This is a genomic window from Flavobacterium shii (genome assembly GCF_025847235.1).
GTDB lineage: Bacteria > Bacteroidota > Bacteroidia > Flavobacteriales > Flavobacteriaceae > Flavobacterium > Flavobacterium shii.
The window spans coordinates 1-115,343 of sequence record NZ_JAOZEW010000004.1 but is presented as its reverse complement, the minus strand read 5'-3'; the positions used below and the strand labels follow the sequence as shown (position 1 = coordinate 115,343).

Sequence of the window (115,343 nt, the reverse complement as noted above, 5' to 3'; positions counted from 1 at the left end):
CAGATGGTCCAGCGGTATTTTCCGATTGGTTCGTTTTTGATGTTCATGGTAGTTAATAGTGGTTAATAGCATTTTTTATTGTAATGAGCTTGAGAGTGGTTATTTCTCAAACTGGAATATTGTTTTATTTAGTTGTTTTTTGCTTCGAATTGCACGAATTCGCTCAAATTTTTAGTTACTAATTGTAATCTGTGGCGAAAAAATTAACCGCAAAGTTCACAAAGGCTTACGCAAGGTTCGCAAAGCTTTACGCGAATAAATTTGTGAAAATTTGTGTAATTTGTGGTTAACTTTTTTAATCTTTTTAATCTGTGGCAAAAAATTAACCGCAAAGTCCACAAAGGCTTACGCAAGGCTAGCAAAGCTTTACGCGAATAAATTTGTGAAAATTTGTGTAATTTGTGGTTAACTTTTTATTCTTTTTTAGGGAAATCAAAATAGCTTATCGCGTTTTCACTACAAATTCTTTTAATCATTTCTCCAATGAGATTAATATCATTTGGGAGTTCTCCTTTTTCGACTTCTTCGCCTAGAACATTACATAATATGCGACGGAAATATTCGTGACGCGGAAAAGATAAAAAACTACGAGAATCGGTTACCATGCCTACAAATCGGCTTAATAAACCAAAATTTGACAAGACATTTAGTTGCTTTTCCATACCGTCTTTTTGATCCAGAAACCACCAAGCAGCTCCGTATTGCATTTTCCCCGGAATAAGGTCATCGTTAAAATTAGCTGCCATAGACGCAAACATTTCGTTATCACGCGGATTCAAATTGTAAACAATCGTTTTGGTGAGTCCGTTATGAGAATTTAGCTTGTCAAAAAAGCGACTCATATTTTCTGACATATTCAGATCTCCAATAGAATCAAATCCTTGGTCAGGACCAATTAATTGCATCATCTTGCTATTGTTGTTTCTAATAGCACCTACGTGAAATTGCTGCGTCCATGACTTTTTATTATTCATTAAAGCAATCTCAAATAATACAGCCGATTTAAATTGTTGGATTTCGATATCCGATAATTCGGCTAGATTCAATCCTTTTTCAAAAATCGATTCAATATCCGATTCGGTATATGTTGCTGCATAAAATGTTGTATGTCCGTGATCAGATATTCTGCAACCCATTTCATGAAAAAAGTCATGTCTTAGCTGTATCGCTTTTATAAACGAAGCATATTCTTTTATAGAGAAACCTATAACTTCTTCTAGTTTCTGAACCCAGTTTACAAAGAGTTTTCCCTTTTCTATTTCGGTTGCTTTATCAGGACGAAAAGATGGTAATACCGAGATTTCAAATTTATCTTCTTGCAATTGCTTGTGATATCTCAAGTCGTCCGTTGGGTCATCTGTAGTTCCTACTACTTGCACATTCATTCGCTTAAGCAAATTTTTAACGCTGAATTCGGGCTGTTTTAATAATTCGTTACAAGTATCATAAATTACTGCAGCGGTCTTTTTATTCAGTAATATATCAATTCCGAAATAACGTTTTAATTCCAGATGAGTCCAATGATATAAGGGATTTCTTAAAGTATGAGGTACCGTTTCAGCCCATTTAGAAAACTTCTCAAAATCAGAAGCATCTCCCGTAATATACTTCTCGGCTATTCCGTTGGCACGCATTGCTCTCCATTTATAATGATCGCCTTCTATCCAAATTTGAGTAATATTCTCAAACTGTCTATCTTCGGCAATATCCTTTGGAGACAAATGGCAATGATAATCTATAATTGGTTGCGCTTTTGCAAAATCATGATACAAGGAAACCGCTACTTTATTATGAAGTAAAAAATCTTGTGATATAAATTTATTTTCAGACATACAGCGTGGTTTTATAAGCTTCTTTTAATTCCCATTTCAAGCCCTCTTAATTCAGCTAATCCTCTCAATCGACCAATAGCAGAATATCCTGGATTTGTCTTTTTATTCAAATCATCTAGCATTTGGTGCCCATGATCTGGGCGCATTGGCAAGGAACTATTGTTTCTTTTCTCTACTTCGATAATAGCTTTTACCACTTCGTACATATTAGCATCACCTTCAAGATGATTGGCCTCGTAAAAACTTCCTTCTTCATCTCTTTGAGTGCTTCTTAAATGAATAAAATTCATTTTATCACCATGACGCAATACCATACCCGCTAAATCATTATCGGCTCTTACGCCATACGAACCCGTGCACATAGTAAAACCATTCGATTTTGACTCGACAGCGCTCATTAATTCTATTAAATCCTCTTCGGTGCTTACAACTCTTGGCAAACCTAAAATCGGGTAGGGAGGATCATCGGGATGAATTGCCATCAAAACCCCTTTTGTTTCTGCCACAGGAATAATTTCTTTTAAGAAAGAGAAAAGATTCTCTTTTAAAGTTCTTCTGTCAATATCATTATAGCCACTCAAAGTAACCAGAAAATCATCTACAGAATAAGCTTCTTCGGCTCCGGGAAGTCCTGCCAGAATGTTTTGTTGCAATTTTACTTTATCTGCTTCGGTCATAGACTCGAAGTATTTAAGAGCATTTTCTATTTGTATAGGTGTATATTCTTTTTCGGCACCGGGTCTTTTTAGAATAAACAATTCAAAAGCAGCAAAAGCATTGATATCAAAACGTAATGCTTTTGATCCATCTGGCAGTTCATAAGCCAGATCTGTTCTAGACCAGTCCAAAACAGGCATGAAATTATAGCAAATACATTTTATTCCACACAACGAAAGATTTCGGATGCTTTCTTTATAGTTTTCAATATATTGAAGATAATTACTTGTTCGTTTCTTAATGTCTTCATGAACAGGAATACTTTCTACAACCGACCACGTTAAACCTGAAACTCCTTTTTTTGGATCTCCATCTTTATGTTCAATTAGTACTTTTCTTTTTATTATTTCATCCACTTCCCATACTTCTCCGTTTGGGATATGATGTAAGGCAGTTACAATTCCTGTAGCTCCGGTTTGTAAAATATCTGATAAAGAAACGGGGTCATTTGGTCCGAACCATCTTAATGTCTGTTCCATTTTGATTTATTTTTTAATTAGATTTTATCCTCATAGGTTTCTAAAATCTTGTAAGTATTATTTTTATTACTATTTAGAAGCTATTCCCGCTATCCGTTTCAATCTTTTATCCTGAACCCCAGGATAAAAGGATTTCCACTACTATCGGGGCTAGGACATTCATTTTCATAAGAACTATTTTCTTTTATCGTTCTTTCAATGAGATCTTTAATTTTTCACAATCCCTTTGCGATCTCAAAGCAAAGCGAAATAAAGACAAAGCTTTGCGAACTTTGCGTAAACCTTTGTGCACTTTGCGGTAAATGTCATTACAAAAATTTAAATACTCGAAGCCGAAAACCCACCATCAACTTTTATAATAGTTCCCGTCACGAACTTTGACATATCGCTGCATAAAAATAAAAGTGCACCATCAATATCTTCAGGTGTTCCAAATCTTCCCATTGGCGTATGCTCTATAATTTTTTTGCCTCTTGGAGTTAATCCTCCATCAGGATTTAGTAATAAAGATCTGTTTTGTTCGCCAATAAAAAAGCCCGGTGAAATTGCGTTTACACGAATGCCTTCGCCATATTTAGACGCTAATTCTACCGCCATCCATTGTGTGAAATTATCTATCGCAGCTTTTGATGCCGAATAACCAACAACTCTAGTTAATGGTCTTTGTGCCGATGCCGACGAAATATTAATAATATTTCCTTGTTTTTGCTTGGCAAAAAGTTCCGAAAATACCTGTGATGGCAACATTGTACCAATTATATTTAGATCTACTACTTTTTGCAAATCATCAACATTCATATCATATATCGCCTGATCAGGACTTATAGTTGCCCCAGGCATATTCCCTCCAGCTGCATTTATCAAGATATCCAGACGGCCGTATTTTTCTACGATAAAATCTTTTGCATTCTCGAGTTCTTCTTTTTTTAATACGTTTGCTTGTATAGCAAATGCTTTACCGCCATTGTTTTGTATTTGTGCTACAATTTTATTGGCTTTTTCAATCGATTGAGAAACAATACCTGTAATAACGCCTTGTTTGGCCAAAACAGCAGCAAAGTTGCTTCCCAATACACCAGCACCGCCTGTTATTAGCGCAATTTTTCCTTTTAGATTAAATATTGAATCCATATTAATTTTTATGCTTGTTTTTATTTTATGTTGGATGTATCTACTTTTTATAATTTGTCTAAAATAGAACGCGGATTAAGCGGATTTACTAAAGTAAAGACGTGGATAAAAACGGATTTTCCCCTGTTGATCTATTTTTAAAAAATCCGTTTTTATCTGCGTTTTCGCCTTTGCGAATCCGTGTCATCCGCGTACAATCTTTTACGGTTAATTATTTTTGTTTTGTATAATTTTAATTATCTCCAGAACTTTCTTGATTTCATTTTCTATAACATCGTAATCTGCTTCATTCATGCGCTTTTTGGTAATGAGTTTACTTCCCATTCCTACAGCAGAAGCTCCAGCATTAAACCAACTTAGAATACTTGTGTGATTGGTTTCTACACCTCCTGTTGTCATAAAAAGCAATGATGGGAAAATATCTTTAATACTGCTCAAAAAATCGGGGCCTAATATGTTTCCAGGGAAAAGTTTAATGAATTTAATTCCTGCATTTTCAGCAGTTATAATTTCTGTTGGTGTCATGCAACCTGGGATATACAGTATTTTTTTGCTTAATAAAAAATCAGCAACTTCGGGAACAAAACCAGGGCTTATAAAAAAATCTGCTCCGCTGGCGTGAAATTCTCTGGCTTGTTCCATATTCTTTATCGTTCCGATTCCTAATAACATTCCAGGCATTTCTAAATCTCTAATAGCAACCATTTTCTTAAAATTAGACAATGCTTCTGTACCTCTATTAGTATATTCTACAGCTTTAATACCTGACCTGTAAAGTGCTCTTAGCGTTTCCAAGCTAATACTTTCATCTTTATTGAAATAAAGCGGAACAATCCCTTGCTCTACTATCGTATCTATTGCATTTTGAATTTTATCCATGACTTTATAATTTAACTTTGATTACGATTTTTTTTAATATTCCATCGCCTATCATTGCGGCGTGAACATCTTCGGGAAATAAAATAGCAAATTGTTTTTCTTGTAATTGGAAAAACATATCCGGAGTATCATGAAAAAAGCGTACATCTTTTTCATTGCTATAATCTCCGTTTGGACTAATGCATTTTTCTCTTGGTTTCCAAGCAAAAGTTTCTGGACCTTTTATTGAAATTTGTATGTCGATATTTTTATCGTGACATTCAAAACCTTTGATACTTTCTTTTTTTGTAGTTCCTGCACCTACAATAACTATTACTTTTAAACCTTCGGCAATTTCAAATGATCCTTCTGGGAGTTTGCTAATGTCATTTTCGTTTACATAATCAAATGCTTTTTTGAAATTAGGGTGTAAACTGTAATATTTTGCTGCGTTGTTTAATGAATCTATAATCATTTTTTAAGTTTTTATGTTAGGTCTTATTCTTATTTTTTAATTATCATACTAAGATAAGATTTTAACGAATAACTCTTCCGCCACCGGCACCATTTATAAGAGCAATAATTTCGTTTACAGTCGATAAATTTACATCTCCCGGGATAGAATGTTTTAAGCATGAAGCCGCAACAGCATATTCAAGTGCTACTTGATTTGAATCCGGATAAGCTATTAAGCCATAAATTAATCCTGCCATAAATGCATCACCGGCTCCAATGCGATCAATGATATGTGTAATGTTATATTCTTTTGATTTTAGCAAATTTGTACCATCCCATAAAACAGCGCCAATTATGTTCGAAGATGCGTTGGCATCGTATCGCATTGTTGAAACAATTGTTTTAAGTTTTGAGAATTGTTGTTTCCATTTAGTAAAAACATTCTCTATTGTTTCTGATGGATTTATTTTTATACCCAAACACTTTTCTGAGTCGTCTGTACCACCTAATAATACATCGCAATATTGTACCAATTCAGGCATAATTTCGGATGCGTTTTTGCCGTAATTCCACAAGGTAGGTCTGTAGTTTAAATCGGCAGAAATTGTCAAACCCATTTTCGATGCAACCTCTAAAGCTTCTTTACATAATTCGGCTAAATCCTGAGATAACGATGCGTTTATTCCTGACCAATGAAACCAATCTGAATCTTTAAATATAGTTTCCCAATCTATCATTCCTTTTTTAAGATTTGCAAAAGAAGAACTCGTTCTGTCATAAAGAACTTTTCCTGGTCTTTCCGATGCTCCTTGTTCAAAATAATACACTCCTAAACGATTTCCTTGTTTTACTGCAATAGGTTCAACCCCATATGATCTTAATTCGCTTAAAGCGGAATCTCCAAGTTCGTTATCGGGAACAGCGGTTACAAATTTCACATCACATCCAAAAAGCGCTAATGAAGCTGCAACATTTGCTTCGGCACCTCCATAATGAGCTTCAAAAGACTTTGCTTTATATAGTTTTGAGTGGTTTGGTGGAGAAAGTCTTAAAAGTATTTCACCAAAAGTTATGATTCTTTTTGACATATGTGTAATTTTACGTGTACGCACACGGGTTGTTACAAATGTATATAAAAAGTTAACTAAAACAAGTTATCTTCAATAAAAAAAAATTAAATTTACATTTTAACAAGATTATTTTAACTTAAAGACTACTAATATCATAACGATAAAAAAAATAGCAGAATTAGCTAATGTATCACCAGGAACGGTGGACAGAATCATTCATAATCGGGGACAGGTTACTCAGGATAATGTGGATAAAGTAAATGCTATAATTGAGAAGTATGGTTACAAAAGAAACATACTAGCGAGCAATCTTGCATTGAATAAAAAATTCCATTTTGCTGTGTTTCTTCCCAAATATGAAAATCTGGAATATTGGAAAAGTCAAATAGCAGGAATAGAAAAAGCTGCTTTAGAATTTGGCAAATTTGGAGTTGTCCTGGATTATTTTTTCTACAATTTTAATGTAATTTCTTTCAAAGAATCTTTTAATAAAGTAATGAATTTTGATTGTGACGGATTGTTATTTGCACCAATTTTTCACGATGAATCGGTTAATTTTCTTAACGAATACAAAAAGAAAAATATTCCGATTGTGATGATTGATTCTAATATTAGTAGCAATCAGGAACACGCTTATATAGGTCAGGATGCTTTTCAGAGTGGTTATTTGGCAGGAAGGCTTATTAGCTTTGCTGTAAAAAATGAAAGGCAAGTATTAATTTTTAAAATTACCAGAGAAATAGAAAGTACTTCGGTTTATTTGCAACGCATTAATGGTTTCTATTCTTTTTTTAAAGATCATGATGAACTCACCAATTTTAAATTCTCGGAAGTAACTATCAAAGATTCTGGAATAAATCAATTAAACACAGAAATGTTCTCAGGGATTAATAGTGTTTTTGTTCCTAATTCCAGAGCCTATATTGTAGCTAGATTTTTGCATGAAAACAATATAAAAGGTGTTCGAATTATTGGTTATGACTTACTTAAAGAAAATATTGAATACCTAAATAAGGGAGTAATCGATTTTTTAATCAACCAAAGACCTGAAGAACAAGGTTATATGGGAATCAATTATTTGTATAAGAAATTGGTACTCCAAGAGCCAGTAGAGAATATACATTATATTCCGCTAGAGATAATTTTGAAAGAGAATTATTCGGGGGTTTAGGAAAGGAGGTTCAGAGGAGCAAAGGTTCAGAGGAGCAAAGGTTCAAAGGTTCAAAGGAGCAAGGGGATTCAAAGATTATTAGGATGTGCTTACGCACAAACTAACCCCAATATTGTCAGGCTGACCGGAGTCGAAGCCCCATATCGCCCTTCGACTCCGCTCAGGATGACATACACATAAAAAAGTACTGTTTCTCCACAATCTAGGAATCGTAGAGGCGCACCGCAGTGCGTCTCAACACAGAGATTTACAATATTACAAGAAAATTTGCCACAGTTTAAATTGATTTAATCTTTTAAAATCATTTAATCTGTGGCAAGAAAATATTTTACTTCTTCACTTTCACTACAAGTGGGTTATTTATCTTTTTAGCAAACGTACTTAAATAGGTTTCCCATTCTTGTTTTGTTTGGAATGGGCTTCCTTTTTTCCATCCAAAACCTGCATAATAAACTGTTTTACTATCCTTTACAGCTAGATTTGCGTAAAGGTTGCTTAAATCTTTATTGTTGGTTATGTAGTTGTCAAATCCAGTTAAAGTATTTTTTGGAGCAACTATTCCCATACCAATTTCAGAATCTTCAAGAGGTTCCCAATAACTCAACCAACCCTCTTTTACGTTGGTTCCGATTGTTCCTTTTTTATCATGAAGCGTTATTCCGGCAGCAATTGTTTTGGTACCTGTAATGGCAATTTCAAAGCGAGATAAATAACTTCCGTAATCCAAGCTAATAGTTTTCGATTCTGTTATTTTATTTCCTTTAGCATCCCAATCGGCATAAGTAAGAATAAAACTAGTTCTAATTGGTCCTGTAGTTATGGTTTTCCAAGTGACGAAATTTTTAGAGAAATAGTATTTCCCATCTATATTTACTGCAATTCCACCAATTCCGCGGCTATCTCCCACATGAAAATTATCTAAACCTTCACCAGTATCTTTATGATACGTTCCAGTTCCTAAAGTTGCTTTCTCGTACCATTTATTAATAATAGGATATTCAACTCTTTTTAGCCAAGCATCAATTCCACTAGTTAGAGTTCCGCCTGCTACCTTATCTTCGACCATTTTTTGAGCAACGGGACCGTAAGTTCTAAAAGCTACTTTGTTGTTTTCCCAAGCATAATCGTCAGTTCTTTCGGGAACAAATCTCGAGTAACAGTTTATAGTTTTTGGTGTTGGTGGAGTAGTGGTAGGCAAAACGTTAAATTCTTTATGAGAAGAAGCTTTTATCTTAGGCTGAAACAATAATACATCTGCAATACCATCGCCATCATTATCTACAGATTGGCTGTCTAAAATTATGTCACTATTACTTTCTTTTACAATATAATTTTCAAGTTTCGCTGTAGCGGATAAACCAAGAGCCTTTTTGGTTAGTTCTATCGTTTCAAATTCCCGATCTATTGGGAGAGAATTGGTAACCGTAATTGTTTTGTTTTGAGAATGAACAGCAAAACTACTCGCTAGAATTGCGGTTAATAAAAGATGTTTTTTCAAAATATAAATGTTTTAATTTTCATTAGATGGTTTACCAATCGTAGCCAAAATTCCGCCATCGACATATAAAATATGACCATTGACAAAATCACTTGCTTTGGATGATAAAAAGATTGCAGCTCCAGCCAAATCGCTTGGTTCTCCCCATTTGGCAGCAGGAGTTCGGCTGATTATAAAATCGTTAAAAGGATGTCCGTCTACGCGAATGGGTTTTGTTTGTTCGGTAGCAAAATAACCAGGTCCAATTCCGTTTATTTGTACGTTGTATTTCGCCCATTCTGTAGCCATGTTTTTAGTCAGCATTTTCAAACCACCTTTTGCAGCAGCATAAGCTCCAACAGTATTGCGACCTAACTCACTCATCATTGAGCAAATATTAATGATTTTGCCTTGTCGTCTTTCAATCATTCCTTTGGCAACGTGTTTAGAAACTATAAAAGGAGAAACTAAATCGATGTCGATTACCTCTTTAAAATCATCTACTTCCATATCTATAAGAGGAATACGTTTTATGATTCCGGCGTTATTAATAAGTATATCGATTGGACCTACTTCGTCTTGAATTTTCTTTACAGCTGTTATGACTTCTTGTTCGCTCGTTACATTAAATTTATATCCTACGGCATGAATTCCTTCTTGTTGAAGTTCTTTTACAGCATCGTCAATTTTTTGTTGCGAAGAGTTTCCGTTTATGATAATCGTTGCTCCAGCCTGACCCAATCCTTTTGCCATTGCCATTCCTAAACCATGTGTACTACCAGTAATCAGAGCAATTTTTCCTTTTATATCAAATAATGAGTTTATCATATTGTTTATCTTAAATCGGTTATTTTACATACATCCATATCGCCATAATCTAGGTTTTCTCCTGCCATTCCCCAAATAAAAGTATAATTAGAAGTTCCAGAACCCGAATGTATCGACCAAGGCGGAGAAATCACAGCCTGATGATTATTCATCCAGATATGTCGTGTTTCCTGTGGTTCGCCCATAAAATGACAAACGGCTTGGTTTTCGGGAATATCGAGGTAAAAATAGACTTCCATTCGGCGGTCATGTACATGCGCTGGCATGGTGTTCCAAACGCTTCCAGTTTTTAATTCCGTCATTCCCATTTGCAATTGGCAAGTAGTTACGATTCCGCCAATAATCATTTGGTTTACAGTTCTATGATTAGCCGTTTCCATTGTTCCGAGTTGCAATTTATTGGCTTCAGCCAAACTTACTTTTTTGGTTGGATGTTGCGTATGTGCAGGAGCAGAGTTTAAATAAAACAAAGCAAGATTTTCGGGATTATCACTTTTGAAGATGACTTCTTTATTTCCGCTCCCAATATAAAGTGCATCTTTATGTCCAAGCTCATAGGTTGTTCCGTCAACTTCTACAGATCCTTTTGAGCCAACATTTATAATTCCTAATTCTCTTCTTTCCAGAAAATATTCAGCTTTTAATGGATCAATAGTTTCTAGTTTTAGCGGAGAAACTGGAACGACAGAACCAGCAATATAGCGGTCATAATGAGAGTAGGTGAGAGTGATTTCGCCTTTCTTCATTAGATTATCTATTAAAAATTCGCTTCTTAATTGTGCAGTATCATATTGCTTAACGGCTTGCGGACTCGAAGCATATCTTGATTCGTAGGATAGTGACATTTTATTTATTTTTTGATTATAATAATTATTTTACGATTTAATAAATTTACAACTGTAATAGAACATAATAATACGCAAAGAGTGTAATTATGTACAGTTTGTTGGTAATGAGTATGTTGTGGGGTTTTGTTTTTTGCCACAGATTAAAAAAATTAAATGGATTTATAAAAGTTCTAAAAATCAGTTTCAGTCTTGTCTCTCACATCTTTCATCTTTCATCTTCACACTTTACAAATACCCATTAGCCTTCAACCACTCCATACAATCTTTTGTCCAAAACCGACTTGTATCTTTTACGCCTAAACCAAATCCGTGTCCGCCTTTTTCGTATAAATGTAATTCGGCAGAAACTTTATTGTTTTTGAGTGCCAGATAATAATTGATGCTATTTTCAGATGGAACAACAGTATCATCGGTTGCGTGAACAAGAAAAGCGTGAGGTGTTTCGGGAGTTACTCTTTTTTCGTTGGAGAATTTATCTATTAATTCCTGAGAAGGATTTGCTCCCAATAAATTAGTCTGAGATCCTTTATGAGTAACTTCATTGGTCATGCATATTACAGGATAAATCAATAACGAAAAACTAGGTCTTGCACTAGTGGTATTATCTGTTTTGTACACGATATCATTATATTGTGTTGATAGCGTCGATGCCAAATGTCCTCCTGCAGAAAATCCTATAACGCCGATTTTATCAGAATCTAAACCCCATTGACTGGCATTTTTTCGAATAAAGCGCATTGCTTCTTGTGCATCTTGCAATGGCCCTATTGTTTTGTCTTTCATAATCAAATTGCTTGGTAATCTATATTTTAATACAAAAGCTGTAATTCCTAGCGAGTTGAACCATTTTGCCACTTTTGCACCTTCTTTATCTATTGATAAATGCGAATATCCACCACCGGGAAGAATCAATACCGATGTTCCATTTTGTTTTATTTCTTTAGGCAAGTATATGGCTAATGTTGGGATTGTAACAAAGCTAACACCTGTTATGATGCCATCTTTTAATGTTTCTTTTTCTTGATAATTTGGTGCATTTATAGCGTCTGGAATACTAGTTGCCCAAAGCGGAATAACTTTATCCTGAGCGTATAGCGGAGTTCCAATTTTAAAGAATAGCATTAGGATTATAAATGGAGTATAATTCCTGAAGTTGGTGTTGTTTTTCATTTTTGATAAGGTTTTAATTTATACTTCGCAAAGCCGTATAATCACGAAGAAAATAATCAACATAAATCCCCTTTACTTGTGGTTATATATTGTAATTTTTAGACTCAATTGAACTGTTTTTCTATATAACTTCATTTAACAAATATATTAGTTAATGCGCACTTAAGAGCTAGTTTTTTTATGCTATATGTTTATTTAAATAGATTATTCAAAAAAATATTTAAATTATTTGCTAAGTTAGTATTAAAAACTATATTTGTGCAATCGATTACATTAAAATTTATTTCTGCCTAAATTTTGAAATTTATCAGCATAAATAAAGAGAATAATTTTTTAACTATCCATAATAAACCAAAACCATGAACCAAACCACTAAATCCACTGGAAAGTATCGCTGGAGTATATGTGCATTGTTATTTTTTGCTACAACAATCAATTATTTAGACAGACAAGTTCTCTCTTTGACATGGAGTGATTATATCGCGCCTGAGTTTCATTGGACAAACAATGATTATGGAAACATCACTGCTTTATTTTCTATATTTTATGCTGTTTCTTTATTGTTTGCTGGAAGATTTGTGGATTGGTTAGATACTAAAAGAGGATTTCTTTGGGCAATCGGAATTTGGTCTTTTGGAGCTTGTTTGCATGCATTTTGCGGTATTGCAACTTCAGGAATAATAACTGGTAATTGGTTTGTAGGATTTGAAGGTTCTAAAGAAATTATTAGTTCTATAAATGATACAGGAATGGTAATAAACGTGAGTGTTACGCTGTTTATTTTTGCCCGTTTTATTTTGGCAATAGGAGAGGCGGGAAATTTTCCTGCAGCGATAAAAACTACAGCCGAATATTTTCCTAAAAAAGACAGAGCTTTCTCAACAAGTATATTTAATGCAGGTGCTACCGTTGGTGCATTGGCAGCACCAATATCAATTCCGTTTATAGCTAAATCTTTTGGTTGGGAAATGGCATTTATTATTATAGGAGCATTAGGTTTTGTTTGGATGGGATTTTGGGTTTTGATGTACGATAAACCAGAAAGACACCCGAAAGTTTGTGCTGCAGAGTTAGAATATATTCAGCAAGACGATATTGCCGACAGTAAACTTGAAGGTTATGTTCCTGCAACGACTACCAAAGTATCTTTTGTAGATTGTTTTAAGTACAGACAAACATGGGCTTTTGCTTTTGGGAAGTTTATGACCGATGGTGTTTGGTGGTTTTTCTTATTCTGGACACCAGCTTATTTAAGCTCCGTTTACGGAATGGATTCTACCCAAGCAGCTTTGCCATTATTTGTTTTATACATGATAACATTACTTTCGATTATTGGCGGTTGGTTACCCACTTATTTTGTCGAAAAGAAAGGAATGAACCCGTATGAAGGCAGGATGAGAGCCATGTTAATTTTTGCATTCTTTCCGTTATTAGCATTAATTGCTCAGCCATTAGGATATATAAGTTATTGGTTGCCAGTAATTATTATTGGTATTTCGGGAGCAGCACACCAATCTTGGTCGGCTAATATATTTACAACAGTAGGGGATATGTTTCCTAAAAAAGCAATCGCAACCATTACAGGTATTGGCGGATTAGCTGGAGGTGTTGGCTCTACAATAATCAATAAAGGATCAGGATTATTGTTTGATTACAGTAAAGAAACCAATATGTCCTTTATGGGCTTTCACGGAATCGAAGCTGGATATTTTATCATTTTCTCTATTTGTGCCATTTGTTACTTAACAGGTTGGACGGTAATGAAGCTTTTAGTACCAAAATATGCACCTATCACTGATTTATAATAATAAATTATGTCGTTGGAGTAATTTTTAAGCACATAGTAGCATAGAATTTTCTAGTCCTAAAAAGGCGTTTCACTTATTTATAAACACAAAGATTATTATGTGAAAGAAATGTGTTTCTTTTTTGAGTCCTTTTTACATATAAAATCTATGTTTTTATGTTGTAGAGAACAAACATTTTTGAAATTACGCCCAATGAATTATGACTAATTAGAATATATTACGTAGTTTTGTAATCGATTACATTTTTAAATAGAAATTATGACAAACTTTGAATTTAGATACGCGACAAACCCAACAGATTTTAAGAAGTATGGTACTGACGAATTAAGAGCTCAGTTTTTAATAGAGAAGCTATTCATCGAAAACCAAATTCAGCTTACGTATTCTATGTATGATAGATACATTGTTGGTGGAATCATGCCAGTAGGAAAAGTGTTGAAATTAGAAACGATTCCATATTTAAAATCAGAGAATTTTCTAGACAGAAGAGAGTTAGGAATTATAAACGTTGGAGGAAAAGGAACCGTAACTGTAGATGGAGAAGTATTCGAATTAGATAAAAAAGAAGCTTTATATGTAGGTCAGGGTTGCAAAGAAGTTTTGTTTGCAAGTGCCAATGGAGAACAAGCTTTGTTTTATATCAACTCAGCTCCGGCTCATGCAAAATTTCCAAATAAAAAAGTAGGTAAAGAAAACGCCGAAGTAATTCAGTTAGGAGAAGAAAAGACAGCCAATCGCAGGGTTTTAAATAAATTGATTGTGAACAGCATTGTTCAGACATGCCAGTTGCAAATGGGATTAACAGAGTTATTACCAGGAAATGTTTGGAACACAATGCCAGCTCACACACATGACAGAAGGATGGAAGCGTATTTTTATTTTGATCTGGAAGCACCACAAACCATTTGTCATTTCCTTGGAGAAATGCAAAACACACGCCATATTTTCATGCAAAATCATCAGGCAGTTTTATCCCCAGAATGGTCTATTCACTCTGGAGCGGGAACATCTAACTATTCTTTTATATGGGGAATGGCGGGAGAAAATTTGGATTACGGAGATATGGACATCGTTGCACCAAACGAATTAAAATAAAGCATCATGAAGTTATTTGATTTAAGCAATAAAAGAGCCTTAATAACTGGAGGAACACATGGTCTGGGTATGGCTATGGCCGAAGGTTTGGCACAAGCTGGAGCAGAACTTGTAATTAGCAGCACAACGCCAAGCAAATTAGAAGAAGCGCTTGCGTATTACAAAAGTAAAGGATACAAAGCATCAGGATATATTTTTGATGTAACGGATGAAAAAATTGTTGCAGAACAAATCGAAGCAATCGAGAAGAATCAAGGACCAATTCATATTTTGGTAAACAATGCAGGAATCATTAAGAGAGAGCCTGCGGTAAGTATGCCAATCGAAGATTTTCGTTGTGTTATAGATGTTGATTTAGTTGGAGCTTTTATCATGTCGCAATTAGTGGGACGAAAAATGATTGAGCGTAACGAAGGCAAAATCATTAATATTTGCTCGATGATGAGTGAGTTAGGACGAAATAGTGTTTCTGCTTACGCTGCCGCAAAAGGAGGATTAAAAATGCTTACCAAAAACTTAGCTACAGAATGGGCTAAACACAATATTCAGGTTAACGGAATAGGGCCGGGTTATTTTGCTACTTCGCAAACGGAACCTATTCGCGTAGACGGAAATCCATTTAATGAATTTATTATAAGCCGGACGCCTGCCGGACGTTGGGGAGACCCAGAAGATTTAGCTGGAACGGCAGTTTTCTTAGCTTCTGAAGCTAGCCGATTTGTAAACGGTCAAATCATATATGTTGATGGTGGAATATTAGCCACAATCGGAAAACCATCAAACGAATAATCACTTTTTAAATTACTAGTATGAGCGCTACTCAACCTTTTATAAACGATAATTTTTTACTTGAAAATAAATTCGCCGAAGAATTATATCATAATTACTCCAAGAATCAACCGATAATAGATTACCATAATCACCTGAATCCGCAATTTATTGCTGAGAATAAAATTTTTGAAAACATAACTCAGGTTTGGATAAATGGCGATCACTACAAATGGCGTGCTATGCGTACATTAGGCATTAATGAGCAATTTATAACAGGAAATGGTTCTGATAAAGATAAATTCATGAACTGGGCAAAAACAGTTCCGTACACGATGCGTAACCCTTTATATCATTGGACACACTTAGAACTAGCTCGTTATTTTGATATTTATGATTTATTGAATGAGAAATCGGCAGAGAGAATATATATCGAAACGTCGGAGAAAATAAATTCAGAATCATATAGCACACAAAACTTACTTAAAAAAGTAAATGCCGAAGTGGTTTGTACAACCGAAGATCCAATTGATAATTTAGAATACCATCAAAAACTAGCCAAGTACCCTATAGGAACTAAGATGAGTACCGCTTTTAGACCTGATAAAGCAATCTTAATTTCTAATGATGGTTACAATCAATACATTGATACGCTGGGAGAAGTTGCCGGAATTACAATTAGTTCTTATACTGATTTATGCAGCGCTTTAAAAAACAGAATTGAATATTTTGCCAAAAATGGTTGCAAACTTAGTGATCATGGACTAGATCAAATTTACTTTGAAAACTTCACTGAAAACGAGATTAATTCCATCTTCAAAAAGAAAAGAGAAAATCAAGCAATTACACCTGATGAAGCCTTGAAATTTCAAAGTGCAGTATTGTTATTCTTGTCCGAAACCTATCACGAGTTTGGTTGGGTACAACAATTTCACTTAGGAGCATTGCGAAATAATAATGCAAGAATGCACAGGATTTTAGGACCAGATACAGGCTGGGATTCTATAGGGGATTATCCGCAAGCGCAAAAGTTATCTTCATTTTTAAATGCATTAGATAGTAAAGATAAATTAACTAAAACAATCATTTACAACTTGAATCCTGCCGATAATGAAGTTATGGCAACGATGATAGGGAATTTTAACGATGGTAGTATAAAAGGGAAAGTGCAGTTTGGATCAGGATGGTGGTTTCTAGACCAAAAAGACGGAATGACCAAGCAATTAAACGCTCTTTCGAACATGGGATTAATTAGTTGTTTTATAGGAATGCTAACCGATTCCAGAAGCTTTTTATCGTTCCCAAGACACGAATATTTCCGACGTATTCTTTGTAATCTTTTAGGAGACGAAATAAAACGTGGAGAACTTCCTAATGATATGGAATGGATAGGAAAAATGGTTCAGGATATCTCTTATAATAACGCAAAAGAATATTTTAAGTTTTAAAGGTTAATTAACCAGAAAGTCTGCAAAAAATTAAACCATTAAGAGATTAAGAAAAATTAAGGGTTTGAGTTTAAAAGAATGAAAAGAATTGGATTGTGAAAAAATTAACCGCAAAGTTCACAAAGATTTACGCAAAGTCCGCAATTTCGAAGCTTGCGTGATAAAATCCTTTTAAGCTGTGGTAAAAAACATCAATAAGGCTAAATCTTAATTTTTCTTAATGTCTTAATGGTTCCAAACTTTGCGGACTTTGCGTAAATCTTTGCGCCCTTAGCGGTTAAATTATCTTAATGGTAAATAAAAACAATATGAATAAAGTAGTTGCATTCGGTGAAATTATGTTACGTCTTTCGACAGAAAGGCATCTTCGTTTTTCTCAAGCTAAAACATTTGGATCCAATTATGGCGGAGGCGAATTTAATGTTTGTGTGTCTTTGGCTAATTATGGTTTAAATGCTGAGTTTGTTACCAGATTACCCGAAAACGAAATTGGCGCTTCGGCAGTAAAAGAAATGCGAAAAATGAACGTGGCATCCCAAAATATAATTTATGGAGGAGAACGTTTAGGTATTTATTTTCTTGAAACAGGAGCTGGAACACGAGGAAGTAATGTCGTTTATGACCGTGCTCATAGCTCGATGGCAACTATTGAAAAAGGATTAATCGATTGGGAGAAAGTTTTAGAAGGTGCAAATTGGTTTCATTGGAGTGGAATTACTCCAGCGATTTCTCAAAGCGCTGCCGAAGCTTGTCTAGAAGCTATTAAAGTAGCTCATAAAATAGGAATTCCTATTTCATGCGATTTAAATTATAGATCAAAATTATGGCAATATGGCAAAGCTCCAAGTGATGTTATGCCAGAGATGTTACAATACAGCAATGTTATTTTAGGAGATATTGATACGGCTTATTTCATGCTCGGAATCCCTAAAGTAAATCCGAATTATCAGGATGAGAAATCACTTCCTGTTTTGTACAGCAAGTTATTCGAATTGATTCCGAATTTAAAAACTGTAGCTACAACATTACGTTATTCTGTAAGTGCATCTCACCAGAGAATTGGCGGTGTTTTGTTTAACGGAAAAGCGATTTATCATGCTGCAGTACAAGAGGTAACACCTGTTGTAGATCGTGTAGGTAGTGGTGATGCCTTTATGGGCGGATTAATTTACGGATTACTAGAATACCCAAATAATAACCAAAGAGCATTAGATTTTGCAGTTGCGGCTTGTTGCTTAAAACATACCATTGCAGGCGATTATAATTTGGTTACGTTAAAAGAAGTTGAAAATATGCTAGATGGTAATTCGGCAGGATTAGTATCAAGATAAATAATATAAAAATGGCAAAATATTCAAGAATAGAAGTAGCAACAACGATGAAAGAAAACGGTATGATTCCGCTGTTTTTTCATTCGGATATAGAGCTAAGTAAGAAAGTATTAAAAGCCTGTTACGATGGAGGTTCTCGATTAATGGAATTTACAAGCCGAGGCGATTTTGCTTTTGAAGTATTTGGTGCTTTAAATAAATACGCTTTGGCTGAATTGCCCGGAATGATTCTGGGTGTAGGATCAGTAACCGATGCTGCAGCAGCTTCGTTATACATGCAATTGGGAGCAAATTTTATTGTAACACCAGTACTTAGAGAAGATATTGCAATAGCTTGTAATCGTCGTAAAGTATTATGGTCACCAGGTTGCGGCACACTTACTGAGATTGCCAGAGCCGAAGAATTAGGCTGCGAAATCGTAAAATTATTTCCTGCAGATACCTATGGACCAGAATTTATAAAAGGAATAAAAGGACCATCGCCCTGGACGAGTATTATGCCTACGGGCGGAGTTTTTCCAACCGAAGAAAGTTTGTCATCCTGGTTAAATGCAGGGGCTACTTGCGTTGGACTTGGTTCGCAATTAATATCAAAAGAAATATTAGATAAGAATGATTTTGAAGGACTAAAAAACAAAGTCAGCGAAGTACTTGAGATTATAAAAAAAATTAGAAAATAAAATACGGAATAGCGATTCCTAAAGATTGTTTTTAAATGTTTTTTTGATTTTTAAGTTGTAATAGAACATTATTCTTGTAGAATAAAACCTGCCAGTCCTCACAACAAGTTTTGTTTGTAACAGGCATAATGTTTCTTTTACAACTGAAAGTAATCGTTCCTGTAAGGTTTTTATAACCTTATAGGTATGATAATTAATAGCATAATACCTAACAGGTTTTTAAAACCTGTTAGGATAATAATATAGAATTACAACACTTTAAGTTATAATAATGAAAAAACTAAATAGAGAAAATATAGGATTATCCGATAGACTTCCAATAAAAATTGTTCAATTTGGAGAAGGGAATTTTTTGAGAGCATTTGTAGAATTTGCTTTTCAGAAACTGAATCAAGATGCCAATTTTAATGCAGGAATTGCTGTTGTACAACCTATCGACAAAGGTTTGGTAAATATGATTAATGATCAAGACGGCTTGTACACATTATTCATGAAAGGGATAAAAAAAGGAGAAGAAATTCAGGAAAAAGAATTGATTACCAATATCGTAAAAGCAATAGATCCTTATGCTTCTTTTAATGAGTTTTTGGCTTTGGCCAAAGAAGAAGAATTAGCTTTTATCATTTCTAATACTACCGAAGCAGGTATAGAGTATATCGCTAGTGATAAACCAACAATGCAACCACCAGTATCATTTCCGGCTAAATTAACGGTGCTTTTACATGAAAGATTCAAGCATTTTAATGGCGATAAATCTAAAGGGTTAACGATTATTCCTTGTGAATTAATCAATTATAACTCGGATACTTTAAAAGAAATTATATTAAAATATTGTGCCGATTGGAGTCTGGAAGTAGATTTTACTTTATGGCTTTTAAATCATTGTACTTTTCATAATACACTGGTAGATCGTATTGTTCCGGGTTATCCAAAAGATCAAATCGAAGAATATAATAGTCAGTTGGATTACTCCGATAATTTGATTGTAAGTGCTGAAACATTCTTTTTATGGGTTATTGAAGGGGATGATAAATTGAAAGCAAAACTTCCGTTTGAGAAAACCAATCTCGATGTAAAGATTGTAGCTGATATGCAACCATACAGAACTCGAAAAGTTCGAATTTTAAATGGTGCACATACCGCAATGGTTCCGTTTTCTATCCTTTATGGAAATGAAACGGTAAAAGAAACAGTTGACAATCCGTTTACTGGAGCTTTTGTAAATAAAGCCGTTTTTGATGAAATAAACGAAACATTAAACATGGATAAGGACGAATTAATAAGCTTCTCTGATGAAGTATTGGATCGTTTTAGAAACCCATTTATCAAGCATTTATTATCTAGTATTGCATTGAACTCTATTTCGAAATTTAAAGTTCGTGTTTTGCCAAGTTTAGTCGAATATGTTGCAATTCACAACAAGCTTCCAATTCATTTAACGTTTGCTTTTGCTTGTTTGATTCGTTTTTATAAAGGCACTTGGCAAAACCAAACTTTACCAATTAATGATAGTGATGATATTGTAAGTACATTTAGTGAAATATGGAAATCTGATGATTATTATAAAATTGCAACCCTAGTATTACAAAATAAGAGTTTTTGGGATGAAGATTTAACATCGATTAAATCATTACAAGATGCGCTTGCAATTGCTTTATCTGAGATTGAATTAAACGGAATTGAGCAAGGTTTTATCAATTATGCAAAGAAATTAAAATAACAACCTCATACATTTTTACGATGCAAAAAAAATTAATAAAAGTTAATCCTACTGATAATGTAGCGGTAGCGTTAGTAAATCTAGTTGCTGGAGAAACTATTCAGTTTGAGGGAGAAACTATTGCTATAGTTTCCGATACCAAATCGAAGCATAAAATTGCTTTGTCTGATTTTGCGTCGGGCGAAAAAATTATTATGTACGGTGTTTTGGTTGGAAGAGCAAGTCAGACTATTGTAAAAGGCGATGTACTAACCATAAGTAATGTGAAACATGAAAGTGCTAAAGTATTCGAAAAAACAGAATCGATTGGATGGACTGTTCCTAATATCGATAAATGGAAAGACAGAACTTTTGATGGATATCATAGAGAAGATGGACAAGTAGGAACTGAAAATGTTTGGTTGTTTTTTCCATTGGTTTTTTGCGAAAACAGAAATATCGAAATATTAAAAGATATTTTCGAGAAGGAATTAATGAAGCCTAAAGAGAATGATTATCAGTTGTTATTGCGCTCTTTGGTAAAGTCTGAAAGTGGTGGCGCGAGTAATGAAGCCGCTTCTAATGATTCTAATTTATTCAATAATATCGAAGTAAAATTTATCACACATCAAGGCGGATGTGGTGGTATTCGTCAGGATTCGCATAGCTTGGCCAAATTGTTGGCTGGTTATGTAAATAATCCTAACGTGGCAGGAGCAACAGTATTGAGTCTGGGTTGTCAGAACTTGCAGATTCAGATTTTCAAAGATGCTTTAGACGAGATAAATCCTAATAGTACAAAGCCAGTTTTAATTTACGATCAGCAACAAATAGGAACTATCGAAGCAATGCTTAGTAGTGTTGTGAAAGACACATTTGAAGCGATTAAAAAAGCGAATGAATTACAACGTACTCCAGCTCCTTTGTCTAAATTAACAATTGGATTAGAATGTGGTGGATCTGATGGATTCTCAGGGATTTCGGCTAACCCAACACTTGGTATAACATCTGATTTATTGGCTGCTTTAGGAGGAACTACAATTCTTTCGGAATTTCCAGAATTATGTGGAGTAGAGCAGGAGTTAGTTAATCGTTGCGTAGAAGATGAGAGCGGAAAACGTTTCTTGGAATTGATGAAATGGTACGAGAAAACTGTTGTCGATGCAGGTTCAGGATTTGATATGAACCCATCACCAGGAAATATAAAAGACGGTTTAATTACCGATGCCATGAAATCGGCTGGTGCTGCCAAAAAAGGAGGGACTTCTCCAATTGTAGGTGTTTCGGATTACGGAGAATACATCACAAAACCAGGTTTAAACTTGCTCTGTACTCCAGGAAATGATGTAGAATGTACTACGGCAATGGTTGGTTCAGGCGCAAATATGGTTTTGTTTACAACAGGTCTAGGAACACCAACAGGAAACCCAATTGCACCAGTTGTAAAAATTTCATCAAACTCTGAGTTGGCTGCAAAAATGTCAGATATCATCGATATTGATACTGGCGGAATCATCACAGGAGAAAAAACTATTGAAGAAATGGGTGATGAAATGCTAGAGTTTATAATAAATGTAGCAAGCGGGAAGATAAAAACTAAAGCTGCGATTTTAAATCAAAACGATTTTATTCCTTGGAAACGTGGTGTTTCACTTTAGAATTGGTTCGTGGCTAAAAATTTAACCGCAAAGTTTGCAAAGATTTACGCAAAGAGCGCGAAGATTTGAACCATTAAGGGATTAAGAAAAGTTAAGTAAAAGACTATCAGAAATGATGGTCTTTTTTTGTTTAATTCTCATCCAATCTTGTCACTCTGAGGAACGAAGGGTTTCCGTGAGCATAGTTTTTGAACCATTAAGGTATTAAGAAAAATCAAGTCTCGTAAGAATAAGTCTTAACTTTTCTTAATCCCTTAATGGTAAAAGAAAAAAACATTAATGAGTAGTTCTTGCAGATGATTTACGAATGTGTAATTCAGGCTTCAGGACTACCTTTTTTTCTATCATGATTTTATCTGTTTTCTCCATTTGTTCTAAGAAAACACGAGCCGACATTTTTCCCATTTCTAGTGGAGATTGATCTACAGAAGTTATAGATAATTCCATGAATTTAGTAAAGGGTTCGTTACTAAAACCAGCAACACAAAAATCGGCTGGAATATTAATATCTCGGGCTCTTAATTCCTGAATAGCACCCAAAGCAGCAAAATCACTCGAAGAAAAGATTGCATCTGGCGGAATATCATACTGCATTAAAGTTTCTACAGCTTCTTTCCCTGCATCCACACTACTTTTGGATTGGATAACATATTTTTCATCAAATGTCATTCCGCTATCTAATAAGGCATGCTTGTAACCAAGAAGCCTGTTTTTGAAAATTTCCAGTGATAGATCTCCGGAAAAATGGGCAATACATTTACACCCTTGATCAATTAGATGTTTAGTTACCATATACCCACCTTTAAAGTCATCGATAGTTACAGAGCTAACTCCGTTGATGTCTTTTTTTCTATCAAAAAATATTAATGGAACGTTATTATTTACAATATTTCTAAAGGCGGCATCATTTTCATCGGTAACATCTGTAACCGACATTAAAATACCATCTACTTGTGCATCAAGTAAAGTATGTAAGTTTTCATTTTCTCTCTTTGGATTCTCATGGGTTTGGCAAATAATAACTTGGAAACCATGAGGATGTAATTCTTCTTCGATTCCTCGAATTACCGAAGCAAAAAAGTTACTATCTATACGAGGGACTATAACACCTATATTATTACTTCTTCCGCTTTGTAGCGCCAGAGCAAGTCTATTTTGCTTGTAGTTCATCGAAGCAGCAGTTTCCATAACTAACTTTCGCGTACTTTCTTTAATCTTAGGATTATTATTTAATGCTCTAGATACTGTAGCAGCAGTGATATTTAGTTTTTCAGCAATATCATAAATAGTTATTTTTTCGCTCATGCAGTAGTAGTTTTTATTGATGCGTTACAAAAATAAGAATTTTTTTATCATTATCAGTAGTAGTTGTTATCGATTACCTTATTTCTTTATTAAGGCTTTTAAATAAATATTATAATAATAAATTATGTATTTTTTTACACTAAGTATAATTTTATTTGTGATTAAAAATTAAATATACATTTTTTATCTAAATATATTTGGCGCATTCAAAGTAATTATATATTTTCGTGTAATCGATTACATTAATTATTTAATTGTTACCAAATAAATTTTAAAAATCTCATCTCAATGCTTATAAATAAATCAACACCAGTGAATACTAAATACATTTATCTAGTAATTATAGCTTTATTTTTATCGTGTATTTCGTCTTCAAAATTACATGCTCAAAAGAATCCTTGGAAGGAAATGGAAGAGATAATTCAAAAAATTCCTACGACAAAATTCCCTGATAAAAATTTTAACATAAATGAGTTTGGAGCAGTTGCAGATGGAGTAACAGATAATACTCTTGCGTTTAAAAAAGCAATTGAAGCTTGTGTTGTAAATGGTGGAGGAAAAGTAGTTGTGCCAAATGGAAAATACTTAACCGGAGCAATACATTTAGATAGTAATGTGAATTTGCATCTGGAAGATAATGCCGAGATTTTGTTTAGCACAAATTCTAAAGATTATCCGATAGTTCATACTTCATTTGAAGGTACAGAAGCGATGAATTATTCTCCTTTTATATATGCTTACAAAAAAACAAATGTTGCTGTAACTGGAAAAGGAACACTTAATGGTCAGTCGGGTATAAAAAACTGGTGGACTTGGGCAGGAAAAGGATATGGATGGGAAAAAGGAATGCCAAGTCAGAACGATCCACTTAATCGTCCGACATTGGTAGAAATGGGGGAAATAGGCACGCCTGTAGCCGAAAGAGTTTTTGGAGAAGGACATTATATACGCCCCAATTTCATGGAATTTTTCGAATGTAATACTGTTTTAGTAAAAGATGTAAAAATTATAGATGTGCCTTCATGGGTTATTCATCCAATGAAATCCAGAGATGTAATTGTTGATGGCGTAACTATAATAAGTCATGGCCCTAATAATGACGGTTGCGATCCGGAATATTCTCAAAATGTAATTATTAGAAACTGCACCTTTAATACTGGCGATGATTGTATTGCTATAAAATCGGGTAGAGACGGAGACGGAAGAAGAGTAGGGATTCCTAGTAAAAATATCATTGTTCAAAACTGTAAAATGATCGACGGTCATGGAGGTGTCGTAATGGGAAGTGAAATATCTGCGGGTGTAAGCAATGTTTTTGTTGAGAATTGTATCATGGATAGTCCTAATCTAGACAGAGCTATTAGAATAAAAACCAATTCGAAACGTGGTGGACTTACAGAGAATGTATATGTAAGAAATCTAGAAGTAGGAACTGTAAGCGAATGTGTTTTGAGAGTAACAATGTTTTATGATATCTATGGTAGCCAGATAGGAAACTTTATGCCTGCAATACGAAATATAAATCTTGAGAATATTAAAGTAAAAGATGGAGGAAAGTTTGGAATTCTAGCCGATGGATACGAGCAATCTCCTATAGAAAACATAACGTTTACTAATGTTACAATCGAGAAAGTAGGAGCGCCATATTCGCTTAAAAATGTAAAGAATGTAAAGTTTAATAATACCTATATCAATGGTACTAAGATGAAAAACATAAAATAACCAACCAATAAACAAATAAACCTTAACTATTAAAACCAAATTTATGAACAATAACCATTTATTAAAAAAAAGGGCAAAAAGTTATTTTGTCTGGACCTTTTTTCTGGTATTTCTTGTAAGCAATCAGATAATTGCTCAGAATGTATCAATAGAAGGTACCGTTAAAGATGCCGCAGGTTTAACCTTGCCGGGTGTAAATGTATTAGAAAAAGGTACAAAGAATGGGGTTTCTACCGATTTTGATGGACGTTATAAAATTAAGCTTTCAAATCCTAAAGCTGTGTTGACTTTTTCTTTTATAGGATTTAAAACGAAAGAAGTACCTCTTACAGGGAAAAATAAAATAGATATTATATTAAGTGAAGATTCTAATGCATTAAACGAAGTTGTCGTTGTAGGGTACGGAACTGTAAAGAAATCTGATTTAACAGGCGCTGTTTCTACTTTATCGGGTAATGATTTAAGAAAAACTCCTATTGCTAATGTTGCCGAAGCCTTAACAGGACGTTTGGCAGGGGTACAGGTAACATCATCGGAAGGGTCTCCAGATTCAGATATTAAAATTAGAATTCGTGGTGGAGGATCTTTAACACAAGATAGTTCTCCATTAATAATAGTCGATGGATTTCCAGTTAACAGTATTAGTGATATTTCTCCTTCGGATATTGAAACTCTTACAGTATTAAAAGATGCTTCATCTACTGCTATTTATGGTTCCAGAGGGGCTAATGGAGTTATTATTGTTACGACTAAAACAGGTAAAAACGGAAAAATAGCAGTAAGCTATAATATGTTCTATGGTATGAAAAAGATGGCAAAGGAAATTGATGTTCTTGAACCGGAAGATTTTGTAAAATGGCAATATGAATATGCTTTGCTTGCAAAAGATGTAAATTCATATGAGAAATATTTTGGTTCATGGAAAGATTATGACTTGTATAAAGGGGTAAAAGGAAATAATTGGCAGAAACAAATTTATGGTCGTACAGGAGAAGTACAAAGTCGTGATTTAGGAATACGTGGTGGTTCGGATAAAATTAATTATAATTTTAATTACGCCCATTATGATGAAAAAGCGATTATGTTAGGTTCTGATTACAAAAGAAATAACTTATCGTTTGCATTAAAAAACAAAGCCAGCGATAAAATTGACCTTGCCTTTACAATGCGTTATTCTAACACGGAAATTAATGGAGGTGGACTTAATGAGCAAAAAGAAGTATCCTCTGCAGATGCACGTTTGCGTCATAGTGTGGGTTACTCACCAATTCCATTACCAGGTTTAACAACAGATGATACAGATGAAGCGGTTTCGAGTTACTTGGTAAATCCTTTCGTATCTCTATCTGATAATAATCGTCAACAAATTAGAAAAAACTATAATATGTTAGGTAGTTTTTCATGGAAATTAATAGACAACCTTCAATTTAAGTCGGATATAGGATTGGATAATTATAATTATTTAGATTATCGTTTTTACGGACGCACTACTTATTATTCTAATAATAACCCTGCTGCCGAGAATCAAGGTATGCCAGCAATAACGATTGGTGATCGTAAAGATGTAAGATTTAGAAATGCTAATACTCTTAATTATGATTTTAAAAAGTTAATCGGTGTAAATCATAATTTAAAGCTTCTTGCAGGTGAAGAGATGATAAATTATCGTACAAATGAAGTGACTACTGCAATTCATGGTTTGCCAAAGTTTTTTGATTTTGAGCAATCTAAGATTCTTACTACTCAAGGAAAACCACAATCGGTAAATAATTATTACAGCCCGGATGATAAATTACTTTCCTTTTTTGGACGTGTGAATTATGATTTTAAAGATCGGTATCTTTTTACAGCTACTTTTCGTGCCGATGGCTCAAGTAAGTTCTTAGGTGATAATCGTTGGGGATATTTTCCAGCAGGTGCAATAGCATGGAAAATTTCTGAAGAGAGTTTCTTGAAAAATTCATCTTGGTTGAGTTTACTTAAACTTAGATTAAGTTATGGTCAGGCAGGAAATAATAATATTCCAACAGGGCAAACAGTTCAAAGTTTTGAGTCAACTAATTCTACTTGGATAAATGGTGTTAGTAATTATTGGGCACCATCTAAAATATTGGCTAACCCTAATTTAAAATGGGAAACTACAATAACACAAAATTTAGGATTAGACTTTGATTTTTTCAAAGGACGTATAAATGGTTCTGTAGAGGTGTATAAGAATATAACACAAGATCTTTTAATAAAATTCCCTGTACCAGGAACAGGATATGAGCACCAATATAGAAACATGGGTGAAACTCAAAACACTGGGATTGAAACTACAATAAATATAGTAGCAATAGAAAGACCAAAATACGGTTTAAGCTTTGCATTTAATATGGGGATAAACAAAAACCGTATTAATTCTCTAGGAGTTATGAATAATTTTGGGGATGCTACTAATTGGGCATCAACAGCAATTGGGAATGATTATGCAGTTAATGTAGGTCAGCCAATTGGTATAATGTATGGATACAAGAGTGCTGGTCGTTATGAAGTATCAGACTTTGATTATAACGGAACGACTTACACTTTGAAAGCAGGGGTACCTAGCAGCTCAACAATTGTAGGGCCAATAACTCCAGGTTCTATGAAATTAGAAGATGTTAATGGTGATGGCGTTGTAAATGCAAATGATCTTACGGTTATTGGAAATGCCAATCCAAAAAATACTGGAGGTATGGTAATTAATGCCAATGCTTATGGATTTGATCTTTCGGCGGCATTTAACTGGAGCATTGGAAATGATGTTTATAATGCCAATAAGATTGAATTTAACACATCAACACCAAACGGACAGTACAGAAATTTAGGTACAGAGATGGCCGATGGTACAAGATGGACAAATCTAGATCCTGCTTCGGGACAACTAGTAACAGATCCAGCTGCATTAACTGCACTTAATGCTAATACAACAATGTGGTCACCATACATGAGTCGCTATGTTTTTAGTGATTGGGCAGTTGAAGACGGTTCTTTTTTAAGGCTTAATACGCTTACATTAGGGTATACATCCCCAAATTCATTGACATCTGCAATGGGTATTTCTAAATTAAGATTTTATCTTACGGCGACAAATGTTTTTATTCTTACTAATTATTCAGGGCCAGATCCTGAGGTTTCAACAAGAAGAAATACGCCTCTAACTCCAGGTGTGGATTATTCAGCATATCCACGTAGCAGACAGTTTGTTTTTGGTTTAAACCTTAGTTTTTAATTAATAATTCTCATAAGATGAAATATAAAATAATATTAGCAGGAATAGTGATAGCAAGTCTTTTTGCTTCATGTCATGAGTTTTCAGATGATTATCTGGACGCTCCTGCAAAATCAACATTAGGCGAATCAGAAATTTTTTCAACAGCAGGATTAGCCAAAGGAGCTGTGGATGGAATAAAAATACCATTTGCAGAAACTAACTCCTATAGAGGGCGTTTTCTTCCTTTTTACGGATTGAATACAGATGTAGAGTGGTATAATTCTTCGCAGACTGTAGGGGATAATTCGGATTTATGTGTTTATGATACTAAGCCGAATAATAGCCAAATGAACAATACTACTAATGCATGGGCAATGATGTATGCAGGTATTGAGCGCGCAAATATCTGTATTAGAGGATTGCGTTTATATGGTAATCCAAAACCAGGAACAGAGCTTGGGTATTTATTAGGAGAGGCTTTAACATTAAGAACAATCTATTATGCGGATTTAATTAAGGCTTGGGGCGATGTTCCAGCTCGTTTTGAACCTGTTAATACAGAAACGATTTATTTAGCAAAAACGAGTCGTGATGTGATTTATAAGCAACTTATTGCAGATTTAGCAGAAGCTTCTACATTGGTTGCGTGGCCAAATGAAATCCCAGCTACCAGTAGTGTAGAGAGAATTAATAAAGCTTTTGTAAAAGGATTTCGTGCTCGTTTGGCTTTGGCTGCGAGCGGATTTCAACAATATCCAGATGGTGTCAGAAGAAGTAACGACACAGAACTTTCTGTTGAAAAAATGTACAGATTAGCATTAGACGAGGCTCGTTCTGTAATCCAGAGCGGAACAGCTCATTTAGAGCCTTCATTTGAAACATTTTGGAGAAAATATAATCAGGAAAATACAACTGCTGGAGGAGAATCTCTTTGGGAGCTTCCTTTTGCAGAGGGTAGAGGAAGAATGTTATTCACTTTTGCAGTTCGTCATACTACAAATGATCAATTCCATTCTAATGGAGCTAATCGTGGAGGAGCTGCAGGACCACTTCCTTTTGTTTTTTACGATTATGATCAAGCCGATAGCCGCAGAGATGTTACTTGTGTTCCTTATAAATATGGTACAGTAGTAAATGGAATTGCCAAACAAGAGTTAGGGGCATTAAATACATGGTATTTTGGAAAATACCGTTACGAATGGATGACTCGTCATGTTACTTCTACAAATGATGATGGTGTGAATAAAATTTACATGCGTTATGCCGAAGTGCTATTAATTGCTGCCGAAGCTGCCAATGAATTAGAAGGACCTGCAGCAGCTGCGCCTTACCTGAAAGAAATACGCAGAAGAGCTTTTGCATCTGCTGATCAAGCTCTAAAAGTGGATAATTATGTAAATGCTTTAAGTAGCAAAGCAGATATGTTTAATGCTATTGTAGACGAAAATAAATATGAATTCACAGGAGAAATGGAACGTAAGCAAGCACTTATTCGTTGGAATTTACTTAAAGTAAAGCTAGATGAAGCCAAACAAAAAATGTTTGATTTGCAACAACATACAGGGCAGTATGCGGATGTACCAAGTACTTTATATTTTAAATTTAAAGATGATAATGTGAGTCTTACTATCTATGGATTAAATCGTGGTGAAATTACAAATCCAGGTGTAGATTATACTTCTTTTGCCTGGAGCAATCTGGTTGATACCAAGATAAATTCTCTATACAAAATAGGTGTCAATCCTGATAATAGACAATTCTGGCCAATATGGCAAGTATTTATTGATGGTAGTAATGGAAAATTGGTCAACGATTATAACTATTAGAACCTCACAAGAAATTAATAATAAATTATACGTTTTTATGAAAACAAAATATATATTAAAAGGACTAATAGCTATGTTAATACTAACAATTGCTGTCTCAAGCTGTGAGAATTATAACGAAGGGCTGATTGACAATATAGGCGCAAGTAGAGAATTTTCTCCTATAGGACTTACCGCAGTAGTTCGAAATCAAACAGCGGTTGAATTAAACTGGACGCTACGAGATGATGCAGACCATTATGTTGTAGAATTCAGCGCAGATGATCCGGACTTCAAGACTATTTATAAAACTGTTCAGGTCTCCCCAGCGGAGTTGCCTATACGAGTACAATTAGAAGGAGAAACGGTTTATTCGATACGAATAAAAGCTGTAAGTGCTGCAGGGTTAGAAGATTCTAAATGGTCTATTACTAAAGTCACAACATTATCGGAGCAAATCTACCTGGCTAGTCAAGATGGAGATATAGAAGTAAAAGAAGCAACTTTAAGATGGTTGGCCAATAGTAATGTTACGCAAATTATTGTTAATCCAGGTGCTATAACTCACGTTATTACGTCAGCAGAAAAAGAAGCCGGAGTTGCAATTATAACAGGTCTTACAGCAGAAACATCGTATACAGCAGATTTATTTAATGGCGTTAAAAAGAGAGGTTATAAAACATTTACAACCGGAATTGATATAGGAGATGGTATTCTAGTTAAAACTACTGATGATTTGTTACAAAAAATAGCTGACGCACCATCTGGTTCAGTTTTAGTTTTAGAACCAGGAGATTATACTTCTCAAATTGTTACTATTACTTTAGGGAAATCAATAACTATTAGAGGATTAAGAGGTTATGATAGAAGACCTAAATTAAAAGCATCATTTTCTATCGTTGCCGGTGCAGCTAATGTTAGTTTGATTGATTTGGACTTAACAGGCGATTTAGCTTCAGCTAAATCAGATGTTGTAAAATATAGTGATAACGGTACTTATGGTAAACTTTTAATTAGTGGCTGTGCTATCCATGATTATGATCGTTCTTTTGTTGCTGCAACCACTGTTGCTTCCAAGATTGAATCTATAACTATAGATAATTCTGTTGTTACTAATATTGGAACAGGAGCTGGTGGTGAGTTTATTGACCTTAGAGGTACTTATGCTGCAAGTATAGTTCTTACAAATAGCACTTTTAACAATTGTGCTGCAGCTAGGGCTTTCATAAGAGAAGACGCTACTACAGCCTTTGGTACTGGTCTTACGACAAATATATTAATTGATAGTTGTACTTTATTTGGAGTAACTAATACGATTTCAAACAGTGGTTATCAAATAATTTACGTTCGCTTCGCTACTAATGCAACAATTATTCGTAATTCAATATTTGCAGCTACAATTGCAAGGTACGCCAACCAATCGACAACTTCGACTCCTACGTTTACGAATAATAATTATTTTAATGCAGCTACACTTAATTTAGCTAATCCAACTGCGCCTCTAAAAACAGATGCTTCAGGAAGTGCATTAGATCCGCAATTTACAAACACGGCAACAGGTGATTTTACAATCAAAAATCAAACTTTAATTGATAAAAAGGTGGGAGATCCACGTTGGTTAGATTAGAATTTTTATACAAGTTAGTTTAAAAGAAAGAGGTATGCATTTTTGCATGCCTCTTTTAATATGGGCTAATATGTAAATTATAAAGTTCTTAATATCTTAAAACTTACATAACTTAAGTCGGTCGCTTTTATGTTAATATTTGCAACGAAATGTTTCTAAATCATATAAGTTATTTAAGGGAATATAAGTTTTGTAAACACTGAATTTTCAAGCTAAAAATGTAAAATGAAATACCTATATATGTTGTTTGCTTTATATCTTTTTTCATACCCTTCAAAATATGAAATGGCATGTCCTGCAGAGCCGAGCTTTCAGTCTCAGTTACAGTACCAGTGGCAGTTGAGTAGTAATCTCAGTAATTACTATTGCAATTTTATTACTAATGAAAACTACTATTACAATTGTTGCTGGAAAAACTGCAACTGAGACTGCTATCGAATACTAAATGAACACTACCGAATACTGCAACTGAAGACTAAACACTAAACACTAAACATGTTATCGATTACTTTAAATCATTTATATGTCTCTTTTGATAGTTATAATGATAACAAATTATCAGTTTTTTTACACTTATTATAATTTTAATTATAGATATAAATTAAATATATAATTTATATCTAAATAAATTTGGCGTATTCAAACTAATTATATATTTTCGTGTAATCGATTACATGTTTATTGTTGTTTATATATAAAACCAAATAACATTTCGTAAATTATTGATTTTAAAGGTTTAATTTTTTAAAAGGTTCCTTTTTTTGATGTGTTTGCAATGTTGGTTTTAGTATGTAGGAGATCGGTTTCTAATATTTTCAGGCTAAGTCATAGAATTAATTATAAAATATTTTTAAAACTCACTTTATTAATAAGAATTATAAAACAAATGATTATCGCACTGTAGCTCAGGGAAAAGTACCTAACCAATACTTTTTATTTTGATAAGGCAGTATGAATAAATAATGCTAAACAATTAACCAAACCATTAAAACCAAACGATGAACATTAAACAATTATTGAAGAAAAAAATAAAATACAATCTTGTATTTTTATTTTTCCTGAATTTTCTGCTGAGCAATACAATGAGCGCTCAGTCGACTGTGATAGAAGGGAAAATTACAGATGGTGCCGGATTATCTTTGCCAGGAGTAAATATCTTAGAAAAAGGAACTAAAAACGGAACCTCTACAGATTTTGAAGGCAGTTTTAAAATAAATGTATCAAGCGACAAAGCAACTTTAGTACTTAGTTATTTGGGTTTTCAGACACAACAAATAAATCTTGCAGGAAGAAAAAAAATTAATGTAAGCCTTATCGAAGACACAAATTCCCTTAAAGAGGTTGTTGTAGTAGGATATGGAACAGTGAAAAAATCGGATGTTACAGGTGCAGTAAACACTTTAACTTCTGCCAAAATAACCGAAAGAAATGTTACCAATCCTATGGAAGCAATTCAGGGAAGTATTGCAGGGGTTCAGGTAACCTCCAATTCTGGACGAATAGGGGATGGTTTTAATGTTATTATTAGAGGAGCAAACTCCATTAATAAAGACGGATCGAAACCACTATTTGTTGTAGATGGAGTACCTACAGATAATATTGACTTTTTGAATCCACAAGATATTGCCAGAATGGACGTTCTTAAAGATGCTTCTTCTGCAGCAATTTATGGTTCAAGAGGAGGAAGTGGAGTTATTATTGTTACTACCAAAAGTGGTACAAATGCAAAACCTGGCGTAACCGTTACGTTTGATAGTTCTTACGGAAATAAACAAGCGGTAAGATTACCTAAATTAATGAGTCCAGAGAAATGGTGGTATTACCATCAATCTGCATTTTTGGCGACTACTATTTCTGCTACTAATCCAACCTATATGGATATAGATTCATCAGAGTTATCAGCGGCAGTTGGTCAGGCTGGGACTAATCCGGTTTTGTTTCAAAGAGTAGCCAATAATCAAAGTTACAATTGGCAAGATGCGGTGCTTAAAGGTGGAATGACACAAAATAATTATTTTACAGTTTCTGGTCGTGCCGATAATGGATTGTCTTATAATATAGGTTTGGGAGCGCAAAAAGAAACAGGAGTTATTGATAATGAGGGTATTGATAAATATACCTTTAAAGCAGGTTTGAATCATAAAATAAATGATAAAATCTCATTTGGTGTAAACCTTACCATGTCTAAGACAGATGAACAATTAGGAAGCGCTACTGCAATGCAAGAAGCATTTAGACAAAATCCATATACTTCGCCGTGGGCGATTGATGCAGCTGGTAACGAAATAATAGGTACATATGCGCAACAACCCGGTACTTTAAAATATCCAAATGGAACACTTGCAATAAATAAAACAGGTTCTTATAATCCACTTTTGGAAATTGCCAATTCTGATGATCAGGTAAAAAGATTCACTACAATTGGTAACGTATTTGCCGAATATAAAGCGACTAATTGGTTATCTTTTAAGTCAACTTTTTCAGCTGGAAAAATGGATGGAAGAGAAGGCAGGTCTTTAGGTGCACAAACAGACTTTGGACTTAAAAATAAAAGCTTAACATCTGGAGATGTTACAAACGTTCAGAATTTTAATTATACATGGGACAATCAGTTTAATATCAACTACACTATAAAAGATGCCCATGTATTTAGCTTTTTAGGGCTTCAAAGTTTTTATTCTAATACTACCGAAACTTATTTCTCCTCTTCAAGAGAGAATCCTTTCGAGACTGGTTTTTACAATCTTCCTTCAGGAGCACAGGCTACCTATTCTTTAACTCCTTCAGGTAATATTGCTTTAATTCCTTCTGGTGTATTTATTCCTTATTCAAAAAATACATTAGAGTCTTATGCAGCTCGTTTAAATTATGCCTACAAAGGACGTTATTTATTAACTGCTTCAGTAAGATATGATGGATCATCCGTTTTGTCTGAAGAAAATAAATGGACAGCCTTCCCATCTGTAGCTTTAGGGTGGAATGTTCATGAAGAGTCATTTATGAAAAGCCTGACTTTTGTAAATAATTTTAAATTAAGAGGAAGTATCGGTTATACAGGAAATGATAATGTTAATCCTTACTCCAGTTTAAGCGTTTTAAAAGTACCGACTTATTATGATTTTAATAATGTTCTTGCCAATGGTTATACATCTTCAAGCCTAGGAAATACACAACTAGGTTGGGAAAAAACAAGAGAGGTAAACTTAGGTTTAGATTTTGGATTTGCAAAAAACAGAATCTCAGGTAGTGTAGATGTATATGATCGTTTATCCAAGGATTTATTGTTCCAGCAAGCTTTGCCATTAGAGATTGGAGTACCTACGATTACATCAAATGTAGGTTCTGTAAGTAACAAAGGAATCGAAATTGCTTTAGTGACTAAAAATATTCAAACTAGAAATGTGTCTTGGGAAACCAGTTTTACTTTTACCAAAAACGTAAATAAATTGGTGTCTATTTATGGACAAGATCAAATAGATGATGTTGGAAATAATTTATTTATTGGCGAAAATATCCATTCTTATTATAACTATGTTTTTGATGGAGTATGGCAAGAAAGTGAAGCCGCAAAAGCGCTTTCTTATGGTCAAAAACCGGGAGAAGCAAAAGTAAAAGATTTAAATAATGACGGTAAAATTGATGCTAATAACGATAGAGCGATTTTAGGAAATTATGATCCAAAATGGTCAGGAAGTTTCTCTACAACATTAAAAGTAAAACAATTTGATTTATCGATGTCATTGATTACAAATCAAGGAATGACAGTATTTAGTGGCTTCCACGATAATTTTGCCGATGTAACCGATAGGGGACGTCAAAAATTAGATCTGGATGATTGGTATGTACCTGCAAATGGAACTGGTCTTCCGGCACAATATTCCAATACAAATCCATTACCGCGTGGAGCAGGAGTTTATTATGATACCAATAATGTTGCGTTCTATAAAAATGCTTCATTTGTAAAAGTTCAAAACATAGCTTTAGGGTATAGCCTAAACGATGAATTACTAAATAAATTGAAACTTAAAAGCATGCGTTTATACATTAATGTATTAAATCCGTTTGTAATTACTCCTTATGAAGGGTATGATCCAGAATGGGCAACGGCTGCTCTTGCAGTTAATCGTGTGTCTACAATGACTGTTCAAATGGGATTAAGTTTAAAATTTTAAATTAAGAAAAATGAAAAAAATAATAGTAATTATAGGACTACTAGTAACGACACTTAATTCTTGTTCCGACTTTATAGATGAAGATAATCGTTCCTATGGTTCGGCCGAGCAATATTTTATTACTGCCCCAGGTTTTGAATCATTAGTAAATACGAATTATGCAACATTAAAAGATGTTTACGGAGGTGATCCCTGGTTGTTTGAGGCAGGTACCGACATGTATTCTGAAGGTAGAAATCAGGAACCGGAAGGATTAGCCAAATATTTAACGTTATCCTCTGCATCTGCAGGGGTTGACCAATTGTACAGAACCTGTTATTCATCTATACAACAAGCCAATAAAGGGCTGTATTATTCGACTATTACCGAAAAAGCAAGCACATTAGATACAAGAATAGGAGAACTTAAATTTTTAAGAGCCAATGCTTATTTCTTATTGGTTCAAACTTATGGAGGTGTTCCAGTTGTATTAGAAAACATCAATACAGCAGTTACCTCATTTGATAGAAATAGTGCAGAAGAAGTATATACTCAAATTTTAAAAGATCTTAATGAAGCACTTCCTGCAGTCGCTACAGGTGCATATACAGGAAGAGTAAATAAGAGAGCAGTTCAGAATTTATTGGCAAAAGTATACCTTACTAGAGGATATGAAACTTTTGGGACTCCAGCAGATTTTACAACAGCAGCAGCCTTGGCAGATCAGGTAATTAATGGTCAGGCATTAGCCGTGTCTTTTGATAATGTAGTAAAACCAGGAAACGAAATGAATGCCGAAACTATCTTTTCGGTTCAATTTTCAATTGCTTCAAATGCTACAGGAACAACATCATTAGGTAGTTCACAAAACTATTGGTTTAGCTCTTATTTAGGCGCTGCTGCTGCGGGAACGCCTTACCCTAACAGAAGTTACACACTTTGCCCTACAGTTTACGCTTTATCATTATATGAAAAAGGAGACAAACGTTGGGAAGGGACTTTCATGAATGAAATCTATAGCAGATATTATGATTATTATGATGTAGCCGATAAATCGGGTTTAAAAATTACAGATTTCTATGAGCCGAGTTGGTTTACAGTAGACGATAGAACTACTTGGAATACCGCAAATGCTTCAAGAAAAGCCAATGCAGCTACTTTTAGATATCACAATTGGGGAACTTATTCTTCGGCAGCAGCATCAGGAGGTGATTACAATCTTATTCCGGTTCGAAAATTTGATGATCCCAAAGCACCTTATAGTGGCGCTACAAGTATGAACTTTAACACAACACCATTTACACCTGCTACAAATAGAAGTAGTACACGTGATTTTATCATATCCAGACTCGGGGAAACGTATTTAATTGCTGCCGAGGCTTATTTTAAAGCAGGTAATTCTGCAACAGCTTTAGATCGTTTAAACGAAGTAAGAAAAAGAGCAGGTGGTGGAGTAGCGGGAGTAATACCAGTATTAACGGCAATAGATATTAATACAATACTAGACGAAAGAGGAAGAGAATTATTGGGAGAATACCACCGTTGGTTCGACTTAAAACGTACAGGTACATTGGTGCAAAGAACCGTATTATACAATCCTAAAGTTACTAGTGCAAATGCTTTTAATGGACAAAATGGTCTCCTTAAAATTTTAAGACCAATACCTCAGGCTGCGTTAGATTTAAACAGAAGTAAAAATTACCCTCAAAATCCCGCATATTAGAAAAAGTTAGTAATTAGTATTTTGATAATTTTTTTAAAATTATTGTTTTTTTGAGTAGTTAAAAAGGAGTTTGATCATGCAACAAACTCCTTTCTTAACTAAAAAAATATTTTATAGATGAGAAAAATAAGGCTTTTTTTATTGTTTTTTTTCATAGCTATTGATGCACAAAGTCAGTATAGTATCGACACGTCGTACACTGTACAAAGCACTTATACCAAATTAATTAAAAAATATCCTTTTATAACAATTGCTAAGGCAAAAGAGAATAAAGATATTAATCCTGTTTATGATTTAGTTTACTATAAAGAGAATACAAGAGAATTGCATCTGGATGCTTTTATTTATAAAAAGCAAAAAATGAATCCAGCCGTAATCATGATTCATGGTGGAGGATGGAGATCGGGAAATAAAAACCAAATGCATGTTTTAGGACAAGAAATAGCTTCAAAAGGGTATTCTTGTTTTACAATAGAATACAGATTATCGCTTGAAGCAAAATATCCTCAGGCAATTTATGATGTAAAAAATGCAATTAAATTTATAAAAGATAATGCACAAAAATTCCATGTTGATCCAAACAAAATTGCTATTTTAGGATGTTCTTCGGGAGGTCAGATGGCTGCTTTGATTGGTACAACAAATGGAGATTTAGCATTTGATGATGTTCAAAACAAAAGTAAATCAACATCAAATGTTCACGCTATTATTGATATAGATGGAATCCTGGCTTTTAAACATCCAGAATCTGAAGAAGGAGAAATGGCTGCTTTTTGGTTAAATGGTTCTTATGAAGAGAATCCTAAGAACTGGCAAAATGCTTCGGCTTTAACACATACCAATAAAAACACGCCGCCAACACTATTTATCGACAGCAGTTTGGATAGGTTTCATGCTGGAAGAGACGATATGATAGCCATTTTAAATCAAAATAATATTTACAATGACGTAAAAACAATTGAAAAATCACCACATTCATTTTGGTTTTTTAATCCGTGGTTTGATGATACAGTAAAATATACAACACAATTTTTAGATAAAATTTTCAAATAAATTAAATATAATGAAAACAGTAATAACAATATCCGCAGCATTGATTTTAGGACTTACAAGTTGTAAAGCACAAAATAAATACGATAGTAAAACAGCCAAAACCTATGCCGAGTTGTCTGTAAAAACCGATGGAAAATGGGAAGGGCGCAAGTATATTGGAGGAACTATTTTTAAAAATGTAGATAAATTAAAATTAGCTCCCGAACATACCGATCATTCATTTGATATTCGTTACGAAGGACCAGGTTGGGAAAATAACAGAATAGGATATCGTTTGTATCTGGATTGGAGAAACGCGATTGATATTTATGGAAAAAAAACATCGGCAATTATTTTGCCACAAGTAGGGCAAGATGGTTTTGATTCGTATCATATAATGAGCGATTGGGGAGCAGATATCCTAAAAGCGGGTAAAGGAATCGGGATTGGATCTATAGATCGTTATTTAGATAATAAAAAACTTCATTTCTATGAAGTCGATTCTACTTTGGCGTATGTGCAGAATAAGGTAAATGAATCTACGGTAAAAGTGGATTACTTTGGATGGAAAACAGCTTCGGATAAAATTGATTTCACATCGGAATTAACAATTAAACCAGATGATTTATATACCAAACATACGATTAAAGCTTCCAAAGAAATTAGCGGAATTTGCACTGGAATTGTAAAACAGAAAAACGCTGAATTACTTAAAAAAGAAAGTAAAAATAAAAAGTGGGCATATCTGGCAACCTACGGCACACAATCATTGGTTCCTGATAAACTTGGAATGGCAATTTTTTATGAAACTAGCACAATCGAAAATATAGCTGATACAGATTTGGATTATTTATTGGTTTTTAAACCAACCACAAAACCAACTTCGTTTTACTTTTTGGGTGCTTGGGAACAAGAAAAAGACGGTATTAAAAACAAAGAAGAATTTATAAAATACCTTGATGAAAGATTAGAAGTATTGAATAAAAAAGGCAAAATGTAATTTTTGTTTAATGGCTAAAGATTAAAAGAATTTTGTTTCACGCAGATTCTGCAGATTGTAGCAGATTTAATTTTAAAAAATCAATTATGGATAATTATCTGCTTAGATCAGCTTAAATCTTTTTAAAATCTGCGTGCAAGAAAAAATACTATAGATTAAAGGATTAAAACGATTAAAATATAATCTGCCTAATCTGCGAGAAAAAATAGGTTTACATATAACATTGATATTTGATCGAAATTTAATAAAGAGCCATAATTAATCTGTGGCAAAAAATAAGGGAATTGCATGTTTAAAAATGTTTTTATGAAATTAAAATATTCCAATTGGGTAATTATTTTTCTTCTGTTTAGCAGTAGTTTAATAATGGGACAAAATAAATATGTTATTGCTAAGGATTTAAAATGGTCTGAAAAAACGGCCCTTTCGATTATGAACAAATACCCAAAAGCTTGGCAGATTGATGGTGCCGAAAAGCCAAAATGGGATTACAAAATGGGATTTGCATTGCTTTCTTTTGAAAAATTATATGATAAAACCAAAAATCCAAAGTATCTGGATTATGTAACAGAATATGCAAACGAATTGATAGATAGTTCTGGAAACATTAAAGGTTATGTTATAAAAGAATACAATATCGATTATGTCAATCAAGGGAAAATCCTTTTTGATTTGTATGATTTAACCAAAGAAGAACGCTATCGTAAAGCAATGGTACTTTTGAGAAATCAAATCGAAAACCAACCCAGAAATGCTAGCGGAGGATTTTGGCACAAGCAAATTTACCCCAATCAAATGTGGTTAGATGGATTATATATGGCAGAACCTTTTATGCACAATATACGGTTGAGTTAGAAAAAGGCAAAGGATTAGATGATATTGCCAAACAATTTGAGTTGGTACAGAATCATTTTATCGATAAAAAAACTGGATTATTATATCATGCCTGGGACGAAAGTAAGCAAATAGGTTGGGCAAATCCAGAGACAGGAACATCGCCAACAATCTGGTCGCGAGGAATGGGTTGGTATATGATGGCTCTCGTAGATGTATTGGATTATTATCCAAAAAATCATCCGAAACAAAAAGTTCTGGAGGGGTATTTAAATCAATTAGCAAAAGCGTTACTTGTTTATAAAGACAAGTCGGGATTATGGTTTCAGGTTACAGATAAACCAGCACTTAAAGACAATTATCTAGAACCATCGGGATCGGCAATGTTTATATATGCTTTTACAAAAGGAGCAAATAAAGGATATTTACCTTCCGAGTATAAAAAGATTGCCGAAAAATCATTTGATGAATTTATAAAAGAGTTTGTTAGGATTGATGAGAAAGGAGAATTAAATATAATAAATGTTTCGCCAAATGTAGGTTTAGGAGGAAATCCATTTCGAGACGGATCAAATGAATATTACATAAACGGAAAAAAGAAAGACAACAGCTCTATCGGTTTGACAGCATTTATGTTGAGCGCATTAGAGTTGGATAAATAAGAACATAAAGCCTATTTTAAAATGAAAAATGATATAAAACGAAATTATTTTGGATCAATAGCATTGGTTTGCATAATGACTTTAATGAGCTGTAAGACAATTTCTCAGGAACCTGCAAAAACTACAGTTTTGATATCCAAAGACCTAAAATGGTCCGAAAGAATGGCTTTATCTATCATGAAACGCCATCCCGAAGCTTATATGATCGATGATGTAAAAGAACCAAAATGGGATTATGTTCATGGTTTGGTATTAACCTCTTTTGAAGAATTATATAAAAAGACAGATGATGTTAAGTATTACAATTATATAAAAAAATATGTAGATGATTTGGTAGAAGAAGATGGTAGTATTAAAAGCTATAAATTCGATACCTACAATATTGATATGGTTACGGCAGGACGTTTATTGTTTAATTTGTACGATACAACAAAGGACCAGAAATACCTTAAAGCACTCGAGCTTTTAAGAAAACAAATAAAAGAACAACCAAGAACTGCAAGTGGTGGATTCTGGCATAAAAAGATTTACCCAGACCAAATGTGGCTGGACGGATTGTATATGGGCGAACCATTTTATGCCCAATATACCACTCAATTTGAAAAAGGAGCAGAACTTAATGATATCGCAAAACAATTTGAATTAATTCAGAAAAATGATTTGGATAAAAAAACAGGCTTGCTTTATCATGGTTGGGACGAAAGCAAAAAAATGCCTTGGGCAAATCCAGAAACAGGAACATCGCCTAACTTTTGGTCGCGTTCGTTGGGTTGGTACGCAATGGCATTGGTAGATGTATTGGATTATTTTCCCAAAGACCATCCAAAGCAAAAAGAATTGGTTATGTATTTAAATCAATTATCCGAAGCCTTAGTGAAATTTCAAGATAAGAAAACAGGGCTTTGGTACCAAGTAACGGATATGGGCGATAAAAAAGGAAATTATTTGGAATCATCAGGATCTTCGATGTTTGCTTATGCTTTTGCAAAAGGAGCAAACAAAGGATATTTGCCAAAAAAGTATAAAGATATCGCCAATAAAGCTTTTGATGGATTAACGAAACAATTGATGAAAGTAGATGGCAATGGAGAAATTACAATTACAAACGCTTGTGCCGTTGCCGGATTAGGAGGGAAACCATACAGAGATGGTTCTTATGAATACTACGTTAATGAAAGAAAAAAAGATAATGATCCTAAGGCAACAGGTCCGTTTATTTTGGCAGCATTAGAATTAAATAGATAATTAAAAGGTAATTATTCTTTAAAATGAAACATACCCAAGGCATATTTATTATTCTGTTTTTCTGTTTAATACAGAAGAATTTCTCGCAGGAAAAAACCTTTGTATCGCAAGCTTGGGTTTCGGATAACGGAAACGGAACTTATACAAATCCAATAATTAATGCCGATTATTCAGATCCTGATGTTGTGCGTGTAGGAGATGATTTTTATATGACCGCATCGTCGTTTAATTGCATCCCGGGATTACCAATTTTGCATTCCAAAGATTTGGTAAACTGGAAGATTATAGCGTATGCGCTTACGAAACAAATTCCTGTAGAAACCTATGATAAAGTGCAACACGGGAATGGCGTTTGGGCACCAAGTATAAATTTTCATAATAATGAATTTTATATTTATTATCCAGATCCCGATTTTGGGATTTACATGATAAAATCCAAAAAGCCCGAAGGACCTTGGTCTGAACCTATTTTGGTAAAAGCAGGATTAGGACTTATAGATCCAAGTCCTTTATGGGATGATGATGGGAAAGTTTATTTGGTTCATGCTTTTGCAGGAAGTCGCGCACAAATAAAAAGCTTATTGGTGATTTGTACGATGAATGCCGAGGGAACAATTGCTTATAATGATGGCGTAATGATTATTGATGGTCATGAAAGCGAAGGCACAATCGAGGGGCCAAAGTTTTATAAACGAAATAATTATTACTATGTTTTTGCTCCAGCAGGAGGAGTTGCCACAGGTTGGCAAACAGTTTTAAGAGCAAAGAATATTTATGGTCCTTATGAAAAAAAGAAAGTTCTGGAACAAGGAAAAACGACTATAAACGGACCACATCAAGGTGCTTGGATACAAACACAAACAGGAGAAGATTGGTTTATACATTTTCAGGATAAAGGAGTTTATGGCAGAGTAGTACATCTACAGCCTATGAAATGGGAAAATGATTGGCCCAAAATGGGAGTGGATTTTGATAAAAATGGAATCGGAGAACCCGTAACGACATTCAAAAAGCCAAATATAGGAAAGAGTTATCCAATAGAAACTCCAGCAGATTCGGATGAATTTAATTCGACTAAACTAGGATTACAATGGCAATGGCAGGCAAATGCTCAAATAAATTGGGGATTTTCAACAAGTTTAGGTTATTTTAATTTGTTTTGCCAAACGACAATCAAAGACACAAAAAATATATTTGAGGCCCCGAATTTATTATTGCAAAAATTCCCTGCAGAAACTTTCACCGCTACAACCAAAATGACTTTTAATGCAAGGCTAAACGGGGAATCGACAGGACTTATAATCATGGGATTGGATTATAGCTATTTGTGTTTTAAAAATGAAAACGGAAAACTGTATTTAAATCAAAAGACGGGAACTTTTAATAAAACGATTTCCGAAACAGAAACAAATCCAGTTTTAATAACAAACAATACAATTTACCTTAGGGTAAAAGTAACAAAAGGAGGTATTTGTAGTTTCTTTTATAGCATGGATGATGAAAAATATCAAGCTATTGGGAATGAATTTACTGCCAAAGAAGGAAAATGGATTGGGGCCAAACTGGGATTTTTTGCTTTAAGCGAGAAAGTAACAAATGATTCAGGGAACGTTGCAATAGACTGGTTTAGAATAACTAAATAAAATTAAAATGATTACATTCAAAAAAACAATAGTACTTTTTTTATGCTGCATTAATTTCGGATTGCAGGCACAATATAATTCTAAAAATTGGAGCGATATCATTCGCAAGAGCGATCCTTCATGGTTTGCAACTCCCGAGGCTCAGGCTATAGCCGAAAATGTGTTGTTATACCAGCGTAACATTGGCGGATGGCCAAAGAATATCGAAATGCAGAAACCACTTTCTGAAACCGAAAAGCAGAATCTAATTGCCCTAAAAAGTGATTTGCATGATATTACAACCGATAACGGAGCTACGTGTCAGGAAATGCTTTTCCTTGCAAAAATGTACAAACAAAAGCCAGATGAAAGGTATAAAAAAGCATTTCTTTTAGGAGTTGATTATTTGCTGCAAGCACAATATGATAATGGAGGATGGCCACAGTTTTTTCCTTTAAAAAAGGGATATTATACCCACATTACTTATAATGATGATTCGATGTTTCATATCTTAACAATATTAAAACAAATAGCAGAAACCTCGGATTACTATGGTATTATTGTTCCAAAAGATACTGTTGCCAAAGCTAAAATTGCTTTTGATAAAGGGATTGCATGTATCATAAAAACGCAATACAAACAAAATGGTGTTTTAACGGCTTGGTGTGCACAACATGACGAGAATACTTTGGCTCCAGCCAAAGCACGAGCTTATGAATTGCCTTCTTTAAGCGGGAAAGAATCGGCTAAAATTGTATTGTTATTAATGTCAATCGATAATCCATCTCCAGAAGTAATTACTGCTGTAAAAAGTGCTTATGCTTGGTTTGATAAAACTAAAATCACCAATCTTGAAGAAAAACGTGTTTTAAATGATGCCGGTAAAATCATAGATAAGAAAATGATTGTTACTCAAAATGCTTCGCCAATCTGGGCAAGATTTATGGAACTGGACAACAACGAACCTTTTTTTAGCGATCGTGATGGAGTTAAAAAGAAATCATTGGATGAGATCGGAGCCGAACGCAGAAATGGTTATGCTTGGTACACCGATGAACCTAAGGAAGTTTTAAAGAAATATCCGGATTGGGAGAAAAAATACGCTTTTGAAAAAGGCGAAAAAAAAAAGGTGAAACCGTAAGCATAATTACCGTTGCACAAGATGGATCGGGAGATTTTAAGCTAATTCAGGATGCTATAAATGCATCCAAAGCTTTTCCTAATGAAAGAGTAACGATTCATATTAAAAATGGAACGTATTATGAGAAAATAAGAATTCCAGAATTTAATGACCATCTTTCGTTAATTGGCGAAAGCAAAGAAAAGACAATCATTACTTATGATGATTATTTTGGCAAAATGAATTTAGGCAGGAACAGTACTTTCTATACCTACACGATGCTTGTAGAAGGGAATGATTTTTCGGCTACTAATTTAACGATTCAAAATGCCTCTGGTGATGTTGGGCAAGCAGTAGCTTTATCGATTATGGGAGATAGAGCGTACGTTTTTAATTGCAATATTTTAGGAAACCAGGATACTTTATATGCATCGGGAAATAACTCTAGACAGCATTTTAAAGATTGTTATATAGAAGGAACAACCGATTTTATTTTCGGAAAAGCAACCGTATTCTTCGAGAATTGCCAAATTCATTGCCTCAAGAATTCCTATATCACAGCAGCGTCCACACCTGAAGGTACCGAGTTTGGTTTTGTTTTTAAAAACTGTAATCTCACCGCAGACAAAAATGCAACAAAAGTATATCTGGGAAGACCGTGGCGTATTTATGCCAAGACAGTTTTTATAGATTGCAAAATGGGAAGCCATATTTTGCCACAAGGATGGGAAAATTGGTCCAAACCCGAAGCCGAAAAAACAGCTTTTTATGCAGAATATAATTGCAATGGCGAAGGATATAAGCCAAAGGGAAGAGTCGCATGGTCACATCAGTTAAGCAAAAAAGAAGCTAAGAAATATACCGTTGAGAAAGTTTTAGGGTTTTAAGGTTTAAAGATTCTGAGGGACAAAGGTTCTCCGTAGAGACGCACCGCAGTGCGTCTACACAATATAGGTTTTTTTAAGGAACAAAGATTGTGAGATTACGTGAGAAATTATAGAGTATTTACTATGTTTTATATATAAAGTAATCGTATGTCGGTGGAGTCGAAGCCCTGTATGCCCTTCGACTTTGCTCAGGGTGACAAAATTGAGTATAAAGGTATTATGTCTAAGAAGTCTAATATTCTAAGTAGTCTAAAATTCTAACAATCTAAGAAGTCTAAAAATGAAATATTGTTTTCTTTTCTTTCTATTAATTACATTAAATATTTCTGCACAGACAATTGATTTTCCGACGAGTAAAGTCGATTCAATTGTTGGCAGAATTAAATTACCGGTTATTCCCTTGTATCAAATAAATGTCGTGAGGCTTGGCGCCAAAGGAGATTCTTTAAGTGATAGCAAACCTGTTTTTGATAAAGCTATGGCATTATGCAAGAAAAACAAAGGCGGAACAATTATAGTTCCAAAGGGTGTTTATAAACTCAATGGGCCAATCCATTTTGTGAGTAATGTAAAACTAGTGATAGAAAAAGACGCAAAAATTAAATTTAGTGATAATCCGGATCATTATTTACCAATGGTACTTACAAGTTGGGAAGGAACAATGCTTTACAATTATAGTCCGTTTATTTATGCTTATGGTTGTACAGATATTGCGATAACAGGCGAAGGAACAATTGATGGAGAAGGAGGAAATATATGGCGTAGTTTTAAAGAAAAAGAAGGGGTTGGTAAAAATCTAAGTCGCGAAATGAATCATAATAATGTTCCATTAAAAGATAGAAAATTCGGAAAAGGCTATTTTTTAAGACCACAAATGATTCAGTTTTTTAATTGTGAAAATATCTTGGTAGAGAAAATCAGAATCGAAAATTCCCCTTTTTGGTGTTTACATTTATTAAAATCCGAAAGTATAACTATAAGAGATGTAAGTTATAAATCATTAAATCATAACAATGACGGAATCGACCCGGAATATGCCAAAGATGTTTTGATAGAACGAATTACATTTAATAATGGCGACGATAATATTGCAATTAAAGCAGGGAGAGACTATGAAGGCAGAGCCAATAGCGCAACACCTAGTGAGAATATTGTGATAAGAAACTGCAATTTTAAAGGACTTCACGGAGTTGTTTTGGGAAGCGAAATGTCGGCAGGAATTAAAAATGTTTATGTAGAGAATTGCAAAACTGTTGGCTATCTAAAAAGAGGAATCTATTTAAAAACAAATGCCGATCGGGGTGGTTATATAAAAAATGTTTTTGTTCGAAATATCCAGTTGGATGAAGTAGAGGATTGTCTCTATATAACGGCGAATTATCATGGTGAAGGAAGCGGATATCCATCGGAAATATCAGATGTTTCATTCTCGAATATTATTTGTAATAAAGTATCCGGAACAGGAATTGTAATTCAAGGATTTCCAGAGAAAAAAGTTCGAAATATTTCTTTAGACAATATAGAAATCAAGTCTGCTAAGAATGCAATATCTAATACGAATGCAGAGAACGTTACAATGAATGAGGTTTTTATAGGTGAAAAAGCAACAGTTCCTACGGCAGTATCTTTAGGAAGGTTCTGAGATACTGAGGTTCAAAGGAACAAAGGAACAAAGGAACAAAGGTTTCCCGTAAAGGCGTACCGCAGTGCGTCTTCGTTTCTAATATTCTAACAATCTAACAATCTAACTAATCTAACTAATCTAAGTAGTCTAAGTAGTCTAACTAATCTAACTAATCTAACTAGTCTAACTAATCTAACTAATCTAAGTAGTCTAAAAAAGTCTAATATGAAATACTATCTATTAATAATACTATTGATTGCATTTAATGTATCGGCACAAAAAACAACTTTATATTGTATAGGAGACTCTACAATGGCTAATAAAAAAGACGCTGATAAAAACCCGGAACACGGTTGGTGTCAGGTATTACAGCCTTTTTTTAATGAAAGCATTACGGTTGAGAATAAAGCAGTAAATGGACGAAGTACAAAAAGTTTTATTGATGAAAAGCTATGGGAATCAGTATATAAATCGCTTAAAAAGGGGGATTATGTTTTTATTCAGTTTGGGCATAATGATGAGAAAATAACCGATTCTACACGATATACGAATCCGCATACTGCTTACCGCCATAATTTGATACGTTTTGTAACCGAAAGTAGAGAAAAAGGGGCAATTCCGATATTGTTTTCATCGATTGCAAGAAGGAAATTTAATGAGCAAGGCGTTTTGATAAGTTCGCATGGTGATTATCCATTGGAAGCCAGACTGGTTGCTCAGGAATTAAATGTGCCATTTATAGACCTTGAACATTACACCGAATTACTGGAACAAGCCTATGGTCCTGAAAAATCCGAGAAGCTACATTTACATTTTAAAGCAGGGGAGAATGCCTATTATCCAGAAGGGAAAGATGACGATACTCATCTTTCTTTATTGGGAGCTACTGAAATTGCCAAAATTGCTGTTGAACAAATTAAAACCTCAGATAACGTGTTGCTTAAGGGACTTAGGAAAAGAGTGAGGAGTTAGAGGAGGAAGATTTTAGATGCTTGAGGAAAGATGATAGAGGAAAGATGATGGATTTAAGGATATGAGATTACGATTTATTAAACATTTGGAACATTGAAAGCGTAGCCTACTAGTGCTGACATTCCCATTGCGAAAGTTCCCCAGATACAAATTCTTAATACAGCTTTGGGGATATTAGATCCTCCGGCTTTGGCTGCTAATATTCCGGAAAGTGCTAGGAAGATTATAGCAAAAACATATTGGTAGATTACAATATCATTTAAAGGGGCAAAAAGGGATACAAACAAGGGTAAGATTCCCCCAGAAATAAACGAGGCTGCCGATGCAAATGCTGCCTGTAATGGCTTTGCCTGAGTGATTTCGTTAATACCTAATTCGTCTCTGGCATGTGTTTCCAGGGCATTATGTGCAGTTAATTGAATCGCTACTTCTCGGGCAAGTTCAGGAGTTAATCCTCTTTTTTCATAGATATCAGATAGTTCTATTAACTCTACTTCGGGCATAGTTTTTAATGCGGTATGCTCTCTTTCGAGATCGGCAGTTTCAATATCTTCTTGTGAACTTACCGAAACATATTCGCCCGCAGCCATAGATAATGCACCTGCTACTAAACCAGCAATTGTTGCCAGAATAATGGGCTCGCGTGTTGTACTGGCAGCAGCAATACCGATGGCTAAACTGGTAGTAGATAAAATACCATCATTGGCACCAAGAACAGCTGCACGTAACCAACCACTTCTGTTTATATAATGCTGCTCCATTTGCACGTTGTTAACTGTTTTTTTGACTAGTCTTGATATATTCTTCCTGAACTTTTTGAACGCCTCCAAAACTATTTTTTAAAGCGCTCTTTATTTGTAAATGTGTCTTATTACCAAAGGCCTTTTTCCAGTCATTTAAATCATAAATGTGTATTTCTTTTGCGTAAATATTTGTAGCAAAGGTGATTCTGGAAATAGAATATTTATAAGATTTCAATTCATGTGAAACTTGTCGGTTTGGAACAATGATAAGTATTGTCTCCCATTGCAGGTAATCCTTTGGAACATCTTCACGAGAAGTAAGCCCGATTGCATTAAAGAAAAGCTTTATTTTTTCGTCATTAAGCTTATTTATTTTCGTGTCTATTACAGCGAGTTCCTTCCTCAACAAGGTTTCATTTTCAATAGTACTCATGGTAATAATTTTATAATTCAATTATAAAATTAATATTAATTAATGGCAAATTCTTTTGCAAGGTGGTTAGATTGGTTCTAAATTTTATTAAAGCATTATTTGGTGATATTTTAAAGCTATTTAGATAAAATATATTTGACTTATATATCTTAAAACTGTCATTTTGTAATTGTTTAATTTTTGTTTAATGACTTTATATGACAATAATTCATTTATTTATGAAAAAATGACAGTTTTTGTGGTTTGGTATTTATTTTGTTTTATGCAAGATGTTGATCAACAATTTTAAAGATTATTCAAATTATTGTATAACTATTTAAAAAGTAAATCATCATGTTAAGTATCAGAAAAAACGGTGACAATTCTCAATCATTTCCAACATTGATAGATGAATTTTTTGGACGTGAGCTTTTTAATTGGGGTAATAGTAATTTCTCATCTACAAGTACTACAATACCTTCGATAAATATTAAGGAAAATAATGAAAATTATGAGGTTGAAGTAGCTGCTCCTGGAATGGATAAAAATGATTTTAAAATTACTCTTGATGGTAATTTACTAACAATATCTTCTGCTAAAGAGCATGAAAAAGAAATAGTTGAAGATAATTATACTCGTCGAGAATTTAGTTATCAATCTTTCCAAAGAAGATTTGAATTACCAAATAATGTTGTTGATGAGGATAATATAAAAGCACATTATGATAATGGACTTTTGAGCTTAGTTATTCCTAAAAAAGAGGAAGAAACTAAAGAGAATAAAGCTCCAAAAGTAATTAAAATTAGCTAATGCTAAAATATTTGTTGGTTTAATATTTGGTTTTTTATGATAAAGGCTGTTCATTTTGGGCAGCCTTTATTTGTAATGCATGTCTCTGTTTTATTTCCAGATTATCACAATCGTACCTCCAATAATTAATAGTGCACCAATTGCTGTTTTTAAGGTTAGGCTTTCTCCTAAAAAAATGACTGATAGTATTATTGTCAAGGCGAGACTTAGCTTGTCGATAGGAGCGACTTGTGTAACGTCGGCCATTTTTAAAGCTTTAAAATAAAACATCCATGACAAACCGGTTGCAACTCCGGATATTACAAGAAATAGGATATTTTGTTTAGATAATGTCAATAAACCTTTGGCTTCCGAACGAAACAATACAATACTCCATATCATGATAAGTACAACTACGGTTCGTATCGCAGTTGCAAGGTTTGAATTTACATTTGCAATTCCAACTTTGGCGAAGATAGCTGTCAAAGCTGCAAAAATAGCCGATAATATTGCATAGACCCACCACATAATAATAGTTTTAGTTATGTTAGATTATTCAAAAGTAGGAATAAAATTGATTGTTCGGGTTAGAAATAATCAGTCTAATGATTTAAAAATATTTAATTTCTATCAATAATCCATTTAAGGATACTGCTGTTTTTAAAATTTAATTTACTAAATTTAAGGTTCTTACTTTTTTTATAAAATCATTTAAAATAAAACTATTATTAATCTAATAAAAAATTCCACTATGAGATATGTCCCATTAATAGGCAGAATTTTATTCAGCTCAATTTTTATGTTTTCTTCTATCGTAAATTTTTCTGATTATTTTATTTATGAAGCATCAGCAAAAGGAATACCATATTCTTATATTTTGGTCCCTTTGGTTGGTGTTTTTGAACTAATAGCAGGATTAAGTATTTTGACTGGATTTATGGCCAAATGGGGTGCATGGTTAATAATTATAATTCTTCTTCCCGTAACATTTGTAATGCACAATTTCTGGGATATTGAAGATCCCGTTAAACATCAATTGGTTTTTATGACTTTTATGAGAAATCTATCTATTATAGGTGCTGCTTTAATGATCTCATTTTTTGGAGCTGGCCCTTATAGTTTTGATGAATATAAAGAGTGTTAAGTGGTTTAAAATTTAGATAATTATATTTTAAATAAACTTAGATAATTGTACTATATAAAGTATAATTGTAATCAAATGAATAACCATTTAAGTAATATAAGTTTAACGCTTATGGTTTCTTATATTACTTAGATGGTTTTAAAAAAAAACTAACTCCTTACAGTTTGTTCGTTTTTTTTGACGGAGGTAAATCTTCTTTTCGTTCTCCTATTTGCTGTCTCCACATTGCGTAATATAATCCTTTTTTATCTACAAGTTCATTATGAGTTCCTTGCTCAATAATTTTTCCTCGTTCGAGAACAAAAATAGTATCTGCATGCATTATTGTAGAAAGACGATGCGCAATGAGAATGGTTATTTGTTGTTTATCGGCAGATATATCCCTAACCGTTTGTGTTATTTGAGATTCTGTAAGTGAATCCAAAGCCGAAGTAGCTTCATCAAATATCAATATTTTTGGCTTCCGTAATAAAGCTCTGGCTATCGAGAGACGTTGTTTTTCTCCACCCGAAAGTTTTTTTCCTCCTTCGCCTAGAATCGTATCAAGACCTTTTCCCGAGTTTAGTATGACAGATGTTGCTGAAGCTTTTTCTATTGCCGAAAGCATTTCTTCATCTGTAGCATCGGGTTTAACAAACAAGAGATTCTCACGTATACTACCCGAGAAAAGTTGGGTATCCTGAGTTACAAATCCCATTTGTCTGCGAACACGATTGTAACGTAAATCCTTAATCGAAATGTCATCGTATAAAATATCTCCTTCTACAGGACGATATAAACCTACCAATAGTTTTACCAGAGTAGATTTTCCAGACCCAGATGGTCCAACAAAAGCGAGATTGTCACCAAGTTTTGCTTTAAAAGAGATATTCTGAATCGCATTGTAGCTTGCGTTTTTATGTTTAAAAACAACATTATTAAAGTGCAATTGCGTTATCGATCCTACCTCTACAGGGTCTTCGGGACTGTATTCCGGTTTCTTTTGCATGAGTTCATTGAAAAGATACAAAGCAGTTTCGGCTTCACGATAAGAAATAATTATGCTCCCCAGATCCTGTAACGGACTTATAATTCCAGATGATATAAACTGCATCGAGATTAATTCGCCGGGAGATAAAACGTTTCTGAATATAAGCCATAACAAAATAAATAATATGGATTGCTTAAGAAAGATTAAAATACTGCCCTGAAGAAAGGTGAGGGTTCTCATTTTCTTAACTTTCTCCATTTCCAGATCATAGATTTCCTGGGTATGGACTTTTAAACGTCGAATTTCGGAGTAGGTAAGACCTAGGCTTTTTACAAGTTCTATATTACGAAGACTTTCGGTTATAGTGCCACTCATCTGGCGGTTTTGCCTAATAAGCGAGCGTTGTAATGTTTTAATAGATCGGCTCAAAATACTCGTTAATCCGCCAAGGACAACTACACCTACGAAAAAAACAGGAATCAAAGCCCAGTGTTTTGTAATTGCATACCACATTAGGAAACCGATACCAACTACAGAAGTAAATAAAATATTTATAAAAGCGGATATAAACTTTTCGGTATCGGCACGAACCTTTTGTAATATAGAGAGGATTTCTCCGCTACTTTGATCTTCAAAATCCTGAAATGGTAGTCTTAGCGTTTGCCGTAATCCATCATTAAATATTTGCATTCCAAATTTTTGCACAATCTTTCGTAATACATAATCTTTAAGGGAAAGAAAAAGTCGCGCAGCAAGGGCAACAACAACAGCGATTATCAATAATTTAATGACACCTTCTACTTTTGCTTCGTTGTCTTGTTTATTATTTAGTGCATAATCATCAATAATTTTCCCGAAGATTATAGGGTCATAAAGGGAGAGTATTTGCGCAATGCCCGCAAAGGTCAAAACAAAAACAATTAACCATCCATAAGGCTTGAGATATTTCCAGAATAAAATCATATTGAATTGATAAGTACAAATAAATATACGATTATTAAATCAAAATTTATTAAATATACTTTCGAATAACCACAGAATCAATTTAGGATTTTAAGAGTCAATTTATTTAAAACAACCGATAGATTGTTAATCCTTTTATAGGTTCTGTAATGACTGATTGGGTTTTGTTAAATTACGATATTTTTGTTTTAAGTAATTGAAAATCATTAATTTAATTTTTTATTTATTGAATTTTTAAATTATAATTTAGTTGTTATATTAGAAATTGTCGTAGCTTTATTTATCCAAAGAATTTTACTTTCTTAAAAACGATTTTTCCTCTTATACAACAGAAACCTTTATGTAATTTGCAAAAGCTATGCTATAGATTTATTATCTGAGCACACTAATAGTTGTAAAAATTTAGGCTGTGGATTGCATTCTGAATTTAGAATACCTGAAATTATTTGTAAAGATTCAATGTTTAGTAACCCCCAAATATATCTTATTATGTCTTTAGAAAAACAACTTAATCTACTGAAACAAATTGATAATTGTTTCTTAGCACTCAATGGAAAAAAACTCCCAAGTCCATTGGGAGTTTTAGATCGGTACTTATGGTTACATGAGAAAGCTCCTTATAGCATATTAGCACAAGGAGGAGAAGAGGATCCTTATTTTATTTATGCAAACAATTATGCTTTGTCTTGTTTCAAGTACTCGTTGGACGAAATACTTTCTTTACCAGCCAAGTTAAGTGCAGCTGAAGAAAATAGACCCAAACGTAAATTATTGTTTGATAAAGTGGCACGTGAAGGTATTGTATATAATTACAATGGTGATCGTGTTGATAAATATCAAAATACTTTTAGAATTAACGATACTATAGTTTGGCAATTAGAAGAAAATGATGGTGAAGTATGGGGACAAGGAGCCCTTTTTTGGTCTAAGGAAAAAGAACGACCAAGATTGGTATACCGGATATAAATAATGCCTGTATTTTAATCTATACTACCAGTTAAGTAATACAAATATGTGATTTAAATGAAGCCCGATTCATATGAATTGGGTTTTGTTTTTTATATTCAAAAATGATTTAATTCTAGGCTATTTCAGTGGAATATTTAAGGAAAAGTGAGCATTTTTAAGGTTTGATTTTTAAGATTATCAATTACAAAAAAAGTTTTTTTTGAATGTGTTTATTTTATAATTTTTAAAAAACTGGTAGGTACTAGTAGGATTGTTTTGTTTAACTATTTAAATTTGATTTTTTAAATATTACAAATAATTTAATAAAAGAGGTTTTTATTTAAGAGATCAGTTTCTTTTAATTCAATTTTATAAATATTTAAAGCAGGAATATAAATTAACCAATAAACTAGATTAATTAGTAATAAGTAATGAATGATATTTTAATACAAAATACAACCAATTTTTTTTGTGAAAAATTCGGGAATGAACCACAAAAAATTGTGCTTTCGCCAGGAAGAATAAATATTATAGGAGAGCATGTTGATTATAACGACGGTTATGTTTTGCCGGCAGCTATAGACAAAGTTATTTGCTTTGCTTTTGAAAAAAATAATACGAAGAAATCTAAAATTTTCGCGATAGATTTAAATGAAGAATTCGAAGTCGATTTAACTCAACCGATTCTATTAAGCGATGTTGTTTGGACAAATTATATTTTGGGTGTTATTAAACAATTACAAGATAATGGTTTTGCTTTCGAAGGATTCAATTGTGTCTTTAGTAGTAACATTCCTGTTGGATCTGGTTTATCGTCTTCGGCAGCTTTAGAATGTGGGACACTTTTTGGAATCAAAGAACTTTTTGACCTTACAATTAGTAAAGTGGATATTGCATTATTAGGACAAAAAGCCGAACATTGGGTAGGAATCAATTGTGGTATTATGGATCAGTTTTCTAGTGTTCATGGTATTGAAGATAAAGTGATTAAGTTGGATTGTAAAACTTTGGAGTTTGAATATCACAATGCAAATTTTAGTGATTATGCGTTGGTTTTATTTGATAGTAATGTAAAGCATTCATTATTTACATCGGAGTATAATACACGTCGTGAAGAGTGTGAAAAAGGATTATCGATAATTAAAAATCACTTTCCTGAGATAAAAAGTTTCAGAGATTGTACAGAAAATCAGCTATTGAGTATTCAAGATAAAATGGATAAAACCGTTTTTAAAAGAGTGCACTATGTTGTAAAAGAAATAGCACGTGTTACTCAGGCTTGTGAAGCTTTGGATAATGGAAATATTACGGTTTTAGGACAATTACTTTTTGATACACACGATGGGTTATCTAATGAATACGAAGTGAGTTGTGCCGAACTGGATATGCTTGTAGATACTGCCAAAAAAGAAGATGTAATAATAGGTTCTCGATTAATGGGTGGAGGCTTTGGAGGTTGTACTATTAACCTAATTAAAAAAGGTTATGAAAATGAAGTAAAAAATAAGTTTTCGTCTCTTTATTTAGATATATTTGGGATTGAATTAAAATTTTACGATGTAAAAATCGGAAATGGTACATCACTCTATAAACCAAATACTAAATGAGAAATTTTGACATTAACGAAGACCCACACAGGCGTTACAATCCATTAATTAATGAATGGGTATTAGTTTCACCACATCGTGCAAAACGCCCCTGGCAGGGACAAAACGAACTGGTTGTAACAGAACCATTACCCAAATATGACCCAACTTGTTACTTGTGTCCAGAAAACGTGAGAGCAAATGGAATGAAAAATCCTAAATACGAAAGTAGTTTTGTTTTCGAAAATGATTTTGCTGCAATGAAGCAGGATGAAATCATATATGAAGAAGATATTAAATACACTTTTTTTCAGGCAAAACCAGAAAGAGGAATCTCGAGAGTGGTTTGTTTTTCGCCAAGACACGATCTTACATTACCAGAAATGGAAATTGCCGATATTGAGAATATTATCAAAACCTGGCAAAAAGAATATACAGATCTTGGTGCAATCAAATACATAAACCACGTTCAGATATTCGAGAATAAAGGAAGTGTAATGGGATGTAGCAACCCGCATCCGCATGGGCAAATTTGGGCACAATCATCGTTGCCAACTCAAGTTGAAAAAACGCAGAATAACCTAAAAGGATATTTTGATAAATATAAAAGCAATATGCTTCAGGATTATCTTGAAGCCGAATTAAAAAAAGGAGACCGAATAGTGATCGAAAATGATCATTTTGTAGCCTTGGTTCCGTTTTGGGCTATTTGGCCATACGAAACTATGATTATAAGCAAAAGACATTTTGGCAAGATTACCGACTTAACTCCTGAAGAAGCTACAGCTTTCGCTAAAATTTTAAAGCAGTTAACCATTAAGTACGATAATCTTTTCCAAACATCTTTTCCTTACTCGTCTGGAATCCATCAAGCCCCAACAGACGGATATGATCATCCGGAATGGCAATTTCATATGCATTTTTATCCGCCTTTATTACGATCTGCATCTGTTAAGAAATTTATGGTTGGATACGAAATGTTAGGAGAATCGCAACGTGATATTACCCCAGAAAAAAGTGCAGCAATTTTAAGAGAATTACCTGATTTGCATTATAAAATGGCATAATAAATTTTAAGACAAAATCATTCTATATCATGAAAATACTTGTTACCGGAGGTCTTGGTTTTATTGGTTCGCATACTGTTGTGGAGCTGCAATCCAAGGGCTATGAAGTCATAATAATCGATAATCTTTCTAATTCTTCTGAAGAAGTTTTAAACGGAATAGAAGCTATTACAGGGATAAAACCAATTTTCGAAAATTTAGATTTAAGAAATAAATTAGTTGTAAAAGAGTTTTTTAAGAAACATGCAGACATTAATGGTGTTATACATTTTGCTGCTTCCAAAGCTGTTGGAGAAAGTGTTGAAAAACCTTTACTGTACTATGAAAATAACATTAGCAGTTTAATTTATTTACTTGAAGAAATTCTACAATTGCGAGAACCTAATTTTATTTTTAGTTCATCATGTACTGTTTACGGTGAAGCAGATGTAATGCCAATTAATGAAAATACAGCAGTTAAACCTGCACTTTCTCCATACGGAAACACGAAACAAATAGGAGAAGAAATCATTACAGATGTAGCCAAAGTAAGTAATCTAAATGCTATTTTATTACGTTATTTTAATCCGATAGGAGCACATCCATCGGCAGAAATAGGGGAGTTACCTCTTGGAGTTCCTCAAAATTTAGTGCCTTACATTACGCAAACAGGAATTGGACTTAGAAAAGAATTATCGGTGTATGGTAACGATTATAATACTCCCGATGGAACTTGTCTTCGCGATTACATTCATGTAGTCGATTTGGCAAAAGCACATGTTATTGCACTCCAACGATTATTAGATAAAAAGAATGTTGATAAAGTAGAAGTCTTTAATTTAGGAACAGGCGTAGCAAGCTCTGTTTTGGAAGTTATTATAGCCTTCGAAAAATGCAGTGGCTTAAAGTTGCCTTATAAAATAGTTGCAAAAAGAGAAGGAGACGTACCAATGACTTATGCAAATACCGATAAAGCTAATGCTGTTTTAGGATGGAAAACAGAGTCTACTCTAGACGAAGCTATGGCAAGCGCATGGAAATGGGAAAAGAAGATTAGAGGGAAATAATCTCTTGCTATCACAATTAAAATGGAGCTATAATGCTCCATTTTTTTATTCCGAAAAAGAAAAAATCTGTGATTGTATAACGCATGGTATGGAAGAATGCGCAAAAGTAAATCGTAGTTTAGAGAAGCCTTTTGTTTTTAATTGGAATGGATTACATGGAAATAAATAATATAAAAAATTATAAAATGAGAAAACACATTAGAACTTTAAGGCAATCTTTTGCGATAGTATTTTTTATTCTGGCTAGTTATTGTAGCCCGGTTGCGGCACAAGAAATAATCTCTGTAAAGACAAAAAGCAATGCGCTTGTTTTGCAAGTTACCCCTGGAAAAGAGGTTAACACTATTTATCTGGGAGAAAAATTGGCAAATGATTTTGAATATGCCAAAATACAAAGTCAGTTTCGTCAGGGAACGGATTACACAGGGATTTATAATGCTGCATATACACCATCGGGATCCAAGAATTTATTAGAACCAGCCATTGCAGTTACACACAGCGATGGAAATACTTCACTGGACTTGTTATACGTAAATCATAAAACAACTGCAATTGGTACAGGAATATCTCAGACAGAAATAATACTTAAAGATCCCGTATATCCTGTAGAAGTTCATTTGTTTATTCAAGCTTACTATGACACCGATGTTATAGAGCAATGGACAACTATTCAGCACAATGAAAAGGGAAATATTGTTTTAAATAAATACGCTTCGGCAAACTTATACCTTAAAGGATACAGTGATTTTTGGCTTAACCAATATCACGGTGAATGGGCGAAAGAAATGCGTCCTGAGGAATCTAAAATTACTCACGGAATAAAAGTATTAGATTCTAAACTAGGTGCTCGTGCCAATTTATTTCAGCCTTCGGTATTTATGGTTTCTCTGGATAAACCGGCTACCGAAGATGAAGGAAAGGTTTTGTTTGCAGGGTTGGAATGGTCGGGTAATTTTCGCACCGATTTAGAATTAGATCCACTCAATAATCTTCGTATTATTTCGGGCATTAATAATGCAGCTGCAGCTTATACATTGGCTAAAAACGAAGTATTTACAACACCTAAATTTTGGTATACATTATCATCTAAAGGAAAAGGAAATGCAAGTCGTAATTTACACGATTGGTCAAGAAACTATAAAATACTGGATGGTAAAGGAAGCCGTTTGACACTGCTTAATAACTGGGAAGCTACTTACTTTGATTTTGATGAAAACAAACTTAAAGTACTTATTGCAGACAGTAAAAAACTAGGAGTAGATTTATTTTTATTGGATGATGGCTGGTTTGGAAATAACTATCCTCGTAGTAATGATGATGCCGGTTTGGGTGATTGGGATGTAAACAAAAAGAAATTGCCAAACGGAATAGGCACATTGGTTAAAACTGCCAAAGATAATCAGGTAAAATTTGGTATCTGGATTGAGCCTGAAATGGTGAATCCTGCAAGTGATTTGTATAAAAAACATCCGGAATGGGTAATAAAACAATCAGGAAGAGCTGAACATTATTTCCGTAACCAATTGGTTTTGGACTTATCAAATCCAAAAGTTCAGGATTTTGTTTATGGAATAGTTGACAATCTTTTTACCGAAAATCCAGAATTGGCATATATTAAGTGGGATTGTAATGCGGTGATTTATAATGCGTATTCAAGCCAATTAAAAGACAAACAATCTAATTTTTATACCGATTATGTAAATGGACTTTATAAAGTACTGGAACGTATTCGTGTTAAGTATCCTAAGGTGCCTATGATGCTTTGTTCCGGTGGTGGTGGCAGAGTAGATTATGCTGCATTGAAATATTTTACAGAATTCTGGCCAAGTGATAACACCGACCCATTAGAACGTGTTTATATACAATGGGAATACTCGTATTTTTATCCTGCAATTACACTTGCAGCTCACGTAACCGATTGGGGAAAACAACCAATTAAATACCGTACAGATGTTGCTATGATGGGCAGATTAGGTTTTGATATTGTTGTAAAAGACTTAAACGATAAAGACTTGGCTTTTTGTCAGCAAGCCATAAAAAACTATGGCGCATTGAGCCATACAATTTGGCAAGGAACGCAATATCGTTTGCAAAATCCATGGAATAATGATGCTGCATCGGTAATGTATATAAATGAAAATGGTAGTGAAGCGGTAGTGTTTAACTACCTTGTAAACAGTCGTTACGATGCAGGAAGTCATACACCTATAAAGTTAAAAGGATTGCAAACAGGGCAAAATTATAAAGTAGAAGAAATAAATATTTATCCGGAAAAAAAGGCAGCAGTAGAGACTGCAATCTATTCGGGTGATTTTTTAATGCAAATAGGTATTAATCCAAATGTTAATTCTACTAATTCAAGCGTTGTTTTAAAAATCACAAAGGCATAAATATCAATATTCTATATTAATATATGATCAATAATAGCAAAACCCAATTAGCAATAATTGGGTTTTGTTTTTCCTTTTATACTGATCTTTTTTATAGTTTTTGTTTAAATTAGAATTCATTCTTTCCAGGGATATTTTTATGAAAATAAACATATTTTAGCTTTGCGATTTGAAATTTATTATACACATAAAATAGTTTAAAATTGAATAATACTTATTGTTTTAATGTATTATTTTTGAAAAACATGTATTTTTAACATTATTAGTTTTTTAATCCAAATCGACTGGAATTAAAATATTAGTGTGTTTGAGATATCTTTTGTCATTAACTTAACTATAAAATATTTAAAACTACAAATGAAAAAAACGGTACTTATTGTTCTTGTCTTATTGATTCAAAATGTATTTGCTAAAGGAAATTTAACCGAAACGCAAAAATTAGCTGCGACGGCAAAAGTTTGGGGCTTTTTAAAATATTATCATCCCAATGTTGCCGTTGGGAAAATAAATTGGGACAATCAGCTTTTTGATATTTTACCTCAAGTAGAAAAAGCACAGTCTAAAGAAGAATTTTCTGCTGTAATAGAAAAGTGGATTACTTCATTGGGAGAAATACAAACTATAAATATTCCTCAGGATACAAAGAAGATTTATTTTTCTAAAAACCTAAACTTAGAATGGATTGGGAATAAAGATTTATTTGCCAAAAGTCTTTCGAGTAAACTTAAATTTATTGAAGAAAACAGATTCCAAGGAAAACAATTTTATGTTGGTTTACAGTTAACCGATCCAAACGTTGTCCCGCTTGAATTTATTAACGAAGTTAAATATCCTGATTTTAAATGGACCGATAAAAACTTACGTCTTTTGACTTTGTTTCGTTATTGGAATTATATTGAGTATTTCTTTCCGTATAAATACCAAATGGATGAAAAATGGGATGTGGTTTTAAGCGAAATCTTACCAAGATTTATCGCTCCAGAATCTGAGTTAGATTTTCATCTTACTATGCGCGAATTATCTGTGAAACTTGATGATACGCATGCTTCTATTGGAACTGTTAAAATGTTTGAACGTTTTGGGGATAAATTCATTCCTGTAGATGTTAAAATCATTGATGATAAAGCGATTGTTACAGCTTTAAAAAATGATTCTTTAGCAAAAATAAGTGATATAAAAATAGGTGATGTTATTACTAAAGTAAATGGAAAAACGGTATCGGATATTATAAAAGGCAATAAGAAATATGTGGAAGGATCAAATGAATCAGCTGTTTTAAGAAACTTTTATTGGTTGATTTTTAATGGTAATACAGAGACTGTAGAAATTGAATTTATTAGAGAAGGTAAAACATCTGTTAAAAATATATACCGCTATTTGTATAAAAATTTAAAAATATCTTATCCTGATAATGAGAAATCAAAGAATCTGGAAAATAATATTGGTTACATAAATATGGGGGAGATCGGTAAAGAAGATGTTCCGGTTGTTATGGAACAATTTAAGAATGCAAAAGCAATTATTTTTGATTTAAGAAATAACTCTCAAGGAACCAATTACGCAGTTTCTGAATATCTAAATCCTGAACCTAAGGAATTTGTTAAATTTATTGATAATGATTTAAGTTTTCCGGGTCGATTTGTTTGGAGAGAAGAAATTGAGAAATCTGGAAAAACAAACCCTGATTATTATAAAGGCAAAGTTATTTTATTGGTTAATGAAGTAACTCAAAGTCATGGAGAATATACGGCAATGTGTCTTCAAGCGGCTCCTCATGTAACTGTAATAGGAAGCCAAACCGCAGGTGCAGATGGTGGTGTATGTAGATTAGAAATTATAAAAGGGTTTAGAACTCAATTTACAAGTTATGGTATTTTTTATCCAAATAAAAAAGAAACTCAACGTATTGGGATTGTTCCTGATATAGTGATTAAGCCAACAATTAAAGGTATTCAAGATGGAAAAGATGAACCACTGGATAGAGCAATCCTTTTTGTAAATACAGGTAAATAAGTATAGCTTGATCGGAAGGTTAGTAATCCTTGATGAATTTTACCCTATTCTAGGGGTTTAATGACGTTTATAGGGAAAATTAACCTTAAAATTAGATGATATTTGCTCTTGATTTTTCATTTGTCTTATTCCAAGAGGCAAGTAATTTTTTAAATAAGTTCTTTTTCTGAAATAAGGAAGCTTCGGCTTCCTTATTTTGTTTATAGGTATTTTTAGGTTTTTGTATTCATTGGTCGTAAAGAGGCCAAAATTCCTTTTATTTTATTAATTGCAAAATCAATATCATCTTCAGTTGTATATTTTCCTATTGAAAACCTTATTGTAGACTGGGCCGTTTCGCTGGAAATACCCATTGCTTTTAATACATGACTTGTATCTAATGATGCCGAGGAACATGCAGATCCAGAACTTACTGCCAAAAATTTATTTAATGATTTCAATAAACGCTTCCCATCGATATTAAAAAAGGAAATATTTGTAACATGAGGAAGTCTTTTTACATTACCTCCATTTAGTTTAACTTCCCCTAATCCTATTAAAAAATCTTCCAGCTGGTTGCGGAGTGGTACTAATTTTGAATTTGCATTTGATTCTAATTCTTTCATTGCATTCTCGGCTGCTTTGCCAAAACCTACAATTGCAGGAACATTTAGTGTACCACTTCTCATTCCATTTTCATGTCCACCACCCGTTATTTGGGGCATTATATCTGTTTTATGGCCATCTTTTATAAAAACGGCACCAACACCTTTTGGGCCATACATTTTATGTGCAGAAAAAGTTAAAATATCTACTAAACTGTTCTTAACATCAATAGGTACTTTTCCAACAGCTTGTGTTGCATCACACATAAACATTATTTTGTTTTTCTTACATAATTCCCCAATTTCTGCAAAAGGGTGAATTACTCCAGTTTCATTGTTTGCATACATTAGGCAAACCAAAATAGTCTCTTTATTTATAGTTTTTCCCAACTCGTCCAGATTAATCATACCTCTATCATCTACATCCAAAAATGTCACATTTGCACCTATACGCTGCAAATGTTCTAATGTATCCAATGTTGCTTTATGTTCCGTTTTACAAGTAATGAGATGATTACCTTTGGATTTACAAGCTTCATAAACACCTCGAATAGCCAAATTATTTCCTTCTGTAGCACCCGAAGTAAAGATGATTTCGAGTTGATCTGCATTTATTAAATTTGCAACCTGTTTTCGGGCATTATCAACAGCTGTCTTACTATACCATCCCAAATCATAATGTATACTGGCTGCATTACCATACATTTGTGTAAAATAGGGTAACATTTCATTAACCACATCTCTATCACAAGGGGTTGTAGCATTATAGTCCATATAGACTAATTGCGTTTTATTTGCATCCATAATCTATACGTTTAGAGGATGTAATTTTGAGAATGTATTTGCAATAGTGTATTGATTATCTCCATAATCCGTCATAAAAACATTATGGATGTTCACTCTTTCTGTATTAATTACAGTAGGTATATACACATTAACTGCTACCTCAACACCTCTTGTAACCTTATTCATATCCTCACTTTCCGAAAAGTCAATTATTGTTATATCGGAAGCATCATTAAATCTTTTTAAAATTTTATCAGTGATATTACTGTAATGCTGAGCCATAATCGATGGGCATTTTGCAATCCATATAACATCATTTTTTATTTCGGCTAACTGAATAAACTGGTTATCTTGTGCATGATACAGTATTGATAGAACACCATTTTTGTCTTCAATAGTAATAGAATCATGATTCAATTTTATGCTTTTCTTTAAAAATGAAATAGTTTTATTTTTGCAATTTTTTTCATTAGATATGATGATCTTCTCTCTTTTGACAATTAAATATTTATTCAATATTTTTTCAATTTCTTCAGGCAGCGTATCATTGTTTTTAATGGTTTCGCTATGGTTAGTAATCTCACAAGTATTTTCATTACACGAAAGACCTAGATTATCTACTAAGATTCCGATAACAATTTTTATATCACCTTTGTGTTTCACAATTAGATTGTTAGAAATATTAAGAACATGAGTAAGGGAGTTTAATGAAAAATCACTAATCTCATAACGTGGGTCATAATGCCCACCTTCCAAGTAGATTATAGGAGGTGTCATAAATTGATTTTCGGAAATATATTTTTCAATTAACTGGAAAATATTATTCTCTAACAGGTTGAGTTTAAAAAGCTCTAGTTTCATTTTCTATAGGTTTAAGTTATATAAATTTGGGCTATAAATATAATAGTCAGCTGCTATAATTAGCAATGTGTTACCTATTGTAATTGGGATGCTTATTGATCTTATTTTGGCAGTAAAACTGTAGTTTTATTTTATGCCCTATACAGATGTAAAATAGGTTTGAGTAATAATTATAGTCGTGATGGGAGAGAGAGGCTTATAATTGTATTATAACAAAATATATTTAACCCGTTGGGTGTAATTAATCTTAACACATAGAAACATAGATTTTGGTACTCTCAAAAAGCGTTTCACTTATTTAAAACACACAAAGCTAGCTATGTGAGAGAAATATATTTCTTTTTGTGCTCATTTTTACACATAAAATCTATGTTTCTATGTGTTAAATGAAAAATTTGCGAATTATACCCAACGGGTTATATTTATATAATCTTGCTTTAAATTATTTTTCATATACTTATGTACATAAATTAGCAATGGGATTTTAAAAACTTTTATTTTTAATCGTAAATTGTTAAGTATTAATGACTTAGGTGTTATAAAAGTAAGGTATTTTTTGTAGTATTGTTCTCTTGAAATAAATATTTGTTATATTTTTAACAATTGCAAGTTTAAATTAAATTTATTTAACAAGTGTAGTTTTTAGAAAGGATTGAATTATGAAGGCTAGTTGTTGTTTATTATACGTTTATCTAGAGGTAATTATCCTTAATTTATTTAAGGGATTTTAAATTTTTTAATTTGCGGTGAATATTCTACAAAGACTTGTCCCATGTACCTGCATTTTTTGCAATATCAATTAAGTTTTGTCCGCATTCGGTCATCAAACCTTGAGCTATCATTCGTTCTGCTCGTTCTATGTTGGGTTTGCTCCATTTGTATTTTTTAGGGTTTCGAGGTGAAAATGTCAAGTAAAAACTTTCGAAATCACGATTTTTACACAAACTGTCTATCCAGCCAAAGCATAATGCTTCTTCGGTTGCGTCGTTGAGATTTACACTTTGAATTTTGCTTTTTTTGTGAAATAAAATCAACCAGACAGACCGCTCAGTTTGACTATTTTCTTTTAACCAATTTCGCCATTCGGTTCTTGTTATGGCATATATTGCTTGTTTCCCATCTTTAGTTTCCATAATTTTTATTATTTTTATAGTTATTGCTATTTACAAAAGTAAAACAGTGGTATGACAACCGTATGTCAGGAGTTTTATAAATTTAGGCATTGATATATTATAATATATAGTTGCTACAGTATAAGTTCTTTTATTTTATATATTCTATTTTTACTTAGAAACATTAAGGATTGTTTAATAAACAATAAATTTAAGACAATAAATTTTAATATAATAACGAGGTAAACACTCATTAAAATAGGAGAAGTTATGAAAATAGGACTAATAGGATTTGGAAAAACAGGTAAATCGGTAGCTTCGATACTACTGGAGAATAAAAATTTTTGTTTGGAATGGGTGTTAAGACAAAGCACAGTTTTGGAGCACCGATCAGTACCGGAATTTTTTGGCGTACATTCAGATGAGCCTGGTTTAATCTACTCTAGTTCTAAAACAACAATGCAAGAGCTTCTGGAAAAACACCCCGTAGATATTATAATCGATTTTTCTTCCAATTTAGGAATTTATGGTTATGGAGAGGATGCTGCCAAAAAAGAAGTTAAGATAATTTCGGCAATATCTCATTATACAGATAAAGAGCTAAAATTATTAAAGAAATTAGCACTTAAAACGACTGTTTTTTGGTCTCCTAATATTACTTTGGGAGTTAATTATTTACTGTTTGCAGCTAAATTTTTGAAAAAAATAGCCCCTTGGGTTGATATAGAAGTTAATGAAGAACATTTTAAATTAAAGCAAGGAACATCTGGAACAGCTATAAAAATTGCCGAAGCTTTGGATGTTGAAAAAGAGAGCATAAACTCTGTCAGGGCAGGAGGTATTGTGGGTAAACACGAAGTAATATTTGGATTTCCATATCAAACAGTACGACTTATTCATGAATCGATTTCGAGGGAAGCATTTGGAACCGGAGTTATTTTTGTTGCAGAGAACTTAATAGACAAAGAAAAAGGATTGTATAATTTTGAAGATATTTTATCGCCTTACTTTGTAGTTTAATTACCGGATTATAAGTATTAAAAAAGCCCGATTTGTTACGAATCGGGCTTTTTATTAGAATATAAAATGCTTACTATTTAGGAAGTGTTGGTGTTATAATCCTTTTGTTTGGCGTACTTAATGTTTCTACAAAGGCCAAAAGAGATTCGATTTCTTCTTTATTAAGGTTTAGTTTTTTAAGCAAAGGATCCGGTTTTGGTATTAGCGAATCGCGTGCCGTTCCTAAGTGTGTTTTTTGTATTGGTGATGGATTTCCCAAATTATAAAGTTCGACTACATCCAATAAAGAAGGAAAATGACCATGGTGCATCCAGGGTTTAGTATTTACAACTTCACGTAATGTAGGCGTTCTAAATTTTCCTAAATCGCTAATGTTTTTTGTCACATTGTAACGACCAAGATCTTCATTTTTTGTACCATATAGCGTTTGCCCATCATTATGAAATTGATTATCACTAAAATAAGGAGTACTATGGCAATTAATGCATTGCGCTTTGGTCCTAAAAAGATGTAATCCCAGAACTTGCTTATCTGTAAAAGCATTAGATTTTCCGGTTACAAACAGATCAAATTTACTTTTAGGACTATTTATAGAACGCTCAAAAGTTGCGATAGCATATTGTATTCTTTTTAATGATACCGAATCGTTTCCAAATGCAGCTTCAAATAGTGATTTATAGCCTTTAATTTTTGCAATTTTATCAACCGCAATAGTTAGTTTTTCATTCATTTCCAGAGGATCACCAATTGGAAATTGCGCCTGGTCTTCAAGACTCGAAGCGCGTCCATCCCAAAATAATGTTTTGGCATACGCCGAATTTAAAATTGTCATCGAATTTCGTTTTCCCGTTTGACGGTCATGACCAAAAGAACGCGTTAAATTATCGGTCCAGCCTAATTCGGGATTGTGGCAAGAAGCACATGCAATTTGCCCGCTTGAGGATAACCGGGGATCAAAGAATAAGATTTTGCCAAGCATTTCTTTTTCTTTAGAATAGGGATTATATGACGGATAGGGAACATTAGGAAGCACTCCAATATCTTCAAATATATTACGGTCTATTGTTTTATCCAGTCTGGCTTTAGGCCATGACAAAGGATCGCCACTAGAATATAGCTTTCTTAATTCCTGAATGTCGATATAATCAGGTTCTTCGACACTTTTATAAGCCGTTAAACTTATAAGGAATAAAAGAGGGAATACTAGTTTTTTTAACTTCATTTTTATTTTTTTATTTTTCAGTCTCAGTTTTTAATGTTCGGTGTTCAGTTGCAGTGTTCAGTCTCGGTTTACGCTTAAACTATATAGAGTATAATCTATATGTTTAAAAGTTTTTGTAGAGTGACTCGATCATGTGTTAAAAGAATATGGCTAACTTTATGAGTCAAATTTGACAAAGTTTCCCGCAACTATAACTGCAACTGAAAACTGCGACTAAAAACTAAAGATCAACTTCCTTAGGGCAAGATTCGCTTAAGGCTTCTAATTTTGGATACGTTTTATTATTGTACATTCTATATTGGCAAGAAACGGTTCCACCAAAAAGCTCTTCGTTCGTAAGTTTTAATTCAAAAGAAATTTCAAATAAACCGGTACTTATTTCGTTGTAAGTTCCTTCGCCCGAGATATCAATAATATGACCTATTTTATTGGTTCCTGTTGCCGTAATCGTAATGGGCTGCGGAATAACAAGTACACTTCCTTTGGTTTTACTGGTTCCGTTTTCGGGGAAAAACTCCAGAGCCGAAGTGATATTAAATCCCGGTGAACTTGCCGCAGCCGTACTCTCATTGGTAAACCATCTTTTTAGATTAAATGAATTGGTGGTCGAAGTTCCGGAAACTACATTAAATCCTATTTTAAAAGCATCGTGATAGATATCATCATTAGGATTAGTTGTGCCGTTATCACTGTATAAAATGGCATTTTCGGCATCTTTGGTTACTACAACCGGGAATGTGAATGCATTATAAGCCTGCCAGGCACAAGTACCACTTTTATCAAACCAGTTTTCTCCATAGGTAAGGTAATATTTATTGGATAAATCGTAGAATTTAGAAGCTGGATTAGTTTCAATATCTCGAGGAGATTTTATGGGTTTTGCAATTTGTAAAACAGTATTTCCAGTGGCAATATAATTTGGAGTATTTGTTAATGAAATATTGGTTTGATAACGCACATCATCATTCTGGATATCTTCCAGCAACGTTAAATGGTAGGTAATATAACTTCTGTTATCTCCATAATCATCATGTGTCAAAGAATAGTCGAAACCATTTAGAAATTTAAAAATAGAATTATTTTCAATTTCTGACGGAATAAATCCATTGGGGAAATTTACTTTAAAATCGATTTTTTCGCCCACTTCTCCCTTAATTGTAATTTGGTTTATAGGAAATGTATAGGTCGTACTTATTTCGGATAAATTAATAGTAAAAGTATCGTTTACGGCAGCCGAATTTAGATTTCCGATATGAATTTCGGGATCAGAAGTATTTTCTAATTTTAAAGTAATTGTTTGTTTGTCTTCCCATCTTTTATCAAAGGAAAGGAATATCGTATCGGTAAGTTTATTGCCTTGAAACAGTAATTCGCTGGCAGGTGCTACACTAAAGCTATTTACATCTCCGGAAGTTACTGCACTAAAAGTCGCTATAACCGGAGATTTTAAAGTTGAAGAAGTTAGGGCTACAGGTACTTTTAATGTTTTAATCGATTTGTTTTCATAACTATTTGCAGGCAATAAAATAGTGTTTACAGCAGGATATTCGAGCGGTGTATTATTGCTATTTACCAAGACATTAAACCTTATAAAAGGATCAATACTTTTCGAACTTAACTTATAATCATCCTTAGAACAAGATGTAAATAATGTTATAACAATACTTAATATGGATATAATTTTAATACGATTCATTTTGCTTTAAGTTTGAGTTAAGATTGATATTATATAGAGGTATTGGTAATACATATTTAAGCGACGGGTAGGAGAGTCCGCAATTGATCGCTATACAGCCGTCATTACGAGAAATATCTTTTTTGTTTCGGGCAATATCAAAAAACAAATGTCCTTCAAAACAAAGTTCTTTTCTTCGTTCCAGAAATAGAGCTTCTTCAATATTATTAGTATCTGTTAGTAAAGATGCATTGGCTCGTGATCTTATGATATTAATATCATTTTTTGCCTCTTCAGGATTCTTAAGACCTATGGCTGCTTCGGCACGAATTAAATACTGCTCACTTAATCTAAAAGCAACGTAGCCTGGATTTCCTTGGAATTTTTTGGTAAAATAATAATTCAAATCTACTAGTTGCAGATTAACCAAAGTAGATAATGGCTGTTCCAGAAATAATTGTTTTCTTATATCTGCAGTTTCATATAAATCCAATAAATCTTGTGTAGCTACATAATTGCCATAAACAGTTTTGGAGGTATATCCATAAGGTACCGATAACGATCCGCTCACACTTCCTTCTGAACTTTTAGGGATTGAAAACTCTAATAAAATTTCTGAAACAGGAAGATCAGGTTGTTCCCATTGCGAAATATAATTAGCAGAATTTACTAAGCCCACGCCTGAATTTAGAATAACATCATTTGCCATTTCATAGGCATTTTTCCAGTCTTTTTTAGACAAATAAACTCTTGCCAATAAGGCTTTTGCACTTGTTTTATTAAAGTAAGAATAAGCAGGGCCGTTTAAAAGTATCGTATCCGAATAGAGGTTTATGGCTGCCATGATATCATTAACTATATAAGTATAAGTTGTTGCAACTGTTTCCCGAGCCGGATAACGAAGACCTTCATTTATAGAAAGGGTATTGTAAACGATTCCCAAGTGAGATGCATCTGCTGTATATTCATAATTTTGGCTGTATATTTCACTTATCAAAAAGTGTGCGTAGGCTCTTATGGTCAAAGCTTCGGCTTTTATCTGATTCTTTTCGGATTCTGTAGCATCTTTTAACGCATCTGTAAATTCCAAGATAAGATTAGACTGATTTATAATATCATAACTCTCTTTGTAAAATGAAGCAAAATTGGATACGTCCGATTGATCTTCAAAAGAATATAGGTTCGTAATACCCGAAGGAATATCAATTTGTCCCTTTGAGCTGCTAGCCTGTGAAGGTGTGAATTTTAGATTTCCACCCTGTACATCTGCATAAACTGCAAAATTACCACTTCGCACATTGGCTTCAACATCACGGTACACACCATTTAATGCTTGTAGAACACCTTGTTTTGTTTTTAATTGCTCGGTAATCGAAGTTTGCGTACCCGGTTCTTGTTCCAGAAAATCACTGCAGCTTTGTAATAAACAAATCATAATAACAAACAGTGAGATTTTAAATCCTGTTATATTTTTAAAGTATTTCATCTTTTTAAAATTTAGTATTAATTCCACAAGAAATAGTTCTGGCTTGTGGATAAGTGTAGCTAAGTTCTTGGATGCCATTCATTCCCGAAGGGCTTTTTTCTTTGTACCAATAAAGCACATTAGAAACATCTGCAAAAACGGTTAGTGAGTCCAGAAAAGTATTTTTTACAGGGACATTATAACTTAAATTAATGTTGCTTATTTTTATGTAAGATGCATCATAAACGTACTTACTCATGTTTACCAATAAATTATTATTACTAGGTGTAGGTTGGGAAACAATATCTCCTGGATTTCTCCAATAGTCATATGCATTTACAGACATATTTCGGTTTGATGTAGTGCTATATTTTGAAATTATCTGGTCGGAAATTAATTTATCACCACCCCATTGAAAAGCTCCTGTTATCGAAAGAGTGATGCTATTATTAAACGAAAATCTATTGCTAAAACCTCCAAAAGCTTTGGGTTGTTGATCTCCAATTGGTTCCCAGTCGGATACAGAAAACAAACTTTTATAGGTTGCCGAATCATAAATTTGACCATTTTTTTTAATCAGGTCTCTACCAGTTGCAGGGTCAACACCTACCCAGTTTAATCCCCAAATAGTGGTTGTACTGTAACCTATTTTTTGAGCAAGCGCAATATTTGCTTCTGAGTAATCGCTTCCTAAACCTACCAAATCGGTTACTTTATTGTCCACGGTAGAGATATTAAAGGATGTAGTCCATTTAAATTTACCTTTTTGTAACCATTTAATTCTTGTTGTTAATTCAAAACCTTTATTATACATACTTGCAGCATTTAATTGTAAAGTTGCATATCCGGTTTCTGTGGGAATATCTCGACTTGTTATTAAATCGCTTAGATTATCATAGTAATATTCTAATGAAAGTTCTATCGTGTTAAATACATTAAAGTCAACTCCAGCATTAAATTTGGTATTTTTTTCCCAGCTCAAATTTCCATTTGGAGCATCGCTTGCATTAGCGTAAGATTCACCGTTGTATCCGTTTTGTGAAATAGTGTATAACCCTTTTGATCTATAAGAACCAATTCTTGAATTACCTGTAGAACCATAGCTTACTTTTAGTTTTAAGAAGTCAATCCATGAACTTGATTTCAATAAGTCTTCATTACTCATTATCCATGCAAGACCTGCACCGCTATTAAAAGCCACATTTGTATCGTTTCCAAAAACTGAGCTTTCGTCTCTTCTAAAATTCCCTAAGAGAAAATATTTCTTCTTATAATTATAATTGATTTGAGAAAAAAAGGAAACTCTGGAATTATAATTAATATCATCGTGAAAGACTTGTTTTGCTTTTGTTTCATCTGCAGGAGTTAAAATATTATCATCCTGAATAGCATCTTCAATATTATTAATCACATTTGGGTTTACAAAACCTGATGCTGTTGCATAATTAAAATTGGTTTTTTCTTCAGAAAGTTCAAATCCTACAACACCATCAATACCATTATTTTTATTGATTTGTTTATCGAATAACATTTGCCCTTGCCAGTTCCATTTGGTAGAATTTCGTTTATTATAAAGCCTTCTTCCCCAATTAGGATAAGTGATACCACCTAAAGTAAAAGTTCCGTTATTTTGTCCGCTTTCATTCTCGCCCGAAAAGTATCGATCCTGAACTTTATCCTTATAATCCATTCCGAATAAGGTTACGAATTTTATGTTTTTATTCAATTCATATCCTAAATTCAAACTTCCTAAAATCCCATAGGTTTCGGTTTCGTTTTTGTTTTGAGCAATTGCTGCCAATGGATTTCCTCCAGTTGAACCTCCTACTACCCCTAAGTTTGAATAAGTTCCATCTTCATTATATGGAGATAGGGTAGGCAAGTAGGCAAAATCATAATAGATATTCGGAGCATCTTTTTTAATGAAACTTGGATTTAGTGATAAATTTATTTCCCATTTAGATTGTCTGTACCCCAAATTTATTCCCGCATTCATTTGTTTGGTCGTGTTCCCTAATTGTGGTTCATCAATGTTTAAATAGGTTAAATTCGTACGGTACGAGAACTTGGAAGTAGCTCCGGAAACGCTAAAGTTATACTTGTTATAAAGCCCTGTATTATTCAATAAACCAAACCAGTCCGTATCAATTCCATTATATGATACAGGAACATAACCTGAAGAAGTATTTTTTAAATAATCATTTCTAAGCTCCGTATATTGAGCTCCATTTAAATATTTAATTTGATTAATAGCCGATGAAACTCCAAGCTGATTGGAAAAACTGAATTTGGCTTTTCCGAGTTTTCCTTTTTTGGTTGTAATTAATATTACTCCATTGGCACCATCGGCACCATAAATACCTACTGCGGCAGCATCTTTTAGTACTGTAAAACTTTCTATATTGTCTGGGGATATCATCGCCAAAGGATTGGATAAATTTTCTCCACTAACTCCACTTGCATTAAAGAAGTTGTTATCAATACCTGTTTCCTCGGTCATTATTATACCATCAACAATGATAAGGGGTTGTGTTGAAGTTCCAAGAAGTTTACCGCTTAAAGGCATTAAACTTCCCTGTCCGCGAATATTTATTTTAACAGGACCACCAATTCCAGAAGTATTTTCGATTAAAACACCGGCAATTTGCCCTTCGAGCATCTTATCTATGCTTTCCGAAGCTTGCTGTACGGGAATATCCTTGGCATTTATGGTCGATATACTACCTACAATTTCTTCTTTTAGTTTTTTGGTTCCATAAGATGAAGTAATTACAACCTGATTTAACTCATCTGTAAACTCCTCCATATAAAATGTAAACTCACTATTGTTTTCTACTTTTCGGGTTTGTGTTTCCATTCCCAAATGCTGCACTTCTAATACTGTATTTTTAATATTTGAGCCTTTTAACATATATACAAATACGCCATTAAGATCTGTAATTGCACCCATTCCAGTTCCTTTTATTCGAACAGTTGCACCCGAAAGAGGAAATTTGTCTTTGGCACTCAATACAGTTCCTTTTATATATCTTTCGGTTTCTTGTAAAGCAATTTTTTCAGAATTGGGCGTATTGGCAATTAATAAAACCTGTTCTTTTTGGATGTAAAAAGAGATGTTTTTTCCGTTAAATACTTTGGTTAAAACAGTTTCCAGATCGACATTTTCAACACTAATACTTGCCATCTGACCGACATCTATTTTTCGTGCATTATATATTATTCTATAATTACTTTGCTGCTCAATAGTTTTAATAATGTAGCTAAGTGGTTGATCTTTTATATTTAATGTGATTGTTTTGGTTTGAGAATATCCTTCCAAACACGAAAAGAGGATCCCTAAGAAAAGCAGTGTTTTCCTTAAGTTATTGCGTAATGTAAATGTCATTAGGATTAAATTATTGGTTTGTAATTGTTATGGTATTTAGTTTTCTTGAGTACTTAAATGGAGTATCCCGCTTTAATAATTCCAAAATATTTTCGACACTGGATTCTTTGATATTAATTGTACCAGTGAAATTTTGATGTGCCAAATCGGTGTTATCATTTATAATAGTAACATCATAAGCACGTTCAATTATTTTGGTTATTGTTATAAATGGAGTATCCTTAAAGGCAAGTTCTCCCTTAATCCAAGCGGTATAAAAACCAGAATCAACAGTTTGTTTTGAGAATTTTTTGGAATTGTTTTTCCAGATCACTTTTTCATCTGGAGCAAGAATAATATTGTTTGATGGGTTTTCGTTTTCATACATACGGATGCTTCCTTCGATCAAAACGCTATTTAATGTATTATCATCCGGATAGGCAGTTACATTAAATTTTGTTCCAAGTACCTCGATTGCAACTTCGTCTGAATGCACAATAAAGGGATGTTGTTTGTCTTTGGCAACATCAAAGAAAGCTTCACCGGTTAAATACACTTTTCTTTTCCCATTAATCCCAAATTGTTCGGGGTATTTTAATGTGGTTCCGGAATTTAAAGTAACAACGGTTCCATCAGATAGTGTAATTTTATATCTTTTGCCGTAAGGTATTTTAAGTGTATTGTAGTTTACTTTTTCATCGGCTACTTTGCCTTGATATACAATTTCGGCAGCATATTTTCTGGCAATTAAATCACCCTTTGCATTTAGTATATTTCGTTGGTTATCTTTTGTGATATATTCAATGTTTCCATTGCTTAATTCAAGGACAATCTCTTTTGAAGATTGTTTATTTTCGTCTCCAAAAAATATAGATTTCCCTAAGGCAATAAGTACTAGCAGGATTGCAGCATATTTAAAGAAAGTGATTATTTTCTTTTGGACTATTTTCTGGAGTTCTTTAGGTTTATTAGACCAAATATTTCCCGAAAAGGCCGAAATTGCCCAAGCCTGTTTTAAGGTAATAAACTGTTTCTTGTTTTTTTTGGAGGTTTCTATCCATTCAAATACGAGTAGTACTTCTTCTTCGGTAGCTTCGTTGGCTAGATATTTATAAATCAATTCGGATATCATATTCTCTTCTTAGTTTAAACTTGTGCTTTAAGTAAGTACACCTGAGAATTGAAATACCCTATCTTTTATTTTTAATTATTACAAATAAAAATTGCTGCCAGGAAAATATAATCAGATAATTTATTCTTTAAAACCTTCAAAGCCTTTGTCATATGGGCTTCGACAGCTTTTACTGTAATTCCCATTTCTTCGGCTATTTCTGAATTTTTTTTATTTTCAAAACGTTTCTTTATAAAAACTTCTCTTGTTTTTGGAGGAAGTTCATTTATAGATTTATTAATCAGTATTTCTAGTTCTGATAATTCGAGGGTATCAAATTGAAAAGAATTTAGAATTTCAATGTCTAATAATCGCTCTTTTTGATTCAAGAGATCGTTCTTAAATTTATCTTTAACCTTATTGTGTCTTATCATATTTAAACATTTCGATTTGGTAAACGTGTATAGATAAGATTGAATACCATTTGATGATTCAATGTTTTCTCTATTTTGCCATAAATTTATAAATGATTCCTGAGCAATATTCTCAGCTTCATCTGCATCATAAACAAACTGAATGCTAAAAGCTTTTATTTTGGTAAAGTATTTTTCATAAAAATATTTAAACGCTAGTTCGTCTCCCTCCTTAAAGGATTTAAAAATATTTAACTCAAGATTGTTAATAATATTCATGGAAATATAACTCTGTTGCAGAGTGAAACTATTTAATTAAAATGTTTTGGAAAGCATGCAAATATAAAAATATTATTTATACTCAGTCTAAATAATTGAAATATAATTATAAATTTGCAGCAACAAATAGAGAGTAATATCGTTGTATAAATGATTTAACAGTCATTATATGCTTAAAATACCTACTTATAAAATATTAATTATGCTGTTTTTTAAACTTAATTTGTATTTTATTTTATGTTTTTAATGTGTTGATTTTTAATTACATATGGATGTTTTTATGACTTTTTTCAGGAGGTGTTAACCTATTAAAGAAAGTAAAAAAGATTGAATTTTAAATTCAATTCCTATTTTTGTTAACAATACATTAAATTAAAATGAAATTACTCATAGTCGAAGACGAACCCAATCTTTTATCAATTTTACGAAAAGGCTTTGCAGAGAACAACAACGATGTAAGCGTTGCTCTTGACGGGAAAACAGCTTTAGAAATGATTAATAATTATCATTTTGATGTAGTTATTTTGGATATAATGCTTCCGGATGTTAATGGAATAGAAATATGCCGAAGATTGCGTGCAAGTAAAATTTTTGTTCCCATTTTGCTGCTTACAGCTCTAGGAACATCCGAAAATATTATTACAGGATTAAATGCCGGAGCCGATGATTATTTGGTAAAGCCGTTTAAATTCGGTGAATTGGATGCACGTGTAAATGCTTTAAACAGGAGAGCAAGTCAGGAAAACGAGAAAGTCGATACCATAACAATAAGCGATTTAGAAATTAATGGCAAAGCCAAAACGGTTAGAAGAGGAGAACAGTTACTAATATTAACGGCAAAAGAATTTAAATTACTTTATTATCTCGCGAAAAATTCGGGAACTATTGTTTCTCGAGGACAAATTTTGGATAATGTTTGGGATATTAATTTCGACATGAATACAAACGTTGTGGATGTTTATATTACCTATTTAAGAAAAAAAATTGACAAACCATTTGAAACCAAACTCATTCATACCATAAAAGGGTTGGGGTATACTATTAAATCATAAAATGAATATTAGAAAAAAAATCACATTTACTTATATTGCTCTTTCTACTTTTAGCGCGCTGCTATTATGTATTGTTGTGCTATTTTTATTTAAAGCCAATAACCAATACTATTTTTTAAAGCGCCTTGAAGACAGAGCCAAAATTGTTGCATCGATACATTTTCAAAAAGATCCTGAAAAAATAAAATATTACAGTGAACTTAAAAAAAATGGACTTGAAGAACTAATCGAAGAGCAGGAGTTTGTTTTAAAAGTAAATAGTGAAAGTAGTTTTGAATACAATACTAATCTCAATTTGCCAAATGAATTCTATAGCACAATCTTAAAAACAGGTAAGGATTGGTTTGAACAGGATAATAAATATTATCTAGGACAAATATTTGAAGAAAATGGTCAAAAATACATTGTAATTGTTGCTGCAAGAGATAAAAAAGGAAGCACGACTACCGTTTTTATTATAAAAATAATGCTTTTTGGAGGGATGTGCTTTGTAATCCTGGCTTATTTTCTGGGGCGAATTCTTGCAAAGAGAGTTATAAATCCTGTAGCCAGAATTACCAGAGAGGTTAATAGAATTAGTGCTTCTAATCTTCATAACAGATTACCGGAGGTTAAAAACTCGGATGAACTTTCGGATCTTACAGCAACATTTAATGATATGCTGGATCGATTGGAAACATCATTTGAGATACAAACCAATTTTATCAATAATGCATCTCATGAATTAAAAACGCCAATAACAACTATTATTGCCGAGTCGGAGATTATGCTGCTTAAAGAAAGAGATCCTAAGGAATATATAGAATCATTGGAGAATATTTATAATCAGGCTTCGAGATTAGGAAGCTTAACGGAGAGTTTATTAAAGCTTACACAAACAGGTTATGATGGTAAAAAACAAGTTTTGGATATTACCCGAATCGATGAGTTATTGATGACTGTAAAATCGGATCTTGATAAAATTTTCCCTGATAATAAAGTTAGTATTAAACTTAATTTTGCTCCCACGGATTCCAATCTTTTATTAATTCCTTGTAACCGACCTTTATTAGAGTTGGCTATAAATAATATTATTACAAATGGTGTGAAATATTCAGATAATAATGAGGTTTTTGTATCGCTTACAGCAAATGAAGAATCAATTAAAATTGCAATAAACGATATCGGTATTGGTATTCCACCTGAAGATATTCCGCATTTATACGAACCTTTCTTTAGAGGGAAAATTGCGGCAAAATACATTGGTTATGGTTTAGGGCTTCCATTGGCAATGAAAATCATCCGTATGCATGGAGGAGAATTGCAAGTACAATCCGAGCAAAATAAAGGGACTATGGTTACTATAATCTTTAAAAAATGCAACATTAAAAATTCTAATGTTAATTCTTAGGAAATTCTAATTTTATATTAGGGAACTTCTAATGTTGGACTGGTTATTTTGTAGGTATAAATCAAACAATTATACTTATGAAAAATTTTTTAATCCCTACGACTTTAAAAGAAGATACTATTGGTGCTGTAAAATTGGCTATTTATCAAGCCAAAGAAACCGATTGTGAAATTATCCTAATGATGCTTTCGGAAATTCCGGACACTTATTCTACGTCTAATTTTTTAAGAACAATGAGAGTTAGTTTAACTAATACTCAAGAAGAAGTTTTGGAAATATGCAGACATATTGTTGGTAATACGGGCAATTGCAAGATTAAAATTCACAATCAATACGGAATTTCTTCCCCTATTTTTAAGAGAATAATTAATACTTTTTCTGTAAAATTAATTATTCTTCCTCATTCTTATAAGCAAGAAACCAAAAGAATACACGATCATTTAGTGCAGTTGGCAGGAAACCAAAGATGTCCTATTTTACATTTAGGAACAGAGCCTAGCAAAGACGATTTTAATAAAGCATTATATATTGAAAATGCACAACAAAATATCCATGTAAAAGATGTTCAACAGTTTATAAGCGAGAATTTTTCGTTTGAAATAGTTAGTCAAACTAAGAATTTTGATGACAACATCGAAGAATTTGCTCCACATTTAAACGAGGTTATTTCCAAAAATCATATCGATTTACTGGTTCAGACTCGCAAGGCTGAGAAAATTAAATTTAAAAAAACTAAGAACGAGACTATTAATGATTTATTCGGTCTTCCTGTTTTATCACTTTATGAAGAATTAGTTTAATTCTTTATGCAAAAAAGCAAGTTTAATTTAAAGCCAAAATAGATGCTGTTAAAAAAGAGAATTCCAATGAAATATGTTCTTGGGAAAATTAAAGTTGAACTTTTCCTTGTTACTACTTATGCTATATTATTTGAGATTTTCCACCATTATTTCCTTAATATTTCTGTAGATATTCCTATTGCTGTGCCTACTATTATTGGTACAATTATATCATTATTATTAGCGTTTAAATCCAATCAGGCATATGATAGATGGTGGGAAGCAAGGATTATATGGGGATCGATAGTAAATGAGTCCAGAACGCTGGTTCGTCAAGTAATTACATTTTATAAAGACCCGGATTTTTCGGTTCAGGCAAATGATTTCAAAGAAAAATTTGCCAAAAGACAAATCGCATGGTGTTATAGCCTGGGACAATCATTAAGAAATAAAGATGCCATAAAACCTATTAAATCCTTTTTAAGTGAGGAAGAATTGCGCTTTGTTAAAAATCATCAGCATATTCCTAATGCAATTTTAATGTTGCACGCAAGAGATCTTCGAAACGCAAGTCAGGAAGAAAAGTTAAACGTTTTTCAACAAGTAGAGATTGATAATACTTTAACAAGATTGTGTGATGCTATGGGTAAATGTGAGCGAATAAAAAATACTATTTTCCCAACAACTTATAGTATGTATATCAGGTTTACATTGTGTTTATTTATCCTTTTATTGCCTTTTGGATTAAATAGTATGTTAAGCTGGTTTGCGATACCATTAATAATTACAATTGGTGCTGCATTTTTCCTTATCGAAAAAATGGCAATTCATTTGCAAGATCCTTTCGAAAACAGACCAACAGATACTCCTGTTACAGCAATTTCGAACGTAATAGAAAAAAATCTTATGCAAATGATACATGAATATCGTAATGAATTTGCTTTCTTAGAAGATTTAGATGTAAAAACAACTGTAGAAAGAAAAGAAAGTAATGCCTATTTTATTCTGTAATGAGAGATGCATTTTTAATTAGAGGCAATCGTTTTTTTATGTCTCACAACGTATAATGCAAGACGATAAAGTTTTGCATTATATGTTTTTATATTTGGTCTTTCCACCTCCATAAATGCAGGCAGGCATAAGTTCTATAAGGACTCCACGGTTGTGATAAACGAATAATCTCTTGGTTGAATTTTTTCTTATCGGTTTTGTCCAGATTAAATAAAACAGCCATTTTATTGCGTATTATTAAATCATCGGCAGAAAAAACATCTTCGCGACCTAAAGCAAACATGAGTAAATTTTGTGCAGACCATTTGCCAATTCCTTTTATGGAAGTAACCAAATCAATGATTTCCTGATCTGTCATCTCAATAAACTTATCATAATCTAATCCGTGATCGAGATCAAATTGTGCCACGTTTTTTATATAACTTACCTTTGGTTTTGATAAACCAATTGCATGTAATCTTTCATCGGTAGTTTCTATAATTTGCAAAGAATTAGGCTCTAAACCGTCATAAATATCAAGAAAACGTTTTAAAAACACATCACCAACTTTGGCAGATAATTGCTGATTGATAATCGAAGTATATAAAAATTGAGGAAGATTAGTATTCATTTTAAGCTCACGATGTTCGGCATCTATAAGTACTTTTTGGAATGCAGGATCTTTTGAAAGATGAGAGATATATGGATGTGCCATTTTATTATTTTTTAAACGTATTAAATATGTTTTGTAGTTAAGAGTTATTTACCAACCTGGTGAATAGGCCTGAAACGTAAGGCACTCCAGGTTTCGTTAATAGAAACAGCTGTTACGGTTGTAATACCAAATTCTTCACCAGTTACACGAATCGTATCCCTATTTATGTCGGTTTTAATCTTTGAAGTTCCTTTAGGATATGCAAACCATAAAACACTATCAAACTCAATATTTTTTAAATCATCTTTAAGAAAATCTAAATACTCTTTGTTATTATTGATAAATACCAATGTGTTTGTACTCTTTATTTTCTTATCGAGGGTTGTTTTAAAACCAAGTTTTTTTAATTCTTCTTCAATTACAATTGGAGCATTAAGAACAATTGCAGTATCTCTGAATTTCAATTTTTTGACTACATCCAACATAATTTATTCTATTGCTTAGTTTGACTTATGCTAATATATGTATTTATTCTTTTTAACCAGTTGGGTGTAATTCATGAAAATTTCATTTGATATATTTCTACCACAGATTTCAAGAAAGTGCGTTTGGTTCTTTGACAAAGAGTTGCTAACTTAAATTGTCAATAATGGGACGCGGATGAAACGGATTTACAAAAGTAAAGCAGCAGATTAAAAACTGATTTTAAAATAATCAAAAATAAAATCCGTTTAATCCGTGTTTTGGCCTTAGCGAATCCGCATAATCTGCGTTTCTTTGGCAAAGTGTTAGATAGAATTAAAGAATTACAATGAACAGAGATTTTTTTACCACAAAGTAATTGCAAAGCACACAAAGCTTAGCGAACTTAGTGTAAAACTTGGCGTTCTTTGCGGTTAATATTCTGAATAGGAATAAAAGGAAAGGGGAGAGGAGAATCTAAAAATACCCGTATTATTTAAGATTATTTTATATTTGATTTTCTTAACTTTGCAGTATGGATGATCAAATTATTTCTCAGGCTTCGGATTTTAACACCAATGACTTAAAGTTAAAAGGCTTTAAAGTTTATGAGGTAAAAAGCGGTATTAATTCAGTTCCTACTTATAATCGTAGGGACTTTTATAAGATATGTATTAATACAAGTAAAAGTCTTATTCATTATGCCGACAGAGGAATTGAAACCGATGGTACAATATTATTTTTTGGGAATCCACATATTCCGTACTCTTGGGAAATTAAATCGCCATCTCATAATGGATACGCATGTGTTTTTACAGAAGATTTTATAAAAAAACAAGATCGTTCCCAAAGTCTTAATGAATCTCCATTGTTTAAGATTGGGGGAACTCCGATATTTACATTAACAACTGAGCAGGAGGTTTTTATAGCTTCAATGTTTAAAAAAATGCTTTCGGAGCAAGATACCGATTATATATTTAAAGATGATTTAATTCGCAATTACATCAACCTTATTATACATGAGGCACTTAAAATGCAGCCGACAGAAAATTTCTTTAAACATAAAAATGCTTCTTCCAGGATAACATCGCTTTTTATTGAACTTCTGGAAAGACAATTTCCAATCGAGACAAAAAATCAGCCGCTTAAGTTAAAAACACCACAAGATTATGCCCAAAACCTTGCTGTACATGTAAATCACCTTAATCGCTCGGTAAGAGAAATTACAGGAAAATCTACCACAGCACATATTACCGAAAGAATAATAGGAGAAGCAAAAGCATTGTTGCAACATACAGATTGGAGCATTGCCGATATCGGATATTCATTAGGATTCGAATATCCAAGCTACTTTAATAATTACTTTAAAAGGCTTACAGGAACGGTACCTAAAACTTTAAGAGTTTAGATTGTTTGATATTCTTAATTTTTTGTTTGATAATCGTTATATCTGAATGTCTTTGCCAAAGTACATTTGCACAGAAATAATTAGTATTAACCAATATTAGATTGCTTAACTAAATCATCAAGGTTTTAAGACATTGATAACTTCTTCAAATTTAGTTTACAACTGATGTATAAAACAGAACAATTATGAAAACAAACCAAAATCAATTAAACGATACTATTTTTCCAAAAGGAGATGCAGCATCGGCAGACTATTTTACAGGTAGTGCTTGGGTAAAAATGCTTGTTCCGGACGATAGAAGTTTTAATACCGTTATAGGGAATGTAGTTTTTGAACCTGGCGCAAGAAATAACTGGCATACACATCCTGGAGGTCAAATTCTTATTGTTACGCACGGAATAGGTTATTATCAAGAAGAAGGAAAGCCTATTCAGTTACTTAATATAGGTGATGTTGTTACTATTCTACCAAATATTAAGCACTGGCATGGAGCATCTCCAGAAAGCGAATTTACCCATATAGCAATAAGTACCAATACTCAAAATGGTATTGTAGACTGGCTGGAAAGAGTAACTGATGAACAATACAATAGCTTTAAATAATATTAAAGTAAAGGTGTGTTGTTTTATTATTCAATGAATAACTATAAGCAAATATTAAAGGCATAATATTATTTTTTTCTCAATGTTGTGACAAGAAAAATATTTTGTAAATTACTGTCTTTAAGTTTGTTGTGTTTTTGTGTTGAATAAATGTTAAATTAAACTACAATAAAAAACTATTTTTATGTCAACACATTATACTACCATTATAGAAGAAGGGATAGTCCCTAATAAATACACTACTGGTGAAGTTTCTTTTAAAAAACGTACTAGTGATATTCAGCCACGTAATACTGCGATAAAAGAAGTTGCCTTCGAACCTGGTTCGAGAAATAATTGGCATACAAATACGGCTTTGCAATTACTTGTTGCTACAGAAGGTGTAGGATATTTTCAAGAAAGAGGTAATCCTATACGACTAATCTGTAAAGGAGAAGTTCTTACCATTTTACCAGGAGTTGAACACTGGTATGGTGCAACGCCAGATAATCGATTCTCGCATATAGCAATTATTACCGAGATTGATAAAGGTATTGGAACTTGGATGGAACAAGTAACTGATGAAGAATACAATAGCTTTACAAAATAATACTACAGCTTTTTCTTGAACTTATAGCAGATGATATTAAGGATATAGAAATCGCTGCTGCAAAAGTAAAAATAGAAGACTTACGTTACTTTAAGTATTTGTAAAAAGCAGATAAATAAACTATACAAAAAACAATTATAACTATAGATTACTAAAATTATGGAAACAAAAAGCATAAAAGCCTTTGGTACAGTAGCTGCCGATGCGCCATTAAAAACATTAGATATTAAGCGTAGAACTGTAACTGCGCATGACGTTGAGATCGAAATCTTATACTGCGGTATCTGCCATTCCGATTTGCATTCGGCTAGAAATGAATGGCACGGTACAACTTACCCAATAGTTCCGGGACATGAAATTGTGGGTAGAGTGACCAAAGTAGGAGATCATGTAAAGAAATTTAAAGTAGGCGACCTGGCAGGTGTAGGTTGTATGGTCGATTCTTGTAGAGAATGTGAGCATTGTAAAGAAGATTTAGAGCAGTTTTGCGACTCAGGAAGTACACTTACATTTGATTCTCCAGACAAGCATCTTGGTGGTCAAACATTTGGTGGATACTCAGAGAGCGTTGTTGTAGATGAGAATTTTGTACTTCGCATATCCGATAAATTGAATCTTGCAGGTGTTGCTCCTTTACTTTGCGCGGGAATTACAACTTACTCGCCTTTAAAACACTGGAAAGTAGGGCCAGGGCAAAAAGTAGGTATCGTAGGTATTGGTGGTTTAGGACATATGGGAATTAAAATTGCAAAAGCAATGGGTGCTCATGTAGTGGTTTTTACAACTTCATTATCGAAAACGGAAGATGCTAAACGCTTAGGAGCAGATGAAGTAGTATTATCTACCGATCCAGAAGAAATGAAGAAACATGCCAAAAGCCTTCATTTTATTTTAGATTGTGTATCGGCTCAACATGATATCGATGCTTATTTAAATTTACTAAGAGTAGACGGAACTCTTACATTGGTTGGAGCTCCTATGGATCCACTTCCTGTAACGTCATTTAGCCTAATACTTGGCAGAAGAAGTTTCTCGGGTTCTCTTATCGGTGGAATTGCCGAAACTCAAGAAATGCTTGACTTTTGCGCTAAGCACAACATTATTGCCGATATTGAATTAATTGGCGTAAATGATGTAAATAATGCTTACGAAAGACTATTAAAAGGTGATATAAAATATCGTTTTGTAATCGATATGGCTTCTCTTAAAAACTAGCCAATTCCATAAAACATAAAAAGGTGTTCATTATAACGATGAACACCTTTTTTTATATAAGAAAATCAGATTATTTACTAAGTGAAATAGTCCAATTAGCTCCACTATAAATTTTATGTTTTTCTGAGAAACTGCCTTGGTTTACTGCCAATGAAAAGTTTAAAAGGCTATTAAAGTAAACTACATCAGTACCAACTTCTACTTCTCCAAAAGTATGTACTAGTTTTAATTTCCCTTCGTATACTTTTTTAGTTCCATTGAAAATTTGAACCTTAACAAAATCTCCTGCTTTTACATCTAAATTTGCAAAAGTTTTTTTATCGATATTTGTCCATACATTTCCATATTGAATATCCAGAATCGGAATTCCACCTTTGATAATTCCTTTTTCGAAAACTGGTTTTTGGTATTCAATTTTTACAACTTCATTTGGCAATTTTGGTCCTACCTGCTCAAATGTAATTGTTTTTGATGCTAAACGTGCTCCTGTAAATGCATATACATCACGTCCATGAAACGTATAAGATTCATTTGAATTCTGACGACGATTTTTTACTTCATCAATTTCACGGATTTCCTGAATTCCTAATTGTTCTGCAATTAAAGTTAAAGTTCCATTATCGGGAGTTACAAAATAATGACCCGATTTTGTCAATAAAACAACAGAATGTCTGGCTGTTCCAACTCCTGGATCACAAACTGAAACAAACACTGTTCCTGCTGGATAATATTGTGCCGTTTGTGATAGACGATAAGCAGCTTCCCAAATATTAAAGGCTGGAATTTCATGCGTTACATCGAATATTTTAAGATCGGTTGACACTCCAATTGCAACTCCTTTCATAGCAGATACTGCTCCATCTTTCAAACCAAAATCTGATTGAAAAACCAATACATTATTTTGTGAAAAACTATTAAAAGTTACTGCACACAAAAAAAGTAATAATCTTAATTTCATTTTTTTTCTCTTTTTAAAATTTAAGCAAAGATATTTTATTAAACTCATAAATAAACTCTTCTTCTCATAAAAAATAGGGTTTTATAAATCGATTTTGATTTTTTACAATTACATTTGCATTTTATTATTTAATTCTATATAAATAGTAGACAAATACCTTTTCTTTTGCCTATTTATGTAAATTAATTACCATTATATTATATCCAAAACCAAATTTATTTATGAGAAAAAAATTAAAAATTGTCATAACCGCAATTCTCACTTTATCGAGTACTTTGTTTTTTGCACAAAGCCATGAGATTAACGGAACCATTACAAATGAAAGTGGAAATCCTTTAGAGTTTGCAACGATCCTTATTAAAGGAACTAAAACCAGTGTTACAAGTGATGCTTTAGGAAAATTTAAAGTAACTTCTGCTGCGATTGCTCCGGTACTTATCATTACACAGTTTGGTTATGATACGAAAGAAGTTGTTGCAAAAGACCATATTATCATAATTCAGCTTGTTCAGGAAAATAATAATCTTGACGAAATTGTCGTGGTAGGAAGTAGAAACCCTAAGAAAAGCAAGCTTGAAACTGCAGTTCCTGTTGACGTTGTGAATTTAGCAAAAATTAGAAACATAACTCCGCAAACTTCAACAAATGATATATTGACTTACTTGATTCCATCTTTTAATTCAAGCCGCCAATCTTCATCTGATGGTACAGAACACATTGACCCTGCTTCATTAAGAGGTTTAGGCCCAGATCAGGTTTTGGTTTTAATTAATGGAAAAAGAAGGCACACAACTTCCTTAGTAAATTACCAAAATACAGTTGGAAACGGTTCTGTCGGAACAGATTTAAGCGCAATTCCGGCTTCGGCGATTAAGCGTATTGAAGTTTTGCGTGATGGTGCAGCGGCACAATATGGTTCTGATGCAATTGCGGGTGTAATCAATTTAGTTTTAAAAGATAATGTTGGTTTTGATGCCAATGTAACTTATGGCGGCACATCAAGAAATGATGGACAAACCACAAATTTGAATTTGAATTACGGAGCTAAAATTGGAAATAAAGGCGGTTTCATCAACTTAACGGCTGAATTTAACAATCGTGAGAAAACAAATCGTTCCCAAAACAATAACCTTATCATTTTTGATCAAACGTCTATAGGTAATGGTAACGGTACACTTTCTTATGATTTTGCTAATGATCCTGCTCAATCTCGTCAATTTGATGATAATTTATTGGCACAAAAGGGATTGAATCGTGACGATTTTAATTTTCAAATTGGAGATGCTAAAATCAAAAATATTCAAGGTTTCTTTAATGCATCAATTCCATTAAATGATCAAATCGAGTTTTATGCATCAGGTGGTATAAGTCATAGAAATGGAACTGGCTACGGATTTAGACGTTTGCCAAGTGAAACAGAAAATGTTGTATTCTCGATTTTTCCTTTGGGATTCCAACCTGAATTAAACTCCGTTGTAACGGATCTTTCTTCTTCTGTAGGTTTCAAATTTAAGTTTGGCGAATGGAAATTAGATTTAAGCAATACTATTGGGGAAAACAAATTTGTATATGATGTTTCCAATACCAATAACGTTTCGTTAGGCGATAATAGTCCAACAGATTTTAAAGCTGGAAATCACTCTTTCTTGCAAAGCACTGCAAATTTAGATGTTACCAGATTATATAAAGAAGTTTTTAATGGTTTAAATGTTGCTTTTGGAGGTGAATATCGTTTCGAAAAGTATAAAATCGTTGCTGGCGAAGAAGATTCTTATATCAATGGAGGAGCACAATCATTTCCTGGATTTTCTCCTTTAAATGCTGTAAATGAAAACAGAAAGAGTGTAGGGGTTTATGCAGATGTTGAAGCAGACGTTACGGAGAAACTATTAATAGGAGTTGCTGGTCGCTATGAAGATTTTACTGATTTTGGAAATACCTTAAACGGAAAATTATCTGCGAGATATAAAATTTTGGATAATCTTTTTATTCGTGGAGCTATAAGTACAGGATTTAGAGCACCATCATTACACCAACAATATTTTAATAATATCGCTACCGATATTGTAGATGGACAAATCTTAAATTCGGGTATTTTTAGAAACGATAGTGATGTTGCTAAAGAACTTGGGATTCCGAAATTAAAAGAAGAAACTTCTAGAAATTATAGCTTTGGAGTTGTTTTTTCTCCAACAAAGAAATTACATATTACTGCCGACTATTACCATATTAGAATTGATAACAGGATTATCTTAACCGGAAATTTAGGGAATGATGCATATGGAGATCCTGTTCCGGCACTTCGTGATTTGTTTGCTAATTATGGAGCTCAAACAGGGCGTTTCTTTACCAATGCAATCAATACAACTACCAACGGACTTGACTTAGTAATTGATTATGATATGAATGTAGGTGAAGGAAAATTGAATCTTTCGTTGTTGTACAACTATAATAATAATAAAGTTGATGATAAATTAAATAATATTCCAGCTTTATTTATTGGTCAGGAAGATGTGTATTACGGTCCTCAGGAGAGAAGTTTAATTGAGTCAAACACGCCAAAACACAAAGGAACTTTTGCAGTAAATTACAGTTTAAGCAAATGGAATTTCTTATTGAGAAACACCTATTTTGGAGAAGTTATTCGTGACGGATTCCCTTTTGGTGGTATTCAGAAACATAATGGAAAAGTAGTAACAGATTTAACTGTTGCTTACAAGATAACTCCAAAAATTCAGATTGCTTTAGGAGCCAACAATTTATTTGATGTTTTCCCAGATAGACAAATTTATGAAAATAGTTACTTTGGAGTATTTAAATATGCACCGGTACAAATGGGTACAACAGGAGCTTACTATTTTGGTAGAATGAGTTTTAGTTTGTAGTTTATTTAATCGCAAAGAGATTTAACCACAAAGGGAGCTAAGTTTAGGTTTAGGCAAAGTTCGCGAAGTTTTTTAAGCTTAGTCCAGTAAAAATTAGTAAAAATTAGTGCAATTCGTGGCTGACTTTTTGCAATCCTTTTAAATCTGTGGCATAGAATTAACCGAAAAGTTCGCTAAGCTTTCGTTCCTTGGTTTATATAAAAGAACCGCCTAATTTTTAGGCGGTTCTTTATTTTTTATCTACTCTCTAATCTAGTTTAATACAATCAAAACTTAGAGTATTAACTAGTTCTATGATTTTACCGGGTTCAATTTCATTGGCTTCGATTCGGAGTATTTTATCACAATCTTCCAAATCAAAATTAACTTTATGATCAGGGAAATATTCTAAAACATTCTTTATAATAATATTGGTGTCGATTTGGTTTTGAACATTGGTTTTAAAAATTTCAATCATGATTTTTTTTATTGGTCCATTATCAGTTTTAGAATAATGAAAATGGATAATTTTTATTTCTCTAGAAAGGATTATAAGATATTCCAAATCTAAAATAGGCTTGGGCATCTTGTTTATTATCATAAATGTATTTATCTGTTCTTTCTCCTCTTTCGGTAATACGTGTACTTACAACATTGTTTATACCTGCTTTAAAAGTGCTTATTATTTTTTTATCCAAGCGATATTCATAGGTTACTCCAGATTGTAACGAAAGAGAATTTAGTTCGTAGATTCCGTTTAATTGTGACGTTTTTAGATTTAAGTAAAAATTTTCGGTAAAGAGTTCTGTCCCAATCGAAATACGACCATTTTCAAGTAATTCTCTCCTTAAAAGAATACTTTTTGGAATAATCACATCAATATCCCATTTAGAATCTTGAAAACGATGGTTATAAGTAAATAAAGGCGCAATAGGAACTATTGACGAAGGATCGATCATTCCCAAAAGTCCAATAGTTATAGTCGTATTAGCCGTTCTCTTTAGTACTAAACTAGCTGTACCAAAGCCTTTTATGCGCTGTACATTTTCCTGATTCCCATCTACACTAACTGTTGCATTATAAATGACTGGTTTATTAAAAAGCGTCGTTATATATGTTGCAGTTACTGCTGCTGCGAGATAATGAAAATCTTGGGTAGGTCTTGGAGGTGTTAAATTTTCATTTGCATCATAAATAGGACCAAATCCAAAAGATTCATATTTATAGCGAAATGAACCTGTTAAGGCAAATCGTTGCGATTGAGACTTGTAAATAGGTAGGTTGACTGCAAGTTTTAATCTGTTATGGTTTTCAAATCTTCCTCTTTCCAGGTCTTCGCCAAAGAGTTTAGAACTATAATTTGCAGGTCCTAATTGTTCATACTGTAAATCGAATGTACGCGTGCTTGGGAATTTATCGGTAACTATTTTACCAAAAGTGTTTATCGGTGTTCCTTTTTCCTGCGAAAAACAAGTAAACGCACTTAACAGAAGTAAGAAAAGTAAAATTTGTAATTTCATGAGTTCTTGGTATGAAAAGTATTAAAGCCATGTTACAGACCAGATAAAAAACGAAAGCAAATGTAATTGGTAGCGTCCTATTATAATAGAACAATTATATTAATGGCGTATGATTTATACCAATGGCGTTTGTATAATTTTAGCATTATAAAAGCTTATAAATTAAATATTAAGCTAATTTTGCATTCATGAAATTTTTTAAAATTTATCAAAATTTTTTTCTTAGAAACCTTATCATAAATGTTCTTGTTATAGGAATTATTTTTGCATGTGTGTATGATGAGTTTGATGGAGAGAAACTAGGTTGGTCTTATCTTTTTAAGAAAATATGCTTGGGTTATATACCGATGTATTTTGGCGTATTATGTAGTAATATCTTTTTGATTAAGATGTTCTTTTTTCAGAAGAAGTATAAAGCCTTTACGGTTTTTTTTATTATCTATTGGGTTTGTTTTTATTTTTTTGTATCCTGGTATTTTTTATATACAGATTTAGGCAGACTTAAAACATTATCTGTATTTTCATTGGTTTGTAATGGTACAGGAATTTATTTTCTGCATTTATGGATTGTCGATAAAATTTCTCAGAGCAGTAAGGATATTATTAATTACGAATCGGAACTTTCTTTTCTTAAACAGCAATTGAACCCACATTTTTTGCTTAATGCAATGAATAATCTTTATGGAGAATCGCTAGTTGCGCCAGAAAGGCTTCCGGATAGAATATTAAATCTTTCGGATATGCTTCGGTATCAAATAGAAGCAACAAAGAAAGATTTTGTGTTACTTATTGAGGAAGTTGAGTTTATTAAAAAGTATGTGGAGTATTATACCTTTAGAAATGAACGACTTTCGATTACTCAAAATTACGAAGGCGATTTTGAAGGGATTGAGATATCACCATTGTTTTTCTTGCCATTGGTAGAAAATGCCATTAAATTTTCTGGAGAAACAATAGCACCTTTTGTTATTTTGGATGTAATTGTAAAGGGGCAAAATTTGTCTTTTTCGATAAAGAATAATTTTTTAGCCTCTGGTTCCCGACTTTTAAGTACAGGAATCGGGATTGATAATCTTAAAAGACGTCTTGAGGTTTATGGATTAAAACATGAACTTGTATATCATAAAAAGGATGATTTATTTAGCGTAAAATTAAACATATGGGATTTACCTACCGCTGCCTTATAATAGATGATGAGACGCCAGCACATAAAGCTTTGGCCTCTCATATTGCAAAATTTGATGATTTAGAACATTCCGCAAGTGCATTTAGTGGGAGGGAAGCACTTAAAATGCTCAATGAAAATACGTATGACATTATTTTTCTTGATATTAATATGCCGGTTATATCAGGAGTAGAGCTTATGGAATTACAGCCCAATCGTCCGGTAACTATTGTAACAACAGCTTATTCGGATTTTGCGCTTTCAGCCTATGAAAACGATGCGATTGACTATTTACTTAAGCCAATTTCTATTGAGAAATTTGAAAAAGCAATTCTAAAAGCTAAGGCATATTTTCTAGGCAAAACCTTAAAAAAAGAAAATAATACCAAAGAAAAAGTATTGTCTTATCGTGTAAACGGGCGAATGACAGAGTTACTTTTAAAAGATATCATTTATATAGAAAGTTTAGGAAATTATATGAAAGTCTATAGCAATAAATTAGATATGCCTATTGTAATATATGGCTCACTTTCTAGTATTGCTACAGAAATTGTTAGTACAAACTTTATTCAGGTACATCGCTCATTTATCGTAAATATAGAAGAAATTAAAACGCTAACTTCAAAAACATTGACTATGACTAATGGCGAGATTTTACCTGTAGGAAGAAAATACCAAATTTTACTTGATAACCTGAATTTGTAAATTCTAATAAAAATCAAGCTATTTCCATTATTCATAATCATTTTTTAATTACGGAAAGATTAGATAATTTACAGATAAAATTTTTCGAATGCAAATGTTGGTTTATGCATTAGTATTTCGTTTTGACCTGTTTCAAGTTGTGCTTCTGTTGCGTAAACAATCATTTTTTGTTCGTAATCGTTTATAGCAGCTTCGATGGTTTCAAATTCTCCATTAGTGAGATTCTCGGATAAAATTAATGCGTCCAATAGTCCGATATTTGCACCCTGACCAGCAAAAGGAGGCATTATATGTGCAGCATCTCCAATGAGTGTTATAGGTAAGGGGCGGTTGTTTTTCCAAGGTTTATCCATTGGAATTTTTCTCGTTGGCCATATTATAAAAGAGGATGTTGACAGGAACAATTGCTTGTAGCATTCATGCCAATGGGAGTATTTATTTGAAAGAAACGTGATAATACTGTCTTTATCCTTAAAGTTTAATTCCGTTTTATCTCCTGCTTGGAATTCTTCCGGCATTTTAAAAATTACATTGTAGCTCAATATATTACCATTCTTGGGGTTTGCCACTAGTGAGTTGCCTTCTGCGGCAATCATTAGTATGTTATCGTTGCACAATTGGAAGAACTCATTACATGATATTTTCGGCTCCAATACATCACCTTGTATAATAAGAGTTCCAGTATATTCTATTTCTGCATCTGTAATATACTTTCTTGCTTTAGACATTCCGCCATTGGCACCAATAACAAAATCTGCAGTTTCGTTTATTCCATTTTCAAATTGTAAAAGCCATTTCCCATTGATTTCTTCAAGATTAGTAAATTTTCTATCCCAAACTACAGTATCTGTAGTTAAGCTGTCAAGTAATAGTTGTCTTAAATCGTTTCGGTTTATCTCGGGGTTATTATACTGGTCTTCGGTAGTAGGTTTTTTAGAGAATACCACTTTACCTTGCTCGTTGGCAACAGTTCTTCCCATTGGTGTAGCCATAGCATAATAACGCTCCAGTAATCCTGTCTTTTTCATGGCTTCTTGTCCTGTACCTTTATGTAGGTCTAGCGTACCGCCAGAAATCCTTGTTTGTGAATCTTTGTCCCTTTCATAAACAGTTACATCTATTCCGTTTTGTTGAAGTAATTTTGCCATTGTGAGACCAACAGGTCCTGCACCTACGATTGCTATTTTTTTATTTTTAAGTAACATAATTTTGCATTGTTTAATAATGAAATACAAAATTCAGGAATATTGCTGCGCTAGGCTTGTATAAATACGACAAAATCGTTGGTTCGATTTTGTTTTTTTGCCTTTCGAGCAAAAGCTGCCGGGGTAGTCCCGCTGTAGCGTTTAAATTCTCTGCTTAGGTGGGATTGATCTGTATAACCCAGTTCATGAGCTAGGCTTGCAATACTGGAATTGGGATAAAGCCATAAGTGGTTTCGTACCTGCTCGAAGCGCATTAATCCAGATACATCTTTAACGCTATAGCCAGAAGATTGCTTAAAATTTCTTTCTAAGGTGCGAACGGTTGCATGAGCCGCTGCGGCTACTTGGTTTACTGGCATAGTACCATTTGTTTCCCTCATGGCAACTCCTGCTTTGGATAACTTATTATCAATCGTAATAGGTGATTCCGGATTTAGGAAATATTCTTTTACGTAAGTGATTGCATCATCTATTTTGCCTGCATGAATATACGCACCCAACGTGGATTGAAGTTGAGCGATAGGATGCTGAAATACGTGCACTTCATCTTTTCCAGAGGGAAGTCCGAGTAAATCGAATACTGTCCAAGGAAAGCATCTGATACCAATGATTTCTAAACAGTTTTTGGCACTTAAAATAACAGGCTGATTGAGTAGTCCCATTATAAATGGTGAGGGCAAAGGTTGTAAATCTCCGTTAAAAGAAATGCTGCAGGTACTTCCGAAAAGAAAAATAATTTCGGCATAACCATCAGGTACAACTTCAAAACTTGATTCTTGTTCGCCAAAATCTCTTTTGGTATACCAAAAACATTTAATGCTATTCTGTAGAGTCGGTGAAGGTTCAAATTCCAGATGCTGCATTTTTGAAGATAACATATTGGGAGTGTATTGGATATGTTATTCAAAACTACGAAATTATTTCAATCCAGTTTATGGTTAATTTAAATCTAGTTGCCCAATGATTAAACTATTTGTTTTATGTTAAAAATGGATTTTAATGTAGCTGATTATTATTTCTAAATTAATTCTATTCGACGGTCATACTCAGACTTAAAATAATGACTACATTTATTGTAAGATAAATTTGCAAATTTGATAAGATACGATAGAGAAGTAGCTTATATTGATATAAAAAAGAAAGTTTATTTACGTAAACTATATGTTTAAGTTAAATGATTAAAATAAATAATTATCAGATAGTTAAAGGTAAATTTTTATTTTGTATATATATTATAATTGCAAACAGATAATATTATTAATTAACACTTTATACTTATGAGAATTTTAAAATCGGTCGTAATTTTTTTCTATGTTTTACTTACTTTTTCACAAAGTAAGGCACAAAATTTAAAACCTGGATTTGATAAAGCAGAGTATAGAGAGCTAATTTATATAGCTACAAGATCAACGGAATCCCCAGAGAAGGCAAAATCTATTCCGCTACCGGAACATTCAAGACTAGTATATAAAAGTAAACCAATGGGATTGGATAACCAATGGGAATTATGGCTAAAAGATGGGAATACGGCAGTATTATGTACAAGAGGAACTACCGAAAAAGGCGAAAGCTGGCTCGCTAATCTTTATGCTGCGATGACGCCAGCGAAAGGGGAATTAAAAATCACTAACTCAGATATTTTTCAATACGAATTATCTTCAGATAAAAATGCTGCAGTTCACACGGGGTATCTTTTAAGCACAGCATTTATTTCCAGAGATATGCTTCCTAAGATTGATTCTTGTTATAAGGCTGGAATTAAGAATTTTATAATCATGGGACATAGTCAGGGTGGGGGAATAAGTTATTTACTTACGGCTCATTTTTATAATTTACAAAGCAAAGGAGTCCTTCCAGCCGATATTCGTTTTAAAACCTATTGTAGTGCAGCTCCTAAACCCGGAAATTTATACTTCGCTTATGATTATGAGCGTAAAACGCAAAATGGTTGGGCGTTTAACGTTGTAAGCGCTGTAGATTGGGTTCCTCAAACTCCTTTTTCGGTAGAGACACCAGAGGATTTACCAAGAGTAAGTCCAATTCCGTTGGTAGAAGAAACAATAAAGAATCAACCTTTGTTTAAAAGAATGTTTTTAAACATGGTATATGGAAAATTAACCAGTCCATCCCAAAAGACCGTTAATACATATCAAAGGTTACTAGGGAAAGAAATGGGCAAAAGAGTAAAAAAACTCCTGCCTGAGTTTGTACCTCCATCATTTTATAATAGCAATAATTATGTGCGTACAGGGAACACGATTGTTCTTTATCCCAATCCCAATGATAAGATTTATTATGAAAAATTCCCTAATGACAGCAAGGATTTAATGATACACCATTCTTTTCCTCCTTACTTGTATTTACTTAATCAGCTTGAATATTAGTCTGTTTTATGAAGATTATTTATCAATTAAAAAATACTGGTTGCTTTTTTTGTTTGGCGGAATGTTTTTATTACTGCAAGGTTATATAACATATTACATAATTAAATCTTGTGTAGTTGCGGCCAAAATTTTTTTGCGATAGATAGCGCTAATTCATAATCTGCATTTATAATATACCTGAAATTCATAAAAACCTCGCATATTTTCGAGGTTTTTTATGGATTTACGAATCCAAAAGTTTCATTTATAATATTATGACCACCAATCTAATTTCTTGGTAAAAAACAATAAAAAAGTAGCATAGAATTGAGCTATAGATTGTAATATGAGAGTAATAGCATTAATAGGGTGATAGCTGAACTCTTCTTTTATAAATTGTGGTAGGGAATTAAAACCGATAAGAATCGAAGACAATAAAAGAAATTTAACCCACGAGATTTCAAACCTCACAAGTAATCCGAATACTAGAATGAATAGAATAATAATCACACTAGTTATTATTGCCGATCTTGATGAAAGCACATCTGGTGAAAGTAGGAGATTAATGAAACCAATACATGCCGATAGAAAAAGTAAATTTGACGATTTAATGTAATTCGGGTTTTGGGTAATTCTCATTTAAATTTTATCAAGTGATTATAATAGAAAATAACATATAAATGTAGTAAAAAATCGAAATGCAAAACAATTGATTATGAGTTTTAAAGATACTGAGGTGCTAAGGTTCTAAGAAACTGAGACTGTCATTGAAACTGAAAACTTTTCCTACCTCAGATTAAGATAATTAAATAGATTTTTTATTGAGAGTAAATACTATATTCTTGAAGCTACCAGTAAAAACTACCACTGAATACTGAAACCGTTACTAAACACTAATCTGATACGCACATCTTCTTTCGCCGGAAACAATATGACTCACACGATTTATGATAACATCTTTCCCCAATACGGAGCGGAATGTATTTAATTCGGAAGAACAAAAACCTTGACAAATTGTTGCAGCAGCACAAATAGGACAGTGATTTTCGACAAAAAGATACCCCTCATCATTCTTAGCGTATTCCGCCATATAACCTTCTCTTGTTCTTATTTCGACAAGTTTTTCTATTTTTTGTTCCAAATCATTAATAGTATCAATTTCTTCATGATACTTCTTTTTTCCAGATTCTTCATATACATCAATAACCGCTTGCATAGTATCTCCACCCATTGCATTTATAATATTAATCAGCTTTAGTGTTAATTCGGCATGCGTATCAGGAAACTTCGAACTTCCATTCGCCGTAAGGCTAAAAGTTTTTTGCGGTCTACCCACACCTTTAGACTCTTCTTGAGGATGAATAAAATCTTCTTCAACAAGTTTAAGTAGTTGTTGTCTAACGCCTTCCTTTGTTATCTTTAGTTCATGCGCAATCTCGAGAGCCGTAAGTGGACCTCGCATTTTGAGCAACATTAAAATCTTATTTGTAGTCATAAATTAATAAAACAAGTATTTAGTTGTTTTATTATGCAAAATTATTAATTTTGCATAACTTATCAAAGCTGATTGGAAGATATTATTACCCTAATTACAATCAACATTGAGAGTTACAGGATTTATTAATGCAATACTATAGATTATGTTATTAGAATTACATTCACCACCCATTAGTTCATATGATATGATTGATTTACCAGTATATATAGTTCCTTACTGGAATGTGTTAATGAAAATCTACAAATAGAACATATCCTCCACGATAGATTTTAGAAATCTCAAAAACCTTTAATTCAAATTAAAGCGGTTTTACAACGTACTCAACAAGCTAGAATAATATCTAAAGTTGGGCGGGGGATACCTATGTCCAAAAATTAGCAAAACTCAAAAATTAAAACACAATAAATAACCCAATTTTTTAATAATCATGATATGGAAATAATAAATAAAATAGATGCTTCAGGTATACAAACCTTCGATTTACGGTCGTATAAACCCATCGAAAATGATTTTATAGTATTTGATATAGTACCATTTCTTATAGAAGATTTTATGTTGCAAGAAAAAACATTCCGACTAGAAATGGCCAATATCGATTGGACACAATTTGAAGGAAAAGAAGTAGTAATCAATTGTTCCAATGATGCCATAGTTCCGCTTTGGGCTTACGTATTAATCAGTTCATTACTAGCTCCACATACCTCCATAGTAGCGTATTCAACAACAGGAAATCATGAAGGAGTTTTATGGATGGAGAGAATAAGAAAAATAGAATTTTCGGCTTTTATCAATCAAAAAGTAGTGCTTAAAGCGAATTCATCTATTCCCGAAGAAATTCTAGTATTGGCTACAAGCCAATTAATAAAATATGTACAAACCTTAATGTGGGGAGAAGCAGGTTCTCCTTTAATGATTTACAAAAGAAAATAAACGATATAATGAAAAAAATAATAGCAATCCTGTTTATAGGAACACTTTTGATAATTTCATGTAATACCAAAGACACAGCACAAGCAGAAAGCCCGACAGCATATCCTACGCTTATGCTAAAGGTACAAAAAGCAGATGTTTCGGTAGAATATCCAACAACATTAGAAGGAGAACAAACAGTAGAAATACGCTCCAAAGTAGATGGATATATTGAGCAGGTTTTTGTAGAAGAAGGTTCGGTCGTGGCCAAAGGACAATCTTTATTTAAAATAGACGCCAATAGTTATTTACAAGAAGTAAACAACAAGAAAGCAGCAGTTCTGACAGCCGAAGCAAGTCTGGAAACAGCCGTTATTCAAACAAAAAGAACAGCAGCATTGGCAGAAAAAAAGATTATAAACAATTATGAATTAACATCCGCCAAGAATATAGAAAGAGTAAAAAGAGCCGAATTAAGTCAGGCAAATGCCGATTTATCTGCCGCTAAATCGAAGCTTGCTTTTACCAATATTGTAAGCCCGATAAATGGAGTAGTAGGAAGCTTGCCGTATAAAATAGGAAGTTTAGTGAGCAGTTCGGTACCAGATCCTTTAACTACGGTTGCCAATACCAAACATATATTTGCTTATTTCTCATTGAGTCAGCAACAATTAAATTCTTTTTTGAGTCAATATTCAGGCAATCAATTAAAGGATAAATTCAAGAATATGCCGGAAGTTTCATTAGTAACCGCCGATGGTGAAACCTATCCATTAAAAGGAAAAATTCAAACTTTAAGTGGTGTATTGAATGCAAGTACAGGTTCGGCTAATTTTAAAGCCGTTTTTCCAAATCCAGATGGTAAATTATGGAGCGGAGCAAGCGCCACGATTGTTATTCCAACACAATTTGAAGAAGCGATTTTGGTTCCCAAAAAGACCGTATTTGAATTACAGGGACGCCTTTTTGTCTTTACAGTAGATGCGCAAAATATAGTACATAATACCGAGATAAAAGTAAGAAATACAGCAACCGAGAAAGAGTATGTTGTAACCGAAGGAGTAAAATCAGGAGATACTATTGTTACAGATGGAATAGGAAATTTAAAGGATGGTGTGAAAATCGCACCAATAATTTCTACATCAAAAAAATAAAAAGATATGTTCAGAAAATTTATAGAAAATCCGGTATTATCCACTGTAATATCGATCATAATAGTGATTTTAGGATTGCTGGGATTAGCTTCCTTGCCCGTGTCACAATACCCCGAAATTGCACCACCTACAGTTGTTGTAAACGCTTTATACCAAGGGGCTGGTGCCGATGTAGTTATGAAAAGTGTGATTGTTCCGCTGGAGGAACAAATAAACGGAGTTGAGAATATGAGCTATATGACCTCTACCGCCAGTAGTAATGGTAGTGCGTCGATAACCATATTCTTTAAGCAGGGAACAAATCCCGATATGGCAGCGGTAAATGTCCAAAATAGAGTTACCAAGGCCACTAGTTTATTGCCAAATGAGGTTATTAAATCGGGTATTACAACGAGTAAGCAGTTAAGTAGTACCGCCTTTAGTTTCTTATTATATAGTAAAGACGGAAAATATGACGAAAAATTCCTTGATAATTATTTGAGAATAAATATCATGCCCGAGATGAAACGTGTTGAAGGAGTAGGAGGAACCGAAATTTACACCAGTCAGGAATATTCTATGCGTATTTGGTTAAAACCAGATGCGATGGCAAATCAAGGCTTGGTTCCAGACGATATTATTAAAGCATTACAAGAACAAAATATCGAAGCTGCTCCAGGGAAAATTGGAGAAAACAGTAAAGAATCCATACAATATGCTTTGAAGTTTACAGGAAGATTAGAAAATCCGGCAGAGTTTGAAAACATTGTTTTAAGAAGTGGCAAACAAGGGAGTTTATTGCGTTTAAAAGATGTAGCCGAGATTGAATTTGGTGCTTTAGATTATACCACTTCATTGATTACACAAGGAAAAGTATCTTCGGGAGGAGCAATAAGTCAGATTTCGGGATCGAATGCAAGAGAATTAATTATTGCTTGTGAGGCCATATTAAAAAAAGCATCCAAAGATTTCCCTCCGGGATTAGAATATCATACGTTTTTAAATGCCAATGACTTTCTGGATGCTTCAATCGAAAAGGTAATCTATACGATTATCGAAGCTTTTATTTTGGTTTTTATTGTGGTGTTTATCTTTTTGCAAGATTTTAGGTCAACACTAATACCTGCGATTGCAGTTCCTGTATCGATTATTGGTACCTTTTTTTTCTTAAAGTTATTTGGATTCACGATTAATTTATTGACACTTTTTGCTTTGGTTTTAGCCATTGGTATTGTCGTAGATGATGCGATTGTTGTTGTCGAAGCAGTTCATGCAAAACTAGATCAAGGGGCAAAATCGGCAAAAAAAGCGACCATTCATGCCATGAGTGAGATTAGCGGTGCGATTATATCTATTACCTTAATTATGTCGGCAGTATTTATTCCTGTTACATTTATCACAGGTTCGGCTGGTGTATTTTACAAACAATTTGGTTTAACATTGGCTGTAGCCATCTTAATTTCGGCAATTAATGCATTGACTTTAAGTCCTGCACTTTGTGCTCTTTTATTAAAACCACACGACCCAGAAAAATCAAATCATCCTAAAGGTTTCTTGCCAAGATTTTATGCAAGTTTTAATGTAGCTTTTGATACTGTTACAAATAAATACATTAATGCAGTTCGCTTTCTAATTCGTAGAAAATGGATATCCTTAGCCGGAATTGCAATTTTTGGAATGGTGTTTTATGTGTTGATTAAAAATACACCAACAGGTTTTGTACCCAATGATGATGGTGGCGCTATTTTTGGGAATGTGGTTTTGCCACCTTCTTCTACATTGGAACGTACCGAGGAAATTACAAAAGAAATAGACAGCATTGCCAGAAGTATTCCCGAAATAGAACTTTCTTCTACACTTTCGGGGATGGATTTAATTCACGGACATGGAGGTTCTTATGGCGCAATATTTATTAGACTTAGACCGTGGAGTGAAAGGAAAGGTAAAACTCAGGATGTTAATTCAATTGTGAGTCAGTTGTTTGTAAAAACTTCACACATAAAAGGAGCGAGTATTATTTTCTTTGCTGCACCAACGTTACAAGGATTTGGAAATAGCAACGGATTCGAAGTGCAACTGCAAGATAAAACGGGAGGAAGTTATCAGAATTTTGATAAGAACATCGGGAAGTTTATGGCAGCAATTAATCAGCGACCAGAGATTATGTATGCCACAAGTCCGTTTAATATCGGTTTCCCCGAAATGGAAGTCAATGTAAATGTGGCTAAGTGTAAAGATGCGGGAGTATCTGTAAATACTGTTCTTAATACGCTTCAAGGTTATTTTGGCGGAATCTATGCTTCGGATATTAATAAATTCGGAAAACAATATAGAGTAATGTTACAATCGCATCCTGATTACAGAGCGAAAGAAAGTGACATTAATAAAGTTTTTGTTAGAACTGATAAAGGAGCAATGGCACCAATTTCGGAGTTTGTAACCTTGAAAAAAACGTACGGTCCGGAATTCATAAACCGTTTTAATTTATTCACATCAACAACAGTTACGGGAGCGCCAAATTCGGGCTACAGCTCAGGCGATGCGATAAAAGCAATTGAAGAAGTGGCTGCACAAACATTAGATAGAGGATATACATATCAGTTTTCTGGTTTAACCAAAGAAGAACTTTCTAGCGGAAGCCAAACAACATTAATTTTCGGACTTTGTCTAATCTTTATTTACTTCTTATTAAGTGCACAATACAAGAGTTATATCTTGCCCTTTTCAGTATTACTGTCATTGCCGATAGGACTTGCAGGAGCCTTTATATTTGCGAATTTATTTGGGGTCGATAATAATATTTTCCTGCAGATAAGTCTGATTATGTTAATAGGTCTTTTGGCCAAAAATGCTATTCTTATTGTAGAGTTCGCCTTATTGCATCGCTTAAGCGGAAGAAGCCTAGTTCAGTCGGCTATATTTGGAGCGAGAGCCAGATTGAGACCTATTTTAATGACTTCTTTTGCTTTTATCTTCGGATTGATTCCGTTGATGATTGCCACAGGAGCAGGTGCGTTAAGTAACAGATCTATTGGTACAGCTGCCGTTGGCGGAATGTTGATTGGTACATTATTCGGCGTTTTTGTAATTCCGGTGCTGTTTATCATTTTCCAGTCTTTGCAGGAGAAAATAGGAGGAGTAAAAGAACCAGTTCATGAGCCGAGGCAGATTGATTAAGAAAGGCTCAAAGGTTCAGAGGTACAGAGGGAATAGCTTTGTGGATATTTTACAGCAAAGGGCGCAAAGTTTTTTAAATGAATGATTTTATAAAAACGCAAAGTTCGCAAAGCTTTGAAAAAACATAGCCAATGGGTTTAACCATTGGAGCGCAATATTGTCTCAATGTATATCATCACAAGTTTCCCAAGGTTGAAACCTTGGGCTATATTTGAAATACAACAGGCAACATAATGTCGCTTAAATAGCCTTGCGACCTTTGCGTAAACCTTTGCATCCTTTGCGGTTAAAAATTATAGATTAAAACAAAAAAACATATAATAATGAACAAATACAATTATAAAATAATAGTCATTGTACTGATTGTTGCCAGTATATGGAGTTCGTGCAAAATCACGAAACCCTATACAAAGCCGGCAACTACAGTAACGTATCGTGAGCCTGAAAACAAGGACACTACAAACATGGCAACGATGAAATGGTCGGAGCTATTTACAGATGCTACTTTGCAAAAACTTATTTCCGACGGATTGGGGGCTAATCTGGATTTAAAGATTGCGATAGAACGAATCAATCAATCAACGGCAAATCTAAAATTAAGCAAGGCTGCTTTTTTGCCTTCAGTAAATGGGAATTTATCTGTAAAAGAATCGAGATTGGCTTTCCCGCAAGGGTTTGGGCTTTTTGACCAATCGACACAATATGATTTGGGTATTACTGCCGGATGGGAAGTAGATGTTTGGGGGAAATTAAAAAGCGCTAAAAAAGGGGCTATTGCTAATTTATTGGCTACGGATGCTGCTAAACGCGCGATTCAGACCCAACTAATTGCTAATATTGCCAATTCGTATTATGAATTACTCATACTCGATGAACAATTAAAAGTACTTAAAAAGACTGCTAAAAATAGAGAAACCGATGCGGAAACAATTAAGGCTCTTTTCGAAAATTCTATTATTAATGGAGTAGCGGTTGTGCAGAGTGAAGCTAACTTTTACGAAGCAGAATTGGCGATTCCGGACATCGAACAAAAGATAACCGAAACGGAGCATGCTTTGTGTGTGCTTCTGGCAAAATCTCCAACTAAAATAGAACGTAGTTCCCTAGAGCAACAAAAGCTTACTTATGATTTGAAAATTGGAGTTTCGATGCAACTTTTGGCAAACAGACCTGACGTGCAACAAGCCGAATATAATTTTAGAACTGCATTTGAAGAAAGTAATGTAGCAAGAGCTTATTTTTATCCGGCTTTAACAATTAGTGGAGCAGCAGGTTTTTCTAGCTTTGGATTAAAAGATTGGTTTACAAATGGTGGACTTTTTGGTAATATAGCCGGAGGTCTTACGCAACCAATTTTTAATAAAGGCATTAATAAAGCAAGATTAGCAACGGCATTGTCTTTGCAAAAAGAAGCCCTTTACAATTTTGAGCTTTCAATGTTAAAGGCAAGTGAGGAAGTTTCGAATGCATTGTCTAAATATGATAACGCTGCATTAAAAGAAGGAAAAAGGAAAAAACAACTAGAAGCTTTATTCAAAGCAGTAGACTTTAATAAAGAATTATTAAACAATTCGACGACTAATTATACCGATGTATTAACAGCCGAGCAAAACTTACTAAACGCACAATTGAGAGGAATTGAGGATCAAAGTCAGAAATTACATGCCGTTGTAAATTTGTATCGTGCACTTGGTGGCGGATGGAATTAATTTAAGATAATTCAAGAAACAATAAAAGCCCAATTCTAATTTTAGAGTTGGGCTTTATGTTTTAATATCTGTATAGTCTACGTTTAAGACAATGTTTTAATATTTCAATATTTTGTTAGTCTCATTTATTAAAGAAAGCATTAATTCTTTTGCACTAGTATGTTTTAGGTTAACTGCATTTTGTCCGGACCAAAAATTAACTAGTTCTGTTTTGCCTTGAGCGAGAGCAGCAGTTTTAAGGGATGCCATTAATCTTGTTTGAAGAGGAAATGGTAATACTTCGGTTTCAAACTTTATTTCTTCGGCAATGCGATTGGTTATCATTCGACCCATTCTTCCGGTAAGGGATTTAGAAAGTATAGTATATTGTGCGGTTTCAGAAAATAGTGTTTTTTTATGTTCAGGTGTTGCAGCAGATTCGTCACATGCTAAGAAAGCAGTGCCTAATTGCACAGCATCTGCACCCAAGGTAAGCGCTGCAGCTACACCTTTGGCATCTACAATACCACCAGCAGCTATAATTGGTGTTTGTATTTTGGCTTTTAGTTGTTGCACAAGAGCAAATGTACCTGTTAATGAATTTTCTGAGGGTTTTAGGAAAGAAGGGCGATGTCCACCTGCTTCAAAACCTGCGGCAACAATGGCATCAACACCATGACTTTCGAGAAATAAAGCTTCATCCAGAGTTGTTGCACCACCAACAGTTTTAATGCCTAAATGGCGACACTCTTTTAATATGTCTTCTGATGGAATCCCAAATATAAAGCTGAAAACAGCAGGTTTTATCTGAAAAAGAACTTCAACTTGTTGTTCAAATTTCGAAGGTATATCAATATTTAGTTCAGGAATGGGAATATTAAGCTCATCAAAATAAGGTTTAAAAAGTTTAGTAATTTTAGCTAAGCTTTCGGTGGAATAATTATTCAATTGTTCATCGACATCGGATACCCATAAATTGATATTATATGGTTTATCGGTAGAAGCTTGTATGTTTTTACCTGCTTCCAGAATTTCTTGTGGAGTAAGAGTATAAGCCCCAAAACTGCCTAATCCTCCCATATTAGAAACAGTAGCCAGTAAATCTACTGTCGAAAAACCGCCGCCCATAGGACCTTGAAGAATAGGATATTTAATTTTTAAAATTTCTGTTATTTTGGTTTTATGCCACATAATTTTAATTGTTTTATTCTATTAATAACCAAGGTAATTGTAGGTAAATATCAATTCTATTTACTGCTTATATCAAAATTAATCATTTTCCTGCTAAGATGACTACAAATGGAATTGTTTGTATGTGGGATTGAAAATCAATACTATATTTATAAGAATTGCTATCTTTTCAGACAGCAATTCTTGTTTATTTAGGAACACCAAAAAGGAGAATTTAAATAAATAAAGCTAAGTCTGTCACATCTGCAGTGAAGAATAAAAAAACAGCTCGAAGAGCAGGTTTTACTTTGAAGAGATAAATATGCCAGAAAATTTTAGTGGATTGTTTTACAAGTTCTTTTTGTAATAGTACATATTCATTTGACAACACGTTTATAATATCATTATCATTTGAATCTTTAAAAAGCGAAATTATCAAATAGTCACTATTGGTATTCTTGACAAATCTTGAGACTAGATTTTTTTGATCATCCAGATAATAAAGTACTTCATTAAAAATAACGATATCATATTGCTCCTTGGTATCAAATTTATTAAGATCTGCAATCTGAAAAGAAGAGTTTATAAAGTTTTGCTTTTTGGCTTTGTTAATTGCCGTAGATGATAAGTCAACACCTGATATTGTAGCATAATCAGATTCTTTTAAATAAGAGTTAAGTGCTCCATATCCACATCCTAAATCTAATATTTTTGGTTCCTTAATGTTGGAAGTTTTAATGAACTCAATAATCTTTTCATATCTGGTTTTCTCATATTTCATGAAATCCCATTTTCCTAATGCATATTTGTAGTTCCAGCTACATTTTTTTCTAAATTTTTCTAAATTTTCCAGCTGTTTGCTAATGTTCGATTTCATTTTATTTTATGTGGTTTAAGTTGGTTAAAGGTTGATAAATGTATTAAAAAAGATGCTTTGTTTTATTGCGTTTTTATTTTTTTAGCAAAATTTAATTTTCATAAACGTCTGCATGTAAATTATGTGTAGTTTATGGTATGTCAGCTTATTAGGTGTTGTATTTCTTGGTTTTATTCTATGAATAATTGAGATGATTATAGAGTAAAAAATAGAAGTTTTATCAATGTTTATTTCTCATTAATAATTTGATAATCTAGAAATAATCCGATTACGAAATTTCATTATTTAAAATAGTAAGATATTATTTACTACCTTTATGTAAACCATTTATAATAAGTTTTATGGAAAACAAATCTGAGAATGAAAATAGTTTTTGGAGCTTAAGTGTCGATGATGCTTATCGCAAATTAGCAGCAAATCCAAAAGGTCTTAGTGATTCGGAAGTAGCACAAAGATTAAAACAATATGGTCCTAATACTTTAAAGAATAACTCGAATTCTTCGATGTTTATTTTGTTTATTTCGCAATTTAAAAGTCCGATTACTTTATTACTTATTATCGCTGCATTATTATCTGCAGGTTTAGGAGACGTCTCCGATACTTTAATTATTCTTTGCATTGTATTACTAAGTAGTTTTCTTGGCTTTTGGCAGGAAAAAGGCGCTGCAAATGCGGTGAAAGAACTATTAAAGATGGTTCGATTAAAATGTAGTGTAATTAGACAAGGAGTTACAAAAGAAATTGCTGTGGAGGATGTTGTTCCAGGTGATATTGTAACATTATCTGCCGGAGATATTATCCCGGGCGATTGTCTTATTATAGATTCAAAAGAATTATTTGTCGATGAAGCTGCTTTTACCGGAGAAACCTTTCCTGTAGAAAAGAGTAGCGGCGATCCACTTCCTGCAAATACAGTTCTTTCCAAAAGAAGTAACACTTTGTTTATGGGAGCAAGTGTTATTAGCGGAAAAGCTACAGCATTGGTAATGGCAACAGCAAAGCTTACAGAGTTTGGAAAAATATCTACCAATTTGCAATTAAAAGCACCAGAAACAGATTTTGAAACAGGTATCCGTAAATTTGGTTATTTATTAATGGAAGTTACGCTTATTCTGGTAATCATCATTTTTGGTGTAAATGTATTTTTGCATAAACCAGTTTTGGATTCTTTCTTATTCTCACTCGCACTCGCAGTTGGATTAACCCCACAATTACTTCCCGCTATTATTAGTGTAAACCTTTCTACGGGAGCCAAAAGAATGGCTAAACTACAGGTTATTGTAAAACGTCTTTCATCTATTGAGAATATAGGAAGTATGAATATTCTATGTTCGGATAAAACGGGTACAATTACAGAGGGGAAAGTAAATTTAAAAGACACTTTGGATATTAACGGAAATCATAGTGATAAGGTATTACAATATGCTTGGTTAAATGCATCAATGCAACAAGGATTTCGTAATCCTATCGACGTCGCTATTTGTTCCTCTTATGATGGTTCCAAAAATACTTTTTCGGTTGAGTCTGAGATTCCTTATGATTTTATTCGTAAACGTTTGACAATTATCGTAAAAGAAGGAAATTTAAAATTGGCGATTACCAAAGGAGCTTTAAATTCTATATTATCTATATGTAGTCAGGCAGAAATTTCGGAAGGAAAATTGACGGATATATCGGCTTCAAAAGCAGCGATATTAAAACAGTATGAAGAATTAAGTGAAGCAGGTTTTAGAACTTTAGGAGTTGCCTATACACCTGTTACTGGGTCTGGCGATTTTACGCGTGATGATGAGAAGAATATGGTTTTTTTAGGTTTTATTACTTTATTCGATCCTCCAAAACCAGGTGTCGAAGCAATAATTAATAAGCTTAATACATTAGGCGTACAACTTAAAATTATTACTGGTGATAATGCGCTTGTAGCAAAAAGCTTAGCATTGCAGGTAGGAATTAAAGATCCTAAAATACTCACTGGTGCTCAATTGCAAAAAATGACCAAAGCAGCACTTATGAATCAGGCAATACATACTGATATTTTTGCAGAAGTAGAGCCGAATCAAAAAGAGCGCATTATTGCAATATTAAAAAGTGGTGGGAATGTAGTAGGATTTATGGGAGATGGTATAAATGATGCACCGGCATTACACACTGCAGATGTGGGTATCTCTGTAGATACTGCTGTAGATGTTGCAAAAGAAGCTGCAGATATTGTATTACTAAGTCAGGATTTGGATGTTTTGACAAATGGTGTTGTAGAAGGACGCAAAACATTTACCAATACCATGAAATATATTTTTATGGCAACAAGTGCCAATTTTGGTAATATGTTTAGTATGGCGGGAGCTTCGTTATTTCTTCCCTTTTTGCCTTTATTGCCTAAACAGATTTTATTGACAAATCTTTTAACCGATTTTCCCGAAATGGCAATTGCCACAGATAGGGTAGACGATCTTAATATACAATCACCACAGCGTTGGGATATTTCTTTCATTAGAAAATTCATGATTGTTTTTGGGTTGTTAAGCTCCGTATTCGATTTTTTAATGTTTGGAGTGCTATTGTTTATTTTTCACGCCAAAGAAAAGGAATTTCAAACAGCATGGTTTATAGAATCTGTAATATCGGCAACATTAATTGTACTTGTAGTACGAACCCGCTTGCCATTTTTTAAGAGTTTGCCAGGGAAATATTTATGTATCGCAACAGCAATAATAGTGTTATTTGTGCTAGTATTGCCATTTACACCGTTATCGACATGGTTTGATTTTGTCAAATTGCCTTTCATGCTTTATGTATGGATGTTTATATTGATTACAATCTATATTTTATCTGCCGAAATTATGAAACATAAGTTTTATCAGGTAATGCTAAAGAAACATAGAAAACATCGCTAGATAGCTGCAGTTTAATTATATATTATGTAAGACTATTTAAGGGAATGTTTCAAAAAAAAATATTTATTAAATAAACCTTTATGGCTTTAAATAGTCTTACAATCAATATGAATATGCAGTTATTAAGTATTCCACTGAATTAAAGCAAGATTGCATGGTTTTAGTTCTGTAAAAGTGTTAAAATTATTATTATATTTGATATGATTATTCGTTTTGTATAACGTTAATAATTTACAAAATCCCCCTTTTTGGTTAAATCCATAATACGCTTAAAGCAAATTTTTATTATCTAAGACTCAGGTTACAATTTATTTTTCTTAATTTAAATTAAATACATGTATGAGGTCATTTATGATAAATACTCTAATGGTAATTGTGATTATTCATTCTGGGCATATTTATGCACAAACTCCTGAACCAAATCAATTACCAGCAGTATGGAATCTGGAACAATGTATTGCTTACTCCAAGCAACAAAACATTCAAATTAATACATTACGATTAACGACCAAATCTACAGAGCAGGATTTACTATTGTCCAAAGCGGCAAAATACCCTAATCTTTTGGGTAATGCTTCACAATCGTATACACATGCCAAGAATACAGATGTATTAGTTGGGGGATTCCAGAGTCAGTCTAGTTATGCTGGAAATTATTCACTAGGATCATCTATGGTTTTATACAATGGAGGATATCTGAATAATGATATAAAACAGAAAAAAATGCTAACAGAGTCGGCACAATTTAATGCTCAAGCAGCCGAGAATGATGTTACAATCCTGATTACTCAATCGTACTTAGCAATTCTGTTGGCAAAAGAAAATAACGTCTACCTAAATGAACTTTTGGAAACATCAAAAGCACAACTTAAATTAGGTGATTTACAATACAATGCAGGAAGTATTGCCAAAAAAGATTATGTTTTATTAAAAGCTCAGGTAGCAACAGATAACTATAATTTAATTGCTTCCCAGAATAATGAGCGCCAGAATATATTAACATTAAAGCAATTACTACAACTGCCTTCAGGATATAATTTAAAAGTTCAGAAACCGGAAACACTGGTTACCACTTTACCAATAGTAGAGTTGGAAGAAGCTCAGAAAATAGCATTGGAACAAAGACCGGAAATTAAAAGTAGCCAATTAGAAAAAGATGCCGCCGATTTACAATTATTAAAATCCAAAGCAGGTTTTTTACCTACACTTAATGCTAGCGGAACTCTGGCTTCGGGATATTCGGATAATCAAAGTACTCCAGTCCCAAAACAAATAGATAATAATTTTTATCAGGCTTTAGGGCTGTCTTTATCAATCCCGATATTTAACAACCGAATAGCAAAAACCAGTGTTGAAAAATCAAAAATTGCTGTTGATCAATCTAAACTAGATTTACTCAATACCGAGACGTTACTTTCTCAAAAAGTAGAACAAGCTTATATAAATGTTCTAAGCGCTCAATCTCAGTTTACAGCTGCTCAGGAACAATTGGATGCCAACACCGAGAATTACCGCATTGCGAATGAACAGCTTAGGTTAGGCGGAATTAGTACGGTAGATTATCTCTTGGAAAAGAACTTATATATTCAGGCATTTCAAAATTTTATACAATCGAAATATAATTCTGTAGTGAGTTTAAAAATATACGATTTCTTTAAAGGAGATCCAATCAAACTATAAAAAGAGCAAAATGAAAAAAAATAAATTAATAACCATCATCATCATTGGGCTATTACTTATAGGAGGCATAGCATATTATATTTTTCATAATGAGGGTAATGCAGTAGAATTAATTACCGAAAATCCGCATTATGGAGATATTGCGACCAGTGTAACTGCAACTGGAAAAATTCAACCCGTAGATACAGTCGCTGTGGGTACACAAGTATCTGGTACGATCCAAAAGGTACTTGTTGATTTTAATTCGGTAGTAAAAAAAGGAGATTTATTGGCTCAAATAGATCAATCACTATTTCTTGCACAGGTACAGCAAATGACAGCAAATTTGCAATTGGCGAAAAGCAATTTTAGTTATCAGCAATCTAATTTTAACCGACAAACGGAGTTGTATAAGGCTGGCGGGATTAGTAGAGCCGATTTTGAAACTGCAAAAAACCAGTATGAAGTTGCAAGAGACAATGTAAAAAGTGTTGCTGCACAATTAAGCTCGGTACAAAAAAGCCTTTCGTTTACTAATATTTTCTCGCCTATCAATGGTACTGTTTTAACGAGAAAAGTTAGTGAGGGACAAACTGTGGCTGCAAGTTTAAATACTCCTACGCTCTTTAGTATTGCCAAAGATCTTACGAAAATGCAAGTTCAGGCATCAGTTGATGAAGCCGATGTAGGAAACATAAAAGCTGGCGAGAGTGCCACTTTTACTGTTGATGCTTTTCCAGATGACGTGTTTAAGGGAAAGGTGCTAGAAGTACGATTAGAACCTACTATCTCTGCAAATGTGGTTACCTATACTACAATTATCGCTGCACCAAATGATGATTTAAAATTAAAGCCAGGAATGACGGCAAATATTATTATTTACACCAAGGAAATAAAAAACACTTTGCTCATTTCGGCAAAAGCAATAGCATTTCAACCTGATTCGACATTAAGCAAACAATTTAAAATTAGGAAAGTGTTCTTGGGAAACAATAAAGGAAGTAACAAGGGAGGTTACGGTAATAAGAGTAAAAGCGGAGGCAACAAACTGTCTAAACCTACACAAGATACCGTTGATCATAAGAAAGCTATAGTTTGGAAAAGGGTAGGAGATTCATTGATACCAAAGCATATAAGAATAGGATTGGATGATGATATTAATGTGCAGGTAGTTAAAGGATTAACCGAACAGGATGAAATTATTACTGGAATCAATACATTAAAACAAGCTAAAAGTTCTAAAACAGCAGATTCAAGTCCGTTTATACCAAAACGAGGCGGTGGTGGTACTTCAGGATCAGGAAAAAAGTAATAGTATTTAGAACGCAAAATATATCGTGATGGGAAAAAAGATTCTGGAAATACAAGAGTTGACAAGAGAATTTACGATGGGATCTGAAACCGTAAGAGCCTTAAAGGGAATTTCTTTTGATGTAATGGAAGGTGAGTTCTTAACTATTATGGGAAGTAGTGGTTCAGGAAAAACGACGTTGCTTAATATTTTGGGATGCTTGGATAAACCATCAAATGGAAATTATTTATTGGATCAGGTTAATGTAAAAACACTGTCCAAAAATGAATTGGCAGCGTTGAGAAACAGCAAGATTGGTTTTGTATTTCAATCCTATAATTTATTGGCACGTACCTCGGCAATAGAAAACGTAGAACTTCCTTTATTGTATAATTCTAAAATTACAACAAAGGAAAGACGCGAAAAAGCAATTCATGCCTTAGAAGCTGTAAAACTAGCCGATCGTATGGATCACCTCCCAAATCAGCTTTCGGGAGGGCAGCAACAACGTGTAGCAATTGCAAGAGCATTAGTAAATGATCCTGTTATGATTCTTGCCGATGAAGCTACGGGTAACCTTGATTCCAGAACTTCGTATGAAATCATGGCATTGATTCAGGAATTAAATCAACAAGGAAAAACAATAATTTTTGTGACGCATGAGCCCGATATAGCAGCTTTTAGTAATAGAACAATTACGCTTCGGGACGGAAGAATCATTAAAGATTTTAATAACCAAAACATAAAATCTGCCAAACAAATGCTTGCAGATTTTCATGTGGATGAAGATTATAAATATGAAAATAGCTAATCTTTTTCTAATAGCTTTAAAGGCTTTACGTCGTAATAAACTTCGGGCATTACTAACAATGTTGGGGATTATTATTGGGGTAGCATCTGTTATTGCCATGGTAGCAATAGGACAAGGTTCTAAGAAAAGTATTCAGGATCAATTGGCAAGTATGGGATCGAATATGATTACGATTCGCCCAAACAGTAATATTGCTGCTGGAGCTCGGTTAGATTTTTCTAATGTACAAACTCTAACTCTTAGTGATGTAGATGCGTTAAAAAAAGAATCAATACACTTAAATGCTATTTCTCCCGCTGTATCGAGCAAGGGACAGGCAATTAATGGATCACTTAACTGGCCTACGACCATGCAGGGCGTAAGTCTTGATTACTTAAAAATTAGAGATTGGCCATTAAAAGAAGGAATTGCCTTTAGAGAATCGGATACACATACTGCAAATAAAGTTTGCCTAATCGGACAGACAGTAGTAGATAATATTTTTCCGTACGGGGTAAATCCAATAGGACAAATAATTAGGTTTAATAAAATCCCTTTTAGAGTTATAGGCGTACTGGAATCCAAAGGAGAAAATGCGTTTGGACAAGATCAGGACGATATAATTATTTCTCCATTTACTACAGTGCAAAAAAGGATAACAAACTCAATCTATCTGCAAAACATCTATGCATCTACAGCCAATGCGAGTGAGACAGAGTTGGCAACTGCAGAAATAGAGACAATTATGCGTACAGCACATCGATTGAAACCTAAAGATGAGGATGATTTTACGGTACGTACTCAAGCAGAATTAATCAATACATTTAGTTCTACCAGTCAGTTATTAACGGTATTACTAACTGCAATTTCGGGGATTTCATTATTGATTGGTGGAATCGGAATTATGAATATCATGTATGTTTCGGTTACGGAGCGAACTAAGGAAATAGGCTTACGTATGTCTATCGGGGCTAATGGTAGAGATATTTTACTGCAATTTCTGGTCGAAGCAATATTAATTAGTTTAACAGGAGGATTAATAGGGATTGTTCTGGGAATTATAGCATCGGAGTTGATACAATATTTTTTGCATTGGCCAACATTAATTTCCGAATCATCGGTTATTCTTTCATTTCTTGTGTGTGCAATTACAGGAATCTTTTTTGGTTATTATCCGGCATTAAAAGCTTCCAAACTAGATCCTATAGAAGCTTTACACTTTGAATAAAATTTTGATAATGAAGGATGTGAGAAGGAAACTTTGCGCACCTTGCGTAAAACT

At 33.3% G+C, this 115,343-nt stretch carries 89 protein-coding genes and 1 pseudogene (1 of these 90 running past the window's edge); 55 read left to right on the top strand and 35 right to left on the bottom strand.

Going from position 1 to position 115,343, the window contains the following annotated elements; genetic code table 11:
• From OIU83_RS05625 to OIU83_RS05595, 7 genes are all read right to left on the bottom strand, one after another.
• A protein-coding gene (locus tag OIU83_RS05625) for an MFS transporter (protein WP_264205292.1) crosses the window boundary here: on the bottom strand, positions 1 to 47 show its 5' portion. The gene continues 1,327 nt to the left of window position 1, outside the view; only the first 47 of its 1,374 coding nucleotides appear in the window; it begins with the start codon at positions 45 to 47; the stop codon falls past the left edge of the window.
• A 366-nt stretch (positions 48 to 413) separates the two neighbouring features.
• Positions 414 to 1,832, bottom strand: coding sequence for a glucuronate isomerase (gene uxaC, locus OIU83_RS05620; RefSeq protein WP_264205291.1), 1,419 nt, complete (start codon positions 1,830 to 1,832; stop codon positions 414 to 416).
• An 11-nt stretch (positions 1,833 to 1,843) separates the two neighbouring features.
• Positions 1,844 to 3,028 carry a mannonate dehydratase gene (gene uxuA, locus OIU83_RS05615; RefSeq protein ID WP_264205290.1) on the bottom strand — a complete coding sequence of 395 codons (1,185 nt, stop codon included), beginning with the start codon at positions 3,026 to 3,028 and terminating at the stop codon, positions 1,844 to 1,846.
• Between the two features lie 318 nt (positions 3,029 to 3,346).
• Positions 3,347 to 4,159, bottom strand: coding sequence for an SDR family oxidoreductase (locus OIU83_RS05610; RefSeq protein ID WP_264205289.1), 813 nt, complete (start codon positions 4,157 to 4,159; stop codon positions 3,347 to 3,349).
• 207 nt (positions 4,160 to 4,366) lie between these two features.
• Complete coding sequence (locus OIU83_RS05605; protein ID WP_264205288.1) at positions 4,367 to 5,038, bottom strand: beta/alpha barrel domain-containing protein; 672 nt, start codon at positions 5,036 to 5,038, stop codon at positions 4,367 to 4,369.
• A 4-nt stretch (positions 5,039 to 5,042) separates the two neighbouring features.
• Entirely contained in the window at positions 5,043 to 5,492 is a 450-nt protein-coding gene (locus tag OIU83_RS05600) for a YhcH/YjgK/YiaL family protein (protein ID WP_264205287.1), read from the bottom strand.
• Positions 5,493 to 5,553: 61 nt separating this feature from the next.
• Positions 5,554 to 6,561: a sugar kinase gene (locus OIU83_RS05595; RefSeq protein ID WP_264205286.1), complete on the bottom strand. Its 1,008-nt coding sequence runs from the start codon at positions 6,559 to 6,561 to the stop codon at positions 5,554 to 5,556.
• 133 nt (positions 6,562 to 6,694) lie between these two features.
• Here OIU83_RS05595 and OIU83_RS05590 point away from each other — a divergent pair, with 133 nt between their 5' ends.
• A complete protein-coding gene (locus OIU83_RS05590) occupies positions 6,695 to 7,714 on the top strand; it encodes a substrate-binding domain-containing protein (RefSeq protein ID WP_319005349.1) in 1,020 nt (339 codons plus the stop codon).
• Positions 7,715 to 8,042: 328 nt separating this feature from the next.
• On the opposite strand, the gene OIU83_RS05585 is transcribed toward OIU83_RS05590, so the two are convergent.
• The 4 genes from OIU83_RS05585 to OIU83_RS05570 all read right to left on the bottom strand — a co-directional run bounded on the left by OIU83_RS05585 (position 8,043) and on the right by OIU83_RS05570 (position 12,037).
• Entirely contained in the window at positions 8,043 to 9,212 is a 1,170-nt protein-coding gene (locus OIU83_RS05585) for a DUF4861 domain-containing protein (RefSeq protein ID WP_264205285.1), read from the bottom strand.
• Positions 9,213 to 9,224: 12 nt separating this feature from the next.
• On the bottom strand, positions 9,225 to 10,019 hold the full coding sequence (locus tag OIU83_RS05580; protein ID WP_264205284.1) for a gluconate 5-dehydrogenase: 795 nt from the start codon (positions 10,017 to 10,019) through the stop codon (positions 9,225 to 9,227).
• Between the two features lie 5 nt (positions 10,020 to 10,024).
• Positions 10,025 to 10,864: a 5-dehydro-4-deoxy-D-glucuronate isomerase gene (gene kduI / locus OIU83_RS05575; protein ID WP_264205283.1), complete on the bottom strand. Its 840-nt coding sequence runs from the start codon at positions 10,862 to 10,864 to the stop codon at positions 10,025 to 10,027.
• Positions 10,865 to 11,092: 228 nt separating this feature from the next.
• Entirely contained in the window at positions 11,093 to 12,037 is a 945-nt protein-coding gene (locus tag OIU83_RS05570; RefSeq protein ID WP_264205282.1) for an alpha/beta hydrolase, read from the bottom strand.
• Positions 12,038 to 12,396: 359 nt separating this feature from the next.
• Between OIU83_RS05570 and OIU83_RS05565 the strand changes: the two genes are divergently transcribed.
• From OIU83_RS05565 to OIU83_RS05530, 8 genes are all read left to right on the top strand, one after another.
• The gene (locus tag OIU83_RS05565) at positions 12,397 to 13,842 is read left to right on the top strand and encodes an MFS transporter (RefSeq protein WP_264205281.1); all 1,446 of its coding nucleotides are present in this window, start codon (positions 12,397 to 12,399) and stop codon (positions 13,840 to 13,842) included.
• Between the two features lie 261 nt (positions 13,843 to 14,103).
• Complete coding sequence (gene kduI, locus OIU83_RS05560) at positions 14,104 to 14,940, top strand: 5-dehydro-4-deoxy-D-glucuronate isomerase (RefSeq protein ID WP_264205280.1); 837 nt, start codon at positions 14,104 to 14,106, stop codon at positions 14,938 to 14,940.
• Between the two features lie 6 nt (positions 14,941 to 14,946).
• Complete coding sequence (locus tag OIU83_RS05555; protein WP_264205279.1) at positions 14,947 to 15,729, top strand: gluconate 5-dehydrogenase; 783 nt, start codon at positions 14,947 to 14,949, stop codon at positions 15,727 to 15,729.
• Between the two features lie 20 nt (positions 15,730 to 15,749).
• The gene (gene uxaC / locus OIU83_RS05550; protein WP_264205278.1) at positions 15,750 to 17,156 is read left to right on the top strand and encodes a glucuronate isomerase; all 1,407 of its coding nucleotides are present in this window, start codon (positions 15,750 to 15,752) and stop codon (positions 17,154 to 17,156) included.
• 308 nt (positions 17,157 to 17,464) lie between these two features.
• Positions 17,465 to 18,487: a sugar kinase gene (locus OIU83_RS05545; RefSeq protein ID WP_264205277.1), complete on the top strand. Its 1,023-nt coding sequence runs from the start codon at positions 17,465 to 17,467 to the stop codon at positions 18,485 to 18,487.
• Between the two features lie 11 nt (positions 18,488 to 18,498).
• Positions 18,499 to 19,167 (top strand): bifunctional 4-hydroxy-2-oxoglutarate aldolase/2-dehydro-3-deoxy-phosphogluconate aldolase, encoded by a 669-nt coding sequence (locus OIU83_RS05540; protein WP_035628393.1) that lies wholly within the window; start codon positions 18,499 to 18,501, stop codon positions 19,165 to 19,167.
• Positions 19,168 to 19,438: 271 nt separating this feature from the next.
• Positions 19,439 to 20,887 (top strand): tagaturonate reductase, encoded by a 1,449-nt coding sequence (locus tag OIU83_RS05535; RefSeq protein ID WP_264205276.1) that lies wholly within the window; start codon positions 19,439 to 19,441, stop codon positions 20,885 to 20,887.
• Positions 20,888 to 20,907: 20 nt separating this feature from the next.
• Entirely contained in the window at positions 20,908 to 22,524 is a 1,617-nt protein-coding gene (locus OIU83_RS05530; protein WP_264205275.1) for a UxaA family hydrolase, read from the top strand.
• A 276-nt stretch (positions 22,525 to 22,800) separates the two neighbouring features.
• Here OIU83_RS05530 and OIU83_RS05525 read toward each other — a convergent pair whose 3' ends face one another.
• A complete protein-coding gene (locus tag OIU83_RS05525; RefSeq protein ID WP_264205274.1) occupies positions 22,801 to 23,829 on the bottom strand; it encodes a LacI family DNA-binding transcriptional regulator in 1,029 nt (342 codons plus the stop codon).
• A 288-nt stretch (positions 23,830 to 24,117) separates the two neighbouring features.
• On the opposite strand from OIU83_RS05525, the gene OIU83_RS05520 reads away from it, so the two are divergent.
• The 15 genes and pseudogenes from OIU83_RS05520 to OIU83_RS05445 all read left to right on the top strand — a co-directional run bounded on the left by OIU83_RS05520 (position 24,118) and on the right by OIU83_RS05445 (position 49,090).
• Complete coding sequence (locus tag OIU83_RS05520; RefSeq protein WP_264205273.1) at positions 24,118 to 25,551, top strand: glycoside hydrolase family 28 protein; 1,434 nt, start codon at positions 24,118 to 24,120, stop codon at positions 25,549 to 25,551.
• 43 nt (positions 25,552 to 25,594) lie between these two features.
• Positions 25,595 to 28,804 carry a SusC/RagA family TonB-linked outer membrane protein gene (locus tag OIU83_RS05515; protein ID WP_264205272.1) on the top strand — a complete coding sequence of 1,070 codons (3,210 nt, stop codon included), beginning with the start codon at positions 25,595 to 25,597 and terminating at the stop codon, positions 28,802 to 28,804.
• Between the two features lie 17 nt (positions 28,805 to 28,821).
• On the top strand, positions 28,822 to 30,612 hold the full coding sequence (locus OIU83_RS05510; RefSeq protein WP_264205271.1) for a RagB/SusD family nutrient uptake outer membrane protein: 1,791 nt from the start codon (positions 28,822 to 28,824) through the stop codon (positions 30,610 to 30,612).
• 37 nt (positions 30,613 to 30,649) lie between these two features.
• On the top strand, positions 30,650 to 32,218 hold the full coding sequence (locus OIU83_RS05505; RefSeq protein WP_264205270.1) for a DUF5123 domain-containing protein: 1,569 nt from the start codon (positions 30,650 to 30,652) through the stop codon (positions 32,216 to 32,218).
• A 998-nt stretch (positions 32,219 to 33,216) separates the two neighbouring features.
• Positions 33,217 to 36,390: a SusC/RagA family TonB-linked outer membrane protein gene (locus tag OIU83_RS05500; RefSeq protein ID WP_264205269.1), complete on the top strand. Its 3,174-nt coding sequence runs from the start codon at positions 33,217 to 33,219 to the stop codon at positions 36,388 to 36,390.
• 10 nt (positions 36,391 to 36,400) lie between these two features.
• Complete coding sequence (locus OIU83_RS05495; protein WP_264205268.1) at positions 36,401 to 38,092, top strand: RagB/SusD family nutrient uptake outer membrane protein; 1,692 nt, start codon at positions 36,401 to 36,403, stop codon at positions 38,090 to 38,092.
• Positions 38,093 to 38,209: 117 nt separating this feature from the next.
• Positions 38,210 to 39,145, top strand: a complete 936-nt coding sequence (locus OIU83_RS05490) for an alpha/beta hydrolase (RefSeq protein WP_264205267.1) — start codon at positions 38,210 to 38,212, stop codon at positions 39,143 to 39,145.
• Between the two features lie 10 nt (positions 39,146 to 39,155).
• Positions 39,156 to 40,124 carry a DUF4861 domain-containing protein gene (locus tag OIU83_RS05485; RefSeq protein WP_264205266.1) on the top strand — a complete coding sequence of 323 codons (969 nt, stop codon included), beginning with the start codon at positions 39,156 to 39,158 and terminating at the stop codon, positions 40,122 to 40,124.
• 288 nt (positions 40,125 to 40,412) lie between these two features.
• A pseudogene (locus tag OIU83_RS23605) lies at positions 40,413 to 41,620 on the top strand (glycoside hydrolase family 88/105 protein).
• 21 nt (positions 41,621 to 41,641) lie between these two features.
• Positions 41,642 to 42,865 carry a glycoside hydrolase family 88/105 protein gene (locus OIU83_RS05470; protein ID WP_264205263.1) on the top strand — a complete coding sequence of 408 codons (1,224 nt, stop codon included), beginning with the start codon at positions 41,642 to 41,644 and terminating at the stop codon, positions 42,863 to 42,865.
• Between the two features lie 23 nt (positions 42,866 to 42,888).
• Positions 42,889 to 44,508: a glycoside hydrolase family 43 protein gene (locus OIU83_RS05465; protein ID WP_264205262.1), complete on the top strand. Its 1,620-nt coding sequence runs from the start codon at positions 42,889 to 42,891 to the stop codon at positions 44,506 to 44,508.
• A gap of 7 nt (positions 44,509 to 44,515) precedes the next feature.
• Positions 44,516 to 45,628, top strand: a complete 1,113-nt coding sequence (gene pelA, locus OIU83_RS05460) for a pectate lyase (RefSeq protein ID WP_264205261.1) — start codon at positions 44,516 to 44,518, stop codon at positions 45,626 to 45,628.
• 2 nt (positions 45,629 to 45,630) lie between these two features.
• Positions 45,631 to 46,494, top strand: a complete 864-nt coding sequence (locus OIU83_RS05455) for a pectinesterase family protein (RefSeq protein ID WP_319005348.1) — start codon at positions 45,631 to 45,633, stop codon at positions 46,492 to 46,494.
• A gap of 280 nt (positions 46,495 to 46,774) precedes the next feature.
• On the top strand, positions 46,775 to 48,136 hold the full coding sequence (locus tag OIU83_RS05450; protein WP_264205260.1) for a glycoside hydrolase family 28 protein: 1,362 nt from the start codon (positions 46,775 to 46,777) through the stop codon (positions 48,134 to 48,136).
• Positions 48,137 to 48,343: 207 nt separating this feature from the next.
• Positions 48,344 to 49,090 carry a rhamnogalacturonan acetylesterase gene (locus OIU83_RS05445; RefSeq protein WP_264205259.1) on the top strand — a complete coding sequence of 249 codons (747 nt, stop codon included), beginning with the start codon at positions 48,344 to 48,346 and terminating at the stop codon, positions 49,088 to 49,090.
• A gap of 77 nt (positions 49,091 to 49,167) precedes the next feature.
• Here OIU83_RS05445 and OIU83_RS05440 read toward each other — a convergent pair whose 3' ends face one another.
• Both OIU83_RS05440 and OIU83_RS05435 read right to left on the bottom strand, forming a co-directional pair.
• Positions 49,168 to 49,851: a VIT1/CCC1 transporter family protein gene (locus tag OIU83_RS05440; RefSeq protein ID WP_264205258.1), complete on the bottom strand. Its 684-nt coding sequence runs from the start codon at positions 49,849 to 49,851 to the stop codon at positions 49,168 to 49,170.
• A 10-nt stretch (positions 49,852 to 49,861) separates the two neighbouring features.
• Complete coding sequence (locus tag OIU83_RS05435; protein ID WP_264205257.1) at positions 49,862 to 50,266, bottom strand: hypothetical protein; 405 nt, start codon at positions 50,264 to 50,266, stop codon at positions 49,862 to 49,864.
• Positions 50,267 to 50,599: 333 nt separating this feature from the next.
• Here OIU83_RS05435 and OIU83_RS05430 point away from each other — a divergent pair, with 333 nt between their 5' ends.
• A complete protein-coding gene (locus tag OIU83_RS05430; protein ID WP_264205256.1) occupies positions 50,600 to 51,055 on the top strand; it encodes an Hsp20/alpha crystallin family protein in 456 nt (151 codons plus the stop codon).
• A 90-nt stretch (positions 51,056 to 51,145) separates the two neighbouring features.
• Here the strand turns inward: OIU83_RS05430 and OIU83_RS05425 are convergent, their stop codons facing one another.
• Entirely contained in the window at positions 51,146 to 51,562 is a 417-nt protein-coding gene (locus tag OIU83_RS05425; protein ID WP_264205255.1) for an EamA family transporter, read from the bottom strand.
• Between the two features lie 223 nt (positions 51,563 to 51,785).
• Here OIU83_RS05425 and OIU83_RS05420 point away from each other — a divergent pair, with 223 nt between their 5' ends.
• Positions 51,786 to 52,178 (top strand): DoxX family protein, encoded by a 393-nt coding sequence (locus OIU83_RS05420; RefSeq protein ID WP_264205254.1) that lies wholly within the window; start codon positions 51,786 to 51,788, stop codon positions 52,176 to 52,178.
• Between the two features lie 157 nt (positions 52,179 to 52,335).
• On the opposite strand, the gene OIU83_RS05415 is transcribed toward OIU83_RS05420, so the two are convergent.
• On the bottom strand, positions 52,336 to 54,111 hold the full coding sequence (locus tag OIU83_RS05415; protein ID WP_264205253.1) for an ABC transporter ATP-binding protein: 1,776 nt from the start codon (positions 54,109 to 54,111) through the stop codon (positions 52,336 to 52,338).
• A 489-nt stretch (positions 54,112 to 54,600) separates the two neighbouring features.
• Between OIU83_RS05415 and OIU83_RS05410 the strand changes: the two genes are divergently transcribed.
• From OIU83_RS05410 to OIU83_RS05385, 6 genes are all read left to right on the top strand, one after another.
• Positions 54,601 to 55,077, top strand: a complete 477-nt coding sequence (locus OIU83_RS05410) for an MEKHLA domain-containing protein (RefSeq protein WP_264205252.1) — start codon at positions 54,601 to 54,603, stop codon at positions 55,075 to 55,077.
• A gap of 413 nt (positions 55,078 to 55,490) precedes the next feature.
• Positions 55,491 to 56,666 carry a galactokinase gene (gene galK, locus OIU83_RS05405; RefSeq protein ID WP_264205251.1) on the top strand — a complete coding sequence of 392 codons (1,176 nt, stop codon included), beginning with the start codon at positions 55,491 to 55,493 and terminating at the stop codon, positions 56,664 to 56,666.
• Positions 56,663 to 57,712, top strand: coding sequence for a UDP-glucose--hexose-1-phosphate uridylyltransferase (locus tag OIU83_RS05400; RefSeq protein WP_264205250.1), 1,050 nt, complete (start codon positions 56,663 to 56,665; stop codon positions 57,710 to 57,712). The genes galK and OIU83_RS05400 overlap by 4 nt, the downstream gene beginning before the upstream one ends.
• Positions 57,713 to 57,741: 29 nt before the next feature.
• Positions 57,742 to 58,758 carry a UDP-glucose 4-epimerase GalE gene (gene galE, locus OIU83_RS05395; RefSeq protein ID WP_264205249.1) on the top strand — a complete coding sequence of 339 codons (1,017 nt, stop codon included), beginning with the start codon at positions 57,742 to 57,744 and terminating at the stop codon, positions 58,756 to 58,758.
• 185 nt (positions 58,759 to 58,943) lie between these two features.
• Positions 58,944 to 61,148 carry an alpha-galactosidase gene (locus tag OIU83_RS05390; protein WP_264205248.1) on the top strand — a complete coding sequence of 735 codons (2,205 nt, stop codon included), beginning with the start codon at positions 58,944 to 58,946 and terminating at the stop codon, positions 61,146 to 61,148.
• Positions 61,149 to 61,505: 357 nt separating this feature from the next.
• Positions 61,506 to 63,161 (top strand): S41 family peptidase, encoded by a 1,656-nt coding sequence (locus OIU83_RS05385; RefSeq protein ID WP_264205247.1) that lies wholly within the window; start codon positions 61,506 to 61,508, stop codon positions 63,159 to 63,161.
• A gap of 212 nt (positions 63,162 to 63,373) precedes the next feature.
• On the opposite strand, the gene OIU83_RS05380 is transcribed toward OIU83_RS05385, so the two are convergent.
• The 3 genes from OIU83_RS05380 to OIU83_RS05370 all read right to left on the bottom strand — a co-directional run bounded on the left by OIU83_RS05380 (position 63,374) and on the right by OIU83_RS05370 (position 66,525).
• Entirely contained in the window at positions 63,374 to 64,549 is a 1,176-nt protein-coding gene (locus OIU83_RS05380; protein ID WP_264205246.1) for a cysteine desulfurase family protein, read from the bottom strand.
• A 3-nt stretch (positions 64,550 to 64,552) separates the two neighbouring features.
• On the bottom strand, positions 64,553 to 65,392 hold the full coding sequence (locus OIU83_RS05375) for a hypothetical protein (protein WP_264205245.1): 840 nt from the start codon (positions 65,390 to 65,392) through the stop codon (positions 64,553 to 64,555).
• A gap of 755 nt (positions 65,393 to 66,147) precedes the next feature.
• Positions 66,148 to 66,525, bottom strand: coding sequence for a YdeI/OmpD-associated family protein (locus OIU83_RS05370; protein WP_264205244.1), 378 nt, complete (start codon positions 66,523 to 66,525; stop codon positions 66,148 to 66,150).
• Between the two features lie 249 nt (positions 66,526 to 66,774).
• Between OIU83_RS05370 and OIU83_RS05365 the strand changes: the two genes are divergently transcribed.
• Positions 66,775 to 67,524, top strand: coding sequence for a dihydrodipicolinate reductase C-terminal domain-containing protein (locus OIU83_RS05365; protein ID WP_264205243.1), 750 nt, complete (start codon positions 66,775 to 66,777; stop codon positions 67,522 to 67,524).
• Between the two features lie 73 nt (positions 67,525 to 67,597).
• Here OIU83_RS05365 and OIU83_RS05360 read toward each other — a convergent pair whose 3' ends face one another.
• The 6 genes from OIU83_RS05360 to OIU83_RS05335 form a co-directional block, all read right to left on the bottom strand.
• Positions 67,598 to 68,746 (bottom strand): cytochrome-c peroxidase, encoded by a 1,149-nt coding sequence (locus OIU83_RS05360; protein ID WP_264205242.1) that lies wholly within the window; start codon positions 68,744 to 68,746, stop codon positions 67,598 to 67,600.
• 220 nt (positions 68,747 to 68,966) lie between these two features.
• Positions 68,967 to 70,442 carry a hypothetical protein gene (locus OIU83_RS05355; RefSeq protein ID WP_264205241.1) on the bottom strand — a complete coding sequence of 492 codons (1,476 nt, stop codon included), beginning with the start codon at positions 70,440 to 70,442 and terminating at the stop codon, positions 68,967 to 68,969.
• Positions 70,429 to 71,907, bottom strand: coding sequence for a RagB/SusD family nutrient uptake outer membrane protein (locus OIU83_RS05350; RefSeq protein ID WP_264205240.1), 1,479 nt, complete (start codon positions 71,905 to 71,907; stop codon positions 70,429 to 70,431). Before OIU83_RS05350 ends, OIU83_RS05355 begins: the two co-directional genes overlap by 14 nt.
• Positions 71,908 to 71,911: 4 nt before the next feature.
• A complete protein-coding gene (locus OIU83_RS05345) occupies positions 71,912 to 75,271 on the bottom strand; it encodes a SusC/RagA family TonB-linked outer membrane protein (protein WP_264205239.1) in 3,360 nt (1,119 codons plus the stop codon).
• A 10-nt stretch (positions 75,272 to 75,281) separates the two neighbouring features.
• Entirely contained in the window at positions 75,282 to 76,382 is a 1,101-nt protein-coding gene (locus tag OIU83_RS05340; protein ID WP_264205238.1) for a FecR family protein, read from the bottom strand.
• 71 nt (positions 76,383 to 76,453) lie between these two features.
• The gene (locus OIU83_RS05335) at positions 76,454 to 77,053 is read right to left on the bottom strand and encodes an RNA polymerase sigma-70 factor (protein WP_264205237.1); all 600 of its coding nucleotides are present in this window, start codon (positions 77,051 to 77,053) and stop codon (positions 76,454 to 76,456) included.
• A gap of 377 nt (positions 77,054 to 77,430) precedes the next feature.
• Here OIU83_RS05335 and OIU83_RS05330 point away from each other — a divergent pair, with 377 nt between their 5' ends.
• The 4 genes from OIU83_RS05330 (at position 77,431) to OIU83_RS05315 (ending at position 81,285) form a co-directional block, all read left to right on the top strand.
• On the top strand, positions 77,431 to 78,105 hold the full coding sequence (locus OIU83_RS05330) for a response regulator transcription factor (protein ID WP_264205236.1): 675 nt from the start codon (positions 77,431 to 77,433) through the stop codon (positions 78,103 to 78,105).
• A gap of 1 nt (position 78,106) precedes the next feature.
• Positions 78,107 to 79,495 (top strand): HAMP domain-containing sensor histidine kinase, encoded by a 1,389-nt coding sequence (locus tag OIU83_RS05325; RefSeq protein WP_264205235.1) that lies wholly within the window; start codon positions 78,107 to 78,109, stop codon positions 79,493 to 79,495.
• 77 nt (positions 79,496 to 79,572) lie between these two features.
• A complete protein-coding gene (locus OIU83_RS05320; RefSeq protein WP_264205234.1) occupies positions 79,573 to 80,295 on the top strand; it encodes a hypothetical protein in 723 nt (240 codons plus the stop codon).
• Positions 80,296 to 80,361: 66 nt separating this feature from the next.
• The gene (locus OIU83_RS05315; RefSeq protein ID WP_264205233.1) at positions 80,362 to 81,285 is read left to right on the top strand and encodes a bestrophin family protein; all 924 of its coding nucleotides are present in this window, start codon (positions 80,362 to 80,364) and stop codon (positions 81,283 to 81,285) included.
• 88 nt (positions 81,286 to 81,373) lie between these two features.
• On the opposite strand, the gene OIU83_RS05310 is transcribed toward OIU83_RS05315, so the two are convergent.
• On the bottom strand, positions 81,374 to 81,979 hold the full coding sequence (locus OIU83_RS05310; protein WP_264205232.1) for a DNA-3-methyladenine glycosylase family protein: 606 nt from the start codon (positions 81,977 to 81,979) through the stop codon (positions 81,374 to 81,376).
• Positions 81,980 to 82,023: 44 nt separating this feature from the next.
• On the bottom strand, positions 82,024 to 82,383 hold the full coding sequence (locus OIU83_RS05305; RefSeq protein ID WP_264205231.1) for a hypothetical protein: 360 nt from the start codon (positions 82,381 to 82,383) through the stop codon (positions 82,024 to 82,026).
• A 533-nt stretch (positions 82,384 to 82,916) separates the two neighbouring features.
• Here OIU83_RS05305 and OIU83_RS05300 point away from each other — a divergent pair.
• From OIU83_RS05300 to OIU83_RS05285, 4 genes are all read left to right on the top strand, one after another.
• Entirely contained in the window at positions 82,917 to 83,789 is an 873-nt protein-coding gene (locus OIU83_RS05300; protein ID WP_264205230.1) for a helix-turn-helix domain-containing protein, read from the top strand.
• A gap of 185 nt (positions 83,790 to 83,974) precedes the next feature.
• Positions 83,975 to 84,391, top strand: coding sequence for a (R)-mandelonitrile lyase (locus tag OIU83_RS05295; protein WP_264205229.1), 417 nt, complete (start codon positions 83,975 to 83,977; stop codon positions 84,389 to 84,391).
• A 184-nt stretch (positions 84,392 to 84,575) separates the two neighbouring features.
• Positions 84,576 to 84,980 carry a cupin domain-containing protein gene (locus OIU83_RS05290; RefSeq protein ID WP_264205228.1) on the top strand — a complete coding sequence of 135 codons (405 nt, stop codon included), beginning with the start codon at positions 84,576 to 84,578 and terminating at the stop codon, positions 84,978 to 84,980.
• 159 nt (positions 84,981 to 85,139) lie between these two features.
• On the top strand, positions 85,140 to 86,195 hold the full coding sequence (locus OIU83_RS05285) for an NAD(P)-dependent alcohol dehydrogenase (protein ID WP_264205227.1): 1,056 nt from the start codon (positions 85,140 to 85,142) through the stop codon (positions 86,193 to 86,195).
• Between the two features lie 70 nt (positions 86,196 to 86,265).
• On the opposite strand, the gene OIU83_RS05280 is transcribed toward OIU83_RS05285, so the two are convergent.
• Positions 86,266 to 87,153, bottom strand: coding sequence for an SAM hydrolase/SAM-dependent halogenase family protein (locus tag OIU83_RS05280; RefSeq protein ID WP_264205226.1), 888 nt, complete (start codon positions 87,151 to 87,153; stop codon positions 86,266 to 86,268).
• Positions 87,154 to 87,374: 221 nt separating this feature from the next.
• Here OIU83_RS05280 and OIU83_RS05275 point away from each other — a divergent pair, with 221 nt between their 5' ends.
• Entirely contained in the window at positions 87,375 to 90,038 is a 2,664-nt protein-coding gene (locus tag OIU83_RS05275) for a TonB-dependent receptor (protein WP_264205225.1), read from the top strand.
• A 247-nt stretch (positions 90,039 to 90,285) separates the two neighbouring features.
• Here the strand turns inward: OIU83_RS05275 and OIU83_RS05270 are convergent, their stop codons facing one another.
• Both OIU83_RS05270 and OIU83_RS05265 read right to left on the bottom strand, forming a co-directional pair.
• Positions 90,286 to 90,495: a hypothetical protein gene (locus tag OIU83_RS05270; RefSeq protein WP_264205224.1), complete on the bottom strand. Its 210-nt coding sequence runs from the start codon at positions 90,493 to 90,495 to the stop codon at positions 90,286 to 90,288.
• Between the two features lie 61 nt (positions 90,496 to 90,556).
• The gene (locus OIU83_RS05265) at positions 90,557 to 91,537 is read right to left on the bottom strand and encodes a hypothetical protein (RefSeq protein ID WP_264205223.1); all 981 of its coding nucleotides are present in this window, start codon (positions 91,535 to 91,537) and stop codon (positions 90,557 to 90,559) included.
• Positions 91,538 to 91,725: 188 nt separating this feature from the next.
• Here OIU83_RS05265 and OIU83_RS05260 point away from each other — a divergent pair, with 188 nt between their 5' ends.
• Positions 91,726 to 92,724, top strand: coding sequence for a sensor histidine kinase (locus OIU83_RS05260; protein ID WP_264205222.1), 999 nt, complete (start codon positions 91,726 to 91,728; stop codon positions 92,722 to 92,724).
• Positions 92,697 to 93,407, top strand: coding sequence for a LytR/AlgR family response regulator transcription factor (locus OIU83_RS05255; protein ID WP_264205221.1), 711 nt, complete (start codon positions 92,697 to 92,699; stop codon positions 93,405 to 93,407). The genes OIU83_RS05260 and OIU83_RS05255 overlap by 28 nt, the downstream gene beginning before the upstream one ends.
• A gap of 68 nt (positions 93,408 to 93,475) precedes the next feature.
• Here the strand turns inward: OIU83_RS05255 and OIU83_RS05250 are convergent, their stop codons facing one another.
• Together OIU83_RS05250 and OIU83_RS05245 are read right to left on the bottom strand one after the other, a co-directional pair.
• Positions 93,476 to 94,612, bottom strand: a complete 1,137-nt coding sequence (locus tag OIU83_RS05250) for an FAD-dependent oxidoreductase (protein ID WP_264205220.1) — start codon at positions 94,610 to 94,612, stop codon at positions 93,476 to 93,478.
• A 50-nt stretch (positions 94,613 to 94,662) separates the two neighbouring features.
• Positions 94,663 to 95,475: a helix-turn-helix domain-containing protein gene (locus OIU83_RS05245; RefSeq protein ID WP_264205219.1), complete on the bottom strand. Its 813-nt coding sequence runs from the start codon at positions 95,473 to 95,475 to the stop codon at positions 94,663 to 94,665.
• A 414-nt stretch (positions 95,476 to 95,889) separates the two neighbouring features.
• Here OIU83_RS05245 and OIU83_RS05240 point away from each other — a divergent pair, with 414 nt between their 5' ends.
• Both OIU83_RS05240 and OIU83_RS05235 read left to right on the top strand, forming a co-directional pair.
• On the top strand, positions 95,890 to 96,996 hold the full coding sequence (locus OIU83_RS05240) for a lipase family protein (RefSeq protein ID WP_264205218.1): 1,107 nt from the start codon (positions 95,890 to 95,892) through the stop codon (positions 96,994 to 96,996).
• Positions 96,997 to 97,465: 469 nt separating this feature from the next.
• Positions 97,466 to 97,591 carry a hypothetical protein gene (locus OIU83_RS05235; protein WP_264205217.1) on the top strand — a complete coding sequence of 42 codons (126 nt, stop codon included), beginning with the start codon at positions 97,466 to 97,468 and terminating at the stop codon, positions 97,589 to 97,591.
• Between the two features lie 270 nt (positions 97,592 to 97,861).
• Here the strand turns inward: OIU83_RS05235 and OIU83_RS05230 are convergent, their stop codons facing one another.
• Entirely contained in the window at positions 97,862 to 98,437 is a 576-nt protein-coding gene (locus OIU83_RS05230; RefSeq protein WP_264205216.1) for a helix-turn-helix transcriptional regulator, read from the bottom strand.
• Between the two features lie 468 nt (positions 98,438 to 98,905).
• Between OIU83_RS05230 and OIU83_RS05225 the strand changes: the two genes are divergently transcribed.
• The 4 genes from OIU83_RS05225 (at position 98,906) to OIU83_RS05210 (ending at position 105,401) form a co-directional block, all read left to right on the top strand.
• On the top strand, positions 98,906 to 99,403 hold the full coding sequence (locus OIU83_RS05225) for a DUF2480 family protein (RefSeq protein WP_264205215.1): 498 nt from the start codon (positions 98,906 to 98,908) through the stop codon (positions 99,401 to 99,403).
• 8 nt (positions 99,404 to 99,411) lie between these two features.
• A complete protein-coding gene (locus OIU83_RS05220; RefSeq protein WP_264205214.1) occupies positions 99,412 to 100,536 on the top strand; it encodes an efflux RND transporter periplasmic adaptor subunit in 1,125 nt (374 codons plus the stop codon).
• Between the two features lie 6 nt (positions 100,537 to 100,542).
• On the top strand, positions 100,543 to 103,692 hold the full coding sequence (locus OIU83_RS05215) for an efflux RND transporter permease subunit (RefSeq protein ID WP_264205213.1): 3,150 nt from the start codon (positions 100,543 to 100,545) through the stop codon (positions 103,690 to 103,692).
• A gap of 323 nt (positions 103,693 to 104,015) precedes the next feature.
• Positions 104,016 to 105,401, top strand: a complete 1,386-nt coding sequence (locus OIU83_RS05210; RefSeq protein WP_264205212.1) for an efflux transporter outer membrane subunit — start codon at positions 104,016 to 104,018, stop codon at positions 105,399 to 105,401.
• Between the two features lie 96 nt (positions 105,402 to 105,497).
• Here the strand turns inward: OIU83_RS05210 and OIU83_RS05205 are convergent, their stop codons facing one another.
• Positions 105,498 to 106,571 (bottom strand): NAD(P)H-dependent flavin oxidoreductase, encoded by a 1,074-nt coding sequence (locus OIU83_RS05205; RefSeq protein ID WP_264205211.1) that lies wholly within the window; start codon positions 106,569 to 106,571, stop codon positions 105,498 to 105,500.
• Positions 106,572 to 106,785: 214 nt separating this feature from the next.
• A complete protein-coding gene (locus tag OIU83_RS05200) occupies positions 106,786 to 107,427 on the bottom strand; it encodes a class I SAM-dependent methyltransferase (RefSeq protein ID WP_264205210.1) in 642 nt (213 codons plus the stop codon).
• Positions 107,428 to 107,768: 341 nt separating this feature from the next.
• Here OIU83_RS05200 and mgtA point away from each other — a divergent pair, with 341 nt between their 5' ends.
• The 5 genes from mgtA to OIU83_RS05175 all read left to right on the top strand — a co-directional run bounded on the left by mgtA (position 107,769) and on the right by OIU83_RS05175 (position 115,289).
• Positions 107,769 to 110,321: a magnesium-translocating P-type ATPase gene (gene mgtA / locus OIU83_RS05195; protein WP_264205209.1), complete on the top strand. Its 2,553-nt coding sequence runs from the start codon at positions 107,769 to 107,771 to the stop codon at positions 110,319 to 110,321.
• A gap of 351 nt (positions 110,322 to 110,672) precedes the next feature.
• Entirely contained in the window at positions 110,673 to 112,001 is a 1,329-nt protein-coding gene (locus OIU83_RS05190; protein WP_264205208.1) for a TolC family protein, read from the top strand.
• A gap of 10 nt (positions 112,002 to 112,011) precedes the next feature.
• Complete coding sequence (locus OIU83_RS05185) at positions 112,012 to 113,292, top strand: efflux RND transporter periplasmic adaptor subunit (RefSeq protein WP_264205207.1); 1,281 nt, start codon at positions 112,012 to 112,014, stop codon at positions 113,290 to 113,292.
• Positions 113,293 to 113,320: 28 nt separating this feature from the next.
• Entirely contained in the window at positions 113,321 to 114,082 is a 762-nt protein-coding gene (locus OIU83_RS05180) for an ABC transporter ATP-binding protein (RefSeq protein WP_264205206.1), read from the top strand.
• On the top strand, positions 114,069 to 115,289 hold the full coding sequence (locus OIU83_RS05175; protein WP_264205205.1) for an ABC transporter permease: 1,221 nt from the start codon (positions 114,069 to 114,071) through the stop codon (positions 115,287 to 115,289). Before OIU83_RS05180 ends, OIU83_RS05175 begins: the two co-directional genes overlap by 14 nt.
• The last annotated feature ends 54 nt before the right edge of the window (positions 115,290 to 115,343 follow it).

Excerpts from the sequence above, each read along its gene's own strand:
- OIU83_RS05180 (WP_264205206.1), top strand. The coding sequence starts at position 113,321 with ATGGGAAAAAAGATTCTGGAAATACAAGAGTTGACAAGAGAATTTACG.
- OIU83_RS05505 (WP_264205270.1), top strand. The coding sequence starts at position 30,650 with ATGAAAACAAAATATATATTAAAAGGACTAATAGCTATGTTAATACTA.
- OIU83_RS05300 (WP_264205230.1), top strand. The coding sequence starts at position 82,917 with ATGGATGATCAAATTATTTCTCAGGCTTCGGATTTTAACACCAATGAC.
- OIU83_RS05345 (WP_264205239.1), bottom strand. The coding sequence starts at position 75,271 with ATGACATTTACATTACGCAATAACTTAAGGAAAACACTGCTTTTCTTA.
- OIU83_RS05285 (WP_264205227.1), top strand. The coding sequence starts at position 85,140 with ATGGAAACAAAAAGCATAAAAGCCTTTGGTACAGTAGCTGCCGATGCG.
- OIU83_RS05190 (WP_264205208.1), top strand. The coding sequence starts at position 110,673 with ATGATAAATACTCTAATGGTAATTGTGATTATTCATTCTGGGCATATT.
- OIU83_RS05485 (WP_264205266.1), top strand. The coding sequence starts at position 39,156 with ATGAAAACAGTAATAACAATATCCGCAGCATTGATTTTAGGACTTACA.
- pelA (WP_264205261.1), top strand. The coding sequence starts at position 44,516 with ATGATTACATTCAAAAAAACAATAGTACTTTTTTTATGCTGCATTAAT.
- OIU83_RS05205 (WP_264205211.1), bottom strand. The coding sequence starts at position 106,571 with ATGTGGCATAAAACCAAAATAACAGAAATTTTAAAAATTAAATATCCT.
- OIU83_RS05200 (WP_264205210.1), bottom strand. The coding sequence starts at position 107,427 with ATGAAATCGAACATTAGCAAACAGCTGGAAAATTTAGAAAAATTTAGA.
- OIU83_RS05570 (WP_264205282.1), bottom strand. The coding sequence starts at position 12,037 with ATGAAAAACAACACCAACTTCAGGAATTATACTCCATTTATAATCCTA.
- OIU83_RS05595 (WP_264205286.1), bottom strand. The coding sequence starts at position 6,561 with ATGTCAAAAAGAATCATAACTTTTGGTGAAATACTTTTAAGACTTTCT.
- OIU83_RS05365 (WP_264205243.1), top strand. The coding sequence starts at position 66,775 with ATGAAAATAGGACTAATAGGATTTGGAAAAACAGGTAAATCGGTAGCT.
- OIU83_RS05580 (WP_264205284.1), bottom strand. The coding sequence starts at position 10,019 with ATGATAAACTCATTATTTGATATAAAAGGAAAAATTGCTCTGATTACT.
- OIU83_RS05525 (WP_264205274.1), bottom strand. The coding sequence starts at position 23,829 with ATGAGCGAAAAAATAACTATTTATGATATTGCTGAAAAACTAAATATC.
- OIU83_RS05515 (WP_264205272.1), top strand. The coding sequence starts at position 25,595 with ATGAACAATAACCATTTATTAAAAAAAAGGGCAAAAAGTTATTTTGTC.
- OIU83_RS05175 (WP_264205205.1), top strand. The coding sequence starts at position 114,069 with ATGAAAATAGCTAATCTTTTTCTAATAGCTTTAAAGGCTTTACGTCGT.
- OIU83_RS05255 (WP_264205221.1), top strand. The coding sequence starts at position 92,697 with ATGGGATTTACCTACCGCTGCCTTATAATAGATGATGAGACGCCAGCA.
- OIU83_RS05220 (WP_264205214.1), top strand. The coding sequence starts at position 99,412 with ATGAAAAAAATAATAGCAATCCTGTTTATAGGAACACTTTTGATAATT.
- OIU83_RS05380 (WP_264205246.1), bottom strand. The coding sequence starts at position 64,549 with ATGGATGCAAATAAAACGCAATTAGTCTATATGGACTATAATGCTACA.
- mgtA (WP_264205209.1), top strand. The coding sequence starts at position 107,769 with ATGGAAAACAAATCTGAGAATGAAAATAGTTTTTGGAGCTTAAGTGTC.
- OIU83_RS05250 (WP_264205220.1), bottom strand. The coding sequence starts at position 94,612 with ATGTTACTTAAAAATAAAAAAATAGCAATCGTAGGTGCAGGACCTGTT.
- OIU83_RS05325 (WP_264205235.1), top strand. The coding sequence starts at position 78,107 with ATGAATATTAGAAAAAAAATCACATTTACTTATATTGCTCTTTCTACT.
- OIU83_RS05470 (WP_264205263.1), top strand. The coding sequence starts at position 41,642 with ATGAAAAATGATATAAAACGAAATTATTTTGGATCAATAGCATTGGTT.
- OIU83_RS05410 (WP_264205252.1), top strand. The coding sequence starts at position 54,601 with ATGTCTTTAGAAAAACAACTTAATCTACTGAAACAAATTGATAATTGT.
- kduI (WP_264205283.1), bottom strand. The coding sequence starts at position 10,864 with ATGTCACTATCCTACGAATCAAGATATGCTTCGAGTCCGCAAGCCGTT.
- OIU83_RS05185 (WP_264205207.1), top strand. The coding sequence starts at position 112,012 with ATGAAAAAAAATAAATTAATAACCATCATCATCATTGGGCTATTACTT.
- OIU83_RS05230 (WP_264205216.1), bottom strand. The coding sequence starts at position 98,437 with ATGCGAGGTCCACTTACGGCTCTCGAGATTGCGCATGAACTAAAGATA.
- OIU83_RS05330 (WP_264205236.1), top strand. The coding sequence starts at position 77,431 with ATGAAATTACTCATAGTCGAAGACGAACCCAATCTTTTATCAATTTTA.
- kduI (WP_264205280.1), top strand. The coding sequence starts at position 14,104 with ATGACAAACTTTGAATTTAGATACGCGACAAACCCAACAGATTTTAAG.
- OIU83_RS05400 (WP_264205250.1), top strand. The coding sequence starts at position 56,663 with ATGAGAAATTTTGACATTAACGAAGACCCACACAGGCGTTACAATCCA.
- OIU83_RS05350 (WP_264205240.1), bottom strand. The coding sequence starts at position 71,907 with ATGAAATACTTTAAAAATATAACAGGATTTAAAATCTCACTGTTTGTT.
- OIU83_RS05520 (WP_264205273.1), top strand. The coding sequence starts at position 24,118 with ATGCTTATAAATAAATCAACACCAGTGAATACTAAATACATTTATCTA.
- OIU83_RS05290 (WP_264205228.1), top strand. The coding sequence starts at position 84,576 with ATGTCAACACATTATACTACCATTATAGAAGAAGGGATAGTCCCTAAT.
- OIU83_RS05510 (WP_264205271.1), top strand. The coding sequence starts at position 28,822 with ATGAAATATAAAATAATATTAGCAGGAATAGTGATAGCAAGTCTTTTT.
- OIU83_RS05565 (WP_264205281.1), top strand. The coding sequence starts at position 12,397 with ATGAACCAAACCACTAAATCCACTGGAAAGTATCGCTGGAGTATATGT.
- OIU83_RS05235 (WP_264205217.1), top strand. The coding sequence starts at position 97,466 with ATGAATAGAATAATAATCACACTAGTTATTATTGCCGATCTTGATGAA.
- OIU83_RS05340 (WP_264205238.1), bottom strand. The coding sequence starts at position 76,382 with ATGATATCCGAATTGATTTATAAATATCTAGCCAACGAAGCTACCGAA.
- OIU83_RS05445 (WP_264205259.1), top strand. The coding sequence starts at position 48,344 with ATGAAATACTATCTATTAATAATACTATTGATTGCATTTAATGTATCG.
- OIU83_RS05600 (WP_264205287.1), bottom strand. The coding sequence starts at position 5,492 with ATGATTATAGATTCATTAAACAACGCAGCAAAATATTACAGTTTACAC.
- OIU83_RS05415 (WP_264205253.1), bottom strand. The coding sequence starts at position 54,111 with ATGATTTTATTCTGGAAATATCTCAAGCCTTATGGATGGTTAATTGTT.
- OIU83_RS05420 (WP_264205254.1), top strand. The coding sequence starts at position 51,786 with ATGAGATATGTCCCATTAATAGGCAGAATTTTATTCAGCTCAATTTTT.
- OIU83_RS05360 (WP_264205242.1), bottom strand. The coding sequence starts at position 68,746 with ATGAAGTTAAAAAAACTAGTATTCCCTCTTTTATTCCTTATAAGTTTA.
- OIU83_RS05310 (WP_264205232.1), bottom strand. The coding sequence starts at position 81,979 with ATGGCACATCCATATATCTCTCATCTTTCAAAAGATCCTGCATTCCAA.
- OIU83_RS05225 (WP_264205215.1), top strand. The coding sequence starts at position 98,906 with ATGGAAATAATAAATAAAATAGATGCTTCAGGTATACAAACCTTCGAT.
- OIU83_RS05535 (WP_264205276.1), top strand. The coding sequence starts at position 19,439 with ATGAAAAAACTAAATAGAGAAAATATAGGATTATCCGATAGACTTCCA.
- OIU83_RS05355 (WP_264205241.1), bottom strand. The coding sequence starts at position 70,442 with ATGAATCGTATTAAAATTATATCCATATTAAGTATTGTTATAACATTA.
- OIU83_RS05335 (WP_264205237.1), bottom strand. The coding sequence starts at position 77,053 with ATGAATATTATTAACAATCTTGAGTTAAATATTTTTAAATCCTTTAAG.
- OIU83_RS05555 (WP_264205279.1), top strand. The coding sequence starts at position 14,947 with ATGAAGTTATTTGATTTAAGCAATAAAAGAGCCTTAATAACTGGAGGA.
- OIU83_RS05265 (WP_264205223.1), bottom strand. The coding sequence starts at position 91,537 with ATGAAATTACAAATTTTACTTTTCTTACTTCTGTTAAGTGCGTTTACT.
- OIU83_RS05495 (WP_264205268.1), top strand. The coding sequence starts at position 36,401 with ATGAAAAAAATAATAGTAATTATAGGACTACTAGTAACGACACTTAAT.
- OIU83_RS05465 (WP_264205262.1), top strand. The coding sequence starts at position 42,889 with ATGAAACATACCCAAGGCATATTTATTATTCTGTTTTTCTGTTTAATA.
- OIU83_RS05545 (WP_264205277.1), top strand. The coding sequence starts at position 17,465 with ATGAATAAAGTAGTTGCATTCGGTGAAATTATGTTACGTCTTTCGACA.
- uxaC (WP_264205291.1), bottom strand. The coding sequence starts at position 1,832 with ATGTCTGAAAATAAATTTATATCACAAGATTTTTTACTTCATAATAAA.
- OIU83_RS05240 (WP_264205218.1), top strand. The coding sequence starts at position 95,890 with ATGAGAATTTTAAAATCGGTCGTAATTTTTTTCTATGTTTTACTTACT.
- OIU83_RS05440 (WP_264205258.1), bottom strand. The coding sequence starts at position 49,851 with ATGGAGCAGCATTATATAAACAGAAGTGGTTGGTTACGTGCAGCTGTT.
- OIU83_RS05375 (WP_264205245.1), bottom strand. The coding sequence starts at position 65,392 with ATGAAACTAGAGCTTTTTAAACTCAACCTGTTAGAGAATAATATTTTC.
- OIU83_RS05260 (WP_264205222.1), top strand. The coding sequence starts at position 91,726 with ATGAAATTTTTTAAAATTTATCAAAATTTTTTTCTTAGAAACCTTATC.
- OIU83_RS05390 (WP_264205248.1), top strand. The coding sequence starts at position 58,944 with ATGAGAAAACACATTAGAACTTTAAGGCAATCTTTTGCGATAGTATTT.
- OIU83_RS05370 (WP_264205244.1), bottom strand. The coding sequence starts at position 66,525 with ATGGAAACTAAAGATGGGAAACAAGCAATATATGCCATAACAAGAACC.
- galE (WP_264205249.1), top strand. The coding sequence starts at position 57,742 with ATGAAAATACTTGTTACCGGAGGTCTTGGTTTTATTGGTTCGCATACT.
- uxuA (WP_264205290.1), bottom strand. The coding sequence starts at position 3,028 with ATGGAACAGACATTAAGATGGTTCGGACCAAATGACCCCGTTTCTTTA.
- OIU83_RS05275 (WP_264205225.1), top strand. The coding sequence starts at position 87,375 with ATGAGAAAAAAATTAAAAATTGTCATAACCGCAATTCTCACTTTATCG.
- OIU83_RS05500 (WP_264205269.1), top strand. The coding sequence starts at position 33,217 with ATGAACATTAAACAATTATTGAAGAAAAAAATAAAATACAATCTTGTA.
- OIU83_RS05320 (WP_264205234.1), top strand. The coding sequence starts at position 79,573 with ATGAAAAATTTTTTAATCCCTACGACTTTAAAAGAAGATACTATTGGT.
- OIU83_RS05295 (WP_264205229.1), top strand. The coding sequence starts at position 83,975 with ATGAAAACAAACCAAAATCAATTAAACGATACTATTTTTCCAAAAGGA.
- galK (WP_264205251.1), top strand. The coding sequence starts at position 55,491 with ATGAATGATATTTTAATACAAAATACAACCAATTTTTTTTGTGAAAAA.
- OIU83_RS05245 (WP_264205219.1), bottom strand. The coding sequence starts at position 95,475 with ATGCAGCATCTGGAATTTGAACCTTCACCGACTCTACAGAATAGCATT.
- OIU83_RS05450 (WP_264205260.1), top strand. The coding sequence starts at position 46,775 with ATGAAATATTGTTTTCTTTTCTTTCTATTAATTACATTAAATATTTCT.
- OIU83_RS05315 (WP_264205233.1), top strand. The coding sequence starts at position 80,362 with ATGAAATATGTTCTTGGGAAAATTAAAGTTGAACTTTTCCTTGTTACT.
- OIU83_RS05280 (WP_264205226.1), bottom strand. The coding sequence starts at position 87,153 with ATGAAATTAAGATTATTACTTTTTTTGTGTGCAGTAACTTTTAATAGT.
- OIU83_RS05490 (WP_264205267.1), top strand. The coding sequence starts at position 38,210 with ATGAGAAAAATAAGGCTTTTTTTATTGTTTTTTTTCATAGCTATTGAT.
- OIU83_RS05540 (WP_035628393.1), top strand. The coding sequence starts at position 18,499 with ATGGCAAAATATTCAAGAATAGAAGTAGCAACAACGATGAAAGAAAAC.
- OIU83_RS05435 (WP_264205257.1), bottom strand. The coding sequence starts at position 50,266 with ATGAGTACTATTGAAAATGAAACCTTGTTGAGGAAGGAACTCGCTGTA.
- OIU83_RS05385 (WP_264205247.1), top strand. The coding sequence starts at position 61,506 with ATGAAAAAAACGGTACTTATTGTTCTTGTCTTATTGATTCAAAATGTA.
- OIU83_RS05425 (WP_264205255.1), bottom strand. The coding sequence starts at position 51,562 with ATGTGGTGGGTCTATGCAATATTATCGGCTATTTTTGCAGCTTTGACA.
- uxaC (WP_264205278.1), top strand. The coding sequence starts at position 15,750 with ATGAGCGCTACTCAACCTTTTATAAACGATAATTTTTTACTTGAAAAT.
- OIU83_RS05610 (WP_264205289.1), bottom strand. The coding sequence starts at position 4,159 with ATGGATTCAATATTTAATCTAAAAGGAAAAATTGCGCTAATAACAGGC.
- OIU83_RS05270 (WP_264205224.1), bottom strand. The coding sequence starts at position 90,495 with ATGATTGAAATTTTTAAAACCAATGTTCAAAACCAAATCGACACCAAT.
- OIU83_RS05530 (WP_264205275.1), top strand. The coding sequence starts at position 20,908 with ATGCAAAAAAAATTAATAAAAGTTAATCCTACTGATAATGTAGCGGTA.
- OIU83_RS05215 (WP_264205213.1), top strand. The coding sequence starts at position 100,543 with ATGTTCAGAAAATTTATAGAAAATCCGGTATTATCCACTGTAATATCG.
- OIU83_RS05210 (WP_264205212.1), top strand. The coding sequence starts at position 104,016 with ATGAACAAATACAATTATAAAATAATAGTCATTGTACTGATTGTTGCC.
- OIU83_RS05430 (WP_264205256.1), top strand. The coding sequence starts at position 50,600 with ATGTTAAGTATCAGAAAAAACGGTGACAATTCTCAATCATTTCCAACA.
- OIU83_RS05605 (WP_264205288.1), bottom strand. The coding sequence starts at position 5,038 with ATGGATAAAATTCAAAATGCAATAGATACGATAGTAGAGCAAGGGATT.